Source organism: Nucisporomicrobium flavum, assembly GCF_016464385.1.
Taxonomy (GTDB): Bacteria; Actinomycetota; Actinomycetes; order Mycobacteriales; family Micromonosporaceae; genus Actinoplanes; species Actinoplanes flavus_A.
Map to the genome: position 1 here is coordinate 1 of NZ_JADMLH010000001.1, position 111,112 is coordinate 111,112.

Consider the following 111,112-nt stretch of genomic DNA (forward strand, 5'->3'; position numbering starts at 1 on the left):
AGAAGGGCTATTACCACTACGGGATGTTCGCTGACCTGCTCGACCGCAAGCCGGCCAACGGGATGAACTTCTATGACTGGGCGACGACCAAGCACCCGGCCAAGCCGTTGATGGTTGCTGAGTGGGGCGTGTACCACCGGGTCGGCAAGGTGACGGACAAGACTGCCGGGTTCAAGAGCGTGCTGCCGGAGCTGGCCAAGCGTCCGAACATCAAGGCGATCGTGTACTTCGACACCTCGCACGACGACCAGGGCGACCGCGACATCAGCATCGACAGCACGAAGGCCAACCTCGCGGCGTTCCGTTCGCTCGCTGCTGACAAGATCTTCGACGTGACCCTGCGCTGAGGTCACAGTGGACTCACGAGCCGCCCGGCGGGCCTGCCGGGCGGCTCGTGCCGTGTCCGGACCCGGCGGAGCTGCAGGAGGCACGCATCCGGGGGGCACTACCGCAAGGCGGTGGCCGACGGCGACCGGCTGGCCGCCGCCGTCGCCCGCGAGGTGCTCAGTTGCCCCAGAAGAGGTAGTTGGCCTTGTAGGGCACGCTGACCTTCTCCCCGTCGGTGCACGCCGTCGCCGGGGCCACGCCGCCCCACGTGTTCATCCGCTGGATGTGCGTGACCGTGCTGAGCATGCCCTGACCGGAGTGGCTCTTCACCTCGAGCAGCAGCTCGGGGATCGCACCCGGCACCGGCGAGGCGTACACCTTCGCGGCGGTGACCAGCGAGCCGTCGGCCTCGGACTGCCAGCTGGGCCCGCCGAAGTGGTGGATCTTGCGGTTGGCGCCGTCGTACAGCCGGGCCTCCGGCACCGACGGGTCGGCGAACTTGCCGCCCGCGCAGGTGTACGTCTGCGTCCCGTCACCGACGACGAACATGCCGAGCAGCGACAACCCGGCCGGCGGCTGGATCGACGGCGCCTCGGCCGCGGACGCGTTGTACGTGACGGCGGAGATGCCCGCGGTCACCACGGCGGCGGCCGCGGCGACGACGATCTTCCTCTTGAGCGTGCGCATGGTCTTCCCCCTGAGGTCTGAGTGGCAACGACCTCGGATACGCGCCCTGGCGGCGGGCCGATCGACAGCGGCACCGAGCGTGCCCGTAGGGGCAGCGATCGATGACCGAGCGAGTTACCGGCGGGTCACCTGGTGCGGGCGTCACCGCCGGGTACGCAGACCCTCCAGGAGCAGGTCGAGAAGCCGTCCCGCTTGGTCACGCCGTTCCGGGGTGCCCGCCGCGAGCGTCACCCCGCTCAGCCCGGTCAGCACGTCGATGGCGGGCACGTCGTCACGGAGGGTGCCGGCCCTGGCGCCCGCAGCCGTCAGCGTCGTCACGGCCTCGAAGAGGCGCTCGCGGCTGTGGGCGTACGGGTCGCCGCCGGAGGCGATGACCATCCGCAGCGCCTCGGACATGCCGCGCTTGGCGGTCATGTAGTCGACGAAGTGGTCCATCCACGCGCGCAGGGCCACGTCGGGCTCGTGGGTGCGCAGGAGTTCCGGCGCGGAGGCGCACAGCCGGTCCAGCTCGCTGCGGTACGCGGCCTCCACGAGCGCCTCCCGGGTGGGGAAGTGCCGGTACAGGGTGCCGATGCCGACGCCGGCCTGGCGGGCGATGGTCTCCAGGGCCACGCCGGGCCCGTCGGCGGCGAGGGCGCGCACAGCCACCTCGAGCAGCCGGTCGCGGTTGCGCCGGGCGTCGGCGCGCAGCGGGCGGGTGCTCATGGGCTCGGGTCTCCTTCGCCGTCGTGGCGGTGCCGTGTCGCGGGCGACAGCGTCGCACATTGCTATTCGGAGGTACCTCCGCTTACGCTCGAGGCGTACCGGAGGGACCTCCGTTACCACGTTACCCAGATCGGACCCCCATGACCGCACCGCGCATCACCACGTCGTTCGGCGCCACCACCACCGCCGCCGAGGTCGTCGCCGGCATCGACCTCACCGGCCGCCGGGCGGTCGTCACCGGCGGTGCCTCCGGCATCGGCGTCGAGACCGCCCGCGCCCTGGCCGGGGCCGGCGCCGAGGTGACCCTCGCCGTCCGGGACACCGCGGCCGGGGAACGCGCCGCCGAGGACATCACCGGCAGCACCGGCACCAAGCAGGTTCTGGTCGCGCCGCTCGAGCTCGCCGACCCCGCCTCCGTCGCGGCCTTCGCCGACGCCTGGACCGGGCCGCTGCACCTGCTCGTCGGCAACGCCGGGGTGATGGCCACCCCGCTGACCCGTACCCCGCAGGGCTGGGAACTGCAGTTCGCCACCAACCACCTCGGGCACTTCCACCTGGCGAACCGGCTGCTGCCCGCGCTGCGCGCCGCCGGTGGCGCCCGCATCGTGTCGGTCAGCTCCGGCGCCCACCGGCGTTCCGGCATCGACTTCGACGACATCCACTTCCACCGGCGGTCGTACGAGCCGTGGGCCGCGTACGGGCAGAGCAAGACCGCCAACGTGCTGTTCGCCGTGGAGGCGACCCGCCGCTGGGCCGGCGACGGCGTGTACGCCAACGCGCTGCACCCCGGCAGCATCCGTACCAACCTGCAGCGCCACGTGGACCAGGCCGAGATCGAGGCGCTGCGCCGCGCGACCCCGGGCGTGGCTCCCTGGAAGACCGTGCAGCAGGGCGCGGCCACGTCCGTGCTGCTCGCCACCTCGCCGCTGCTCGAGGGCGTCGGGGGACGGTACTTCGAGGACTGCAACGAGGCCGGGCCGCACCGCAGCGGGACGTCGACCGGCGTGGCCGCGTACGCCCTCGACGAGCAGGCCGCGCAGCGGCTCTGGGAGATCTCAGCAGCGACACTCGGCCGCTGAACCTCTCAGGTCGCCGCCCGCCCGCCCGATGTCCCTGACCGAGGACCGACGAGCGGGAGGGGGGTGCGATGGCCGGCGCCCGCCGACCCGACGCCGCGACCGTGCTCGTCGCTCTGCTCGCCGCCGCCTTCGCCGCCTGCACCGCGGCGGGGCCGGGCGGCTCCGGGCTGACCCAGGCCGTCTCGAACGTGGCCACCGCCGTCGCGGCGACCGCGGCCGGCGTCGCGTGTCTCGTCCGGGGCGTCCGGGTGCGGGGGCGCGCGGGCGCGGCCTGGGCGGGGGTCGGCCTCGGATCGCTGGCGTACGCGTCCGGCGAGTGGGTCTGGACCTGGATCCAGACCGTACGCGCCGAGCCCGTCCCGTTCCCCGGCCTGCCCGACGCCGGATACCTCGCGATGGTGCCGCTGATGGCCGGTGGCCTGCTGCTGATCCCGGGCGGCCGCCGCAGTGCCGCGTATCGGGCCCGCGGGGTGGTCGACGGGCTGCTGATCGGCTGCTCGCTGCTGCTGATCAGCTGGATGCTGGTGCTCCGGCCGGCCGCGGAGAGCGCGGGGCACGGCACGGGCGGCTTCGGCGTGCTGCTGGCGTACCCGCTCGGCGATGTCGTGCTCGTCACCGTCGTGCTGTCCCTGCGCGCCGGGCTGACCCGCGGGAGCCCGCACGTCCGGACCCTGCGGCTCATCGGCGCGGCCGCCGTCCTCATCGGCCTCACCGACAGCGTGTACGCCTACGTGTCGCTGCGCGGGACGTACGCCTCCGGCGGCGTGCTCGACACCGGATGGTTCCTCGGCTTCGGCCTGATCCTGCTGGCCGCGGTCCGGCCGGACGGCACCCGGCGCAGGGGCCGCACCCCGGCGGGCCGGATCGGCGAACGGCCACTGACGCTCCTGCCGTACGCGGCCGTGCTCGCCGCCCTCGCCGGCAGCGTCGCCGACTTCGCCGTCAGCGGGCAGGTGGACCCCTTCATCGGCGGCTGCCGGTCGGCGCTCATCGTGCTGGCCGTAGTCCGCCAGCTGCTCACGCTGCGGGAGAACCGGCACCTCTCCCGGCGCCTCGAGTCGCGTGTCGGCGCCCGGACCGCCGAGCTGCGGGCCAGCGAGCAGCGGTTCCGGGCGCTCGTGCGGCACAGCTCCGACTCGGTCGCCGTCATCGAGCCGGACTCCACGATCCGCTACCAGAGCGATTCCGTCGAACGGGTCTTCGGCTGGCCCGCCCACGCGCTGCTCGGTCACCGCCTCGTCCACATCTCCGGGGCGGAGGCGGGCCCGTGCATCGCCGCCGCGATCGAACAGTCCGGCGCGGAGCCGCGTACCGCCACGGTGATCGAGGTGCCGGTGCGCCACCGCGACGGCCGGGTCCGGCTGGCCGAGATGACCGTGACGAACCTGCGGGACGACCCGGCCGTCCGTGGCTTCGTGCTCAACACCCGTGACGTCCACGACGCCCGGGAACTGCAGGACCGGATCGTGCACGAGGCGTACCACGACCGGCTCACCGGGCTGCCCGCCCGCGCCCTGTTCCGCGAGCGCGCCGCCGAGGCCCTCGACCGGGGGCGTGGCGCCGACCACGCCGCCGTCCTGCTGCTGGACCTCGACGGCTTCAAAGGCGTCAACGACAGCCTCGGCCACGCCGCCGGCGACCTCCTGCTCCGGCAGGTCGCCGAGCGGCTGCGCGCCGCCGTCCGGGAGGAGGACCTGGTCGCCCGGCTCGGCGGTGACGAGTTCAGCGTGCTCGTGACCTCGCCCACCGCCCGCGCCGACGCCGAGACGGTCGCGCGCCGGATCGCCGTCGCGCTCACCCCGCCGTTCGTGCTGGGCGAGCACGAACGCACCGTCGCGGCCAGCATCGGGCTCGCCGCGGCCGTCGACGCCGACGACGCCGACCAGCTCCTGCGCAACGCGGACCTGGCCATGTACCGGGCGAAGTCGGCGGGCGGCGACCGGGTGACCCGCTACGACCCGGCGATGCTGTCCGGCCTGGTCGAGCGCCTCCACCTCGAGGCCGACCTGCGCCGGGCCCTCGACCGCGACGAGCTGACGCTGCACTACCAGCCGACGGTCGACCTGCGCACCGGCGTGATCACCGGCTTCGAGGCGCTCGTCCGCTGGCAGCACCCGGAGCGCGGGACGGTGCCGCCGCTCGACTTCATCGGGATCGCCGAGGCCACCGGGCTCATCGCCCCGCTCGGCCGCTGGGTGCTCGCCGAGGCGTGCCGGCAGGCGGTCGCCTGGGGCGCGGGCCGCACCCGGGCGCTCAAGATGGCCGTCAACGTCTCCGTACGGCAGTTCGACACCGACCTCGCCGCGACCGTGGCGCAGGTGCTGGCGGAGACCGGCCTGCCCGCCGGCAGCCTGTGCCTGGAGATGACCGAGAGCGTGCTGCTCACCGACACCGACGAGAACCTCACCCACCTGCACCGGCTCAAGGCGCTCGGGGTCAGCCTCGCCATGGACGACTTCGGTACGGGCTACTCGTCGCTGGCGTACCTGCGCCGGTACCCGCTGGACATCCTGAAGATCGACCGGTCCTTCGTGGACCGCCTCGGCGGCGAGCGCGAGGACGAGGCCCTCGCCGCGGCGATCGTGCGCCTGGGCCGGGACCTGGGCATGGCCACGGTCGCCGAGGGCATCGAGGACGACGTGCAGCTGGCCACCCTGCAGGACCTGGGCTGCGACTTCGCCCAGGGCTACCGGCTGTCCCGCCCGCTGCCACCGGCGGACGCGGGCCGCGTGCTGGCCGACGGGCTCCCCGCGCCCCTGCGCGCCGCCCTCACGGCCGGCCGGTGAGCTAGGCTCCCGCGGATGTCGAACGAGGGCAGGATGGCGGACGAGGGCAGCTTCACCTGTGGACGATGTGCCGAACTCCACCCGGGGCCGCCGATGTCGTACGGGCCGCCCGCGCCCGCGTACTGGTCGGCGGAGCTCGCGGCGGACCCGGACAACGTGCTCGAGGGCGAGATCTGCGTGATCCGGGGCCAGGGCTTCTTCGTCCGCGGGCTGATCGAGATCCCGGTGACCGGCGCGGACGACACGTTCGCCTGGTCGGTGTGGGTGTCGCAGAGCGAGGAGAGCTTCCGGGACATCGTGGCGGCGTGGGACCGGCCCGGCCGGGAGAGCCGTGCGCCGTCGTTCGGCTGGCTGTCCACCCAGCTGCCGTACGACCCGCCGACGCTGAACCTCAAGACGCGGCTGCACACCCGCCCGGTCGGGGAGCGGCCGTGGGTGGAGCTGGAACCCACCGATCACCCGCTGGCCGTGGAGCAGCGTACGGGTATCACCCCGGCCCGGGTCCGGGAGATCGCGGAAAGGATGCGACATGGCGGCTGAGGTTCTCGAGGTACCCGGGATCCCGTTCGGGCTCACCGCGTCCCAGCCGGGGGTGTGGCGGCGCGACGCGCGGGGTGAAGGGCTGGTGGCCGACGCTCCCGCGCGCACGGACCTGTACATCAACCCCGGTGGTGCGGGCGCCGCGGACGCGGAATCGCTGCTCAACGCCGCGACCCTGCTCGGCGTCCCGCCGGCCGGCGACTTCCGCCTCAGCGCCCGGGTGAGCGTGGACTTCCGGTCGCAGTACGACGCCGGGGTGCTGCTGCTGTGGGAGGACGACCAGCATTGGGGCAAGTTCTGCTTCGAGTTCTCCCCGGCGGGCGAGCCCATGGTCGTCTCCGTCGTGACCCGCGGGACGTCCGACGACGCGAACGCCTTCGTGGTCCCGGAGCGTTCGGTGTGGCTGCGGGTCAGCCGGATCGGCCACGCGTACGCCTACCACGCCTCGGTGGACGGCTCGGCGTGGACACTGGTGCGCGTCTTCACCCTGGGCGAGGCGGTGAGCGGACACCGGATCGGGTTCGAGGCGCAGTCACCGACCGGCGACGGCTGCACGGTGACGTTCACCGGCGTCCGCTTCGACCGCGTCCGCCTCAGCGACCTGCGTGACGGCTCCTGACCCCGGGATCGATGTGGATTTTGGGGCCGGTGCCCCAGCCCGGGCGGCGCTCCCCGGCCAGGACCGCGGCCGCCTCGTCGAGGCCGACCGTCGCGGCCACCAGCGGCCGGGGGTCGACCCGGCCGGAGGCGTACAGCTCCACGGTGCCCGCGAGGCCGCCTGAGCCGCTGAGCACGCCCGTGGCCGTCACGTCCTTGAGCACCAGCCGCCGGGTGTCGACCTCGCTGGGCCGGGCCGCGAGCCCGATGAAGACCACCCGGCCGCCGGGCTCGACCAGCTCGACCGCGCGGGCCGGCACGCCGGTGCCCGTGGACGCGTCGATGACGGCGTCCCAGCGCAGGTCCGGCAGATCGTGCTCGGTCCACACCCCCGGCCCGCGGGTCTCGCCCAGCACGTGCACCTCCGCGTCCGCCGCGCCGGCGATGGCCGCGGCGAGCAGCCCGATCGTGCCCGGCCCGATGACCAGCACGCGCCGCCCGGGCTCGACCGCCGCCGCCCGGACCGCCCGCAGCGCGTTGGCTCCCGGCTCCACCAGCGCACCCAGCGTCGCGTCGACCGCGTCGGGCAACGGCACGAGGGCCTTGACGGGTACGGGCAGCCGCTCCGCGAGCGCCCCCGGCCAGCCGTTGCGGATCCCGATCTCGTACCGGTCGGCGCACAGGTGCTGCCGGCCGCCGAGGCACCGCTCGCATCGCCCGCAGCCCAGCATGGTGTCCCCGGTCACCCGCCGCCCCGCCCAGCCCGGATCCACGCCGCGGCCCACGGCGGTCACCCTGCCGCACCACTCGTGCCCGATCCGCACCGGGTACGCCGCCTGCCCGCTGTGCAGGTACGTCATGTGACCGGAGAAGAACTCGGCGTCCGTCCCGCACACGCCGGCCCGCTCGACCGTGACCACGACCTCACCCGGCCCGGCCGCCGGTTCGGGGACGTCCTCAACCGCGGCGGTACCCGGAGCCGTGATGACGAAGGCACGCATAGCTCTATCAAACACGGGCACTGAATCGCGGCGCGGGGATCCGCGCCGAGGCGAGGGGATCCGTGCCACGATGGCACCGATAGTTCGGTTCAGGCGGGAGTCAACAGCAATGAGCGAACACGTTTCCGACAGCGCCGAATGGCAGGCGTTGCAGGGCCACGCCGAGAAGTTCTCCAGCGTGCACCTGCGCGAGCTGTTCGACAGCGACCCGCGGCGCGGCGAGCGGCTCACCGCCCAGGTCGCCGACCTGTACGTCGACTACAGCAAGAACCTGGTCACCGACGAGGTGATCGGCGCGCTCGTGGCCCTCGCCGAGCGGGCGGACCTGCGCGGGCGCATCACGGCGATGTTCTCCGGCGAGCACATCAACCTCACCGAGGACCGCGCGGTGCTGCACACCGCGCTGCGGCTGCCGCTCGACGCCTCGCTCGTCGTCGACGGCCAGGACGTCGTGCACGACGTCCACGAGGTCCTCGACCGGATGGGCGCCTTCACCGACCGGGTGCGCTCCGGCGAGTGGAAGGGCGCCACGGGCGAGCGGATCAGGACCGTCGTCAACATCGGCATCGGCGGGTCGGACCTCGGGCCGGTCATGGCGTACGAGGCCCTCAAGGCGTACGCCGACCCCGGCCTCGAGTGCCGCTTCGTCTCCAACATCGACCCGACGGACCTGCACGAGAAGACCCGCGACCTCGACCCGGCCAGCACGCTGTTCGTGGTGGTGTCGAAGACCTTCGGCACCCAGGAGACGCTGACCAACGCCACGGAGGCGCGCAACTGGCTGCTCGCCGGCCTCGGCGGGGACGCCTCGGCGGTCGCCAAGCACTTCGTCGCCGTCAGCACCAACGCCCAGCGGGTGGCGGACTTCGGCATCGACACCGAGAACATGTTCGGCTTCTGGGACTGGGTCGGCGGGCGCTACTCGCTGCCCTCCGCGGTCGGCCTCTCGGTGATGATCGCCATCGGCAAGGAGCAGTTCGCCGAGATGCTCGCCGGCTACCACGCCGTGGACGAGCACTTCCGCACCACGCCGCTGGAGCGCAACGTGCCGGCGCTGATGGGCCTGCTCAACGTCTGGTACGACACGTTCCTCGGCGCGCAGTCGCACGCGGTGCTGCCGTACTCGCAGTATCTGCACCGCTTCGCGGCGTACCTGCAGCAGCTCACGATGGAGAGCAACGGCAAGCACGTCCGCCTCGACGGCAGCTCGGTGGAGTACCAGACCGGCGAGGTCTTCTGGGGCGAGCCGGGCACCAACGGCCAGCACGCCTTCTACCAGCTGATCCACCAGGGCACGAAGCTGATCCCGGCGGACTTCATCGGCTTCAGCGTGCCGAACCACGACACCGGCGAGATGCACGACCTGTTCATGTCGAACTTCTTCGCGCAGACCGGCGCTCTGGCGTTCGGGCGCACGGCCGAGCAGATCGAGGCCGAGGGCGTCGCGGCGGAGATCGTGCCGCACAAGGTCATGCCGGGCAACCACCCGACGACGACCATCCTGGCCGAGAAGCTCACCCCGTCGGTGCTGGGCCAGCTCATCGCCCTGTACGAGCACATCACGTTCACCCAGGGCACGATCTGGGAGATCAACTCGTTCGACCAGTGGGGCGTGGAGCTCGGCAAGGTCATGGCCAACCAGCTGGCGCCGCTGCTCACCGGCGCGTCGACGCCGGAGGCGTCGAACGACTCGTCCACCGACGCGTTGATCGCGCGGTACCGCCACCAGCGCGGCCGCTGACAGTGAGCGTGGGGCGGCCCTTTTTGTCAGGGGGTCGCCCTACGCTCAGGCCGTGGACCTGACGACTGAGCAAGCCCGGGCGCTGCGGATGCGCAGCCTCCTGCTGTCCGCCGGCGAGCGACCCGGCACGGTGGCCGGCATCGTGGAGTGGTTCGGCGCGATGCAGGCGCAGGACATGGCCAGCGGCCTGTGGTCGCTCGGCGTGCGGCTGCCCGGCTCGACCGCGGCCGCCGTCACCGAGGCCCTGGAGCGCCGCGAGGCGATCCGCACCTGGCCGATGCGCGGTACCGTGCACCTCGTCCCGCCCGCCGACACGCACTGGATGCTCGACCTCATGGGCGTGCGCGCCCTGGCCGGCGCGGCGAAGCGGCGGGAGACCATCGGCCTGGCCGAGAAGACCGCCGACCGCGGCGTCGAGGTCCTCGCCGGGGCCCTCGCCGGCGGGCGCCGGCTCACCCGCGCCGAGTGCCTGGCCGCGCTCGCCGAGGGCGGCGTCGAGCTGAGCGGGCAGATGGGCTACCACCTCCTCTGGTACGCGAGCCAGCGCGGCGTCACCTGCATCGCCCCGCACGTCGGCAAGGAGCAGACGTTCGTGCTGCTCGACGAGTGGGTGCCCGAGCCGCGCCGGCCGTCGCGCGAGGAGGCCCTGGCCACCATCGCGCTGCGCTACTTCCGCAGCCACGGCCCCGCCACGAAGCAGGACTTCGCCCGCTGGACCGGCCTGACTTTGACCGACACGAAGGCGGGCATCGCCGGCGCGGGCGACGCGCTCACCACCGTCCGCGTGGACGGCACCGAGATGATCGCCGGTGCCGCGGCCCTCGACACCGCCACCACCCTCGACGCGTGGTGGGCGCTGCCCGGCTTCGACGAGTACATGCTGGGCTACAAGGACCGCGGCCTCCTGCTCGACCCCGAGCACTTCAGCGCGGTCGTCCCGGGCGGCAACGGCGTCTTCCAGGCGACCGTCGTCCACAACGGGCGCACGGTGGCGACGTGGAAGCGCACGCTGACCGCCAAGGCGGTGACCGTGGAGGTCTTCCCGCTGGTGACGCTGGAAAAGCCGGCTCGCGGGCGCGCGGAGGAGGCCCTCCAGCCGTATGCGGCGTTCGTGGGCCTCCCGCTCCAGGTCCGCTGGCGGTGACCCCGGTGCCGAAGCGTCACGTGTCCGACGACGAGCGCCCCGCCGCCCGGCACGTCCTGGCTCCCGCGTTCCGCGTCGGATCGGCGGAGGCCTCCACGCGCGCGATGACCGTCCTCCACGCCACCGAGCCGGCGACCGTCTATCTGTCCTGCTGGGCGCGCGGCGAGGCGATCACTCCCGCCGACGTCGACCGCGCCCTGTACGACGACCGCAGCCTCGTCAAACAGCTCGTACGCTGCTCGTCTTCCCGACGGATCTGCTGCCGGCGGTGTGGCCCAGCGCCTCGGCCCGGGTCGCGGCCACCGAGCGTACCCGCACGACCCGGGACGTGATCGCGTCAGGCCTCGCCGCGGACGGTCAGAACCGGCTCGACCGGGCCCGCGCCGAGGTCCTGGCGGCGCTTGCGGACGCGCCGGAGGGCCGCCCGGCGCAGAATGTCCGCCGGGCCGTGCCGATGATCGACGTGAAGGTGACGACCTCCGCGGCTTCAACCTCGGCGCGCACCGCGACCACATCTTCGATCGCCGCGGCAACGCCGGCACAACGGCCTGGGCCGACGGGCGCGTGGTGGGGTTGTGGGTGTAGGACACGGCCGGGGTCGTGCGGGTCCGGCTGCCAGAGGACGTGCCGGCCGCGAGGAGGCGCCTGCTCGAGGCGGAGGCGGAACGGTTGACGGCCTGGCTCGGCGGTTTCCGGGAGTCCAGCGTCTACCCCTCGCCCGCCATGAAAGCCGCCCTCGCGGCCGCGCCGAGTTCGAGGCCAGGCGTGACCCCGGGCTAGGTTCCAATGAGAACACGAACAGCCATCCGCGCTGGTACTTCCCCAAAGGCAGCAACCTCAGCGTGCATACCGACGAAGACTTGACCGCCGTGGCCGCCGAACTCAACAACCGTCCTCGCAACGTCCGCGGCTGGGAGACCGTTGCAGCGGTTCCCCCTATTGCCCAGCGACGCTGCTTGATCAGGTATCCGCTTCTGCCGATGAGAGGTCGCCTACATTCGATCCCGAAGGAGCAGCCTGGAGAAAGGGACCAATCCGTGAATATCCCCAAGCTCGGCCCTCTCGCTGAAGTTCAGTGCGGATATACCACTGTCCGATTCAAGCGCGATCCAGCCGAGTTGGCGCGCATTGTATCCAAGCAATGCAAATGGCTAACCGATGGTGAGGGCGTTTTCGACTCGGCCGGGGTCGCGATCGCTAGATCGTTCGAGGATGCTGCGTCGGCAATGATTGAACTGGGATGGATCGTTCCGCCGCACCATGTTTCTTGGGGGGCCGTGCAGGATGCCAGGCCTTCCGCAGAAGACGCTGTCCGCGCAAGGCTCGACGATGAAGGTGGGCATCCCGCTGCCCACTGTTGACTTCCCCACCGGGCACCAGAACCGCATCCAAAAGAGCTTGTTCAGTCTCTGTGCGAGCGATGACGAAACGGCTCCGAAAGCCGGTACCCCTGATCTGCCGAAAACAGTGCGTTGCACGAAGCAGTCGATGAGAAAATCTCCCCGACTCACGGAAATATTTCCTGGGCAGCGTCCGAACCGAGGCCGACCTAATATACTAGCATTTGGAAGGAAGCTTTCCTGCGTTATAATTGTTTCCGCGAACAATCACGCGAGCCGCTTCTTCAGCATCGTTGAAACCCTGGATTACTGAAGCCTGATCAGCCTTCGGAAGCCTCTCGAAACGCTTCCGGGCGGAGGCGATGGCGCGTCTGCGATCGTCAGCGCGGGCAGTAGCCAAGTCCGCGCTTCCACCAAGCGTCATGTCGTATCCCTCATCGTTCGCGACTCGCACCGGACGATCTTGCATCATGCCTGCCTCCACGTCTACGGATGTTGCACGTATCTCACGAACCTGGTCCGAGCCCTCACGCTGAGTCAGTGGCGATTCTACTGAGGGCGCCGAGTTCGCGTTGCGCGATCCCATCCTGCGTCAATTGCATGTTGACGCGAGGTTGTGCCATCTTTCGCGTACGTGCATCCCAGGTGATCCGGATGCCCGACTCATCTTTTCGGTCCTTAGATCCATTGAACAAAGACTCGAACCGTCGTGGTGCAATGCCTGTAAAAGGGGAGAATGCGGCAGTTCCCGCAACTCCGTACATGGCGGCTGTTCGGCTCTTCGAGTACGGCTCGAGGTAACAAACATCGATGCCGAGGGCTAAAAGGTGCTTGGCGCATCCGTGGCATGGATAGGCGGTCACATATAGCTTGGCTCCTTCGATCGTGCCGCCTGTTCGCAGGGCATCCAGTAGCGCAGACATCTCGGCGTGTACGGGAAGCTGAAACTCCGTGATTTCCCTGATCTGCGACGAGGCCAATGTCCCATCGAGGAGATCGTTCACCAGCCGATCCGGATCAGTCCGCAGTCGCTGCATGATCTTCTTTTTGAGAATCTCAGCGCCAAGATCGCGCAGAACGGCCAGGATCAGCTTCTTGATTGCTATCAGGCTTGCGTCGTATGCCGGCGTGGTTGCCGCCATCGGGTGGGCATTGACGCCAAGGCTGATGATCGTTCGTTGCCGATTTAGCAGCGCGGCACCTACTCGAAGTCCAAGTTCTGGAGAACGGAGGCTGGCGCTTGACGCGAGCTGCATGCCGAACTCATCAGCTTCAGGTGCAGGAGGATCCGGGCGTCCGAACAGAAGGTCTAGGAAGCGCTTGGTTTGATGATGAACATCCCTGTCGATGTCAATTACGATATCTGACATGGGAAACGCCTTGAGGATGTTTTGCCCGTAGTCGTCAGATTCTTTGAGATCTCGCCGAAGCAGCTGTTCGGCGATTTCTCTTACCTCCGCGGAATCGAGAGATGGTGATTCTGGTGCGATTTTGTCAGCTAGATTAACAATTCGCGTCTCTCGTGAAGCTTGTAGGCCGATCAAGATGAATCGGTCGCCATATATTTTCCGAAGCTGCTCAACCTCAGCCGGCCGCTTGAGTGAGTCAAAAACGAAAGCATTCCGCGGCATCTCGCAGATCTCCGAGCCTTCCCTATTTCCGTTGTGCAGACGGCGAATCTTGTGCATCTCCGTGATTCCATAGAGCCCGACCGCGGCGGCAGTGCCGTGTTGTGCGCACAGTTGGTTCCCGGCGTTCATTAGAGCAGTTAATCGCTCTTGTGTCGATCTATTGATTTTCGTTCGCTGCTGGCTGTCTAGCGTATCGGCAAGAATTTCACTTAGATCGACGCGCCACGACTTGTAGCCGTACGACAACAGAATTCCGTCAAGAGCCTCCAGCAGCGAGTCGTTGGGTGTCCCGGTCGGTCGCGTCAAGGCGAACACGAGTTCGGGACCGCTGGCGTTCGCCGCGGTGCTCTGAGGGTGAACATCTGGATCGGAACCCATAGGTTCCATGAGACGTGCTCATCGACTCTTTCGAGGGCCAATCGGGCAACTTCCCAGCAGAGCCTTCATCACGCCCGGCAGCAGACCGCACATTAGGCAACTACATCCTCATCTGCCGCAGGTAGGGCGGTAACAACGACACGGCCGGATCACACTGGATGCCCGTCTCGCACATGAATGTGCCGGCCGCGTGGAGAGAATCCGGCTATGTGCACCGGCGTGCCGTGGTGCGGCTTGGTCGGACGGAACCCACCTTGCGCGAGGGCAAGGTCGTAGCAGCCGACGCCAAGGGGGTATTCGGTCACGATTCCGGTCAGTCGGTGCCGGTCGACCCATTGCAGGGCGGTGTCGCAGTCTTCGAACACGCCGGACGCAAACCGTGCGTCCTCGCCATGGAATACCCAGACCTGCGGCAAAGCTACGTCGTCCTCGGCAACATCGTCGCGCACGGGACCAAACGATATCTCGCCCCTGGCCGCCAGGACTGCCGCGGCGTCCTCATTTGCCGCGATCCGCGCGCCCGGCGAGCTGTGGCGGGCCGTCGCTGATGGCGCTGCTTCCGTACTCGCCAGGCTCGGCGTCGTAGTCCTTCACGAGCAGAGTTGCGAGGACCGTCTGAATCCAGCGGGTAGGGCGGGGCCAGGTGCGGGCCCGTGCCGGGGGTGGGCCCCCGGGCTGGGCCGGGGCCAGCGCGGGCGCGGCGGCCGGATCTGGGCGGACCGGCGGGGGACCGCACCCCGGACGCCTGACGGCTACGATCGCGGTCGTGCCCATGCGCTGGTATCGCGGTGACTGTCACCTCCACTCGCAGCGGTCATACGGCGGGGAGCTCACCCCGGCCGAGGTGATAGCGGCGGCCCGGGAGGCGGGGCTCGACTTCGTCGCCGTGACTGAGCACAACACCACGGACACGTACGCCGCCTGGTCCGCCCTCGCCGGTGACGACCTGCTGGTCATCGCGGGCCAGGAGGCGACGACCACGACCGGTCATTGGCTCGCGCTGGGCCTGCCACCCGGTCACGTCGTCGACTGGCGGTACGGCGTCCGCGACAACCGCATCGACGAGCAGGTTCGCGCCGTCCATCGGCACGGGGGCGTGTGCGTGGTGGCGCATCCGCACGCCCCGTACCCGTCGGGGACCTTCATGTTCCCGCTCGACGGCTTCGACGTGATCGAGGTCTGGAACGGCCTGTGGATCTCGGACCTGCCGTGGAACGCCGACAACGAGGCCGCCGTGGCCGAGTGGGGCCGCAGCCTCGCAGCCGGCATCCACACCGGCGGCTGGCGGCCGGCCATGGGCAACAGCGACACGCACCTGCGCGGCCAGGTCGCCGTCCCGCACACCGTGGTGCTGGCCGAAGAGCTGAGCGCGGAGGCGGTGCTCGGCGCGATCCGGGCCGGCCGCAGCTGGGTCGCCGGGTCGCCCGGGATCGAGCTGTCCTTCACGGTCACCGCGGGCGATCGCACCGGCGACATCGGAGCGACGGTGAAGACGGACGGCCGCACGGCGGTCGCTCGGGTCGAGGTGGACGGTGTGCCCGCCGGCACTGTCCGCCTCCTCACCGACCGGGGGCGGGTCCATCAGGCCGAGCTGCCGGGCGTGGTGAGCTGGGAGACCACGGCGGAGGAGTCCGCGTACGTCCGCGTCGAGGTGCGCCACGCCGACGGGCACATGGCGGCGCTGACCAACCCGATCGTCCTCGCGTGAGCGCCATGGGTGAGCTCGCCGTCCCCGACGTCCGGCACCGGGTCTCGTTCCTGGCCGGGATGGCCGAGTTCGCGGCCGAGGGGCGGGGGAGCGCGACCGACCGCACCGAGCTGGGCCGCGAGATCCGGGCGTTCCGCGGCTCGTGGGAGTCGCCGGAGGGCTTCGCCGCGTACGTGCGGTGGCTGCTCGACCAGGCGCTCGAGGACGCGCCCCGGCCCGAGGGCTACGTCCCGGTGACGAACCTGTGGATGCTCGACGGCGACGGGTACGCCGGCCGCCTCGCGATCCGGCACCGCCTCACCGGTGCGCTGCGCCGGGCGGGCGGGCACATCAGCTACGACGTACGGCCGTCGGCGCGCCGGAAGGGGCTCGCCACCCGCATGCTGGCGGCCGCGCTGCCGGTCGCGCGCAACCTCGGGATCGATGTGGCCGTGGTGACGTGCGACGTCGCGAACGTGGCGTCCCGCAGGGTCATCGAGCACAACGGCGGGGTGCTGCAGGACGAGCTGGACGGCAAGCTGAGGTTCCGGGTGCCGACGACCTGATCCGCGGCCGGTGGATCAGGAGGATCCGCCGAGGTCCCGGGCGAGGTAGCCGGCCGTGTCGAAGCGGACCGGCTGCGGCCCCACCAGCGCCGTCAGGTGCCGTTCGAACGCCTCGAGCTCGGCCGCGCCGATCTGCCGTTCCCACCGCCGGCGCAGGTCGTCGAAGATCTCCTCGCCGTGCCGCATGACCTCGAAGCCCAGCGGCGTGACCCGCAGGCGTTTGCGGCGGCCGTCGTCCGGGTCGGTGTCGCGGGACACGTACCCGCGGTCCTGGAGCACCGCGATGGTCTTCGCCGCGGACTGCTTGGTGATGGACAGGCGGCGGGCCAGCTCGGAGGCGCTGTCGGCGCCGGCGGCGACGGCCCGCATCGCGAAGTCGTGGACCGGCCGGACGTCCTCGTAGCCGCGCCGGGCGAGCTCGGCGATCGCGGCGTCGACGAGCGTGCGGAAGCCGCCGAGCAGCAGCAGGGCGAGGTCGGCTCCGGAGCGGGACATAACCGGCAGGCTACGGCACCGCGCTGGACGATCGACAGCCAGGGTGACTAGTATTCGACACCCTGGCTGACTATTTGGAGAGTGCCATGATCACGCACCACACCGCCGAGGTGAACGGCACGGTTCTGCACTACGTGGCCGCAGGGGATAGCGGCTCGCCGATCCTGCTGATCCACGGCTTCCCGGAGACCTGGTGGGCGTTCCACAAGCTCATCCCGCTGCTCGCGGAGAGCCACCGCGTCTTCGCCGTCGACCTTCGCGGCTTCGGAGACTCGCAGGCGGCGACGGACGGGCACGACAGCGCCACCGCCGCCGAGGACCTGCACCAGCTGATCGGGCTGCTGGGTGTCGGCCCGGTCCACCTCACCGGGCAGGACATCGCCGGGGCCACGGTGTTCCGGCTGGCCACGGCGCACCCCGAGGACGTCCGGAGCCTCACCGCCGTCGAGATGGGCCTGCCGGGCTTCGGCCTGGAGGCGCTGGCCGACGTCACCCACGGCGGCGCCTGGCACATCGGCGTGCTGGCTGCGCCCGGCATTCCCGAGCTGCTCCTGACCGGCCGCGAACGCGAATTCCTCGGCCGGTACGCGTTCCCCGCCATGACCGCGACCCCGGGCGCGATCACCGAGGCGGACCTCGAGGAGTTCGCCCGCACCTACGCCCGCCCGGACGGCTGGCGGGGCGCGAGCGGCCTGTACCGCTCCATGCTGCGAGAGGGCGCCGAGATCCGAGCGCTCGCCGAGAGCCCCGGGCTACGTGTACCGGTCCTGGCGGTCGGCGCGGGCGGTGGCCCGTTCACGGCTGCGACCATGACCCAGGCCGCTTCCGGGGACGTCCGTACGGTCCAGCTCGACGGCGTCGGCCACTATGCCGCGATGGAGGCACCCGAGGCGCTCGCCGAGGCGGTCCTGGCCTTCGTCGGCGAAGTCGACCGATAGGCGAGTCATCGTCGGCGAGAATCGACGTCACCATGAGCGACCGGATCAGCATGCGCGGGCGGGACTGGCTCAGTGCCGTCCTGCGGGTGACCGCCGCCGTGGCCGTCACGCTGGCCTGCTGGTTCGGTGCGGCCAACGCCTTCCTCGCCGCGATTCTCCAGATTCATCCCTGGGCGGGCGAGGCCGAGCGGCGCGAGCTGGTCGTCGTCTATCTGCTGCTCACCGTGGTGGCGCTGATGGCCCCGGCCGTGGCGTGGCGGTTCCTCGTACCGGCGACCAGGTGGTGGAGCGCCGCCGTGCTGGCCGTGATCGCGCTGGTCGCGCTGGGTCTCGGCGTGGCGGTCGTGGTGCGCTGAGCGCCATCTGTTAACAACCCTTGATATTCAAGTTCACGAACGTCAAGATGTGGGGGACCTGCCTGGTCATCGATGCGTCAGGGAGTCGCCATGAGCAAACGACGGACCGTTCTCGCGCTGGTCACCGGCGCCGCGATGACCCTGGCGACGGCGGTGATCGCCGCCCCCGACGGCCTGGCCGCCGTGTCCGCCGCGCCGATGCGGGCGGCCGCCGTCGCCTGCTCCGCGCCGGTGTGGGCCGAGGGCAACACCTACACCGTGGGTACGCAGGTGACCTACGGCGGCCACCTCTACTCGGCGCTGGTCACCCACACCGCCTACGTGGGCGCCGACTGGAACCCGGCCGCCACCCCGTCGCTGTGGCGTGACCTGGGCGCCTGCACCGGCGGCACCACCCCGCCGACGACGCCCCCGACCACCCCGCCGACGACGCCTCCCACCACACCCCCGACGACCCCGCCCACCACGCCGCCGCCGGGCAGCACCACCTGCGCGGTCAAGTCGAAGCCGGCGGGCAAGGTTCTCGTCGGCTACTGGGAGAACTGGGACGGCGCGAGCAACGGCGTGCACCCCGGCCTCGGCTGGGTGCCGGTCACCGACTCCCGGCTCAAGCAGCACGGCTACAACGTGCTCAACCTCGCCTTCCCGGTGATCCGCTCCGACGGCACGGTGCTCTGGGAGAACGGCATGGACGCCGGCGTGAAGGTCGCCACGCCCGCCGAGATGTGTACGGCCAAGGCGAACGGCGCGACGCTGCTCATGTCCATCGGCGGCGCGGCGGCCGGCATCGATCTCAGCTCCAGCGTCGTCGCGGACCATTTCGTGGCGACCATCGTGCCGATCCTGAAGCAGTACAACTTCGACGGCATCGACATCGACATCGAGACCGGGCTCTCCGGCAGTGGCAGCATCGGCACGCTGTCGGCGTCGCAGGCCAACCTGATCCGCATCATCGACGGCGTGCTCGCGCAGATGCCCTCGAACTTCGGCCTCACCATGGCGCCGGAGACCGCGTACGTCACCGGCGGCAGCGTCACGTACGGCTCGATCTGGGGCGCGTACCTGCCGATCATCAAGAAGTACGCGGACAACGGCCGGCTCTGGTGGCTGAACATGCAGTACTACAACGGCAGCATGTACGGCTGCGCCGGCGACTCGTACGCGGCCGGCACGGTCCAGGGCTTCGTGACGCAGACCCAGTGCCTGAACAACGGCCTGGTCATCCAGGGCACGACGATCCGGGTGCCGTACGACAAGCAGGTCCCCGGCCTCCCGGCGCAGCAGGGCGCGGGCGGGGGCTACATGAGCCCGGCGCTGGTGAGCCAGGCGTGGAACGGGCTGGGCGGCAACCTCAAAGGGCTGATGACCTGGTCGGCGAACTGGGACGGCTCGAAGGGCTGGACCTTCGGCGACAACGTGAAGGCTCTGCAGGGCCGCTGACCTCCGTACCGCTGAAACGGCTCCCCGGGTGACCACCCGGGGAGCCGTTCTTTGACTGTGAAATAATTGCGGTGTCAAAGAGGTTGTGCGGGGCAAGTCCGGGACCGGTGGTCCCGACCGGAAGCTGGAGGACGTCATGCAGTTCGGGATCTTCACCGTCGGCGACGTCACGCCCGACCCGACGACCGGGCGGGCGCCGACCGAGCACGAGCGGATCAAGGCGATGGTGACGATCGCCAAGAAGGCCGAGGAGGTCGGGCTGGACGTGTTCGCCACCGGCGAGCACCACAACGAGCCGTTCGTGCCGTCCTCGCCCACGACGATGCTCGGTTACATCGCCGCGCAGACGTCCACGCTGCTGCTGAGCACCTCGACCACGCTGATCACCACGAACGACCCGGTGAAGATCGCCGAGGACTACGCGATGCTGCAGCACCTCGCCGACGGCCGCGTCGACCTCATGATGGGCCGCGGCAACACCGGGCCCGTGTACCCGTGGTTCGGCAAGGACATCCGCGCCGGGATCCCCCTGGCCATCGAGAACTACGCGCTGCTGCACAAGCTGTGGCGCGAGCACGTGGTCGACTGGAAGGGCAAGTACCGTACGCCGCTGCAGTCGTTCACCTCGACGCCGCGCCCGCTCGACGGGATCCCGCCGTTCGTCTGGCACGGCTCGATCCGCAGCCCCGAGATCGCCGAGCAGGCCGCGTACTACGGCGACGGCTTCTTCGCCAACCACATCTTCTGGCCGGCCTCGCACACCCAGCGGATGATCGCGCTCTACCGCGAGCGCTGGGCCCACTACGGCCACGGCGGCGCCGACCAGGCGATCGTCGGCCTCGGCGGTCAGGTCTTCATCCGCCCCAACAGCCAGGACGCGGTCAAGGAATTCCGGCCGTACTTCGACAACGCGCCGGTCTACGGCCACGGCCCGTCGCTCGAGGACTTCACCCGCGAGACGCCGCTCACCGTCGGCAGCCCGCAGCAGGTCATCGACCGTACGCTCGGCTTCCGCGAGTACGTCGGCGACTACCAGCGCCAGCTGTTCCTGATGGACCACGCCGGGCTGCCGCTCAAGACCGTCCTCGAGCAGCTCGACCTGCTCGGCGAGGAGGTCGTACCGGTGCTCCGCAAGGAGTTCGCGGCGCTCAAGCCGGCACACGTCCCCGACGCCCCCACCCACGCTTCGCTGCTCGCCGCCCGTGCGGCCGCGTCCGACCAGCAGGAGGTTCCGGTCGCATGACCGAGCGCACCCTCGTCGTCGTCACCGCGGGGCTCAGCCAGCCCTCCTCCACCCGCCTGCTCGCGGACCGGCTGTCCGCGGCGGCGGTGGAGCAGGCCGCCACGCTCGGCGTCGACCTCGCCGTCCGCGTCGTCGAGCTCCGCGACGTCGCCCACGACCTGATGGACCACCTGCTCACCGGCTTCCCGCCGGCGCAGCTCCGCGAGGCGCTGGACGCGGTCGCGGCGGCGGACGGCCTGATCGCCGTGTCCCCGATCTTCAACGCCTCGTACAGCGGGCTGTTCAAGTCGTTCTTCGACGTGGTCGAGAAGGACGCGCTGCGGGACAAGCCGGTGCTGCTCGCCGCGACCGGTGGCACGGCGCGGCACTCGCTCGCCCTGGAGCACGCGATGCGGCCGATGTTCGCGTACCTGCGGGCGGCCACCGTCGCGACGCCGGTGTTCGCGGCATCCGAGGACTGGGGTGGCGAGGACGAGCTGCGTACGCGCATCGACCGCGCCGCCGGGGAACTCGCCCGCGAGATCGGCCGCCGCGAGCCCGCCCGGGTCACCGACCCGTTCGCGCTGACGACGTCGTTCGAGGAGCTGCTCGCGGGAAACTGAGCGTTTTCGGGGTACTGGTACCGGGACCGACAGGGGGAGACATGGCGGAGATCGTGCTGGTCCGGCACGGGCAGACCGAGTGGAGTGCGGCCGGCAAGCACACCTCGTACACGGATCTGGACTTGACCGCGACCGGGAGGCAGCAGGCCCGCGAGGCCGGCAAGCGGCTGCAGGGCCGCACGTTCGCCGCCGTGATCTCGAGCCCGTGCCGGCGGGCCCTGCGCACCGCCGAGCTCGCCGGGCTGACGGTCACCGAGACCACCGAGGACCTCGCCGAGTGGAACTACGGCGAGTACGAGGGCATCACCACCCCGGAGATCCGCGAGACCCGCCCCGGCTGGTCGCTCTGGACCGACGGCTGCCCCGGCGGCGAGTCCCCGGAGCAGGTGGGGGAGCGGCTCGACCGGGTGCTCGCCCGGGCCCGCGAGCTGCTGGACGGCGGCGACGTCGCGCTGATCGCCCACGGACACAGCCTGCGCGTCGCGGGCGCCCGGTGGATCGGGCTGCCGCCCAGCGGCGGCGGCCTGCTGAAGCTGGACACGGCGACGCTGTGCACGCTCGGCTTCGACCACGGCACTCCGGCCATCGACACCTGGAACGCCCCGGCCACCTGACAGGGGTGGCTTTTCCGCCCGGCCGGGTAATGCGGGCCTGTGGGAACGGGTCTGATCACCGTGGGGCACGGCACCGCCGGGCAGCAGGAGCTCACGTCGCTGCTGCGCGGCGCGGACGTGCACCTGCTCGTCGACGTCCGCCGCTTTCCCGGCAGCCGGGCGCATCCGCACGTCGGCCGGGACGCCCTGGAGCGGTGGCTGCCCGAGGCCGGGATCTCCTACCGCTGGGAACCGCGGCTCGGTGGCCGGCGTTCCGCACCGGCTGACTCGCCGGACGTGTGGTGGCAGGTCCCGGCGTTCCGCGGGTACGCGGCGTACATGCGGACGCCGGAGTTCCTGGCGGGGGCCGACGCGCTGGTGGCCGAGGCCGAGACCGTCCGCACCGCGGTGATGTGCAGCGAGACGCTGTGGTGGCGCTGTCACCGGCGCATGCTGTCGGACCACCTGGTGCTGATCCGCGGGCTGGCCGTCGACCACCTCGACCACCGTGGCGCGCTCAGCGCCCACCGCGTGGCGGCGGGAGCGCGGACGGCCTGCGAGGGTTTGCTGGTCTACGACGCCGGCTGAGCTCAGGCGGCCGTCCAGAACGGGTCGCGGCCGATGAAGCCGATCAGCCGGGTCTGCGCGTCCGCGTCCGCCGGGACGGGTACGCGGGGCCCGTACTGGCCGGAGGCGCGCAACATCTCGTCCAGCGGCTCCATCCCGGCCAGCAGCATCGCGCAGAACTCGGGGTCGAGGCGGTCGTCCTGGCCGGTCGCGCGGGCCAGGTCCCAGGTGTGCAGGAACACGTCGGTGGTGTAGAACCGGTCGATCGCCTGGTCCAGCGGGAGCTCGCCGATGTGCGGGTTGGACAGCGTGCGGGCCGGGGTCGCCGGGTCGTCCAGCACGGCCTGTACCACGTCGCAGTGCGCCTGCCAGGCGGCGGCCGGGCCGGCGTCCACGTCCGGGACGGCGGGCAGGCGCACGTCGGAGCCGCCGGCGAGCAGCGCGGGCAGCCACTCGACGAGGTGGCGGACGACGTCACGCGCCTTCCAGCCGGCGACCGGTGCGTCCGCGTCCCAGTTCTTCGCGGCCCGGACCCGGTCGGTGAACGTACCGGTGATCTGGCGGTGCCGGTCCGCGGGACCGAGGTCAGAGAGCGCCATGGGTGAGCAACCTTTCGAGTTTGGTGTATCCGTCGTTGAGCCCGGTCTCCATGCCGCTCCTCAGCCAGGCGTCGCGGCCCTCGAAGGTGTCCAGCAGGGATTGGGTGCGCAGCCGCGTACGGCCGGTGCCCAGGTCCTCGAACCACAGCGTCTCGAGCGCCACCCCGTCGGGCTCGGCCTCGTAGGTGAACGTCTGCACGATCCGGTCGGCGCGGATGTCGTGGAAGCAGCCGCGGAACGCGTATTGCTCGTCGCCTCGCTCGGAGACGTAGCGGAAGCTGCCGCCGGGACGGGCGTCCCAGTGGTCGACGCGCGTGCGCAGGCTGTCCGGGCCGACCCAGCGCACGAACAGCTCCGGGTCGGTGTGCGCGCGCAGCAACTGCGCCGGGGTGGCCGTGAAGTCGCGGGTGATGCGGATGACCGGAAGCGTGGGGTCCGCCTCGATGCTCGTCATGGCTGGTCCTCCTCGTCCTCGGTCATCGCCGCCAGGACCGTGTCGAGGCGCTGGTACCGCTCCTCGGCCCGGCGGCGGTACCGCTCAATCCACTCGTCGAGCAGGTCCAGCGCCGCGGTCTCCAGATGCACCGGGCGTGGTTGCGGCCCCGGCGGCCGGCGCACCACGCCGGCGTCCTCGAGCACCCGGAGATGCTTGTACACCGCCTGCAGGCTCATCCGGTACGGCTCGGCGAGCTGGTTGACGGTGGCGTCGGCGACCGAGAGCCGCGCGACCATGTCGCGGCGGGTCGGGTCGGCCAGCGCGGAGAAGACCTTGGACAGGGTGTCGAGCGGCATCTGACGTGCTCGTTTCAACTGATTGGTTTAAACGAACCGTAGCCCTGTGCGCCGCCCTGGTCAAGGACCCGCGCGGCTACGACGGAATGGCATGCGCGGCGCCCGCCGCGGCGACGATGGCCGCCCGCAGCCGGCTCGCGGCGTCCAGGCGCGCGCCCGTCAGCGCCGGCAGTGCCGTCGTCGCCGCGGCCCGGATCGCCACCTTCCGGGGGCCGCCTGCGAAGCCGGCGCGGACCGCGTCGAGGATCGCCTCGTTGCCGCCCCACGGCCCGCCGACGACGACCGCGGCCGGATCGGCCAGCGCGACCAGGGCAGCGATGACCCCGCCGAGCGCCCGGCCGAGGGCCTCCCGCAGCGGTGGCGACGCCGTGGCGGCGGACAGCAGGCGGTCGACGTCGATGGCGGCCGAGCCGGGCCGGTGCAGTCCGAGCTCGGCGAACACGCCGGTCAGCGGCATGGCGCGGCCCTGCGGGCCGGTGGTGACCAGGTGCGCGATCTCGCCGGCCAGACCCGTGGCGCCGCGGCGCACCTCGCCGTCGCTGACCAGCGCGCAGCCCAGGCCCTCGCCCAGGTAGAGGTAGGCGAAGTCGGCGAGCGGTGGATTCGCCGCGGCGCGTTCGGCCTGCGCGGCCCAGTTGACGTCGTTGTCGACCGCGACCGGGCCGGTCACGTACGGCGCGAGCACCGTGACGGGATCGAGCTCGCCCACGAGGAACGGCGCGTCCGGCAGCTGGACGAGCCGCCCGGTGGCCCGGTCGACGGGGTCGGCGGCGCTGACCACCGCCAGCCGCGGCGGTGCCGGGGCCCGGGTGGCGGCGTCCGCGGCGACGGTGCGCACCGCGGCGGCGACCTGGGCGGGGCGGGCGGGCCTGCTGATCTCCTGCTCGGCGCGGGCGGCCACCTCGCCGTACGCGTCGACGGCCTCGGCGATGACGCCTTCCGGGCCGATGCCGACCGCGAGCGCCGTGCCGACGTCCTGCCGGAGCGCGTAATAGGACCCGACCCGCCCGCGCCCGCGCCCACCGGCGGTGCGTTCCCCGGTGTCCGCGATCAAGCCGGCGTCGGTGAGGCGGCGCACGCTCTCGCCCGCCGTGGGCTTGGAGATGCCGATCAGCACGGCCAGCTCGGCGCGGGTCAGGCGGCGGTGCTCCATGAGCGTGCGCAGGACGCGTTCGTCGGTCGTCGCGCGTACGAGGTCCACGTGCCGATTCTAGTCAGGGCTCTTGCCTGGAAAGCGCGGCGCGCCGTACAGTCGTTCAAGTAAGGAGAGCTGACTAGAAGGAGCCGCCCGTGTCCGCCCCGACCCTCCCCAGCGCCACCGGCCTGCCCGCCCTCCCGCACTGGGAGCAGACCCCCGAGGACCTCAAGGTGGCGATCCGGGAGATCAAGACCGCCCTGCGGGCCCGGATCGCCGCTTCCGGCCGTACCGTCGACGAGGTCTTCGCCGTCGTCGAGCAGCAGGTCAAGGCGGAGGTGGAGGAGATCAAGGCCGCGCGCGAGCGAGGCGAGACCGTCTGGCCGGTCATCGAGTACGCCGACATCGCCGCCGGCACCGTGCCGGCCGAGACCGTCGCGAAGCTGAAGCGGCGCGGCTGCGCCGTGATCCGCGGGCACTTCGACCGCGAGCAGGCGCTCGGGTGGGACCGCGACATCCTCGAATACGTCGAGGGCAACCGGTTCTTCGAGAACTACCGCGGCCCCGGTGACGACTTCTTCGGCAGCGTCGGCTCGAAGCCGGAGATCTACCCGATCTACTGGTCGCCGGCGCAGATGCAGGCGCGGCAGAGCGACCGGATGGCGCGCGTGCAGGCGTTCCTCAACGGCCAGTGGAAGCACACCTCCGAGGGTGTGCAGTGGTTCGATCCGGAGCGCGACTCGCTCTACCCCGACCGGATCCGCCGCCGCCCGGAGGGCGCGTCGTCGAAGGGCCTCGGTACGCACCTCGACCCGGGCACGCTCGACCTGTGGATGACCTCGGCGTACCAGAAGGCGTTCCGGCACCTGTTCGACGGCACGGTCGAGCAGTACGACCCGTGGGACGCCGCTTACCGTACGGACGGCCCGCAGTACCCGGGCAGCACCATGTGCTCGGCGTTCCGCACCTTCCAGGGCTGGACCGCACTCTCCGACATGGACCACGACCAGGGCGTGCTGCACACCGTCCCGATCCCGGGCGCGATGGCCTACCTGATGCTGCGCCCGCTGCTGGCCGACGTGCCCGACGACGACATGTGCGGCGTCACCGTCAACCAGGTCTTCCCGGCGAGCGAGAAGTGGCACCCGCTGCTGATGGAGGCCGTGAGCGGCATCCCCGACGTCCGCGCCGGCGACTCGGTCTGGTGGCACTGCGACATGATCCACAGCGTGGCACCGGTCGAGAACCAGCGAGGCTGGGGCAACGTCATGTACATCCCCGCCGCGCCGTGGTGCCCCCGCAACGAGAAGTACGCGGCGAGCGTGCGCGCGGCGTTCGAGGCGGGGAACAGCCCGAGCGACTTCCCGGAGGAGCACTACGAGAGCACGTGGCCCAACCGGTTCACGGAGGCGGACCTGAACGAGACAGGCCGGCGAGGGCTCGGCCTCAGCTGACCGGACCGGCCTCCCGGAGCTGCTGCTGGACGGCGAAGCGGTCGATCAGGGAGGCCACCGCGGCGATCCGGCCGTCGCGGAACTCGTAGAAGACGTGTTCCGCGAAGGTCAGCCGCTGCCCGTTCGGCGAGAAGCTCAGGAACTCGCCCTGCGGGGTGCACTCGAAGAGGATGCGGCAGGCGATCCGGTTGCCGGCCGCGACACTGATGCGGGCGTCGTAGAACAGGTCCTCACGGTCAGGGCACCATCCAGCCGAGCACCGGCGTGCCCTGCAGCGTCACCAGGATGCACATCACCAGGAGCAGCAGCAGGCTCCAGCCCACCACCCGGCGGAAGATGTCGCCCTCGCGGCCCGCCATGCCGACCGCCGACGCCGCGATCGCCAGGTTCTGCGGGCTGATCATCTTGCCGAGCACGCCGCCCGAGGAGTTCGCCGCGGCGAGCAGCAGCGGGTCAAGGCCCGCGCGGTCGGCGGTCTGCACCTGCAGCGCCCCGAAGAGCGCGTTGGCCGAGGTGTCCGACCCGGTGACGGCCACGCCGATCCAGCCGAGCATCGAGGAGAGGAAGACGAACAGCCCGCCCGCGGCGGCCAGGAACTCGCCGAGCGTGTTGGTCTGGCCGCTCTGGTTCAGCACGTACGCGAGGGCCAGCACCGCCATCACGGTCACGATGGCGTGGCGCAGCTCGACGTACGTGTCGGCGTACGCCCTGAGGGCCCGGCCCGGACGGATGCGCAACACGACCGCGGTGAGCAGGCCCGCCAGGATCATCAGCGTGCCGGCCGCGGGCAGCCAGCCCAGGGTGAACGTGGTCGATGACAGCGGCTTGCCGCTCGCGCCGTACACGTGCAGGCCGGGCCAGGCGAACGCCTGCGTCCACGGCTCCTTGGCGAGCGCCGACTTGATCGCGCCGATGTTCGCGATCGAGAAGATCACGATGATGATCAGGTACGGGGCGTAGGCGCGGGCCACCTCGGCGCCGGAGTCGCGGCGCTCGGCCGTGGCGACGACGGGCCCGGCGGGTGCGGGCCGGCCGGGGGAGGGCCGGGCGGGGGAGGGCCGGGCGTCCGGACGGCTGTCCGAGGCCGCGGGCGCGTCGGCGGGGCGCCCGGAGGCCGGGCCGGTCGCCTGGGCGGCGGGGGCGCCGCGCGCGGGTTCGCGCAGGTCCGGGGTCTCCGCGGGCCGCCAGAACCGCAGCAGCAGCACGACGGCCGCGGCCGCGAGCAGCGCCGCGATGATGTCCGTCAGCGGCACCGACACGTAGTTGGAGGCCAGGAACTGGCCCGCGGCAAACACCACGCCGGCCACCGCCGCCGCCGGCCAGGTCTGCCGGACGCCGCGGCGGCCGTCGATGACCGCGACGAGGACCAGGGGTACGACCACCGCGAGCAGCGGCGTCTGCCGGCCGACCATCGCGCCGAGCGTCTCCGTGGTGAGCCTCGGGTCGTCGCTGGCGCCCGACGTCACCGTGCCGAGCGTGACGATCGGGGTCGCCAGGGCGCCGAACGCGACGGGGGCGGTGTTGGCGATGAGCGCGACCGAGGCCGCGCGCAGCGGCGGGAAGCCCAGGGCCATCAGCATGACCACGGTGACCGCGACCGGGGTGCCGAAGCCGGCGAGCGCCTCGAGCAGGGCCCCGAAGCAGAACGCGACGATGATGGCCTGGATGCGCATGTCCGGGCTGACCCGTTCCATCGAGCGGCGCAGCACGTCGAAGTGGCCGCTGACGACGGTCAGGTTGTAGACCCAGATGGCGTTGAGCACGATCCACAGGATCGGGAAGAAGCCGAACGCGGCGCCCTCGCTCGCCGACAGCAGCGCCTGCCCGACCGGCATGGAGTAGATGGCCACGGCGACGACGAGCGCGACCACCAGCGAGATCAGCCCGGCCAGCCAGGCGCGCATGCGGACCGCGCCGAGCAGCACGAACAGGGTGAGCAGGGGCAGGACCGCGAAGATGGCCGAGAGCGCCACGGAGCCGGCGACGGGGTCGGTCACGATCGTGAACTGATCCGACATGGCTGCCATCCAGGATCGTCAATGATTCCTGATGGCAATGTAACCGGTGATCGGCTACGGCGGAACCGCCACGCGTCCGGATCGCCCCGGCGATCGCACAGAGCCGCGCCACTACGCCGCGACGGCGGTGCGGCGATCGCGCGAGGCGGGGGCCGCTACGGCGAGACGGCGATCGCGCGCAGGACCGCGGGGAGGTCGCCCTCGCGGGCGAGCAGGCGGCGCTGCCGGCCGGCCCCGGTGCCCTCGGCGCGGACGTGGTCCAGGCCCGCCACGACGGCCGCCTCGTCGCCCAGCCGCCGCAGCGCCGGGCTCACCAGCGCCAGCAGGTCGGCGACCAGGTCCCAGGCCGGGCGGGCGTCGCCCGTACGCGGGTCGAGCAGCGTGCCGTCCATGCCCGAGTGCGCGGCGTTCCAGTGCGCGGCCTCGAGGAGGTGGTCCGCGATCGGCGCCGGCGGCCGGCCCCCACCGAGGAACGTGGCGACCAGGCCGCGGATCAGGGCGGCGAGCAGCACAGTGTCGGCGGGCGCGGGGCAGACGTCGGCGACCCGCACCTCGACCGTGGGGTACGTGGCCGACGGACGCGCGTACCAGAGGACCATGCTCTGGTCGAGCATCGCGCCCGAGACCACCAGCGACGCGACCGTACGGTCGTAGTCGGCGCCGGACGTGAACGCGGGGGTGGGCCCGAGCGCGGGCCAGCGCTTGAGCTGCAACGACCGCCAGCTCGCGTGGCCGGTGTCGGCGCCGGCGTAGAACGGCGAGTTGGCCGTGAGCGCCTGCAGTACGGGCAGCCACGGCCGCAGCTCGGTGCAGACGCGCACGGCGGTCTCGCGGTCGGGCACTCCCACGTGGACGTGGCAGCCGCAGACGGCGGCGTCGTACGCGATCGGGCCGTAGTGCCGGGCGATGGCGCGGAACCGCGGATCGTCGGCCGGCTCCCGGACCGGTTCGGCGACCGGCGTGGCCCCGACCGGCACCAGCAGCGCGCCCGCCTCCGCCGCCGCGTCCGCCGCGGCCCGGCGCAGCCCGGTCAGCTCGCTGCCGAGGCCGGCCAGATCGGTGCACACCGGCGTGACCATCTCCAGCATGCTGAGGCGGAACTCCAGCCGGCTCTGCCCGCGGGCCGCGTCGCTCAGCGCGGCGATCACCTTCGGCACCACCGGCGCGTTGTGGCCGGTGACGGGGTCGAGCAGGAGGAACTCCTCCTCGACCCCCAGCGTCAGCCCGGAGGTCACCGGCGGGTCGCGATCAGCACGACCACCGCGATGCGTTCGGCGTGCGCGTACGCCTCGCCGTCGAGCTCCTCGCCGTACACGTCGGGATCCACCTCGCGATAGTCCCACTGGAGGTCACCGCCCGCGAGGCGTTCCGTCGCGGCCGCCCGCAGCGGGTCGTGCCCGTCGACGATGCCCGTACCGCTGAACAGCACGAGCGAACCGCCCGGGGCGAGCCGTTCCTTCGCCGCGTCGAGGATCTTCAGCGACAGGCCGTGCCCCTCGGGGCCGCCGCCGTCGCGGTACGCCCGCCCGGCCGGGTCGATCATGAACGGTGGATTGGAGATGATCAGGTCGAAGTCGCCGTCCACGCCCGACAGCAGGTCGCTGTGGCACGGCTTGACGTTCGCCACCCCGGCCAGCGCCGTGTTGACCTCGGTGAAGCGCAGCGCGGCGGCGTTGATGTCGACACCCAGCACGTCGGCGCCGGGCGCCCGCTTGGCGACCGTGATCGCCCCGGCGCCGGTGCCACAGCCGATGTCGACCGCCCGCCGCACCGGTCGCTCGCGCCGCTCGACGTGCGCGGCGGCGGCGTCGGCCATCCGGTAGGTGTCCGGGCCGAAGAACACCGAGTCCGGCGCGTCGGTGGGGAACGCGGAGTGGACGAACAGCTCGCCGTCGTAGCTGGAGAACCGTACGCGGCTGCGCCAGTGCTCGCCGGAACGGTCGAGAACACCGGCGGCGTCCATCAGGCCGACGATGCCGGCGGGCAGCATCGCGGGGTCGAAGGGGCGGCTCCACCCGAGCACGTCACGCAGGTCGCGGGCGAGCGCGTTGCGCGGGCGGCGGTTGACCCGGGCGTGGGTGGCCGGGGTGACGGTGGTGAAGGCGTACCCGAGGTCCTTGAGCGCGACGCCCAGCTCCTGCAGGGCGGTCACGGCGGTCGGCGTCGTGATCATGTGCCCGTGCATGCCCAGCAATACACCGAATAATCCGGGGTTCCCGGCGCCGCCGCGCGGCGGAACTGACACGTATAACCTGTCGCCATGACGGACGCTCCGGGCCGCCGCGTGACCAGCGCCGACGTGGCACGCGTCGCGGGGGTGTCGCGGGCGACGGTCAGCTACGTCCTCAACGACACCCCGGGCCAGACGATCTCCGGCGCCACCCGGGCGCGGGTCCGCGACGCCGCCGCCCTGCTGGGGTACGCGCCCTCGGCGGCCGCCCGCGCGCTGCGTACCGGCCGCTCCGACGTGGTGCTGTGCCTGCTGCCCGACTGGCCGATCGGGCAGGAGGTCGGCAACCTGCTCACCCACCTGTCCACCGAGCTCGCCCGCGCCGGGCTGACGTTCGTCGTGCACCCCGGCACCGGCGGGCAACCGCCGGGCACCGAGCTGTGGAAGGCGATCACCCCGGCGGCCGTGCTCGCCTTCACCGGCTTCTCCGACGCCGAGATCGCCGCGATGGGCGCCGCCGGGGTGGCGCTGGTCGTGGCCCTGCTCGGCCCCGGACCCCGACCCGCACGCGAGCTGCAGGTGCCGCAGGAGCGGATCGGGCGCCTGCAGGCCGCGCACCTCGCGGACGCGGGGCACGTCCGGCTCGGGTACGCGTACCCCGACGACGCCCGGGTGCGCATCTTCGCCGAGCCCCGCCTCGAGGGGGTCCGCGCCGCGTGCGCCGAACGGGCCCTGCCCGAGCCCGAGGTGTACTCCGTCGCGCTCGAGACCGAGTCCGCCGAGGCGGCGGTACGCGCGTGGCGCTCGGCCGGCGTGACCGCGGTGTGCGCGTACAACGACGACGTGGCCCTGGCCGTGCTGGCCGGGATGCGCGGCACCGGCCTGGCCGCCCCCGCAGGGCTCGCGCTGATCGGCGTCGACGACCTCCCGGCGGCGCGCCTCGCCGCGCCGCCGCTGAGCACCGTGACCACCGACCAGCGGGCCGTGGCCGCCCACCTCGCCGCCACGGTCGCCGCCGCCGTCCACGGCGGTGAGCGGCCCGCCCTCGACGCCGCGGGGGTGGTCCGCGTCGTCCGGCGAGCGTCCACCTGAGACAGCCCCTACGGTGGGGAGATGCCCGAGACCACCATCGCTGCCGGCAAGCCGGGAATCACCTCCATCAACATCTACACCGTCGCGGAGACCCGGCAGAACGCCCTGGTCACCGCCCTGGACAAGGCGACCGGCGACATCTTCGCGCACGTGCCCGGCTTCATCTCCGCCAACGTGCACGCCAGCCTGGACCGCACCCGGGTGGTGAACTACGCGCAGTGGACGAGCCTGGAGGCGTACGAGGAGATGTTGCGGCGCCCGGAGGTCCGCGAGCACCTGCTCGAGGTCATGTCGATCGCGCACACCGCGGACCCGCGGCTGTACACGGTCAGGTCCGTGCACCGCCCCTGACCGGCCAGGGCCAGCGGGCGGCGTCGCCCAGCCCGCCGGCCGCCGCGAACGCCGCCGCCACCTGCTCCCGCCCGGCGCCCGCCGCCAGCGCGGCCATGAGCAGGATCCGTGCCTTCCACGGGCCGAGCAGCCCGGCCGGGATCAGCCCGCGCTCCAGCAGGTCGCGTTCCGAGCCGGGGTAGCCGTACGGGCCGGACAGCACCGGGCCGGCGAGCGTGCGCGTGGCCAGCACCACCGGGACGCGCCGGGCGGCCTCGGCCAGCGGCGGCGCCCACCACTGCGGCAGATGCCCCACGCCGAACGCCGCTACCACCAGACCGGCGGCGTCCGCGGGAACGTCCGGCGCATCCTCGCCCAGGGCGGCGACGACCACGGGTACGCGCGGCAGTTCCCCGCCTCGTGGCACGACGAACCGTGCGGCCGGCGCGGCGACGAAGTGCGGCACTCCCTCGACCACGTACCCGACCGGCCCGCCCACCGGCGACTCGAACGCCGTCACCCGGGTCGAGTGTCCCTTGCGGACCCGTACGGCCGCGTGCACCTCGTCGGCGAAGGCGACCAGCACACCCCGCCCGCGGGACCCCGGGGAGGTGGCCACGCTGACGGCCGCGAGCAGGTTGGCCGGCCCGTCGGCGCCGGCCAGGGCGGGACTGCGCATCGCGCCGGTCACCACCACCGGCTGCGGGCCGTCGTGCAGCAGGTCCAGCAGGTACGCGCACTCCTCCAGGGTGTCCGTACCCGTGGTGACGACGACCCCGTCCGCGCCCGCGGCCAGCCGTCCGGCGATCGTGGCGGACAGCCCGGCGAGGTCGGCGAGCCGCAGCGACGAGCTCGGCACGTTCGCCACGTCGACGACCTCGAGGCCGGCACCGAGCCCGGCCAGGCCGGGAACCGCCCGCACCAGGCTCGCGGCGGTCAGTGCCGGGGCGACAGCGCCGCCGTCCACCGCCGTCATCGCGATCGTCCCGCCGAGCCCGCACACCACGATCGTCGCCATGGCGCCGACCATAACCGCCCGGCCGTCCGGCGGCGGCCTGGCTATAGTCCGCCCGTGGGTATCGTCGTCGACGGCGCCGACGGCGCCACGTGGAGCATCACCCCGGGCCGGGACGAGGTCGAGCTGGCCCTGACCGTCCGCGGCCGGCGTTTCGTCGCGTCCGTGCCGGTGTCGGACATGCCGGCCGTCGAGCAGGTCATGGCCGGTCTGCCGCACCCGCCGCCGGGTGAGACGGTCGACGTGAGCGCGCACTTCCTCCGGGCCCTCGGCCATGACCCGTTCGTCGAGCAGCCCGTGGACGACCGCCCCTGGTGGCGCAGGTTGCTGAGCCCGAAGCGTCCCGGCTGAGACGCGTTTCGAGCGGTCGGCGCACGGATCGCCGGACGGAATCCATGGCGGCGGCGTGCGGGGGGGCCTAGCCTAGGTCTTCGGACAAGCGGCGCACGCCGGAATCTGGCCGGGAGGTCGGTCCGATGGGAACCAACGACCGGGAACGACAGTTCGACCAGATCGTCGCCCGCCTGACTGCGGACTATCCGTCGCTGGCCGGCCGGCCACGCCGGTCGCGGCGGCTCGTGGCCGTCCTCGCGGTGCTGGGCGGGCTGGTCTGGGGGCTGCTGTCGGTGGCGATGGTCGCCTGGGGAGCGGTGGGCATCGTCCTGACCTGCGTGGTGGTGGCCGGGGTCGGCACGGCGATCGCCGTGGACGAACACCGGTGGCGCAGCCGCTGAGCAGATCCGCTCTCGAGTGCTTCTGGGACTGATCCGTCACGGCATTGACAACAGACGTACAGGTACGGCACACGGTGGGCTCAGGCTGGGCCGCGAGAGTGGTCGGTGCAGATGACGACGGCCAGGGGGAGTCCGAGATGCTCGTGCAGCTGAACCGTACCGATCAGAACAGGGCGTTCGCGCCGAACTCGACCGCGCTGCCCGCGCCGGATCTGGACCGGCAGCGGGCCGACCCGGTGGTGGCCGTGCTCGGTCAGCCGGGCCGGGTGGCGGCGCTCGGGGCGCACCTGCCCGGCGGGTGGACCGTGCGCTTCGCCGCGGGGCTCGACGACCTGCGGGCCGGGGAGATCGTGCTGCTCAGCGGCGCCAGGCAGCAGGACGTGGTGCGGGCCCGGGCGGCGGTGCCCGCGCGTACCCGGATCGTGGCCCTGGTCGACGACGACGCGCCGGCCGAGCTGGTCGCCGGGGTGCTGAGCGACGGCGCGGACGTCTGCGTCCGCGGCGGCCAGCCGGTGATCCTGGCGAGCCACCTGGTCGCCTGCCGTCGCCGGCAGACGGCCGAGCGGTGGATCAACCTGGAGGCGGCGCTGCCTCCCGCGTGACACCCGGGCACCGCACCAGCGTCACGACGAGCGCGACGGCCGGGACGAGGGGTCCGGGGCGAGCACCTTGCAGGCCTCGATCGCCTGCTGCACCTCGGGATCGCCGGTCGCCGGTGCGCTGCTGCCGAGCGTGACCCCGTGGTCCTGCAGGCAGGTGCGGTAGGCGGCGTTCATCCCGTTGCCGCGCCCGCCGCCGTCCGGGCGGCCGCTCGGGCGCACCGAGGCGCACGCGGTCTGCGCCTTCTGCCAGGTGGCGTCGTCCACCCCGGCCGGCTTCCGGAGGCCGCCGCGGAAGCCGCCGGGCCCGCCGCTGCCGGAGGGCCGCGGCATGCCGGACGGGAAGCCGCCCTCCGGTCGCCCCGCGGGCCCGCCCGACGGCATGGTCACGGTGACGCCGTTCGTCCGCAGGCATTCCGTGTACGCGGTGAAGGCGCCACCGCCGCCGTCCGGCACTTCCGGGTCACCGCCGCCTCCGCAGGCGGCGGCGGACACGAGCAGCCCCGCCGCCACGATGGCCAGGCCGGCGGCCCGGACCCGGGGCGATCTTCTGTTCTGCGGCACGGTCTCTCCTCACGTACGCGGACAGGACCGTCCCACGAAAGGCCTCGCACCTCGCCGCCACGTCGGACGACGCTCGGAATCGGCTGGGAGCGTCCGGTCCCGGCTCCGAGGAAACTCCGAGCCGGGACCGAGCCCGCCGGGAGGCCGGACGCCGAGACTTTCCGCCATGGGTATCGGCCGGACCGCCTGGCGCGGGGGACGTCGGCGGTGGGTGTGGCTCGCGGCCGGTGTCGTGGTGGTCGTGCTGCTCGCCGCCGGTCTCGCCCGCGCGCTGACCGCCGGCGCCGGCGCCGGGCCCGCCGCGGCCGCCACCGTGGCCGCCGACCGGGGCGCGGTCACCAGCGAGGTCGCCACGACGGGGAACGTGCAGCCCGCGCAGACGCGCAGCCTCTCCTTCGCGGTCGCGGGCACGGTCGAGGCCGTGAAGGTACGCCCCGGCACGGTCGTCACGGCCGGTCAGGAGCTGGCCCGCATCGACGACTCCGACGCCGCCGGGGCCGTGGACTCCGCTCGCAAGGCCCTCGCCGACGCCGAGGACGCTCTGCAGGAGGCCCGCGATCAGGCTGCCCCGACCGGCTCGGGATGCGGCGTGGTGCCGGCCGCTTACGCCTCGGCGCCCCCGCCCACACCCACGGGCGCGACCCCGGCGCCCACCCGCACCACCGCGCCCGCCGCGACGCCGCGGCCCACCCGGACGCCGGCACCCACCCGCACCAGCGCGCCGGCCCGGACCTCGCCGCCCGCGCGCGGTGGCGCTCCCACCACCACGGCGTGCGGGGGCGCGGACCAGCAGGGTGGACGCCAGGGCGGCGGAGGCGACGCTGTGCTGAGCGCCGAGCAGCGGGTGAACCAGGCCGGAGCGGCGGTGGCGAAGGCGGAGGACGACCTCGAGGGCACCACGATCACCGCGCCCCTCGCCGGCCGGGTCCTGTCGGTCTCCGGCAAGGTCGGCAGCCGGGTGGGCGCCGGGGCGGCGTTCCTGACCCTGGCCGACGTCTCCGGCATGCAGATCGCCGCGGACTTCCCGGAGGCCGACGCGGACCGGCTGGCCGTACGGCAGAAGGCGGCGGTCACCCTGGCGGACCGGGCCGGCGAGACGTTCGCGGCCACGGTCGTGCAGGTCGACCCGGTCGGCACCAGCGACGGCACGCTGGTCCGCTTCGGCGTGGTGCTGTCCTTCGACGACGCCCCGGAGGACCTGCTCGTGGGGCAGAGCGCGGCCGTACGGGTCACCACCGGCGCGAAGCGGGACGTGCTGCGGGTCCCGAGCACCGCCGTCCACGACGTCGCCGGTCCGGCCGGTACGGTGCTGCGCGCCGGCGCCCGGGTCCGCGTCGGTGTCGGGCTGCGCGGCGACGCGTACACCGAGATCACGTCCGGTCTGGCGCCGGGGGACACCGTGGCCCGCTCGTGGTGACCTCAGCTCGCTCCCACGTTCTTCATGGCCGATTCAAAGGAAGCGCTGATAGTTCTTCGGCGTGCATTCCGCTACGAGAGGTTCCGTCGCCCTCGGTGAGCCCCCGGCGGCCCGGCCCAGGGTCCTGGTGGTCGACGACGAGCCCAACATCTCCGCCCTGCTCTCGGCCACGCTGCGGCTGGTCGCCTTCGACGTGCGGGTGGCCGGGTCCGGCCACGGCGCGCTGGTCGCGGTCGAGGAGTTCGACCCGGACCTGGTCGTGCTGGACGTGATGCTGCCCGACCTGGACGGCTTCGACGTGGCCCGGCGCCTGCGCGCGTCCGGCCGCGGCACGCCGGTGCTGTTCCTGACCGCGCGTGACGCCGTCGAGGACCGGGTGGCGGGGCTGACCGCGGGCGCGGACGACTACGTCACGAAGCCGTTCAGCCTCGAGGAGGTGGTGCTGCGCATCCGGGCCATCCTGCGCCGCAGCCGGCCGGGCCCGGACGCGCCGGCGGACCCCGGGGTGCTGCGCTACGCCGACCTGGAGCTCGACGAGGACGCCCACGAGGTACGCCGGGCCGGCCGCCTCGTCGACCTGTCGCCGACCGAGTTCAACCTGCTGCGCTACCTGCTGATCAACGCGGGGAGGGTGGTCAGCAAGGCGCAGATCCTGGACCGGGTGTGGAAGTACGACTTCGGCGGCGACGGGCGCATCGTCGAGTCGTACGTCTACTACCTGCGCCGCAAGATCGACACGACCGGCCCGCCGCTGATCCACACCGTCCGGGGGGTCGGCTACGCCCTGCGCCTGCCGCGCGGCGGGGACGAGTGAGCCGAGGGTCCCGCTGGCGGCCCCGGCGGTGGGCCCACTGGAGTCTGCGGGCCCGGCTCGTGCTGGTCGTCGGCGCCCTCGCCGCAGTTGCGCTGCTGGCGGCCGACGCCGCGGGCCTAGTGCTGATCCGCGGCTATCTGCGCGACCGCATCGACGACCAGCTGACCGGCATGGCCCGGCCGTTCGCCGGTGCGCTGCGCGCCGATGCCCCCGCGACCTCCCCGGCTCGGCGGGCGCGGTTCGGCCCCGACCAGGTCGTGTACGTCTACACCGCGGACGGCGTGCTCGACCCCGCCCGCTCGTCCGCCGCGGACCCGGCCCGCCCGCCGGTGCCGCCCGTCACGGAGGTGCTCGCCCGCGCCGCCGAGGGCAGGCCGTACACGGTGACGGCGGCCGACGGGAGCAGCGGCTGGCGGCTGCTGGCCGTACCGACGACCGGCGCCGGGGGCGCGGCCGTCATCGGCGCCTCCCTGTCCGAGGTGGAGGAGACCGGCGACCGGCTGCTGCTCATCGACGCCGCGGTCACCCTGTCGGTGCTCGGGCTGCTCGGCGCCGGGTCGGCCTTCGTGGTCCGCCTCGGCCTGCGGCCGCTCACCGGGATGGAACGGCTCGCCGCCGCCATCTCCGCGGGCAACCTGTCCGGCCGGGTCGCCGGCACCGACCCGCACACCGAACCCGGCCGGCTCGGCGGCGCGCTCAACCTGATGCTGGAACGCATCGAGGCGGAGGTGTCCGCGCGTACGGCCTCCGAGCGGCGGCTGCGTCAGTTCGTGGCGGACGCGTCGCACGAGCTGCGCACGCCGCTCACCTCGATCCGGGGCTTCGCCGAGCTGTACCGCCGCGGCGGCGCCCCGCCCGGCCCGCAGCTCGACGAGACGATGAGCCGTATCGAGGGGGAGGCCGGGCGGATGGGTGTGCTCGTCGAGGACCTGCTGCTGCTGGCGCGGCTCGACCGGCAGCGGCCGCCCGTACGGCGCCCGGTGGACCTGCTCGAGATCGCGGCCGACACGATCCGCGACGCGCACGCCAGGGTGCCGGACCGGCCCGTACGCCTGGCCGCGCTCGGCGACAGCGACACGTTCGAGCCGCCCACGGTGCTCGGCGACGAGCACGGGCTGCGGCAGGTCGCCACGAACCTCGTCGCCAACGCGCTGCAGCACACCAGCCGGCCGGCGCGGGTCACCGTACGGGTGGGACGCGTCGACGGTTACGTGCCCGCGCCGGGCGCCGTGAGCTCCGGGACCGTTGCTCCCGGCGTACCGCTGGCCGTGCTGGAGGTCTGCGACGACGGCCCGGGCGTGCCCGCGGAGCACGCGCCGCGGGTGTTCGAACGCCTCTACCGGGCCGATTCCAGCCGCACCCGCGGGCGCGGCGGCGGTTCGGGGCTGGGCCTGTCGATCGTGGCGGCGATCGTGCACGGCCACGGCGGCCGGGTCGAGCTGGACCCGGCGGGCGGGCGCGGCGCCACGTTCCGCGTGCTGCTGCCCAGGGCCGACGCGGGGTAGCGGTTCCGAGGTGGCTCCGAGGTGACGCCGAAGATCCTCCGAGGGGACCTGGCCAGAGTGTCCGGCATGCCAGCTGCCCTGGGTTCCCTGCGCCGTCCCGCGGTCGCGGTCAACGCCGTCCTGGCGCTGCTGCTCGCCGGCGGCGCCTTCTGGGCGTACGAGACGCTGTCCGGTCCCGCCACGGGCACCGCGGCGGACGCGTCGGTGCGCTCCGTACCCGTCCAGCAGGGCACCGTGACCGCAACCGTGACCGCAGACGGCTCCGTGGAGAGCGCGAGCACCGCGAGCGCGAGCTTCGTGACCGGCGGAACCGTCACCAGCATCGCGGTGCACGTCGGCGACAGGGTGAAGAAGGGGCAGGTGCTCGCGAAGGTCGATCCGGCACCGGCGCAGCGGACCCTCTCCGCCGCCGAGGCCGACCTCGCCGCCGCCCGCGACGCCCTGGCCCGCGCCGAGGACGCCGGGTCGGACACCTCGAGCGCGCAGAACGAGGTCACCAGGGCGCAGCTCGGCGTCGACGAGGCGCAGGCCGGGGTGGACGGCACGGTCCTCGAGGCGCCGATGGCCGGTACGGTCGTCGCCGTCAACGGCACGCTCGGCAGCTCGTCCCAACCCTCCGCCCAGCAGGGCTCCGCCGATGAGGCCTCGGGTTTCATCGACCTCGCCGACCTCGGCAAGCTGCAGGTCACCGCGGCCTTCGCCGAGGCCGACGCCACGAAGCTCAAGGAGAAACAGGCCGCCACCGTCACCTGGAACGCGCTCAGCGGCACCCGGCAGAGCGCGAAGGTCGTCGCCGTCGACCCGCAGGCCACCACCGACGGCACCGTCGTCACGTACGGCGTGACGCTCAGCCTCGACAAGGTCCCGGCCGGCGCGAAACCGGGCCAGACGGTCTCGGTGTCCGTGGTCACCGGAGAGGTCGCCGGCGCCCTCTCCGTCACCTCCGCGGCGGTGACCACGGTCGGCAACCGGCACACCGTGACCGTCGTGGCGAACGGCGTCCAGGAGACCCGGCAGGTCGAGATCGGCCTGGAGGGCGACCAGGTCACCCAGATCATCTCGGGGCTCACCGCCGGCGAGCAGGTGGTGATCCGGACGACCACCACGACCACCGGCGGCACCCAGGGCAGACTCCCCGGCGGCGGCTTCGGCGGCCTCACCGGCGGCGGCGCCCCGGCCGGTGGGGGTTTCCCCGGCGGCGGCACCGGCCGGGCCGGCCGATGACTCGGCCCGTGCTCGACGTGCGCGAGCTGACCAAGGTCTACGGTACGGGCGAGGCCACCGTGCACGCCCTGCGCGGCGTCTCGCTGGCCGTCGGCCGCGGCGACTACGTGGCGATCATGGGCTCGTCCGGTTCCGGCAAGTCCACGCTGATGAACATCCTCGGCGCGCTGGACGTGCCCACCTCGGGGACGTACCTGCTGGACGGCGTGGATGTCAGCCGGCTCGCCGACCGGCAGCTCGCGCTGGCCCGCAACCGGCTCATCGGCTTCATCTTCCAGGCGTTCAACCTCATCCCGCGCACCACCGCGGTGGCCAATGTGGAGCTGCCGCTCGCGTACGCCGGGGTCCGCCCGCGGGAACGCCGCCGCCGGGCGATGGCGGCGCTGGAGCTCGTCGGGCTCGCCGACCGGGCCCGGCACGAGCCCAACCAGCTCTCCGGCGGCCAGCAGCAGCGCGTCGCCGTGGCCCGGGCACTGGTCACCGAGCCCGCGCTGCTGCTCGCCGACGAGCCGACCGGCAACCTCGACAGCCGCTCCACCGAGGACGTGCTCGAGGTCTTCGACCAGCTCAGTGCCGCCGGGCGGACGATCGTGCTGATCACTCACGAGCCCGAGGTCGGCGATCGGGCGCACCGCCTGATCCGGCTCATGGACGGGCGCATCGTGACCGACCGCCGGCAGCGGCCGGCGCCGGTACCGGCGGGACGGCACAGCGCATGAGCTTCCTCGAAGTGGTCCGGTTCGCGCTGCGCGGGCTGTCGGCGAACAAGCTGCGCTCGGCGCTGACCATGCTCGGCATCCTGATCGGCGTCGCCGCGGTGATCCTGCTCGTCGCCGTCGGCAACGGCTCCGCCCGGGCGATCAGCGAGCGGATCGAGGCGCTGGGCACCAACACGGTCACCGTGATGAGCGCCGGCCGCGGCGGGGCCGAGAGTACCGCGCTGACGACCGGGATCGCCGGCGCCCTCACCGATCCCGTGCTCGCGCCCGACGTCGCGTCCGTGTCGCCGGTGGTCAGCGCGTCGGCGTCGCTCACGTACGAGGGCGCGGAGCATGAGGTGACCAGCTTCGTCGGCACCACGCCCGGCTGGTTCGCCGCGTCCAACACCCCGGTCGGCTCCGGCTCGGCGTTCACCGCGGACGACGAGGCGCAGGGACGGCGGGTCGTGGTGATCGGCCGTACGGTCGCCGAGGAGCTGTTCCCGGGCGTCGACCCCGTCGGCGAGCAGGTCACGGTCGGCGGGGCTCTCTTCACCGTGATCGGTGTCCTGGCGGAGAAGACCTCCACCGGCTTCCAGGACGCCAACGACACCGCGGTCGCGCCGCTCACGGCCGTACGGCAGGTGCTCACCGGGTACGGCGCGCTGACCTCGATCCTGGTGGAGGCCACGAGCCCGGGCCGGGTGGACGCCGTGCAGTCCGAGGTCGCCACGATCCTCGACCAGCGCCTGGGCGTCTCCTCCAGCGGCTCCGCGGCGTACCGGATCCAGAACGCGGCCCAGCTGCTGCAGACGCAGACCGAGACCGCCGATACCTTCACCACCCTGCTCGGCGCGGTCGCCGCGATCAGCCTGCTGGTCGGCGGGATCGGCATCACCAACATCATGCTGGTCACGGTGACCGAGCGGACCCGCGAGATCGGCATCCGCAAGGCCCTCGGCGCGCCGCGCCGGGTGATCCTCACCCAGTTCCTCATCGAGGCGACGCTGCTCAGCGTCCTCGGCGGGGCGCTGGGCGTGGCCGCCGCCCTGGTCGGCAGCAGCTTCGAGATCGTCGGCGTGAAGCCGGTCATCGTGCCCAGCTCCGTCGGGCTCGCCCTCGGCGTGTCCATCGCCATCGGACTGTTCTTCGGCAGCCTGCCCGCCGGCCGCGCCGCCCGCCTGCGCCCCATCGACGCGCTGCGCTACGAGTGAGGACCCCCGTGACCCCCATCGACGACACCGCCGTGCTGACCCCCGTCCAGGAACCTGACGACGACGGCCTGGCCGCCGAGATCGCCCGCGCGGCACCCCGGCGCTGGTGGAACCGCGGCACCCTCGGACTCGGCGTCGCCGCGCTGCTGCTGGCGGGCTTCCTCGGCGGGCTGCAGGCGCAGAAGCACTGGGGGACGAGCGCCACCCCGGCGATCGCCCGGCCCGGCGGCGCCCAGGGCGGACGGGGGACGTTCGGCTCCTTCCCGCAGGCGGCCGCTCCCACGGCGTCCGCCGCGTCCGCACCGACGACGGGCAAGGTCAAGCTGGTCGACGGCACCACGCTCTACGTCCAGACCCCGGACGGCACGGTGGTCACCGTACGGACCAGCGGGGACACCGCGGTGCGGACGGCCACCGCCGGCAAACTCAAGGACGTCAAGGCCGGCGACACGGTCAGTGTGCAGGGCGCCGCGACCGCCGACGGCACGGTCACCGCCACCACCGTCACGCGGAGCAGAAGGTAGACGGAGCAGAAGGCGGACAGTGGCGGACGTCGCCGGAGCAGGCGTCGCGGCGTACGGTTTCGCTGTGGCCCGACATGCCCGCGCGTCCCTCCTGGTGGTCCTTGCCGCCGTGTGGATCGTGGCGCCGCTCGCCGTGGGCCTCGGCGTCCTCGCCGTCCGGCTGGCGCAGCCCCAGGACGCGTTCCCGCTCGTCCTGGGCGCGACGACGGCTTTCGGCCTGGCCGGAGGCGTGGCGGTGGCTGCTATTCAGCGCCGGACCGGTCGCCCGTCGCCCGTCGGCGACCGCGGCGGGCGCTGAGCATCCCGGCGGCCATCGTGAGGCCTGCCGGGCCTACGGCCGTCGAGAGGGCGGCCGTGGTGACGAGCATGTCCTGGCGCGTCGAGAGGGCCGGCGCGAAGTACCGGAGGGCGAGGAACAGCGCGACGTACGCCGCCGCGAGCGACACCATCACCGCGAGGCCCCCGGCCATCTTGACGAGCAGGTGGATGTCCTCGGCGGAGTCGTAGATGAGGTGCCGCCGGAGGCTGCCGGCGTCCATGGTGGCCAGACTCTTGTGCCAGACGGCGAGGTGCCGGTCGTCGAGCGGCCGCCCGGGCGTGACCGGCTGGGCGGCGGAGGTTGCCGCCGGCGCGCCGGGAGGAGGCGTGCGCTGTCCCGCGCGTCGCTGGTGCACCACCGCCCGGAGGGCCTCGTCGACGGCGACCCGTACGGGTGTGCGGAGCCGTCGCGGATCGGCGGCAGGCCACTCGGCACACTCCCGGAAAAGCACCTCGCACACGGCGGCCGGTCCGCGGCCCTGGCGCAGCGCCGCCCGGTCCTTCTGATCGAGCGTCTCGTCCCGCGCCAGGAAGTCGTCGATCACCCGGTAGACCAGCGTGCAGAGCCTGACGACCCGGCCGGTGAGGTCGCGCGCGGCCGCCAGGTGCGCCCGGTCCACGAAGGAGTCGCGTTCCATCTCGATGAAGGCACGGTGGTTCTCGTTGAGCCACTGCTGGGGAAGGTCGATACGGCCGGAGAGGAGCCGCGCGGCGAAGTCACAGCGGTACCTGGCTCCGAGGCGGCCTTCGCCGTCGCGGATCAGCTGCTCTTTCGTTGTCTCTGGCCGCGCCGCTTTCCTGTCCATACGAGGCCGTCCCCAGCGATTTCGGTGCTAGCGTGAGAGCGACAGTTCTCAACTTTAGTCGAGTTGAATCAAGAAGAGTCTTCGCGACTCTACGCTGATAAACTGTGCTACGGTTTGGTTAACGCTACTCCTGTTTACTCAAGGTAAACAAGCGGTCACTGAGGCCAGAGGGTGGGAGGTGGCCGTCGTGGCTACTCCGGCGGCGGAGCAGTTGGCGCATCGGCTCCGAAGTCTGCGGGACGAGGCAGGGCTCACCCAGAGCGAGCTGGCCGAGGTCTTCACGCGCGACGGCAGGCAGATCGGCGCCGCAGCGATCTCGTCCTGGGAACGGGTGCGGAACCCGGTTCTGGTGCCGGACTACCGCATCGAGCCGTATTCGCGGCTCAAGGCGTTGGTCCGGGATCCGCTGAGCCTGCCGGCCGAGGATCAGCTGACCCCCCAGCAGGCCGCCGTCCGCGAGGAACTGCTGCGCGACCTGACCGGGCTCCACGAGCAGACCCGGGGCGGTTCGGCGGCGGCCGAGGCGGCCCGCGTGCCGACGTACCGGTCGTGGTTCTTCGCCGACGACGGCCCCGTCGTGATCATCGCTCCCGACGCCCCGAAGGAGGCGCGGGGGCCGCTCGCCGACGAGACCGACCCCAACTACACGGCCATGCACTGGTTCGCCGACCAGGACGCCCTGATCGAGCTGCACGGGCACATCCGCGCCGAGAACGACCCCTCGCTGCCGGTCTTCTTCAAGCGGGCGTCCAAGGTCGACGCCGACGACCTCTCCGGTCACATCGTGCTGCTCGGCGGCATCGGGTGGAACCCGGTCACCCGGCGGCTGTTGCGCCTGCTCGAACGTCTTCCGATCCGCCAGATGGAGATCCCGGAGCTGGCCACCGGTGAGATCTTCGCGGTGGGCCACGGCGACGACGAGCGCCGGTTCCTCCCCGTCTGGTCCCGGCTCGACGGCGGGTCGCCCGAGCTCGAGGAGGACGTGGCGCTCCTGGCGCGGGTGCCCAATCCGTTCAACTCCAGCAAGACCCTGACCCTGTGCAACGGCATCCACAGCCGCGGGGTGCTCGGTTCCGTCCGGGCCCTGACCGACGCGCGGATCCGGGAGGCGAACGAGGCCTACCTCGCCGAGCACTTCCCGCGCGGGGAGTACGGCCTGCTCCTGCGGGTGCCGGTGTTCCACGGCGAGGCGCTCTCGCCGGACCTGCAGGACCCCCGCAACATCCTCTACGCCTGGCCTCAGGGAACGGCTGCCAAACCGCGACGGGAGCGCCCATGAACGGCAGGGCGGCGCCGCGGCCGGCGCACCATCGCGCCGACCACGACCGGTTGCTGCGCCGGCTCGACTGGGGCCCGGTCGGCCGGGCGCCGGGCCGGGCCCTCGACGCGATCATCGTCCCCGCGTCGCGCCGCGCGCAGCGGCTGGGCCCGCTCGTCGATCTCGCCTCCGACTGTGGAACGACGCTCGTCGTCCTGGCCTCGCACGACTGCGTCATCGAGGACGTCGCGGCGCTGGTGGCGAGCCGGCCGTCGAACGCGCGCGTCGTGCTGGCCGAGGTGCCCCTCGAGGCGGGCCACGACCCGCTCCGGCTGGCCACCTCGGCGGAAGGTGTCCGCGCTCTCAGCGGTGACCGGTCGAGCAACCTGAGCCTGAAGCGCAACGTCGGCCTGCTGCTGGCCCGGTACCGCGGCTGGCAGAAGATCATGTTCGTCGACGACGACATCGTCGGCATCACCCGGGACCAGGTCGCCCGCGTCGCCCACCACCTGGAGACGAACCGGTTCGCCGGCTTCAAGACGCTGGACTACCCCGACAACTCGGTGGTCTGTCACGCCAGCCGGCTCGCCGGCCGGCCGCAGGGCATCTTCGTCAGCGGCGCCGCGCTGGGCGTGAACACCGCGGGCGACCGGCCGCTCGAGGTGTTCCCCGACGTGTACAACGAGGACTGGTTCGCCTTCGCCGACGAGGCCCGCCGGACCGGGGTCGCCCACGTCGGCAACATCCGGCAGCTGGAGTTCAACCCGTTCGACGATCCGCTGCGGGCGAAGGTCGAGGAGTTCGGCGATCTGGTGGCCGAGGGCCTGTACGCGCTCTTCACCGATGGCGGCGGGCTGCCACGGGCCACGGCGCGGTACTGGGAGCGCTGCATCGACGAGCGGCGGACCCTGATCGCGCAGATCCGCCGGCAGCTCAAGGGCAGGGAGACGCACCAGGCGGTCCAGGCGGCGAAGTCGCTGCAGGAGGCGTCGCACCAGCTCGATCACATCACGCCCGAGGACTGCGTACGCTTCCTCGGCGTGTGGCAGGAGGACCGCGCCCGGTTCGAGCGCTGGAGCCGGGCGGCACACGGGCGCGGCTACGACTACCGGGCCGCCTTCGACGCACTCGGCCTGCAACGCTGGCAGGAGGCCCGGTTCGGGGTGGAGCGGATGACCGTCAACTACGGCCCGGCCCGCCGCTCGAGCCGGAACCGCACCTCGGTGCCGACCCCGTCGATCTGCTGAGTCTCGTCGGTCCGCTTGAAGCCGAGCGACTCGTAGAGCTCCTGGGCCGCCGGGTTGGGCTGGATCACCCACACGAAGACGTCGCTCCCGGGGACCTCGTCCACCAGCAGCTGCACCAGCGTGGAGGCGATCTTCCGGCGCCGGTGGCGGGGGTGGCTCCACACCGACCCGACGTGCGGGCCGTCGGGCGCGTCCGTGAGCCGGGCCAGCCCGACGATCACCCCGCCGGCTTCGGCCACCGCCCACACGCCGGTCGTGCAGGAGCTGCGCCAGCGCTCGTCGCTCCAGGACGACTCGTGCGGCTCGCTCGGCAGGAACCACTCCGGCGAGTCGCGCAGCGCGGCGAGGCGGGCCTCGCGGGCGATGCGCCAGTCCTCCGCGAGCAGGAACCGGAAGTCCGTCGCGTCGTGGCCGGCCATCCACACCCCTTCGCCGTCAGGCTGAGACGTTTACCTCCTTCAATGTGCTACCCGAGCGCCACCCGCGCCAACGAACGGTCAGATGGGGCGGACGGTGAGGATCTGCTCGGCGCGGCCCACCGGTCCCGCTTCGTCGTGCAGGACGGTGCTGGTCAGGCCCACTCCGGTCGCCCCGAAGGTGACCGCCGTGTCGAGGCCGACCCAGCGCCCCGCCGGCTGCCGGTGCAGGTGGATCGTCAGGTCGAGGTTGGGGAACATCCACTGCTTGGGCGACTCGCGGACGGCGATGCCGTTGGCCGTGTCGATCAGCTTCACGTAGTCGGCCAGCGGGCTCGCCTGCTCACCGGCGACCAGGGGCGTGTCGGAGGTGATCCAGACCTGGGCGCGGCCGGGGCGGGGCTCGCCGACCGGGCGGACGTCCACCGAGCTGATGAAGCCGCCGGGCCACACGTCGGAGAGCGGGTACGGTGCCAGCCCGTCCGGATGCGGCAGGGCCTCGTCGTCGCCGCCCGCCACGGCTGTGGTGTCCTGCTCGGCCATGCGCCAGATGCGGGCGCGTACGGCGGCCCGCCCCCGCGCCGTCACCACCGCCTCGAGGAGCTCGATCGTGCGCCCCGGCCGGATGACGGTGACGTCCACCTCTAACTCGGCGAGCTTGAGGACGCCCAGGATGTCCATGCTGATCCGCGTGATCACCATGCCGTCGGGTCCGCGCCGGGCGGCGTGCCGCTCGGTCTCGTGGGCGATCAGGCCGGTCATCGGGGCGATGTGCTGCTCGTCGGTGGCCCAGGCGCCGCCGGTGAGCTCGCCCGCCACGAATCGGCCGGCGCCCACGCGCGCAAAGTAGCTCGTCACGGTCCGAGCGTAGAGCGGCCACCCATTGATGCCTTCCGGGGAGGGTCCTTAGGCTGCAATCGATCGACCGGCATCCACCTGGGGAGACGCCCTGGACACCCGCGCGCGGCCCGCCTCCGCTGCCCTCGTCGGCAGGGAGTCGCTGCTGGCCGCGGTGGAGGCCCGGCTGGCCGTGGGCGGCGGGGTGGCGCTGCACGGGCCGGAGGGGATCGGCAAGACGGCCCTGCTGGACACGGTCGCCGCCGCGGCCGCCGCGCGGGGCGAGCTGGTCGTGCAGCTGCGGCCCGCGCCTGCCGAGCGGCTGCTGCCGTACGCGGGCATCGCCGACCTCGTGGCGCAGCTGCCGCAGGCCGCCGTCGCCGCCCTGCCCCCGGCGCACCGCGCGGCCCTGGCGGTGCTGCGCCGCGGCAGCGCCCCCCGGACGGGCGCCCCGGCCCTGGCCCGCCGCCTGGTCCTGCCCAGCCTGCTGGCCCATTGCGCCCGCGGCGGCCCGGTCCTGCTCGTGGTCGACGACGTGCAGTGGCTCGACGCCGAGTCGGCCGAGCTGATCGGTTTCGCCATGCGCCGCCGCCCGGGTCCGCGGGTACGGGTGGTGGCCGCGCAACGCTTCCCGGACGAGGCCGGCCGGCACCGTGCGGCCCGGCTCTGTCCCGCGCCCGTGGCCGACCTGCTGGTGCCGCCGCTCGACCCGGACGACCTGACCGCGCTGCTGGAGGAGCGTGGCCTGCCGTGCCGGACGGCGGCCGGGCTGCACGAGGCCAGCGGGGGCAACCCGCTGCTCGCCCTGGCCCTGGGCGGTGTGGTCGTCGCCGGTCCGGCGTGGCGCCCGGCGCCGCTGCCCGAGGCCGCCCGGGCCGTGCTGCGCCGCCGCCTGTCCGCGCTGCCGCCGCAGGTCACGTCGACGCTGCTGGTCGCCGCGCTGGCCACCGAGGCCACGGTCGCGACCCTGCTGCGCTGCGGGTACGACGACGCCGCCCGTGACGTCCGCGCCGCGGTGGCCGCCGGGGTGGTCCGCCTGGACGGGGAGACGATCCGGTTCACGCCGCCCGCGCTGGCCGGGGTGCTGGCCGAGGACGCCGGTGCCGCCCGCCGCGCCGGGGTGCACGACGCGCTGGCCGACGCGGCGCTGGACGAGACGGTGGCCGTCCGGCACCGGGCCCTGCGCAGCGGGCGGCCGGACGCCGACGTCGCCCGTGAGCTGGTCCGAGCCGCCACCCGGGCCGCGGCCAGGGGCGACGGGCGTACCGCGGCGGAGCTGCACGTGCTGGCCGCCGACCGGTGCCCGCGGAGCCTGGCCGGCGACCGCTTCGACTGGCTGGTGGCGGCGGCGCGGACGGCCGCGACCGCCGGGGCGCCCGAGCTGGCCGGCCGGGCCGCCGAGGCGGTGCTCGCCGCGGCCGACGCGCCCGCCGCGCACCGGGTGAGGGCCCGGCTGGTGCTGCTGGACCTGGCAGGGCAGGCGCTCGCCGAGATGGGGGAGATGTTCGCGGCGGCGCTCAACGAGGCCGGCGGGGACGTGACGCTGCTCGCGGCGGTCCGGCTGCGGCTGACCTGGGCGGCGATGCTGGGCGGGGCGCCGGACACCGCGGCCGCGTGCGCCGCCGAGTCGGCTGCCGACGCGCGGGAGGCCGGCGATCCGGCCACGGAGGCGATGGCGCTGAGCGCGCTCGCGCAGGTGCAGCGGCTGCGCGGCGAGGCGGAGTGGACGGGCACGCTGGAGCGCGCGCTGGCGCTGCCCGCGCCGCCGGAGCCGGGCTGGCTGCACCTGAGCCCGCGCTACCTGGCCGCGCGGTTCGCCATGATGGACGACCGGCTCGACGAGGCCCGCGCGGAACTGCTCACGCTGCTCGCGGTCGCGGAGCACGACCGTACGGGCGAGGCGCTGGTCGAGGTGCTGCGCAGCCTGTCCGAGGTGGCCACCCGGGCCGGGCGCTGCCGGGACGCCCTGCGCTACGCCCACCGGGCCGTGGCCGCCGCCCAGCGGGCCGGGCTCAGTCCCGGCCCGACGTGGTACACGGCGGCCGTCGCCGAGCTGGCCGGCGGGAGCCTCGAGGCCGCCGCCGGGTACGCCCATCGCGGCGCCCGCGCGTCCGAACAGGAGGGCGACAGCATCTACCTGCGCCGCAACCTGCACGCCCTGGGCCAGGCGCGCCTGCGCTCGGGCGACACCCGGGCCGGCGTGGCGGCGCTGCGCCGGCTGCGCGAGCTGGAGGGCGGCGCGGCGGACCCGATGATCGTGCGCTGGCAGGGCGACCTCGCGGGCGGCCTGGCGGCGCTGGGCGAGCACGAGGAGGCAGCCCGTACGCTGGCCGAGGCCCGCGCCACCGCGGAGCGGCTCGGCGCCTCGCCCGGGTTGAACGGCTACCTCGACCGGGCCACCGCCGTGGTCCTCTCGGAGAGCGGGCAGGCCGACTCCGCCGTACGCCTCTCAGCCGCCGCGGCGCAGCGGTTCGCCGGCCTGCAGCAGCCCGTCGAGCAGGCCCACGCGCTGCTCGTGCAGGGCGGTGCGGAACGACGGCGCCGCCGGTACGCGGCCGCCCGGGTGGCCATCGGGGCGGCGCTGGCGCTGTTCCTCGCCGCGGAGGCGAAGCCGTGGACCGAGCAGACGCAGCGCGCGCTGGCCCGTACGGAAGGAACCGCCGCCCCGCCCGCCGACTTCGGGCTGACCGCCACCGAGGCCCGCATCGCCGGGCTGGTACGCGAGGGGGCGAGCAACCGGGAGATCGCCACCCAGCTGTTCCTGAGCGTCAAGACGGTCGAGGCGACCCTGACCCGCGTGTACCGCAAGCTCGGCGTACGGTCGCGCACCCAGCTCTCCCAGCGGCTGCCCGCGGCCGCGCCCGCACCGACAAGGGTTTTCCCTGATTCGGTGACGGCCATCGATCCCTAGCGTCACTGCCAGTCAGCCTGGTGCCGCCCGACCCCGGGACCTCGCGCCCAGGCCTCGCCCTGACCGGGTCGAGAGAAGGAGTACGAGCGTGGGACGTAAGAAACTCATCCCGGCCGCGGCGGCGCTCGCCGCCGGGGCCGCGCTGACGCTGGCGGCCTCGCCGGCCTCCGCCCAGCCGCAGCAGTCGCCCAGCCCCGCACCCGCACCGGCCGCCCTGGCCGCCGCCTCCGCCGACCGGCTCGTCGGCAGCGCCGGCACCGCGTCGCTGCTGCGCCGCGCCGACGGTGACGCGCTCAAGCGCACCGGCGTCGTGCAGGGCACGCGCGGCCTGCAGTACGTGACGTACGCCCGCACCTTCAAGGGGCTGCCCGTGGTCGGCGGCGACGTCGTGGTCACCACGGACGCCGCCGGCACGGTCAGGGACACCGCGGTCGCGCAGACCGGCACGATCGACGTCGCCACGACGGCCACGGTCAGCGCCGCGAAGGCCACCGCGGCCGCGCGCGCCCGGCTGGCCACGGTGGACAGCGCCGCCGCCCCGGCGCTCAAGGTCCTTGCCTGGGGTACGCCCAAGCTCGCGTACGAGGTGGTCGTCGAGGGACGCACCACCCAGCAGCGCCCGAGCCGCCTGCACGTGTTCGTCGACGCGCGCACCGGCCGGGTCCTCGACCAGATCGACGACGTCCGCGAGGGTACGGGCAACGGCTACTACTACGGCAACGTCACGATCAACACCTCGGGCTCGGGTTCCTCGTACTCGATGACCGACACGACCCGTCCCGGCCTCAAGTGCGGCGGGCAGGGCGGCAGCGCGTACACCGGCACCGATGACGCGTGGGGCAACGGCTCGGGCACCAACCTGGAGACCGCCTGCGTCGACGCGCTCTGGGGCGCGCAGCGTGAGGTCGACATGTTCTCGGCCTGGTTCAACCGCAACGGCATCCTCGGCAACGGCTCCAACCCGCCGATCCGGGTGGGGCTGGCCGACGTGAACGCGTACTGGAACGGCTCGTACGTCAACTTCGGCCACAACCAGGCGAACACCCGCCAGGCCACCCCGATCGACGTGGTGGGCCACGAGCTGGGTCACGCGGTCTTCCAGAACACCCCGGGCGGCGCGGGCAGCGGCAACGAGAACGGTGGCATCAACGAGTCCACCGGCGACATCTTCGGCGCGCTGACCGAGGCGTACGCCAACAGCCCGCTGGACCCGCCGGACTACACCGTCGGCGAGGAGGTGGACCTGGTCGGCGACGGCCCGATCCGCTACATGTACAACCCGTCGCTCGCCGGGGACCCGAACTGCTGGTCGAGCTCGATCCCGTCGACCGAGGTGCACTCGGCGGCCGGCCCGCTCAACCACTGGTTCTACCTGGTCGCCGAGGGTTCCGCGCCGAGCAACGGCCAGCCGTCGAGCCCGACCTGCAACTCGTCGTCGGTCGCCGGCATCTCGATCCGCAAGGCCGGCGAGATCTACTACAACGCCATGCAGGCGAAGACCTCGACCTGGAAGTACGCCAACATCCGTACGGCCACGCTGAACGCGGCGAAGAACCTCTACCCGAACAGCTGCACCGAGTTCAACTCGGTCAAGGCGGCGTGGAACGCGATCAGCGTCCCCGCGCAGTCCGGTGAGGCCACCTGCACCGGCGGTACGCCTGCGAACGACTTCTCGCTGTCGGCGTCGCCGGCCTCGGGCAGCGTCGCGGCGGGCTCGTCGGCAACCACCACGATCGCCACCGCCACCACCTCCGGTTCGGCGCAGTCCGTCGCGCTGAGCGCCTCGGGCCTGCCCAGCGGCGCGACCGCGGCGTTCAGCCCGGCCACGGTGACCTCCGGCTCGTCGTCCACGCTGACGATCTCGACCAGCGCGTCCACGCCGGCGGGCACCTACTCCGTCACCGTCACCGGCACGGGTTCGGCGACGCACACCGCCACGTACGCGCTGACCGTCACCGGCGGCAGCGGCGGGAGCTGCGCCGGCACCAACGGCTCCGACGTGTCCATCCCGGACGCCGGGTCGGCCGTGACCAGCACGATCACCATCAGCGGGTGTGCCCGCAGCGCCTCGTCCACCTCGGCCGTGGCGGTCACGATCGTCCACTCGTACCGTGGCGACCTGGTGGTGGACCTGGTCGCGCCGGACGGGTCGTCGTACCGGCTGAAGAACAGCAGCTCCTCGGACAGTGCCGACAACGTCAACGCGACCTACACGGTGAACCTGTCGTCCGAGGCGGCCGACGGTGCATGGAAGCTGCAGGTACGCGACGTGTACGCCCAGGACACCGGCTACCTGAACACCTGGTCGCTGACCCTCTAGGTTTTTACTCTGCTGTGGCGTAAAACACGGCAGGCGGATGACCAGCACAAAGGCAACGCAGAGTGACGCGGGCTACAGCATTTCGGTGGCCCGCGTCACGTCTGCATCGAACGTTTTACCTGCTTGATTTGGTGACGTAGTCCGGGGCGCGGAAGCTGGATCACGAAGGCACCACCGCCCTCGTCATCACTTTCCGTAAGGAGACGCACGATGCCGCTGAAGAACCGGATCACCGACGTCCGTACCAGCCTGGCGAACCGCCGCACCCAGCGACGGGCGCGCCGGCAGCTGAGCGCGGAGCTGGCCGCCTTCCAGACCCCGGCCGAGCGTGCCGAGCTCGACCTCATCCTGGGCCGCCACAACGAGGCGGAGACGGCCCAGATCCGCGACATCCTCAACCAGCAGGACTACGAGCGGATGCGTACGCGCATCGCCGTCGGCGGTTATCGCGGCTGACCGTGCCACCCCCAGCACGAAGCCCCGGCGCTCGGCGCCGGGGCTTCCTTGGTGTGTGCCGGTCAGCTGTCGGCGCGGTCCTCGCGCGGCGGGTGGGCTCGCAGGCTGCCGGCGTGGGCCTTGGCGGTCGGGTCCCGGCGGGTCTTCGCCAGGCTCGCCACCGTCGTGATCACGAGGATGACCAGGATGACGATCAGCGAGACCGGCGTGCTGATCTGCGGCGCGCCGTGCCAGACGTCCTCGTGCAGCCAGTGCAGCACGAGCTTGGCGCCGATGAAGGCGAGGATCAGCGACAGGCCGGTCGACAGGTAGACCAGCCGGTCCAGCAGCCCCTTCACCAGGAAGAAGAGGGCGCGCAGCCCGAGCAGGGCGAAGGCGTTGGCGACGAAGACGATGTACGCCTCCTCGGTCACGCCGAAGACCGCCGGGATCGAGTCGAGCGCGAACAGCAGGTCGGTGCTGCCGATCGCGACGAGCGTGATGAACAGGGGCGTCGCCATCCGGCGCCCGCCGATCCGGGTGAACAGCTTGCCGCCGTCGTACTCGTCGGTCACCGGGAACAGGCGCCTGCTGGCCCTGACGATGGCGTTGTCGTCGACGCTGGGGTCCTCGTCGCGGTGCCGGAAGAGCTGCACCGCGGTGTAGATCAGCAGCAGCCCGAAGATCAGGAACATGAACGAGAACAGCGACAGCAGCGTGGCGCCCAGCGCGATGAAGATGACCCGCAGCACCAGCGCGATGATGATGCCGAAGGTCAGCACCTCCTGCTGGTACTTCTCCGGCACCGCGAAGGTGCTCATGATGATCACGAAGACGAAGAGGTTGTCGACCGACAGGCTCTTCTCGACGACGTAACCCGCGAAGTACTGCGTGCCGTAGTCCCAGCCCGCGATCTGGGCGAAGACGACGCCGAAGGCGAGGGCGATGGCGATGTAGAAGACCGACCAGGCGGCGGCCTCACGGAAACCCACGGCGTGCGGGCGCAGCACGCCGAGGGTCAGGTCGAGGGCGAGCAGGGCGACGATGACCGCGATGGTCAGCGTCCAGCCGAGCGCGGTGACCTCCAGCATCAGGGCGGAACCTCCGGGCTACGTGCAAGGGGGTTGACGTGATGTACCCACAAGCATCCTCGGTGACGCTGGAAAGATCCTGGCAATCCGCCGGTCAGGCCACCTGGAAGGAGCGCTTCGCCAGCCCCATCCAGAAGCCGTCGATCGGCTGCTCGGCGCTCTGCTCCGGGCTGCCGGATGCGCCGAGCGTCAGGAACATCGGGGCGAAGTGCTCGATCGTGGGGTGCGCGTACGGCATGCCGGGCGCGCGGCTGCGGAAGTCGGCCAGTTCGTCGACGGCGCCACGGGTCAGCGCCTCGGCGGCCCAGGCGTCGAACTCGCGGGACCAGCCCGGCGCCGGCGCGTCGGTGCGCCACTCGCGCAGGAACGGCAGCCCGTGCGTGGTGAAGCCGGAGCCGATGATCAGCACGCCCTCCTCGCGCAGCGGGGCGAGCCGGCGGCCGAGCTCGAGCAGGCGGTCCGGCTCGAGGGTCGGCAGCGACATCTGCAGCACGGGAATGTCCGCGCCGGGGTACATCACGCTCAGCGGCACGTACGCGCCGTGATCCAGGCCGCGGTCGGTCCGGGCGACGTGCTCGGTGTCGGGCATCAGCTTCTCGACGCGGGCGGCGAGCTCGGGCGCGCCGGGTGCCTCGTACCGCGCCTCGTAGTAGCGACGGGCGAAGCCGCCGAAGTCGTACACCAGCGGAACCGTCTCGGTGGCGCCCAGCATGAGCGGCGCGGACTCCCAGTGCGCGGAGGCCATGAGGACGGCCTTCGGGCGGGGCAGGGACGCCGCCAGCTCCTGCAGCTGGGCGACCCAGGTGGGGTCGTCGACCAGCGGGGGAGCACCGTGGCTCAGGAACAGCGCGGGCATGGCGCTCATGGTTACCTCCGTTGACGCTTCAACCTTCTGTCGCCAACGGTACGCCGATTTACTTGATGCGTCAACTAAATCGGAGCCGGCCCGTCCAGCCGCCGAGCACGCGCTCCGGATCGGCGCCCAGCACGTCGGCGAGCAGCGTCGCGTACACGTCGCGGAAGTCGGTGGTGTGCCGCAGGTCGCCGTCGTCGAGGTCGGTGAGGCTGGGCGGCTCGCCGTACCGGCCGCCAGGTATGCCGGCGCCGGCGAGCAGGACCGTGGACGCCGTGCCGTGGTCGGTGCCCTCGGAGGCGTTGGCGCGGACGCGGCGGCCGAACTCCGAGTACACCGCCACCACCACATCGCGGTCCGCCATTCGCTCCACGAACGCCGCGAGCGGCTTGTCCAGCGTGCCCAGGATCGACTCCTGGGCACCCTTCTCGTCGGCGTGGAAGTCGAAGCCGCCCAGCGACACCGAGTAGACCCGGGTGGCCGAGCCGGCCTCGATGCAGCGAGCCACCAGGGCGAGCTGACGCTCCAGCGGGGGAGCCTGGCCGCCGGTGGCCGTGGCCGGCGCCTCGGCGTCCCCGTCGTCGTCGGGGATCGCGCCGTCGACGAGATCGCGGACCTTGATCAGGTCGGCGAAGCAGGCCGCCGCGCGGGCGCGGGCCGGTGAGTCGCCGGCTGCGGGCGTACCGAATCCGGTCAGGACGTCCGGGGTGACGCCCTTCGGCAGGGTCAGCGCGCCGCCGGGTACCGTCGCGCCCGCGCTCGTGGCGCCGGCCAGCAGCGGCGGCAGCACGGGCTCGAACGACACGGCCAGCCGCGGGTCGCCGCCCGCGGTGTCCAGCCAGCGGCCCAGCCACCCGGTGGTGCCGGGGCGCTCGGGCTGGGCGGTCTGCCAGATGTCCATCGAGCGGAAGTGGCTGCGGTCGGGCTTCGGGTAACCCACGCCGTGGACGATCGCGAGGCGGTCCTGCCCGTACAGGCGGTGCAGGCCGGCGAGGCCCGGGTTCAGGCCGAACTCGTCGTCGAGGCGCAGCACCTCGCCCTCGTCGTACGCCATCGACGGGCGGTTCGCGGCGTAGGCGGGGTCCGCGTACGGGATGACGGTGTTGAGCCCGTCGTTGCCGCCGTAGAGCGTGACCAGCACGAGCGTGCGGCCCAGCGGCTCCTCGGAGCGGAAGTCCAGGATGTCGCGCAGGCCGTACGCGGTCCCGCCGGCGGCCAATGCGCCGGCCGCGACGACCCCGCTGGCGGTCAGGAACCGGCGCCGGGTGATGGTGTCCATGGTGACTCTCCTCAGTGGACGGCGTATTCGGGGCTGGCCAGGCCGAGGGCGAGCAGCCTGCGCGGGTCCGCGGCGGAGTCCGCGAGCACCGCGCGCGTGCGCTCGCTCCAGCCGTCGACGGCGAGCAGCCGGGCGAGCGCGTCCAGCCGTCCGGCCGGCGCGGTACGGCCCAGCTCCGCCACGGTGTCCGGGGCGAGGGCGGTCAGCTTCTGCGCGTGTTCCAGCCGGGCGCGGGTCGACGAGGTGGTCAGCCAGGCGGTGCCGACCGGCCAGCCGCCCACGCTCGGCGGGCGGAACGGCACCTGGCCCAGGGCCCGCAACGCCCGGTCCGGCAGCGCGCCGGCGTCGATCCCGAGCTGGCGGGCCGCGCCGATCAGCCACTCCACGGGCTGCTTGACGAGCTGCCCGGCGGTGGCTGCGAACGCGGGATCGGTGGCGATCGCCCGGAGCAGGCCGGTGGTGCTGCGCCCGCCGGCGGCGGTCACCCGGGCGATCGTGGCGGCGTCCGGTGCCGTGCCGGAGCCGTAGCGCACCCAGAGCCGGGTGACCAGGTGCGGCAGGTGGGCGGGATGGCGGACGAGCAGGTCCGCGTACGTGTCGGCGTCGACCGTGCCGGTACGCCCGAGCAGGGTGACCGGCCCGGGATCGTGGCGCCCCGGTACGAACGTCGCCGTACCGCCCGCCCGCGAGGCCCGCCATCCGGTGAGCGCCCGCGCGCCCGCCTTCACGTCGTCCTCGGTGTACGCCCCCACGCCCAGCGTGAACAGCTCCATCAGCTCGCGGGCGAGGTTCTCGTTCGGGGCCGTACGGGTGTTGCGCTGCCCGTCGAGCCACAGGATCAGCGCCGGATCGCGCAGCATCGCGCGGACCAGCGGCCCGGTGTCGCCGCCGCCGTAGCGCCGTAGCGTCTGCTGCTGGGCCAGCATGAGCGGCGCCGAGCGGACCTTCTGGACCGAGGTGGCCCAGTGGCCGTGCCAGAAGAACGTGAGCTTCTCGGCCCCTCCCGGCTCGTTCACCATCCGGCGCAACCACCACCGGACGGCGTCGCGGCTCTGCCGGCGGGCGTCCTTCCTGTCGAAGGGGCCCACGTCCGGGAGGGCCACGGTCCGGCCGACAGGCGCCAGCACCGCGTCGAGGGTGGCGTCCACGCCTGTTTCCAGCGCCGCGTCGACCTCCGCGGCCGTGGGGCCGAAGGTGAGGCGGCGGAGCAGATGGGCAACCGTGTCGCGGTCCGTCATGGCGCCGACGCTAGGCGCGGGGTGTAAGCGGTTCGTAAGGGCGGCGTTCGGTACGCGTACGGAGGACCCACATGACGATCGTGTTAACTCCGTGGATTTCCTTTCTCGCATCAGTGCAGCTCAGGACCGTACTGCACGATGCATCGAAGCTTTGACCACTTCGGACATTGCGCGGGGTAGTCGCGCGCTGGCAAGCTACGCGGTGTTGTTCCGGCGGCCGCTCACCGTAATGGTCCGCAGCCGCCCGCCACACCCCTGTCCACTCTGTCGCGACTGCCGGTCACCCCGACCGGTGGTCATTCCGTCATGTCCCGAGGGGATCGTCGTGTCGTCATCGCAGCTGCCGCTGGCCGACGACCTGTACCTCGCCGCCCACGACTCCGCCCGCAGCCGGTGCCTGCTCACCCCCGCCACGCTCGGGCTCGGGCTCGCCGCCGCCCTGCTCGCCGAACTGGTGCTCTGGCGCCGGCTCGACGTGCGCGACAACCACATCGTCGTCATCGACGACCAGCCGACCCCGGACCCGGCCACCGCCGCCGTCCTCGGCCAGCTGCTGCGCGAGAGCCACCACCGCCGCATCCGTGACTGGATCTCGTTCCTCGCCACCGGCGTCGCCACCGATCTGGTCGAACGCCGGCTCGCCCGCGCCGGCGTGGTGCAGCGCCAGGAGAAACGGGGCCTGCTCGGCACCAAGGTGCGGTTCGTACCCGTCGACACCTCCGTCGCCGGCTGGCCCGGCACCCGCATCCGCATCGCCGCCGGCCGCGGCGAGATGCTCGACACCTCCGATCTGGTGCTGACCGGGCTGGTGCTCGCCACCGGCCTCGACCAGCACGTGCTCGTGACGCTCGAGGCGCACGAGCGTGACCAGTTGTTCGGCCAGCTCCGCCGGCGCCTGCCGGCGATGCTGCAACACCTCGTCGGCCACGCAGAGGCCGCCGTGGGCGACGCCGTCATGGCCCGCCGGGCCTGACCCCTCCTCCCTCCCTCCTCCCCGCCTTGGAGACCAGCGTGTCCGCCACCACCACCCCCGCCAGACCCAGCCAGCTCTCGACCGCCCTCGCCCGCGACCGCCTCGGCGTGGCGGCCGTCGTCTTCTTCGTCATGTCCGCCGCCGCCCCGCTCACCGTCGTCGCCGGCGTCGTCCCCACCGGCCTCGCCGTCACCGGGCTCACCGCCATCTCGATCGCGTTCCTCGCCGTCGCGGTGGTGCTCGCGATCTTCGCCGTCGGCTATGTCGCCATGGCCCGGCACATCGCCAACGCCGGGGCCTTCTACGCGTACGTCGCGCAGGGCATCGGCCGCCCGTTCGGGGTGGGCGCGTCGTGGGTGGCGCTGCTGGCGTACAACAGCTTCCAGGTCGCCTCGTACGGCGGCTTCGGCGCGATCGCGTCGCCGCTGTTCGCCGACTGGTTCGGCGTCGACGTGCAGTGGTGGGTCATCGCGCTGGTCGCCTGGGCGCTCGTAGCGGTCCTGGGCGTCCGCGACGTCGCCGTCAACGGCAAGGTCCTCGCCACCCTGCTCGTCGCCGAGATCATCCTCGTCGCCGTGTTCAGCGTCGCGGACCTGTTCGCACCGGACTTCGCCGCGTCCTCGGCCCCGCTGAACCCGGGCAGCCTCGTCGGCGCCGGTGCGGGCGCGCTGCTGGTCATGGCGGTCACCGGCTTCGTCGGCTTCGAGCAGTCCGTGGTGTTCAGCGAGGAGTCGCGCGACCCGCGGCGTACGGTGCCCCGCGCCACCTACATCGCGGTCGCGCTGATCGCCGTGCTGTACGCCTTCTCCGCCTGGGCCATGATCTCCGCGACCGGCGGGCAGGCCGTCGAGCGCGCCGGTACGGAGGGCCCCGAGCTGTTCTTCAACCTCGCCTCCGACCGCCTCGGCAGCACCGCCCTGCACCTCGGCCACGCGCTGTTCCTCACGTCGCTGATCGCCGCGATGATCTCCTTCCACAACATCATCGCCCGCTACACGTTCTCGCTCGGCCGCGAAGGCGTGCTGCCGCGGGCGTTCGGCCGTACGGTTCCCGGTACGGGTGCGCCCAAGAACGGCTCGCTGCTGCAGTCCGGGATCGGCCTCGCCGTGATCCTGCTGTACGCCGTCATGGGCTGGGACCCACTGGTGCAGCTCTTCTTCTGGGGCGGCACCACCGGCGGCATCGGCGTGCTGCTGCTCATCACCGTCACGTCGCTGGCGGTCATCGGCTACTTCCTCCGCCACCCCTCCGGCGAGGACGCCTGGCACCGCATCGGCGCGCCGGTCATCGGCACGGTCCTGCTGTTCGTCGTGACGTACCTGGCGCTCACCAACATCGCGACCCTCTTCGGCGTGGAACCGGGCTCCGAACCGACCTGGGTGGTGCCGCTCGCGTACGCCGTCGTCACCCTCGCCGGCGTCGGCTGGGCCCTCGTCCTGCGCCGCACCCGCCGAGCCGTGTACGAGGGCATCGGCCTCGGCGCCCGCAGCGCCACCACCGGCTACTCGTTCTCGGAGGCAGTCAAGTGACCCCCATCCGCAGCGCCACCCCCGACGAGATCCCCGCAGTCGGGCGCCTCATCGCCCTGTCCTTCGACCACCTCCCGCAGAACCACTCGCTCGTGCCCGACGAGAACGACCGCCTCCCCGTGATGACGGACTTCTTCACATTCCTGTCGGAGTCCGCACCCACCTCGGGCCGCGTCGACGTCATCGAGGACGCGGCCGGCGGCCTCGCGGCCGCGGCGGTCTGGTTCGACCGCACCCGCGAGATGCCCGAGATCGACGCGTACGAGCAGCGCCTCAGCGCCCTCACCGGCCGCTGGCTGCCCAACTTCCAGGCCCTCGACGAGGTCTTCGAGAAGCACCACCCGGAGGAGCCGCACTGGCACCTCGCGTTCCTGGCGGTGCACCCGGACCACCAGAGCGCGGGGCTGGGCAGCGCGCTGATGCAACACACCCACGAGCAGCTGGACGTACCGGCGTACCTCGAGGCGACCAACGAGGACAACATCCGCCTGTACGAGCGGCACGGCTACACCCGGATGTCACCGTTCGACATCCGGCTCCCGGACGACACCCCGTTCTTCCGCATGTGGCGTCCTTGACCGAGGCCCAGCGCGGGGTACGCCCGTACCCCGCGCTCCGCTTTCTCCGGCTACGCGGTGAACTTCGTCCGGCGCCGGCGGGCCACGGCGAACAGCAGCCCACCGATCAGGAGCAGTGCGGCCGCGATGCCTGCGACGGTCCCCGCGGCCGCGCCGGTCACCGGCAAGCCACCCTCGTCGGCGCCGCCCGTCGCGGCGCCGCCACCCGTGCCCGCGCCGCCACCCGTCGAGCCGCCGGCCGCACCGCCGTCGCCGGTGGAGCAGTTCTCCGGCTGTTCGTACGCAAGCCTTTGCGGCCTCGCACCACCGGGAGGCTGCGGACCGCCGGCGGACGTGACATCGATCGTGAAGCCCGCCTTCGCCGGGAACGTCTCGTTCCTGGTCTCGCCGGGCTCGGCGACCACGACCCGCTCCGCGCCCTCGCTCGGCGTCAGCCGCAGGGCCACCACCTGGTTGTTCGAGGCCGGGTTGACCAGGCTGAAGGTCATGGTGGTACAGGTCGAGGAGGCGGAGTACCTCGACGGTTCGGGCGTCGGGGGCCATGTACAGGTGGTCGGGGCGTCGGCCCGGGCGTGCAACGTCGTGGTGTGGGTGTCGTCGCCGACCGTCCACGTCACGGTGAGAGAGAGCGTGGCCCCGGCAGCCGCTGAGGACAGCGTCAGCTCGTCGCCGACCGTGGTGTCGCCGGTGACCGTCGCACCGTCGGTGAGCCGGCTCAGCCTCGGGGAGTAGTTGCGGCCGGGTGGGGGTACCGGGTAATCGACCTCGACCACGACGTTGCTGAGCACGCCGTCGTGGCCGCCGGTCGCGGCCGTGGTCAGCGTCCACGAGGCCTTCCACTCGGTGGCGGTGCATTCCGAGGTCGCGGTGAGTTCCCCGGTGTGCGCACTCGCGGGGGAGGCCGAGGCGACGGCTCCGGCCAGACCGATGAGCGCGGCGACGGCCACTGTGGCGGTGCGGTGGAACGGGATCCTCAAAGTCACGCGCATTCGTCCTTCGGTGGGGCGTCGGGAAACAGCGCCCGACCATAACGGCGTACCGGAACGCCGCGCCATGACACGGATGGATGAACGCCGCGACGGGTCCACCGGAAGGGGAACGCTGCCGCGGCGACGATCTTTCGGGTACGGACCGCCGGGGGTTCACCTGGCGGAGCGGCGGTGTTCACCGCTGCCGTGCAGCGTCCCGGAGCATGGCAATCCGCATCTCCCTGGCGCGCGCCGTCGCCGCCTGCGCCCCGGCGTTCGCCCTCACCGCGGCCGTCGCGGCGCCCGCGACCGCTCATGACGTGGCGTTCTCCGCCGCCGTGACCAGCACGGCCACCCTGCCGGCGATCCCGCTCGCCGCCTTCGGCGTGGCCGGCGACCGCGGGATCGACCTCGGCGGGATCGGCAGCGACATCTTCCCCGCCGGGCGGCCCGGCGAGTACTGGACGGTCACCGACCGCGGCCCGAACGGCCAGATCAAGGTCGGGAAGGACAAGCGCCGGACGTTCCCCACGCCCGGGTTCGACCCGATGATCGTCAAGGTACGCGCGGAGCACGGCGAGCTGCGGGTCCTGGCGAGCATCCCGATCACCACCCGGTCCGGCGCCCCGGTGACCGGGCTGCCCAACCAGCTGCCGCACGACGAGCAGCCGTACACCTTCGACGCGTCCGCCCCGCTGCCGCTGAACCCGGACGGTGTGGACACCGAGGGCCTCGTACGCGCGCACGACGGCACGTTCTGGCTGGCCGACGAGTACGGCCCGTCGCTGCTGCACGTCTCCGCGGCCGGCCGGGTCCTGGCCCGGTACGTGCCGCACGGGCTGAACCTGACCGGCACCGGCTACCCCGTCATCGAGGCGCTCCCCGCCGTCTACGCCGAGCGCAAGGTCAACCGTGGTTTCGAGGGCCTCGGCCTGCTGCCCGGCGGCGACCTCGTGATCGCGCTGCAGAGCCCACTGTCGCTGCCCGACAAGGCCTCCGGCGAGGCGTCGCTCACCAGCCGGCTGCTCCGGTTCTCGCCGCGCACGGCACGGGTCGTCGGCGAGTACGCGTACCGTTTCGACCCGGTGTCCGTGGTGGACCCGGGCGAGGACGACCCGAGCGAGCTCAAAATCTCCTCGGTCGTCGGGCTGGGCCCGCACACCGTCCTCGTCGAGGAGCGCACCGACCGGGCCGCCCGCCTGTACGTCGCCGACCTGCGCCGCGCCACCGACCTCCTGGGCGGCAGCTACGACAGCGCGGTCACGAGCCCGTCGCTGGAGCAGCTCGCCGACCCGGCCACGGCCGGCGTCCGGGCCGTCCCGAAGCAGCTGCTCCTCGACCTCACCACCGTCGAGGGCGCCCCGAAGAAGATCGAAGGCGTCGCGCTGCCGGATCCGCGTACGGTCGTGCTCATCAACGACAACGACTTCGGCATGACCGACGGTCCGGAGGCATTCGACGCCGACGGCCGGCTCGTGGACAGCGGCATCCCGACCACATTGGTCACGCTGCGCCTGTCGCGTCCCCTGCCGCGCGGAGGTCACTGACACGCAGGCGCGGGAGACCCGGGCGTTCCCCGCGACGCGTGCGGGCGTTGCTGGGACAGCAAACCGGCCGCCGTTTCGTCGTACCCCTGTGTGACGCTACGGGCATGGCGACTTTCGTGCTCATCCACGGCGGCGGGGGCAGCGCGTGGGACTGGCATCTGCTGGTGCCCGAGCTGACCGCCCGCGGCCACGACGCGGTAGTGCCCGAGCTGCCGATCGGGGACCCGGCCGCGGGGCTGGCCGCGTTCCGGGACACGGTGGTCGGCGCGGTCGGCGCGGTCGGCGCGGTCGGCGACCGGCGGGACCTCGTCGTCGTCGGGCACTCCTACGGTGGGTTCACCGCGCCGCTGGTGGCGGCGGCGCTGCCGGTGCGGCTGCTCGTCCTGCTCGCTCCGATGATTCCGAGGCCGGGGGAGAAGCCCGGCGACTGGTGGCGCGAGACCGGCTACCCCGTTGCGGAAGGGCTCAGCGAGGAGGAGCAGTTCTTCAACGGGGTGCCGGCCACGATCGTCGCGGAGGCGGGGGCGCACACCCGGGAGCAGGTCAGCGCCGAGGGTGACGAGCCGTGGCCGCTGGACGCCTGGCCGGACGTGCCGACGCGGGTGCTCATCGGCCGCGACGACCGGTTCTTCCCGTCGGAGTTCCTGCGCCGGGTCGCCGCCGAGCGGCTCGGCGTCGTCCCGGACGAGATCGACGGCGGTCACGCGGTCGCCCTGAGCCATCCGGGCGAGCTGGCCGAGCGGCTCGTCTCCTACCTGCGGTGACGACGCGCGAGGTCAGGCCGCCATAGCCAGGGTGCAGCGCACCTGCTGCCGCAGGTGGATCCGGCCGTCGGCGCCGCGGGCGCGGTCGAGGTGGGTCTCCGCGGCGGCCCGGACGGCGTCGTGGTCGGCCTCCGGGATGGCGTCCCACATCGCCCGCTGGCCGTGCGAGCGGCTGAACGCGTGCCACTCGGCGCCGTCGGCGAAGGTCACCTCGATGTCCGACAGGACCGTGCGCACGTTGTCGTAGCCCGCGGCGCGCACCAGCTCCTCGACGCCCGCGTCGCTGCTGAACGGCCCGGCGGCGCCGGTCGTGCGGGCGTCGAGCATCCCGGCCGGCAGGTACGGCCGGAACGTCGCGTCGACCGCGTCCCACACCGGATCCCGGGACCCGAACGTCGAGATCGCGAGCCGGCCGCCCGGCGCGACGAGCAGGTCCCGCCAGGCGGCCAGGGCGGCCGGCGGATCGGGCAGGAAGAACACGACCAGCGACGACACCACCAGGTCGTAGCCGCCCGGCAGCGACGGCGCCGAGGCGTCCATGACCTGGAGGTCGACGTTCCGCAGGCCGAGCCGGGCGAGGTCGGCGCGGCACGCCGCGACCATCCCGGCGGACAGGTCGATGCCGGTGACGTGCCCGTCCGCGCCGACCGCCTCCGCCAGCGGGATGGTGGCGGCGCCCCGCCCGCATCCGACGTCGAGGACCCGCTCACCCGGCGCGGGTGCGGCGAGGCGGACGAGCTGCTGTGCGATGGGCGTGAACCACGGCACCCCCACCTGGTCGTAGACGTCCGCGACCCCGTCGAACACCGCGGCGACCCGTGCGCTCCTGGCCGTACGCTCTGCCATCTCCATGCCCGTCAGCCTCGTCTTCTCGCCGTTCCGTCGCCAGAGCCGTGCGGTCGGTGCCGCCGGCCGAACGTTCGCGTGTCAGGGAATCGATTGCGGCAGATCATGTGCCTCCGCGACCCGCTGCTTCCAGGCGGCGCGTACGGTGTCGAGCTCCTCGCGGTGTTGCCGTTTCCACGGGCCGATCCGGGGAGCCAGCATGCGCATGGCGAGCCGGTACGCGGGCAGCCGGCAGCTCGCGTCGGCGTCGAAGGCGGCGTGGATCTGCCTGATGCCCCGCGTCCACGCCGCGTTCGGCGGACGCCCGTCGACGGGAGCGTCGCGGTACGAGATGCGCGGCGTGTAGAGGAAGTCGGTGCGCTCGGTGACGTCGTAGCCGAAGCGGACCTTCATGCAGGCCCGGTACGGCTTCATCGCGGCGACCACCGCGGGATCGCGTTCGATCGGGCCGAGCAGCCCGGGCAGCCCGGACAGCCGGTACACGCCGTCCGGCGGCTCGAAATCGGGGTAGGTCCGGTGCTGGTACGGCGCCGTGCACCGGTTGAGGGCCGCCACGTCGGCCGGCCGGACCGGTCCCCACGGCTCCTGCAGAGTCCCGGCGCGGGCGGCCCGGGCGGCGGCGAGCTCGTTGAGGATCGCGCGCCGGCCGCGGTCGGTGATCGAGTCGAAGACGGACCCGCGGCCCGCCCCGAAGCCCAGATCGGCGTCGGTGAACCCGTCGTAACGGCTCACGAACGGCGGCGTACGGATCGGCTTGCCGGCGGCCCGCATGCACGCCACCACACCGCCCGCGACCCGGTGGTAGCTGAGCAGCTCGGAGGCCCGCAGCTCGGCGCGGTCACCGGTGATCCGCAGCTCCAGCCGGTCCAGGCGCGCCGCCGTGTCCGCTGTGTCGACGCGCTCGGGAGCGGCAAGACCGGGCGCCGGCGAGACGAACAGCGAGGCGATCGCCATCAGGGCCCATTTCTTCCTCATGGAGGACCAAACGATCAACCACGCCCCCGATGACGTCCGATCCCGCCGCACCGGCGGCGCGGTGTACGGCGGGCCCGCTGCCTGCCCTGCGGTCGGCGGGTCCGGCGGCTCTTTTAAGGTTGTCGGTATGGAAGACGATCCGTTCGAGGCCGAGGCGGGTTTCGCCGGGCTGGGGTTGCGGGCGGAGCTGCTCCGTGCGTTGACCGCCCTCGGCTACGAAGAGCCGACCCCGATCCAGCAGGAGGCGATCCCTCCGCTGGTCGCCGGCAACGACCTCGTGGGGCAGGCCGCGACCGGCACCGGCAAGACCGCCGCCTTCGCGCTGCCGCTGCTGCAGGCGCTGACCACCGAGGGCCGCGACGGCGGGCCGGCCGCGCTGGTCCTGGTGCCGACCCGGGAGCTGGCCGAGCAGGTTTCCCAGGCGGTCCACCGGTACGGCCGGGAGCTGGGCGTCCGGGTGCTGCCCGTGTACGGCGGCCAGCCCATCGGACGCCAGCTGCAGGCGTTGCAGCGGGGCGTGGACGTGGTCGTGGGGACGCCGGGGCGGGTGCTCGACCACATCGAGCGGGAGACGCTGCGGCTGGGCGATGTGCGTACGGTCGTGCTCGACGAGGCCGACGAGATGCTCGACATGGGGTTCGCCGAGGACATCGAGGCGATCCTCGCCGAGACGCCGCAGAGCCGGCAGACCGTGCTGTTCTCCGCCACGATGCCGCCCCGGATCGACGGTATCGCGCGGCGTCACCTGCGGGAGCCGGTCCGGATCACGATGGGGCGGGAGGCCCCGGCGGCGGGGGAGATGCCGCTGGTCCGGCAGAGCGCGTACATGGTCGCCAAGGCGCACCGGTCCGCCGCGCTGGGGCGGATCCTCGACGTCGAGATGCCGACGGCGGCGATCGTCTTCTGCCGGACGCGCGAGGAGGTCGACCAGGTCACCGAGGCGCTGAACGGGCGCGGGTACCGGGCGGAGGCGCTGCACGGCGGCATGAGCCAGGACCAGCGGGACCGGGTCATGGGCCGGCTGCGCGGCGGCAGCACCGAGCTGCTGGTGGCGACCGACGTGGCCGCCCGCGGGCTCGACGTGGAGCAGCTGACCCACGTGATCAACTTCAACGTGCCGGCCGCGCCGGAGGCGTACGTGCACCGGATCGGCCGGGTGGGCCGCGCCGGGCGGGAGGGCTCCGCGATCACTCTCGCCGAGCCGCGCGAGCAGCGGATGCTCAAGGCCATCGAGCGGCTCACCGGGCAGCGCATCACCCTCGAGAAGCTGCCCACGGTCACGGACCTGCGGGCCCGGCGGCTGGAGAAGACGCGTACGGCGCTGCAGGCGAGCCTGGAGACCGACGACCTGGAGCGGTTCCGGGTGGTCCTGGACTCGCTCGCCGACGAGTTCGACGTGGAGAACATCGCGCTGGCCGCCGTGAAGCTGCTGCACGAGGCGGCCGGCGGCGACGTCGACGAGGACGACATCCCCACGCCCGCGGCCCCGTCGGCACGCAACGCGCAGAGCCGTGACGCCCGGCCCGGCGGCGGACGCGAGCGGCGCCCGGGCGCCCGGGGCTCGGACGCGGGGGTGGCCCGGCTGTTCTTCGGCATCGGCCGGCGGGCCGGGCTGCGACCGCAGGACCTGGTGGGGGCGATCGCCGGTGAGTCGGGCCTGAGCGCCCGCGACATCGGCGCGATCCAGATCACCGACCGGTTCTCGCTGGTGGAGGTGCCCGAGCCGGCCGCCGACATGGTCATCGCGGCGATGCAGCGCAGCACCATCCGCGGCCGGCGCCCGACGGTACGCCGGGAGCGCTTCATGCGCTAGGACCGTCCATGCGATACGTCTCCCACCTGCCCGCCCCGCCGCTCGACCGGTTCATCGACGACGTCTACTGCCTGTACGGGACGCCGCGGCATCGCCGGATGAACGTCCCGCCGATGCCGTCGGCGCACCTGTTCGTGAACCTGGGCGGCCCCGTACGGCTGTGGGACTCGGATCCTTCGGTGCCACCGGCGGTGCTCACCGGTGCCTGGTTCATGGGCGTGTGGACGCGGCGCTTCCTCTTCGAGTACCCGACGCCCGTACGGCTGGTCGGCGTCCACTTCAAGCCGTGGGGCATGGCGCCGTTCGTCGGCGTGCCCGCGAGCGAGCTGCGTGACCGTTGGGTCCCGGCCGACGCCGTCGGGCAGCGGTTCCCGGACCGGATACGGCAACGTGCCGGTGAGACGTTGGCCGCCGACGCGCTGCGGATGGTGGAGGACGAGCTGCGGGGATGCCTCGTCGAGGCGTTGCCGCGCGGGCTCGATCTGGTCCGGCACACCGCGCGGGGGTTGGAGCAGTTCCACGGTGGGTGCCGATCGTCCTTGAACTCCCGGCTGAAGTGGGCCTGGTCGAAGTAGCCCGCCGCGTGGGCGAGTCGTGACCATTCCACCGGGCGCGAGGCGTCCGCGGAGAGGCCACTTCGCCGGCGATGTGCGCGCGGCGATCGGGAAGGCTCAGGAGCTGGCCGGGGACCGGGTCGTCGCCGTGAACGCGGGCGAGGTGGGCGGCCAGATCCTCGCGGCCGGCCTCGTCGACGAGGTGGCGGTCGACGTGGCGCCCGTGGTGTTCGGCTCGGGCAAGCGCTACTTCGGCAGCATCGAGGGGCAGCACCGGCTCGACGGGCCGCACGTGATGGTCCAGGGCGACGGGGTGCTGCACCTGAGGTTCAGGGCGGCCCGGTGAGGGAAGGTCAGCCCGCCGAGAGGTTGAGCTCGAAGCTGTAGCGGCTCGCGCGGTACACGTGCGAGCCGTATTCGAGCGCCCGCCCGCTGACGTCCCAGGCCGTACGCGTCATCGTCAGCAGCGACGCGCCGCGCTTCTCCTGCAGGGTGCGGGCCTCGGCCGCGTTCGCCGAGCGGGCGCCGATCACCTGGGTCGCTATGCGGGGCTGGTAGCCGGCGCGGCGCAGCAGCTCGTAGAGGCCGTGCCGGGCCAGGTCGTCCGCCTCCAGGTGGATGAGGCCGAGCGGGATCGCGTTGTGCATCAGCGCGAGGGGTTCGCCGCCGGCGTAGCGCAGGCGTTCGATCCAGGTGACCTCGGTGCCGGGGGAGAGCTCGAGGGCCTCGGCGACCTCCGCCGGCGCCGGGATCACCTTGAGCTGCAGGACCTCGGTGCGTGGCTTGCGGTCGGCGGTGACGAGGTCGTCGTACAGGCTGGACAGCTCGACCGGGCGGCGGACCTTGGGGTGCACGACCTGGGTGCCGACGCCGCGCTTGCGCACCAGCATGCCGCGCTCGACCAGGTACTGGATCGCGCGGCGGGTCGTGGGGCGGGAGACGCCGAGGCGCTCCGCGAGGTCCACCTCGTTCTCGATGCGGGCGCCGACGCCGATCTCACCGGCCTCGATGAGCTCCTGCAGGCGGCTCGCGACCTGGAAGTACAGCGGCACCGGGCTGCTGCGGTCGACCTCGACGGGGCGGACCGGGCTGCGCGGCGGCGAGAGATCGGATGCCACAGGACCCCCTCCGGTTTTTTAGTTTGTCAGGACAAAGTATTGACGTGGAAGCACTCACGTTATTACATCGAAACCAGCCGAGACACCCCCCGCCGGGCCTGAGAGCCCTCCGGCCCCACCGTCTCCCACCGCGCCGTAACCAGCACGGCATCGGGCGTCGTCGTACGCCCCTGTTCCTCCCGTCGCCCGCCGCGCGCTCCATCCGTTCCCGCAAGGGGGAAGCATGCCCGCAGACGAGGTACTGACCATGGGACGTATCGGCGTCGACCTGTATCCACAACAGATCGGCGTGTCGCTGCGCGAGGTCCGCACCTTCGAGAAGTTCCTCGGGGGCAGCCCCACCAACGTCGCCGTCGCTGCCGCGCGGTACGGCCGGCGCAGCGCGGTCATCACCCGCACCGGCGACGACCCGTTCGGGGCGTACATCCACGACGCGCTGCGCGCCTTCGGGGTCGACGACCGGTATGTCACGGCCGTGCCCGCGCTGCCCACGCCCGTCACGTTCTGCGAGATCTTCCCGCCCGACGACTTCCCGCTGTACTTCTACCGCTTCCCGAAGGCGCCCGACCTCGAGATCCACGAGTCCGAGGTGGACCTGGACGCGGTCCGCGCCGCCGACGTCTTCTGGGCGACCGGCACGGGCCTGTGCCAGGAGCCGTCCCGCTCGGCGACCCTGGCGGCGCTGCGCGCCCGCGGCCGCTCCGGCATCACCGTGCTCGACCTCGACTACCGGCCGATGTTCTGGGAGTCGCGCGAGGAGGCGCGGCGGTGGGTGCAGGAGGCGCTGCCGTACGCGACGGTCGCGGTGGGCAACCTCGACGAGTGCTTCACGGCCGTCGGGGTCCGCGAGCCGCGCGCCGCCGCGAACGCCCTGCACGACCTCGGCATCGAGCTGGCCGTCATCAAACAGGGGCCGGAGGGGGTGCTCGCGTCGCGGGCCGGCGAGGAGGTGCAGGCGCCGCCGATACCCGTCGACGTGGTCAACGGCCTGGGCGCCGGGGACGCCTTCGGCGGCGCGCTGTGCCACGGCCTGCTCGCCGGCTGGGACCTGGAGACCGTCATGCGCTTCTGCAACGCCGCGGGCGCGATCGTGGCGTCGCGGCTGGCCTGCGCCGACGCCATGCCGACCGCGGCCGAGGTGGGCGAGCTGCTCGTCGCCGGAGGCAGCCGTGCGTGACGTCCACGGGATCGTCGCCGCGCGCGTCGACCGGCCGTACGCGATCGCCTCGGCCGCGAAACGGCGCCGCCGGCCGCCGTCCTGGCGCGGCGAGCACGGCCGGCTCATGATGATCGCGGCCGACCACCCGGCCCGCGGCGCCCTGCGCGCCGGCGCCGACCCGCTCGCCATGGGCCACCGGGCCGACCTGCTGGAGCGGATCTGCACCGCGCTGGCCCGGCCGGGCGTCAACGGCGTGCTCGGCACCCCGGACATCCTCGAGGACCTGCTGCTGCTCGGCGTGCTCGACGACAAGGTGGTCATCGGGTCGATGAACCGCGGCGGGCTCGCCGGCACCAGCTTCGAGATCGACGACCGGTTCACCGCGTACGACGCCGCCGGGATCGCCACGAGCGGGTTCGAGGGCGGCAAGATGCTGCTGCGCATCGACCCGGCCGACCCGGGCACCGCGAACACCCTGCAGGGCTGCGCGCACGCCGTCGGGGAGCTGGCGCAGCGGCGGCTGATCGCGATGGTCGAGCCGTTCATCTCGCACCGCGTCGACGGTCGGGTCCGCAACGAGCTCAGCGCCGAGGCGATGGTACGGGCGATGACCGTGGCCGCCGGGCTGGGCCCGACGTCGGCGTACACGTGGCTGAAGGTGCCCGTCGTCGACGACATGGAGCGGGTCATGGCAGCGACCACGCTGCCCGCGCTGATCCTCGGCGGCGAGGTGTCCACCGACGCCGACGCCGCGTACGCCCGCTGGGGCAAGGCCCTGGCCCTGCCCACCGTGCAGGGCCTGGTGATCGGTCGCAGCCTGCTCTACCCGCCCAGCGGGGACGTGGCCGGCGCGGTGGACCGGGCGGTGAGCCTGCTGTGAGCCACCTGCTGCGCCGCGGTGAGGCCGCGGAGAAGCCGTTCGACCTGGTTGTCACTCCCGAGCGCGCGGGCTGGGGGTTCAGCGGGCTGCGCGTGCTCGACATGACGATCGGCTCCCGGGTCAGCTTCGTCACCGGCGACGAGGAGATGATCGTCCTGCCGCTGTCCGGCGGGTGCGACGTGACCTGCGACGACGAGCGGGTCACGCTGACCGGGCGGCGATCGGTGTTCTCCCGGGTCACCGACTTCGCGTACCTGCCGGCCGGTTCGGCCGTGACGATCCGCGCGGGCAACGGCGGCCGGTTCGCGCTGCCGTCGGCGCGCACGACGAAGCGGCTGCCGTTCCGGTACGGGCCGGCCGACGCGGTGCCCGTCGAGCTGCGGGGCGCGGGGCAGGCCAGCCGTCAGGTCAACAACTTCTGCACCCCGGAGTCGTTCGAGGCGGACCGGCTGATCGCCGTGGAGGTGCTGACGCCGGGCGGCAACTGGTCGTCGTACCCGCCGCACAAGCACGACGAGGCGGGCGAGGCAGAGACCGCGCTCGAGGAGATCTACTACTTCGAGGTCGCCGGTTCACCGTCGGGGACGGCCGGTTCGGCGTACCAGCGGGTGTACGGCCACCCAGGCCGTGACATCGACGTGTGCGCCGAGGTGCGCAGCGGCGACGTGGTGCTCATCCCGTACGGCTGGCACGGCCCGTCGATGGCCGCACCGGGCTACGACCTGTACTACCTCAACGTCATGGCCGGGGCGGGGCCGCGCAAGTGGCTCTTCTCCGACGACCCGGTGCACGCCTGGGTGCGCGGCTCGTGGGACGGCCAGGCGATGGACCCCAGGCTGCCCCTGACCTCCACCACCGAGAGGAGACGATCGTGAGGCTCACCGTCGCCCAGGCCGTCGTCCGGTTCCTGGCCAGCCAGTGGACCGAGCGCGACGGCGTCGAGCAGCGGGCGATCGCGGGGACGTTCGGCATCTTCGGGCACGGCAACGTCGCCGGGATCGGGCAGGCGCTGCTGCAGGCCCAGCGCACCGGCGAGGCGGACATGCCGTACCACCTGGCCCGTAACGAGCAGGCCATGGTGCACGCGGCGGCCGGCTACGCCAAGATGAAGAACCGGCTGTCCGCGATGGCGTGCACCGCCTCGATCGGCCCCGGCTCGACGAACATGCTCACCGGCGCCGCGCTGGCCACCGTCAACCGCCTGCCCGTGCTGCTGCTGCCCAGCGACGTCTTCGCCACCCGGGTCGCGCCGCCGGTGCTGCAGGAGCTCGAGGACCCGCGCTCGTACGACGTCAGCGTCAACGACGCCTTCCGCCCCCTGTCGCGCTTCTTCGACCGCATCTGGCGTCCCGAGCAGCTCCCGCCGGCGCTGCTGGCGGCGATGCGGGTGCTGTTCGACCCGGCCGAGACCGGCGCGGTCACGCTGTGCCTGCCGCAGGACGTGCAGGCCGAGGCGTACGACTTCCCGGACGAGCTGTTCGAGCGGCGGGTCTGGCACGTGGCCCGTCCGGCGCCGGAGCCGGCCGCTGTGGCCCGCGCGGCCGAGGTGATCCGCACCGCGCGGCGGCCGCTGATCGTAGCGGGCGGCGGGGCGATCTACTCGGAGGCCTCGGCCGAGCTCGACGCGTTCGCCCGGGCCACCGGCATCCCGGTGGCCGACACGCACGCCGGGAAGGGCGCGGTCGGCTGGGACCACCCGAACTCCGTGGGCGGCGTCGGCTCCACCGGCACCCCGGTCGCGAACCGGCTCGCCCGCGAGGCCGACGTGATCATCGGCGTCGGCACCCGCTACAGCGACTTCACCACCGCGTCGCACACCGCCTTCGCTAACCCGGACGTACGGTTCGTCAACCTCAACGTGGCCGCGTTCGACGCGTACAAGAAGGCCGCGACCGCGCTCGTGGCCGACGCGCGCGCCGGGCTCGCCGCGCTGACCGGGGCGCTGGACGGCGTGCGTTTCGACCTCGACTACGCCGGCGACGTGGCCGCGTGGCAGGGGCGCGTGGAGGAGGCGTACCACCTGGGGCACGGGCCGCTGCCCGCGCAGAGCGAGGTCATCGGCGCCGTCAACGACGCTTGCGGCGAGCGCGACGTGGTGGTGCAGGCGGCCGGCAGCATGCCCGGCGACCTGCAACTGCTGTGGCGCGCCCGGGACCCGAAGCAGTACCACGTCGAGTACGGCTACTCCTGCATGGGCTTCGAGATCGCCGGCGCGCTCGGCATCAAGATGGCCGATCCCAGCCGCGAGGTGTACGCGCTCGTCGGCGACGGCTCGTACCTGATGATGGCGCAGGAGATCGTCACCGCCGTGGCCGACGGCCTGAAGCTGGTCATCGTCCTGGTGCAGAACCACGGCTTCGCGTCGATCGGCGCGCTGTCGGAGTCGCTCGGCTCCCAGCGGTTCGGCACCAGCTACCGCTACCGCGGCGGGGACGACGACTACGACGGCGGCTACCTCCCCGTCGACCTGGCCGCGAACGCCGAGAGCCTCGGCGCGGCCGTCATCCGCTGCCGCACGATCGCCGACCTGACCGAGGGCCTCAAGCAGGCCCGTGACGCCGACCGGCTCACCGTCGTGCACATCGAGACCGACCCGCTCTCGCCGGTCCCGTCCTCGGAGTCCTGGTGGGACGTGCCGGTCTCCGAGGTGTCGGAGCTGGAGAGCACCCGGGCGGCGCGGACCGCCTACGAAGCCGCGAAGCGCGCCCAGCGTGACCACCTGTAGAGAGGCCTGACGTGACAACCATCGAACACTGGATCGGCGGCACCACCACCGGCGGGACCGGAACCCGCCGCGCGCCGGTCTACAACCCCGCGACCGGCCGGCAGCAGCACGAGGTGGTGCTCGCCGAGAAGGCCGACGTGGATGCCGCCGTGGCCGCCGCGAAGACCGCCTTCGCCGAGTGGAGCCAGGCGTCGCTCAGCAAGCGTACGAAGATCATGTTCAACTTTCGCGAGCTGGTGAACGCGCACGTCAAGGAGCTCGCCGAGATCGTCTCCGACGAGCACGGCAAGGTGCTGTCGGACGCGGCCGGCGAGGTGCAGCGCGGGCTCGAGGTCGTCGAGTTCGCCTGCGGCATCCCGCAGCTGCTCAAGGGCGAGTATTCCGACCAGGCGTCGACCGGCGTGGACGTGTTCAGCTTCCGCGAGCCGCTGGGCGTGGTCGCCGGCATCACCCCGTTCAACTTCCCGGTGATGGTGCCGATGTGGATGCACCCGGTCGCCATCGCCTGCGGCAACACGTTCGTCCTCAAGCCCAGCGAGCGCGATCCGTCCGCGTCGAACTTCGTCGCCGACCTGTGGCGCCGGGCCGGGCTGCCGGACGGCGTGTTCAATGTGGTGCACGGCGACAAGGTGGCGGTCGACGCGATCCTCGACCACCCCGACATCGCCGCCGTCTCCTTCGTCGGGTCGACGCCGATCGCCCGGTACATCCACGGCAGGGCCACCGCCACCGGCAAGCGGGTGCAGGCGCTCGGCGGCGCGAAGAACCACGCGATCATCCTGCCCGACGCCGACCTGGAGTTCGCCGCCGACCACCTGAGCGCGGCGGCATTCGGGTCGGCGGGGGAGCGGTGCATGGCGATCTCGGCCGCCGTGGCGGTCGGCGGCGCCGGCGACCCGCTGATGGACATCCTGGCCCGCAAGGCCGCCGACGTGGTCGTCGGCCCCGGCCGCGATCCGAGGAGCGAGATGGGGCCGGTGGTCACGGCCGCGGCCAAGGAACGCATCGAGGGCCTGATCGGTACGGGCGAGCAGCAGGGCGCGAAGGTGCTGGTCGACGGCCGTGGCCTGAAGGTGCCCGGGCACGAGGACGGATTCTTCGTCGGCCCGACCGTCATCGACCAGGTCGGCACGGACATGGACGTGTACACCGAGGAGATCTTCGGCCCGGTGCTGTCCGTGGTGCGCTCCGACAGCGTCGACGCCGCGATCGAGCTGATCAACGCCAACCCGTACGGCAACGGCACGGCCATCTTCACCAGCAGCGGTGAGGCGGCCCGCCGGTTCCAGCGGGGGGTGAACGTCGGGATGATCGGGATCAACGTGCCCATCCCGGTGCCGATGGCGTACTACTCCTTCGGCGGCTGGAAGGACTCGCTCTTCGGCGACAAGCACGTCCACGGCCCCGAGGGCGTCTCGTTCTACACCCGCGGCAAGGTCGTCACCGCCCGGTGGCCGCACGTCGAGGCGGCCCACGGCGCCTCCCTGCACTTCCCGACCGCGAGCTGAGGAGCGCGCATGACCTCCCGGATCCGCCACCTGCAGCTGGGCAGCTGTCCCGACTCGTGGGGCGTCTGGTTCGCCGACGACCCGAGGCAGACGCCGTGGGACCGGTTCCTCGACGAGCTCGCCGCGGCCGGCTACCGGTGGCTCGAGCTGGGACCGTACGGATATCTGCCGACCGACCCCGCGCGGCTGCGCGACGAGCTCGACCGGCGCGACCTGACCTGTGCCGGCGGCACCGTCGCCGGCGTCGGCGGCCCGCACCGGAACTTCGACACCGTGGTCGCCGAGACCCGCAAGGTCGCGGAGCTCACCCAGGCGCTCGGCGCGGAGAGCCTCATCTTCGTCCCGGTGCCCGGCTACCGCGACGACGAGACCGGCGCCTACCGCGAGCCGGCCCAGCTCGACGCCGACGGCTGGCGGGCGCTGGTGGACAACAGCAACACCCTCGGCCGCATCCTCGCCGAGGAGTACGGCCTCAGGATGCGCTTCCACCCGCACGCCGATTACCAGGTGGAGACGCAGGAGCAGACCGAGCGCTTCCTGACCGACACCGACCCGCGGTACGTCTCGCTCTGCCTCGACACCGGGCACCTGGCGTACCGCGGCGCCGACGTCCCGGCGATCATCCGCCATTTCCCCGACCGCATCGGGTACGTCCACATCAAGCAGATGGACCCGGTCATCGCGGCGAAGGCGGTGGCCGAGGACCTGCCGTTCGGGCGGGCCGTGGCCCAGGGCGCCAGCGTGGAACCGCCCGCCGGCCTGCCGGACGTCCCGTCGGTCGTCGAGGCGCTCGGCGAGCTCGACGCCGAGCTGTTCGTCGTGGTCGAGCAGGACATGTACCCGGTCGACTTCGACAAGCCGCTGCCCATCGCGACGCGTACGCGGGCCTATCTGCAATCCGTTCTCAGCAACCCTGGAGGAGAAACCTCATGACGACGAGTCGATCGCGGGGCGTACGCCTGGTCGCGCTGGCGGCGGTGGTGGCCCTGGGGGTCACCGCGTGCAGCGGCGGCGGCAAGGAGAAGACCGACGACACCAGCAGCGGCGGCGGCAACGCGGCCGGCAGCTCCGGGTACACGGTCGCCTTCATCACCCACGAGACCCCCGGCGACACGTTCTGGGACAAGATCAAGGCCGGCGCGCAGCAGGCGGCCAAGGACACCGGTGTCACGCTCAAGTACTCCAACGACCCGGACGCCTCGAAGCAGGCCGTGCTGATCCAGAACGCGGTCGACTCGAAGGTCAGCGGCATCGCCACCACGCTGGTCACCCCGAACGCGCTCGCAGGCTCGGTCAAGGCGGCCACCGACGCGAAGATCCCCGTGGTCGGCCTCAACTCCGGCATCGACCAGTACAAGCAGCTCGGCGCCCTGATGTACTTCGGCTCCGACGAGACCCTCGCCGGGCAGACGGCGGGCCAGCGCATCGCGCAGGCCGGCGGCAAGCACCCCCTGTGCGTCATCCAGCAGGCCGGCTCGGTCGCGCTGGAGGCCCGTTGCGCCGGCGTCAAGAGCGCGGTCGCCGGTACGGAGAACATCCAGGTGAACGGCTCCGACGACGCCTCGGTCACGTCCACGCTGCAGGCGAAGCTCTCGCAGGACAAGTCGATCGACTACATCGTCACGCTCGGAGCGCCGCAGGCCATCGACGCGATCAAGGCGATCGGCGCGGCCGGCAGCAAGGCCAAGCTGATCACCTTCGACCTCAACCAGGAGGCCGCCCAGGACATCCAGGACGGCAAGATCGAGTTCTCCATCGACCAGCAGCCGTACGTCCAGGGCTACATGGCCGTCACCTCGCTCTACCTGTACCTGAAGAACGGCAACGACATCGGCGGCGGCAAGGCCGTGCTCACCGGCCCGTCGTTCGTGGACAAGAGCAACATCGACAAGATCCTGCCCTTCACCAAGAACAACACCCGCTGACCGGCGCCCGGGAGGCCGCGGACCACCGGCGGCCTCCCGCTCGCTCCCCCATCGATCGGAGTGCAGTCATGAGCCACAGCGTGCAGGCGGCGCCGCCGAGACCGGCGCCGTCGGATTCGTCCAACCGGGTCACCCTCGGCCTGTCCAACCGGCTGCTGGCCCGCCCCGAGGTGGGCGCGCTGGTCGCAGCGATCCTCATCTTCGTCTTCTTCATGGCGGCCGCGCCGGCGTTCCGCTCCGCCGAGTCGTTCTTCACCGTGCTCTACCAGTCGTCCACCATCGGCATCGTCGCCGTCGGCGTCGGCATGCTGATGATCGGCGGTGAGTTCGACCTGTCGGCGGGCGTCATCACCACCAGCGCCGGCCTGGTCAACTCGATGTTCTGCTGGTACTTCGGCGTCAACCTCTGGGTCGGCGCGCTGCTGTCGCTGGCGTTCTGCCTGTTCGTCGGCTTCGTCAACGGCTACCTGGTGATGAAGACCGGGATCCCGAGCTTCCTGATCACCCTCGGGACGTTCTTCGTGCTGCAGGGCGCGAACCTGGGCGTCACCAAGCTGGTCACCGGCTCGGTGTCCAGCACCGACATCAGCCGGATCGACGGGTTCGGGTCGCTGAACAAGATCTTCGCGTCCAGCTTCAAGATCGGCTCCGTCACCGTGTGGATCACGGTGCTCTGGTGGGTCCTCTTCGTCGCGCTGGCCGCCTGGATCCTGCAGCGGACCCGCATCGGGAACTGGTTCTTCGCCGTCGGCGGCGCCCCCGACAGCGCCCGCGCGGTCGGCGTGCCGGTCGTGCGGACGAAGATCGGGCTGTTCATGACCGTGTCGTTCCTCGGCTGGTTCATCGGCATGCACACCCTGTACCGGTTCAACACGCTGCAGGCCGGCAACGGCGTCGGCAACGAGTTCCTCTACATCATCGCCGCGGTCGTCGGCGGCACGCTGCTCACCGGCGGCTTCGGCAACGCGATCGGCGTCGCGATCGGCGCGTTCATCTTCGGCATGACCAGCCTCGGCATCGTCTACGCCGGCTGGGACCCCAACTGGTTCAAGGCGTTCCTCGGCATCATGCTGCTGCTCGCGGTCCTGGTGAACCTCTACATCAAGCGGATGTCGACCGCCCGGAAGGTGGGCTGAGCCATGACCGACACCCTCGCGGACCACGCCGACAGCGGGCTGCACCGGGGCGAGCCGCTCATCGAGATGGCCGGGGTGGGCAAGTCGTACGGCGCCATCCGCGCGCTGCGCGACGTCAACCTGCGCGTCAACGCCGGCGAGGTCACCTGCGTCCTGGGCGACAACGGCGCCGGCAAGTCCACGCTCATCAAGATCATGAGTGGCCTGCACCCGCACAACGAGGGCACGCTGACCGTCGACGGCACCAAAGTCACGTTCTCGTCGCCCCGGGAGGCGCTCGACCACGGCATCGCGACCGTCTACCAGGACCTCGCCGTCGTGCCGCTCATGGAGGTGTGGCGCAACTTCTTCCTCGGCTCCGAGCTCAGCGGCGGCCGGTTCCCGCTCGCCCCGCTCAAGGTCCGGGACATGAAGCGCATCGCCGACGAGGAGCTGCGCAAGATGGGCATCGTCGTCAAGGACATCAACCAGCCCATCGGCACCCTCTCCGGCGGCCAGCGGCAGTGCGTCGCGATCGCCCGCGCCGTCTACTTCGGCGCCCGCGTGCTCATCCTCGACGAGCCGACCGCCGCGCTGGGCGTCAAGCAGTCCGGCGTGGTGCTCAAGTACGTCGCCGCAGCCCGCGACGCCGGGCTGGGCGTCGTCTTCATCACCCACAACCCGCACCACGCGTACCTGGTCGGCGACCACTTCGTCATCCTGAAGCTCGGCGGCACCGTGCTGGACAAGAACCGCAAGGACGTCACGCTCGACGAGCTGACCGGGCAGATGGCCGGCGGGGACGAGCTGGCCGAGCTCTCCCACGAATTGGGGCGATGATGCTCAGGGTCGGAGTGATCGGCACCGGCATGATCGGTCGCGACCACATCCGGCGGATGACCACGGTGCTGGCCGGCGTCGAGGTCACCGCGGTCACCGACGTGGACGCCGAGGCCGCCAAGCAGGTCGCGGACGGGCTGCCCGGCGCGGTCGTGCACGGCACCGGCGAGGAACTCATCGCCGACCCGGGCGTCGACGCGGTCGTGGTCTGCTCCTGGGGACCCACCCACGAGCAGTACGTGCTCGCCTCGATCGCCGCGGGCAAGCCCGTCTTCTGCGAGAAGCCCCTGGCCACCACGGAGGAGGCCTGCCGGCGCATCGTCGAGGCCGAGGTCGCGCACGGCAGCCGGCTGGTCCAGGTCGGTTACATGCGACGGTACGACGAGGCGTACCGCGCGCTGAAGGCGGTGGTGGACAGCGGCCGGATCGGCGCCCCGCTGATGATGCACTGCGCCCACCGCAACGCCTCGGTCCCGTCGCACTACGAGAAGGAGATGGCGATCACCGACACCGCGGTGCACGAGATCGACATGGTGCGCTGGATGTTCGGCGAGGAGATCGCGGCGACCCGGGTGCTCGTCCCGCGCCGCAGCCGCAACGGGGGAGAGCTGCAGGACCCGCTCATCCTCGTCCTGGAGATGGCGAGCGGCGCGATCGTCGACGTGGAGATCTCGGTCAACATCCGCTACGGGTACGACATCCGCGGCGAGGTGGTCGGCGAGGACGGCACGGCGGCGCTGGGTGAGCTGAGCCCGGTGACGTTGCGCGCCTCCCAGCAGCTCGTCAGCCCGGTCCCGGCGGACTGGCGCGAGCGGTTCCTCCGCGCGTACGACGTGGAGCTGCAGGAATGGGTCGACTCGATCGCCGGCGGCGGCCACCCGGCCGGGCCCAGCGCCTGGGACGGATACGCGGCCGCGGTGGTCTCCGACGCGGGCGTGGTGGCGCTGCGCGGCGGCGAGCGCGTCGACGTCGTGCTCATGCCGCGCCCCGAGCTGTACACGGGGGTGGCGGCGTGAAGATCGCGCTCGATCCGTACATGCTGCGCAAGGTCCCGCTGCTCGAGCTGCCCGGTCTGGTCGCCGACCTCGGCTACCGGTACCTCGAGCTCTCGCCGCGCGACGACTTCCTGCCGTTCTTCCTGCACCCGCGCGTGGACGACGGTACGGTCGCCGCGTTCAAGCGCGAGCTGGCCGCCGCCGGTGTCGAGGTCGCGTCGGTGCTGCCGCTCTACAGGTGGTCCGGCCCGGACGAGGACGAACGGCAGGCCGCGGTCCGCTATTGGAAACGCGCGATCCAGATCACCGTGGACCTCGGCGTCGACGTGATGAACTCCGAATTCAACGGGCGGCCCGAGGTGGCGGCCGCCAGCGAGGCCCAGTTCTGGCGCTCGATGGAGGAACTGCTGCCGATCTTCGAGCGCGAGGGCGTACGCCTGGTCCTCGAACCGCACCCGGACGACTTCGTCGAGGAGGGGATCGCGGGCGTCGACCTGGTCCGCGGCATCAACTCCGACCGGGTGTCGTTCCTGTACTGCGCGCCGCACACGTTCCACCAGGGCGGCGACCTGGCCGGCATCATGCGCCACGCCGGCCCGCTGCTCACCCAGGTGCACATCGCCGACTCGTTCGACCACCGCGGCTCGTCGGGCCTGCGCTACATCGTCAACCCGCCCGGCTCGGCCGCCCGCATCCACCAGCACCTCGACATCGGACAGGGCGAGGTCGACTGGGACCTGCTCTTCCGGACGCTCGCAGAGATCGGTTTCGATGGAATAGCGACCGTCTGCGTTTTCGCGTGGGAGGAGCGGGCACAGGACAGCGCGCGCTTCAACCTGGCCCGCGTCACGGAGTACGTGGACAAGTACTCCCGCTGAGCGTTTGGGAGGTCGCTCTGCGCGGCCCGTACGGCCGGCGGCGGCTGGCTCGCTGCGCTGATGCCGGCCGGGTCGGCGCGGCCCCTCGAGGACGCTGAGTCACGACTGCACGGGAACACCCGTGATCCGGAACCTGTCCGGCACGTCGACCGTCACGCTCGTCGTACCGGGCGCCGGCGCGGGGAACCACAGCGCCAGCAGCCGGGAGCTGCCCGGCGGGATGGCCTGGTTCAGCAGCCGGTCGCACAGACACCGATGGTCGCCCGCCGCTAGCTCGTAGTCCACCGGGTACGCCATCGTGTCCTCCGAGATCATCCGCACCCCCGAGGCGCCGTACGGGGCGTACGGGTCGAACTCGTCGCGGGCGGTGAACACGCCCTGGCCCAGGTAGTCGAGGATCGTCGCGTCGTCGGTGCCGGTGTTGCGGGCCACGAGATCGAGCTGCAGGAAACTGCCGCGTACCGTCGCTGATCCCGGCGTGAAACGGACCGTGCCGCGGTGCAGCGGGAGGGTGACCTGGACGCCGTCGCGGGCGGTGCCCTGGGCGCCCTTCGTCCGGGGGAGCGGGACCTGCTTCGCTTTCCCGGCGGGCTCCTGCCCGGCTTTGTCGGTGGGCTTTTCGCCGGCTTTGTCGGTCGCGCGGAAGCTCACGGTCACGCGGCGGTTCCGGGCGCGGCCGGCGGCGGAGTCGTTCGGCGCGACCGGCTGGGTCTCACCCTTCGCGGCGACCTTTTTCGGCCACTGCCGATCCGGAAGCCGCCCGCGCAACGCCGCCGCGACCGCCTCGGCCCGCTGCCGCGACAGGCGCTGATTGTGGGCGGTGCCGCCGGTGTCGTCGGTGTGCCCGGTGATCGTCAACGGCCCGCCACCCGCGGCCGCGATGTCGGCGACGGCCGCGGCCACCGTCGTCGCCGCGGCGGGCGTGAGGCGGGCACTGTCGACCCGGAACAGCACATCGGTGTCCAGATCAAGATCAACCCGATCGGGGGTACGCCGGGTGCGCAGCCCGACATCCAGCCGATCGGTGTACGCGCTCAGCCCCGCGACCCGCGACGTGGCACCCGTCAGGTCCAGCGCGTCCTCGCCCTCCGCGGGCGGAGGCACGGGACCGTCGACCACCGGCACGTCGGCGAACACCCCCGCGTACGGAAGCATCACCGACAACCGGTCCACGGGGGCGGTAACCCCGCCGAAGGCCGCCTGCAACGTCGTGGTGTCCCCGGCGCCGGCCCGCACCGACCCGCTGCAAACACAGTCCCCGCCCGCCGACTCGGCAACGAGGTGAACCCGCCGCGCCCGCTCGTCCACCAGCCGCCCACCGGCGAACGACAGCGACTGGTCACCGGAGAAATGCCGGCTCACCACGGTGGACCCTCGGCCCCGCGCGATCTGCTCCACCCGCGTACGCACACTCAGCACGACGACGTCGCCCGACCGCACCAACGGCCCGACCGTCAGCGCCAGTCTGTCCCCGGCGGCGTCGACGGTCCGGCTGAGCTCGAACCCGCCGGCCGCGGTCGCCGACCCGCCCGGGCCCTGGCCGGCCGAGGTTGCCGTCGGTCGTGGGGCGGGGCGGTCCGGCGATTCGCTGTCGCAGCCGGCCGCGAGGGCCAGGGTGCCGGCGACCGCGACCGCCAGGAGTCGCCGCATGCCGAACCTCCTCGTCGTCGCCCGCACCCGCAGCCTAGGCAATCGGCGGCATGACCGCCGGACGGCTCAGAGCGGTTCGGGGCCGTACTTGTTGGGGCCGTCGTTGCTGTCCAGCAGCGTCATGATGAGCACGGCGAAGCCGCCGAGCGGGATGATGCCGAGGAGCTGCCACCAGCCGCTCAGCCCGGCGTCGTGCAGCCGCCGGCTGGTGACCGCCAGGGTGGGCAGGAACACGACGAGGATGAACACCGCGACCAGGATGCCGAGGGCGACGTTGCCGCCGTCGGAATTCCCGAGCAGGAAGCCGATCGCGATGAGCGCGAGGTAGATGACGGCGTTGAAGAGGGTGTACCACCAGTACTCGGCGCGGCGCGCCCGGCCGCTGAAGGTGGCGTACTTGCGGTAGCAGCCTGCCCAGTAGCCCAGCGGTCCCACGCTGGACCGGGAGTCGACGGTCACGGATGTCCTCCTTGGAAGGTGCGGGAGCGGCCGATCCTAGACAGTGATCGAAGCTTCCGCTGCCCCGTTCCGGTCGTGTTTCCGAGGGGCGGCCCGCCACACCGGTCGGCGGTGCGGCGGGCCTGTCGGTCGACGGGACGGTCTCAGGCGACCGGGTGGGTCTCGGCCCGGTTGCCGTTGAGCGCCGCGACGTCCGTGCCGGCCGGGGCGGTTCGCAGACCCGCGCGGATCGTCTCGAGCATCGCGGTGCCCTGGGCCGCCAGCGAAGCCACGACGCTGTTGAGCCCTTCGGCGCCGTCGAGCACGGTGACGTTGGCTCCCTGCAGGCCCTGCGCCGCGGCTTTGAGGAGCTCGGGCAGCTGCTGAATGACCATCTGGTCCAGGGCGATCCGGTCCTGCGCTGCGGCCGCCTCCGCGGACAGCTTGGTGGCGTCGGCCTGCGCCCGGGCCAGCGTCCGGATCCGCTCCGCCTCGGCCTCGGCGGGGCGGACGACCTCGGCGATGAGCTCGGCCTGGCGCAGCTCGGCATTCTTCTGCGCCACGAGCGACCGTTCCACCAGCACGTCCTGCTGGGCCCGGGCGGCGGCCAGCGGACCGGCCTGCGCGGCGGTCTGCTGGGCCTGGTCGATCTCCGCCTGGTACTGGGCCCGGGCGATGGCCGTCTGCCTCGCGTACTCGGCCTGGAAACGGGCGCTCTCCTGCTGAGCCATCGCGCTCGCCTGGTCGGCCGCGGCCTGGGCGATCGCGGCGTCCTGGTTCACCTTCGCCTGGTGCGGCGCGGCGAGTGCGCTGATGTAGCCGGCGCCCTTGTCGTCGATGCTGCTGATCTGCAGGGAGTCGACGGCCAGGCCGATCCGTGCCATCTCGGTCTTGCTGGCGTCGACGATCGCGTCGGCGAGGGTCTGCTGCTCGCGGATGATCGCCTCGACCGTCATGCTGCCGATGATGCTGCGCAGGTGGCCGCTGAAGATCCGGCCGACCAGCGTGGGCATCTGCGTCTGGTCGCCCTGGAAGCGGCGGGCCGCGGCGGCGATGGACTCGTGGTCGTCGCCGACCTTGAACGCGATGACGGCCTGCACGGCGAGGGTCAGGCCCTGCTTGGTGTAGCAGTCCTCGATCACCTCGGCCTCCTGCATGGCCAGGGTGAGGCGGGTGGCCTTGGAGATGACGGGCGGGACGAAGACCCCGTGCCCGGTGACAATCTTGAACGGCAACGCGTCCGTCCCACGCTGCTTCCGACCACTGATCAGAAGCGCCTCGTTGGGAGCGGGCACCCGGTAACCGAACACGTCAGAGCCCTTCTAGGATGCCCCGGGCGGAGCCGCCCGCGGCACAAGCGGCCATGACTCGACGTCGACCTGACGCGCGCCACGGTTGTTGACGACGAGGACCTCCGTGCCGGCTGCCAGGGCCGTCGGGGCGTACCCGAGGTAGTAGTGCGCGATCCCGTCCACCACCACCCGGACCTCACCGGGAAGATCGCCACCGCGGATCCCGCTGCACACGGTCCCGACTTTGCCGACCACGGTCTGACTCGCCACGGCTGCATTGTGCGCCTCCGACGCCAGCGGCGAACACCCGCAGCGCCCGGGCGGGCCGCCCACTGTGACGCGGGCGACTTCGCCGACACCGCGACGAGACGGCACCCGTGGCGGTGACCGGCGTTACCTTTGACGACACGACGTGGTCGAGGTGGGCGATGACGGAAAAGGTCGACTTCAAGAAGGACATCGCGGCGTACCGGGCGCGGCAGGGCTCGTTCGCGGTCGTGGACGTGCCCGACCTGCAGTACCTCATGGTCGATGGACACGGCGACCCCAACCACGGCCGGGCGTTCGCCGACGCGGCGGAGGCGCTCTATCCGCTGGCGTACGGGCTGAAGTTCGCGAGCAAGCGGACCCTCGGGCGCGACTATGTCGTGATGCCCCTGGAGGGCCTGTGGTGGGCCGATGACATGGATTCGTTCACGACGGTCCGGGACAAGTCGCGATGGCACTGGACGCTCATGATCATGGTGCCGGACTGGATCGAGCAGGCCATGATGTCGGCCGACGTCGAGCGGCTCGGGGCCGGGAACCGGCCCGGGCGTCTGGGGGATGTTCGCCTGCAAGCGCTGTCCGAGGGCCGCTGCGTGCAGACCCTCCACATCGGCCCGTACGACGAGGACGCCGAGGTGCTGGCGCGGATGCACCACGAGTACATCCCGGGCAACGGGTTCCGGATGACCGGTCGCCACCACGAGATCTACCTGAGCGACGCCCGAAGGGTCGCGCCCGGCAAGCTCCGGACGATCCTCCGGCAGCCCGTGGTCGCGGCCGGCTGACCGGGCGCAGGGCCTACGTCGTCGTCCGGCTGCGCAGCCACGCCGCCTTGGCCGCGGCCCGCTCCTCGTCGGCGCCGGCGGCTCGGAGCAGTTCCAGCGCCGGCCAGTATCGGATCGTGTCGGACTGCGGGCCGGCGACGACCCGGTGCAGGTAGTCACCCAGGGCGTCACCGAGCACGACGGGGTCCCGGCTGATGGCCCGCAGCGCGGGCAGCGCCGAGGCGGGATCGGACGCCGGGCCGCCGGCGGAGACGCGGTCGACCATGGCGGCGACCCGAGCTGCGGCCGCACGTTGCTCCTCGCTGAGGTCGGGCTTCTGCATGCGGCGACGGTACGCCGCTACCGGAAGCCGCAGCAGGAGCCGAGGTCAGGGCTTCGGCCGCTGGTCCACGATCCGGCGCATCTTGCCCATCGAGCGTTCCACCCCGTCCGGTTCGATCACCTCGACCGTCACGCTCACCCCGACCGTGTTCTTCACCAGCGCGGCCAGCTGCCGCCCCGCCTCCTCCGCCGCCGAGGGCGTGACCCCGTGCCGCCGTTCCACCTTCACCGTCAGCTCGTCCAGGCGTCCCGATCGGCTCAGCACACACTGGAAGTGCGGGGACAGCGCGGGCGTACGGACGATGAGCTCCTCGATCTGGGTCGGGAACAGGTTCACCCCGCGCAGGATGATCATGTCGTCCGTACGGCCGGTGATCTTCTCGATGCGGCGCATGGGGCGGGCCGTGCCGGGCAGGAGGCGGGTCAGGTCCCGGGTGCGGTAGCGGACGACCGGCATCGCCTCCTTGGTCAGGGACGTGAAGACGAGCTCGCCGAGTTCGCCGTCCGGGAGGACCTCGCCGGTGAGCGGGTCGATGATCTCGGGGAGGAAGTGGTCCTCCCAGACGTGCAGGCCGTCCTTGGTCTCCACGCATTCCATCGCCACGCCGGGACCCATCACCTCGGACAGCCCGTAGATGTCGACCGCGTGCAGGTCCACCTCCTGCTCGATCTCCGCGCGCAGCTCCTGCGTCCACGGTTCGGCGCCGAAGATGCCGACCGCGAGCGACGTGGCGCGGGGGTCCACGCCCTGGCGGCGCATCTCGTCGACGATCGCGAGCATGTAGCTGGGGGTCACCATGATGATGTCCGGCTCGAAGTCCTTGATCAGCATGACCTGGCGTTCCGTCATGCCGCCGGACACCGGGATCACGGTGCAGCCGAGCTCCTCCGCGCCGTAGTGGGCTCCCAGGCCGCCGGTGAACAGGCCGTACCCGTACGCGACGTGGACCCGGTCGCCGGGCCGGCCGCCGGCCGCGCGGATGGAGCGGGCCATGAGGCGGGCCCAGACGCGGACGTCCTCGAGCGTGTAGCCGACGACCGTCGGGCGGCCGGTCGTGCCGGACGACGCGTGCAGGCGGGCGATCCGGTCGCGGGGCACGGCGAACATGCCGTACGGGTAGTTGGCCCGCAGCACGGCCTTGTCGGTGAACGGGAACTTCGCCAGGTCGCCGAGCTCGCGCAGGTCGTCGGGGTGGACCTGGCGTTCCTCGAACATCGCCCGGTACGGCGCCACGTTCTCGTACGCGTGCCGCAGCGACCACTTCAGCCGCTCGAGTTGCAGCTCGCGGAGCTCGTCGACCGAGGCGCGTTCGACGGGCTCGAGGTCCTCGGGCCGAGGGGTGCGATCCTGCATCGTCGTTCTCCTCTCAGGCGGGCCGCGTACGCAGGCCGTCGAAGGCGATCGCGGCCACCGTGGCGGCCAGCTCGGCGGCGCCGCCGCGGGAGGGGCTGTACCACTCGATGAGTGAGTTCACCATGCCGAAAAGCAGGCGGGCGGCGGTGGCGGGGTCCACGTCGGCGCGGATCGAGCCCTCCGCCTGGGCCTGCTTGACGAGCGTGGTGACCTCCTGGTCGAAGAGGCGGCGGCGTTCCAGCGCCTCGAGCTCGGCCTCGGTGTTGCCGCGTACGCGCAGCAGCAGCGTCACGTACGGGAGCCGTTCGGCCAGCACGAGCACGCTGAGCCGGATGAGCGACTCGAGCCGCTCGAGGGCGCTGGCGGGGGTCAGGTCGCGGACCCGGGTCATCGCCTCGTCGAGGCCGTCGAGGGCGTGCCCGACGGCGAGCCGCAGCAGCTCCTCCTTGCCGCGGACGTGGTGGTAGATGCTCGACTTGGTGATCCGCAGCGCCCGGGCGAGGTCGTCCATGCTCGTGGCGTCGTAGCCCCGTTCGTTGAACAGACGGACCGCGGCGGTGAGCACGGCGTCCAGGTCGTGCCCCGGGCGCCCGCGGCGGCCCCGGGTCGCCGCGTCGCTCACGCGGGCCGTCCGGGGCTGATCATGCGGCTGCGGCCGCGGAACTCGGCCACCACATCGCCGTCGCGGGTGACGGTGACGTCGTAGATGCCGCTGCGCCCGCTGGTCGAGCGTTCGGTGGCGCGGGCCTCCAGCACATCGCCCTCGGCTGTCGGGCGCAGGAACGTCACGTCCGCGCCGGCCGCCACGGTGACCGGGCCGTGGGTGTTGCAGGCGCACGCGAACGCCGTGTCGGCGAGGAGGAACACGTACCCGCCGTGGGTCATGCCGTGGCCGTTCACCATCTCCGCGGTGACTGTCATGCGGACGACCGCGGCGCCCTGACCTGCGGAGATCAGCTCGATCCCGAGCCGCTGGGACGCCGTGTCGCGCGCGAACATGTCGTGTGCCGCGGTGTGTGCCATGAGTAACCCCGGGTCTTGATAACCGACCGAACGGACGGTAAATAATAGTGACACCCAATCGCAAAGGAGCGCCGGTGACAAGCCCCGCCGAGTTCTACGAGACGCACCGCGAGTTGCTGGACAAGGCGATCGAGGCCGCCGCGACGCGGGACCACTGGTCGGCGTACCCGGAGTCGCCGAGCAAGTCCGTCTACGGCGAGCAGGCCGCGCCCGCCGGTGAGCAGGCGTTCCAGGCGCTGCTCGGCAAGGATTTCCCGATCGAGGTGCCCGGCGCGACCACGAGCGTGTCGACCGAGCGCTCGCCGTACGGGATCGAGCTGGGCATCCGCTATCCGAAGGGTGAGCCGGGCGACCTGATCGCCGCCGCCCGTGCCGCGACGCCGGCCTGGCGGGCCGTGGGGCCGCACGCCCGCGCGGGCGTGGCCGCCGAGATCCTGCGGCGGGTCAACGCGCGCATCTTCGAGATGGCGCACGCCGTGCAGCACACCAGCGGGCAGGCGTTCGTCATGGCGTTCCAGGCCGGCGGCGCGCACGCGCAGGACCGCGGGCTGGAGGCCGTCGCGGTCGCGCTGGCCGAGCAGACCCGCATGCCCGCCACCGCCACCTGGGCCAAGCCGCAGCGCGGCGGCGACCCGCTGCGGCTGAGCAAGACCAGCACGCCCGTCGGCCGCGGCGTGGCGCTGGTGATCGGCTGCAACACCTTCCCGACCTGGAACAGCTACCCGGGCCTGTTCGCCAGCCTGGTCACCGGCAACCCGGTGATCGTCAAGCCGCACCCCGGCGCGGTCCTGCCGCTGGCCATCACCGTGCAGGTCGCCCGCGAGGTGCTCACCGAGGCCGGGCAGGACCCGAACCTCGTGACGCTCGCGGTCGAGGAGCGCGGCGACGGCATCGCCGCCACCCTCGCCACCCACCCGGACGTGCGCATCGTCGACTTCACCGGCTCGAGCGAGTTCGGCAACTGGCTGGAGGCCAACGCGCGGCAGGCCGTCGTCTACACCGAGAAGGCCGGCCTGAACACCGTCGTCGTCGACTCCACCGACGACTACCGCGGGATGCTGCGCAACCTCGCGTTCTCGCTGTCGCTCTACAGCGGGCAGATGTGTACGACCCCGCAGAACCTGCTCGTGCCCGCCGGCGGCATCGACACCGACGCCGGTCGCAAGAGCCCCGCCGATTTCGGTGCCGACCTCGCCGCGGCGGTCGGCAAGCTGCTCGGCGACCCGAAGCGCGCCGCCGGCACGCTGGGCGCGATCGTCAACGACGGCGTGCTGGCCCGGGTCACCGAGGCCGGTTCGCTGCCCGGCGTGCTGCACCCGTCCGCCGAGGTCGCCGACGAGCAGTTCCCCGGCGCCACGATCCGTACGCCGGTCATCGTGCGCCTCGACGCCTCGGACGAGAAGACGTACACGCGGGAGTGGTTCGGTCCGGTGTCGTTCGTCATCACCACCGAGTCCACCGAGCACAGCCTGCGGCTGTTCACCGAGACCGTGCGCCATCACGGCGCGCTGACCGCGTCGGTGTACTCGACCTCGGAGGACGTCCTCGCCGCGGCGCGGGAGGCCGCACTGGACGCCGGCGTGCACCTCTCGCAGAACCTGACGGGCGGCGTCTTCGTCAACCAGACCGCCGCGTTCAGCGACCTGCACGGCACCGGCGCCAACCCGGCCGCGACGGCCTCGCTGACGGACCCGGCGTACATCACCGGGCGGTTCTTCACCCTGCAGTCGCGGCACCACATCGGCGAGGAGAGCAATGCCTGAGGCGTACCTGGTCGGCGGCGTCCGTACCCCGCAGGGCAAGTACGGCGGCGCGCTGGCCGGCGTCCGTCCCGACGACCTCGCCGCGCTCGTGGTGGGCGAGGCCGTCCGCCGGGCCGGCGTGCCCGGGGAGTCGATCGACGAGGTCGTGCTCGGCGCCGCCAACCAGGCCGGCGAGGACAACCGCAACGTCGCGCGGATGGCCGCGCTGCTGTCCGGCCTGCCCCACACTGTGCCCGGCTACACGGTCAACCGGCTGTGCGCCAGCGGCCTGACCGCGATCATCTCCGCGTCCCGGGCGATCCGCTCCGGCGAGGCCGACGTCGTGGTGGCCGGCGGCGTCGAGTCGATGACCCGGGCGCCCTGGGTGATGGCCAAGCCCGGCACCCCGTGGGCCCGTCCCGGCGAGGTCGTGGACAGCTCGCTGGGCTGGCGCTTCACCAACCCCAGGTTCAGCGCCGGCCAGACGCTGTCGATGGGGGAGACGGCCGAGGAGGTCGCGGCGCTCGACGGCATCACCCGCGGGGACAGCGACGCGTTCGCCCTGCGCAGCCACGAGCGGGCCGTCGCGGCGATCGACGCGGGCCGCTTCGACGCCGAGATCGTGCCGGTCCCCGTCAAGGACGGCGAGGTCACCCGCGACGAGGGACCGCGCCGCGGCGGCAGCCTGGAGAAGATGGCGAAGCTCAGGACCGTCTTCCGCGACGGCGGGATCGTCACCGCCGGGTCGTCGTCGCCGCTGTCGGACGGCGCGGCCGCGGTCGTGGTCGCCAGCGGCGAGGCCGTCGAACGGTACGGCCTGACGCCCCGCGCCCGCATCGTCGTGGGCGCGAGCGCCGGCGTCGAGCCGCACGTCATGGGCCTCGGCCCGGTACCGGCGACCGAGAAGGCCCTGGCCCGGGCCGGCTGGCAGGCCGGCGACCTCGACGCGGTGGAGCTCAACGAGGCCTTCGCCGCGCAGTCGCTCGCGGTGATCCGCCGGCTCAAGCTCGACGAGGAGCGGGTCAACGCCGACGGCGGCGCGATCGCCCTCGGGCACCCGCTGGGCTGCTCCGGCGCCCGGCTCACCGTGACGCTGCTCGGCCGCATGGAGCGCGAGAACGCCCGCCGCGGCCTGGCGACCCTGTGCGTCGGCGTGGGGCAGGGCGTGTCCATGCTGGTGGAGCGCGTCTGATGGGAGCCACTCTCGCGGTCGAGGAGCACGCCGGCCGGGTGGTCGTCACGCTGCGGCGCCCCGAGGCCCGCAACGCCATCAACGCGGCCATGATCCGCGAGCTGCACGACGTCTGCGCGGACCTCGAGGAACGGCCCCGGCTGCTGCTGATCACCGGCGCCGAGGGCACCTTCGCCGCCGGCGCGGACATCGGCGAGCTGCGCGAACGCGGGCGCGACCAGGCGCTGCAGGGCATCAACAGCCGGCTGTTCGACCGGATCGCCCGGCTGCCGCTGCCCACGGTCGCCGCGGTCGACGGGTACGCGCTCGGCGGTGGCGCGGAGCTCGCGTACGCCTGCGACGTGCGGCTGGCCTCGCCCGCGGCGGTGTTCGGCAACCCGGAGCCGGGGCTGGGCATCCTCGCGGCGGCCGGCGCGTGCTGGCGGCTGCGGGAGCTCGTGGGCGCCTCGGTGGCCAAGCAGGTGCTGCTGGCCGGGCGCCGGCTCGACGCGGACGACGCGTACCGGTTCGGGCTGGTCGCCGAGGTCGTGCCGGCGGGTGAGCTGCTCAAGCGGGCGCACGCGCTGCTCGACCGGATGGCCCGTTCGGGTCCGCTGGCGTTGCGGCTGACCAAGCTGGTCGCCGACGCGCCCGGCGGTCATCCGGTCACCGACGACCTCGCGCAGGCGATCCTGTTCGAGTCCGAGGACAAGCGGTCGCGGATGGACGCGTTCCTGGCGGGTGAGCGGCGATGAGCGGCGTACCGAAGCGCGTCGGGGTGATCGGCGGCGGCCGGATGGGCGCGGGCATCGCTCAGGTCTTCGCGGTCGCGGGAGCGGTCGTGACGGTCGTCGAGCCGGACGCCGACGCGGCGCGCGCCCGGATCCGGGCCGGGCTCGACCGGGCCGCCGAGCGCGGAAAGCTGACCGAGGACGCCGCCACCGTCCTCGGCCGCGTCGAGCTGACCCGCGACCTGCCGGCCGACGCGGAGCTGGTGATCGAGGCCGTTCCGGAGGATGCGTCGCTGAAGACGCAGGTCCTCGCGGCGGCCGAGAAGGTCGTGGGCGACGACGCCGTGCTGAGCACCAACACCAGCTCGCTGTCGATCGCCGGGCTGGCCGAAGGGCTGCTGCGGCCCGGGCGGTTCGTCGGGATGCACTTCTTCAACCCGGTGCCCGCCAGCGAGCTCGTCGAGATCGTCGTCGGTCCGCGGACCGCCCAGGCCGTCGGGGAGGCCGCGGCCGGGTGGGCGGGCGCGCTGGGCAAGACCGCGATCGTCGTACGGGACTCGCCCGGTTTCGCCACCAGCCGCCTGGGCGTGCTGCTCGGGCTGGAGGCGATCCGCATGCTCGAGGAGGGCGTGGCGGACGCCGCGTCCATCGACCGCGCGATGGAGCTGGGCTACCGGCACCCGATGGGCCCGCTGCGCTCCACCGACCTGGTCGGCCTCGACGTACGGCTGGCCATCGCCGAACACCTGCACCGCGAGCTCGGCGACCGGTTCGCGCCGCCGCGGCTGCTGCGGGACAAGGTGGCGCGCGGCGAGCTCGGCCGCAAGAGCGGGCAGGGCTTCTACTCCTGGGAGGCGTCATGACCGGCGAAGAGGTCTTCACCGAGACCATCGCGAGGGATCAGCGGGTCGAGCCGCGGGACTGGATGCCGGACGGCTACCGCAAGACGATGATCCGGCAGATCGCCCAGCACGCGCACTCCGAGATCATCGGCATGCAGCCGGAGGGGGAGTGGATCACCCGGGCGCCGTCGCTGCGGCGCAAGGCGATCCTGCTCGCCAAGGTGCAGGACGAGGCCGGCCACGGGCTCTACCTGTACTCGGCCGCCGAGACGCTCGGCGCGGACCGCGGGGACCTGACCCGCCGGCTCATCGAGGGGCGCCAGAAGTACTCGTCGATCTTCAACTATCCGACGCTGTCCTTCGCCGACGTGGGCGTCATCGGCTGGCTCGTCGACGGCGCCGCGATCTGCAACCAGGTGCCGCTGTGCCGCAGCTCGTACGGCCCGTACGCGCGAGCCATGATCCGCATCTGCAAGGAGGAGTCGTTCCACCAGCGGCAGGGCTACGAGCTGCTGCTGACCATGATGGGCGGCACTCAGGCCCAGCGGGACATGGTGCAGGACGCGGTGAACCGGTGGTGGTGGCCGTCGCTGATGATGTTCGGCCCGCCCGACGACCGCTCGCCGAACTCGGCGCAGTCGATGGCCTGGAAGATCAAGCGGCACAGCAACGACGAGCTGCGCCGGCGCTTCGTCGACATGACCGTCCCGCAGGCCGAGGCGCTCGGCGTGACCCTGCCCGACCCGGAGCTGCGCTGGAACGCCGAGCGCGGGAGCTATGACTTCGGTACGCCCGACTGGGCCGAGCTGTCCCGCGTGATCTCGGGCGACGGCCCGTGCAACGCCCAGCGCATCGAGCGCCGCCGCCGGGCCGACGAGGACGGCGCCTGGGTCCGCGAGGCAGCCGCCGCGCACGCGAAGAAGCAGATGGGGATCCCGGCATGACCGACCGCACCGAACCTCTCGTGCCGGCGGTCGGCGACGGCCGTGACGGTGAGGGCCAGGAGGGCATGCCAATGGGACGCAGCATGAGCGAGCAGGACATCCGGCACGAGTGGCCGCTGTTCGAGGTGTTCGTCCGCGCCAAGCGGGGCCTCAACCACGTGCACGTCGGCTCGCTGCGCGCCGCGGACCACCGGATGGCCCTGCTGCACGCGCGTGATCTCTACACGCGGCGCAACGAGGGCGTCAGCATCTGGGTGGTGCGCTCCGACGACGTGGCCGCGTCCAGTCCGGACGAGAAGGAGGCGTTCTTCGCGCCGAGCGGCGACAAGGCGTACCGGCACCCGACGTACTACTCCATCCCCGACTCCGTACCGCACATCTGAGGCGGCCACCATGTCCTTCGACGCGGCGTACGAGGCACTGACCGACCACGACGACGACACCCGGTGGGCGTACGGCACCGGCTTCACCGACCCGCTCGCCGGGGTGGACACCGCGGTGCCGCCGGGCGTGCCGGGCGCGGAGCTGGCCGCGTACTGCCTGATGCTGGGCGACGACGCGCTGATCATGTCGCACCGGCTGCAGCAGTGGGTGACCCGCGCCCCCGAGCTCGAGGACGAGCTCGCCATCGCGAACATCGCCCTGGACCTGCTCGGGCAGGCCCGGCTCCTGCTCAGCCGCGCCGCCGAGGTGGAGGGCGCCGGGCGGGACGAGGACGCGCTCGCCTATCTGCGCGGCGAGACCGAGTTCCGCAACGTCCGCTTGGCCGAGCTCGCCGACGCCGACTTCGCGCACCTGGTCGCCCGGCTGCTCGCCTTCTCGGCCTGGCGGCTCGCGCTGCTGGACCGGCTGACCGCCTCGGCGGACCCGGTGCTGGCGGCCGTGGCGGCCAAGGGCGTCAAGGAGGTGACGTACCACCGGGACTACGCGGCCCAGTGGGTCGTACGCCTCGGCGACGGCACCCCGGTGTCCCACGAGCGCATGCAGGCCGCGGTGGACGCGGTGCTGCCCCTGACCGCCGAGCTGTTCGCGGTGTCCGGCGTCGAGCGCAGCCTGGCCGGTGCCGGTGTGGCGGTGGAACCGTCCACCCTGCGCGACGAGGTCGACGCGGTGTGGGGGCAGGTGCTGCAGGCCGCCACCCTGCGTCCGGCCACCGTCCCCGCGAGCGCGCCGGGCCGGGAGGCCGGGCACACGGAGGCGCTGGCGGAGATCCTCGCCGAGCTGCAGGCGGTGGCGCGGTCGACGCCGGGCGGCGTGTGGTGACGGCCGCCGCGGTCGCCGCGCGGGTCACCGACCCGGAGCTGCCCCTGCTGACCCTTGCCGACCTGGGCATCCTGCGCGAGGTGGAGGAGCTCCCCGACGGGGTCGTCGTGACCGTGACGCCGACGTACTCGGGCTGCCCGGCCATGCAGACCATCCGCGACGACCTGGTCCGCGCCCTGGGCGAGGCCGGCTATCCGCGCGTCGAGGTGCGCACCGCGCTGAGCCCGGCCTGGACCACCGACTGGATCACCGAGGCGGGCCGGGCCAAGCTCGCCGCCGCGGGCATCTCGCCGCCCGGTCCCGCCCCGCGCCGCCCGTCCGGCCCGGTGCCGCTCACCCTCGGGGCGCCGCGGCGCGACATCCCCTGCCCGCACTGCGGGAACGCGGCGACGGACGAGATCGCCGCGTTCAGCGCGACGGCGTGCCGATCGCTGCGCCGCTGCCCGGCCTGCCGGGAGCCGTTCGAGCACGTGAAGGAGATCTGACGTGGTGGTCCGCGAGTTTCACCCGCTGCGGGTCGCCGCCGTCGAACGGCTCTGCGCCGACGCCGTCGCGGTGACCTTCGACGTTCCCGGCGAGCTGGCCGGCCGGTACGCGTTCCGTCCCGGCCAGGCGCTGACGGTCCGCCGTACGGCTGGCGGCTCGGACGAGCGCCGCACGTACTCGATCTGCTCGCCGGCCGGGACCGCCCCGCGCATCGGCGTCCGCGAGGTGCCCGGCGGCGTGGTGTCGTCGTGGCTGGTGCACGACGTGCGGCCGGGCGACGAGATCGACGTCGCCCCGCCCACCGGCTCGTTCACCCCGGACCTGCAGTCGGGCGGCCGGCACGTGCTCATCGCCGCCGGTTCGGGGATCACCCCGGTGCTGTCGATCGCCGCGTCGCTGCTGCAGGGCCCGAAGGCGACCGTCAGCATCCTGTACGGCAACCGCCGCGCCGACACGGTCATGTTCGCCGAGGAGCTCGCCGACCTCAAGGACGCCCATCCGTCCCGGCTGGAGCTCGTGCACCTGCTGTCCCGCGAGGCGCGGGAGGTCGAGCTGTTCAACGGCCGGCTCGACGCCGCCAAGCTGCGGGCGCTGCTGCCCGCGCTGATCGACGTGCCGGCCGTGGACCACTGGTGGCTCTGCGGGCCGTACGGGATGGTCAGCGACGCCACCGACGTGCTCGGCGGCTTCGGCGTGCCGGCCGACCGCCTGCACCGCGAGCTGTTCTGGGTGGACGAGGCGCCGCCGGAGCCGGTACGCCCCGACCGGCAGCCGTCCGGGCCGGGCAGCGAGGTGACCGTGGTGCTCGACGGCCGGTCGACGACGCTGCCGGTCCTGGCCGGCCAGACGATCCTCGAGGGTGCCCAGCTCAGCCGCCCCGACCTGCCGTTCGCCTGCAAGGGCGGGGTGTGCGGCACGTGCCGGGCCAGGGTGGTGGAGGGCGAGGTGACGATGCGCCGCAACTTCGCGCTGGAACCGGCCGAGGTCGCCGCCGGGTACGTGCTCACCTGCCAGTCCACCCCGTCGGCGCCGAAGGTCGTCATCGACTTCGATGCGTGACGGTTCGCCACCCGGTTCAATTGTGCACGTGATGTGAAAAAACCAACGTCCGCCGTCGTCCGAGGCCTTTTCTGCGTACCGGGTGCAGGAAGTGTCGGCTTCGAAGGGATGGCGGAATGCGGTTACGCACAGTACTCACAATCGTCGCAGCGGGGGCGGTCGGCGTCGCCGGTCTCGTGGTGGCGCCCCTGACGTTCGCCGCGCAGGCCCCCGGCAACGCCTGCCCCGACGTCGAGATCATCGGGGCCCGGGGCACCACCGAGCGGCCCGGGCTGGGCGTGGTGCTGACGCCGCTCGCCCAGCAGATCACCCGCGCCGTGCCGCAGACCGTACGCACCACAGCGCTGGACTACCCCGCGAACTTCAACTACACCGCGAGCGTCCAGCAGGGCGTCACCGCGCTCGCGGCCGGCGTCCGGCGTACGGCGGCGGCGTGCAAAGACACGCAGTTCGTCCTGATGGGCTATTCGCAGGGCGCGAACGTGGTCGGCGACGCCCTCGCCGGGCGCTCGGTGCGCGGCCGGGCGGCGGGGCAGCCGGCCATCCCGGCGAACCTCGCGGGCCGGGTGGCGGCGGTGCTGCTCTTCGGCGACCCGACCTTCACCGCCGGGGAGGACTTCAACGTCACCGACGGCACCCGCAACGGCATCCTCAGCCGCGGCGCCGGGCGGCTCGACGCCTTCGCGGCGCGTACGCAGTCGTTCTGCAACCGCAACGACCGCTTCTGCCAGGGCGGCACCAGCCTCGCGGCGCACCTCGACTACGCCAGGTTCCGCGCCGACGCCACCGGCTTCGTCGCGGACCGCGTGGGGTAGCCGGACGCCGGGCGGGCCGCGGCACCGGCCCGCCCGGCCCACGGGGTGCCGAAAGTCTCACAACCGGGGTGCACCCGCCGATGGACACCCCGTGCAACCCGCCGAGATCGACGACCACACCGCGGAATACTGGGCGCGCCAGCTCCGTATCGGCGCCGCCATCGCCGCAGGTGTGACGATGCTGGGCTCGTTCCGCGTGGCGGTCGACTGGCCCAGCGACCTGCGGTGGTGGGTGCTGCCGATGCTGGTCGCCGCCGTCCTGCAGCTGGTCGCGTTCCGGCTGCCGTGGAACCGGCTCGTGCGCAGCGAACGGACCCGGCGCTGGCTGGTGCTGTGGTGGGTCGCCGAGCTGCCGGCGGTGTGGTTCTTCGGCGTCACCGACGTCGACGGGCACATGGCCTACATCCCGTGCGTGGCGCTGCTGCTGGTGCTCGCCGCGGCCCTCTACGGCCCGGCCGTCGTGCTCGGCATCGGCATCGCCGCGATGGCCGGGTACGCGGTGCTGCTGCCCGCGCAGACCACCGCCGATCCGCTGTCGATCGTCACGCTCACCGCGATCATGGCGAGCGTCGTGGTGGTGTGCGCGATCAACGCCCAGAGCCGGCGCACCCTCGACGAGCGGCGGCGCTCCACGGACCGCCGGACGGAACTGCTGCTCGAGGCGTCCTCCGACGCGGTCTTCGCCATCGACGTGCACAACAAGGTCCGGTACGCGAGCAGCTCCCTGCGGACCATCCTCGGCCGCCGCCCCGCCGAGCTCACCGGGCAGCTGCTCGGGCAGATCATCCACCCCGACGAGATGGCGGCCGCCCGCGACTGGCTGCACGCCCTGTGGGCCGCCCCGGCCGGGCACACCTCGCGCACCGAGGTCCGCATGCTCGCCGCCGACGGCAGCTGGGTCCACCTCGACGTCATCGGCACCAACCGGGTCGACGACCCGGACCTGCGCTCGGCGGTCATCAGCCTGCGCGACATGGGTACGCGGCGGGCCCTCGAGGAGCAGCTGCGCCACCAGGCCTTCACGGACCGGCTCACCGGCCTGCCCAACCGCACGCTCTTCCGCGACCGGCTGGAGAAGGCCGTCGCCGGGCTGCTCGACACCGAGGTCGCGGTGCTGCTCATCGACCTCGACGACTTCAAGCTGGTCAACGACGACCTCGGGCACAGCCTGGGCGACGAGCTGCTCGCCACCGTCGCCGACCGGCTGCGCCGCGAGATGCGCCCCGGCGACACCCTCGCCCGCCTCGGCGGCGACGAGTTCGCCGTCCTGGTCGAGGACATCGACGAGCCGTCCGCGGTGGCGCTGGCCGAGCGGCTCCTGCGCGCCGCGCGCGAACCGATCCGCCTCGCCAGCCGCGAGCTCACCTGCTCGCTGAGCATCGGCATCGCCGGCGGCACCCGCCCCGCCGAGCACCTGCTGCGCGACGCCGACCTCGCCATGTACGCCGCCAAGCGGGCCGGGCGCAACGCGTACGCGGTCTTCGACCCGTCCATGTCCCGGTCGGTGCTGGAGGAGGCGCAGCAGCGCGTCGACATGGAACGCGGTCTCGCCGAGGAGCAGTTCGTCGTGCACTACCAGCCCGTCGTGGACATGAACACCCAGCGCCTGACCGGCGTCGAGGCGCTCGTCCGCTGGCAGCACCCGCGGGAGGGGCTGCTCGGCCCGTACCGTTTCATCGCGAGCGCCGAGGCCAACGGCCTGATCGTGCCGCTGGGCCGGTGGGTCCTGCGGCAGGCCTGCCGGCAGCTGGCCGCCTGGCGCCGCGAGACGCCGGAGGCGGCGAACCTGCGGATGAACGTCAACCTGTCGGCCCGGCAGTTCCAGGACGACAGCCTGGTCGCGGACGTGGCCGCGGCGATCGCCGACGCCGGCATCCCGGCCGGCCTGCTCACCCTGGAGATCACCGAATCGATGCTGATGGAGGACGTCGCGGCCGCGATCGACACCCTCGGCGCGCTGCGCGGCCTCGGCGTCCGCCTCGCCATCGACGACTTCGGTACGGGCTACAGCTCGCTCAACTACCTCAAGCAGCTGCCCGTCGACATCATCAAGATCGACCGTACGTTCGTGGAGCAGGTCGACACCGACGCGGACGACGTGGCGCTGGTGAACGCGGTGGTGGGCCTCGGGCAGGCGCTGCGGCTGCAGACGGTCGCGGAGGGCATCGAGACCGACGAGCAGTGGCTGCGGCTCCGGCAGATCGGCTGCGACCAGGGCCAGGGCTACCTCTTCGGCCGCCCCGGAGCCCCGGACGCCGTCACCGAGATGCTGGCCCGCCAGGCCGTCGCCGACGCCGTACGCTGACCGCCGCCGGCGGGCTGCCGGGCGGGTGCCCGGCGGCTGCGGCTCAGTCCCGGAGCTTGGCCAGGGCGAAGATCTGGCTCTCGGGCGGGCCGCCCGCCGGGACGAAGTCGACCGTCTCGATGCTCTCCACCTCGAAGCCGGCGGCGGTCAGCTTCTCGGCCAGCAGGTCCTGCGGGTAGCCGGAGACCGTGACCGGCACGCCGAGGAACTCCACGGGCAGGCTGTCGGCGTCCAGGTTCACCATGCCGATCCCCAGCCGGCCGCCCGGCTGCAGCCAGCCCGGGATCCGGCCGAGCGTCTTCTCGATGTCGGCGCGGCTGAGCATGAGCAGCGAGAAGAAGGCGGTCACCGCCCCGAACGTGCCCAGGTCGTCCGGGAGCTCGCGGATGTCGGCGCGCAGGAACTCGGCCGCCGGAACCTGCTCGCGGGCCAGCCGCAGCATGCCCTCCGAGACGTCCACCCCGACCACCCGGCGCCCCGAACCGCTGAACACCTGGGCGGTCGGCACGCCCGTCCCGCACCCGAGGTCCAGCACCGGCGCTCCGGCCGGCGCGAGCGCGTCGATCCTCGCGATGAGCGCGGCCTGGTGCGGGTTGTGGCTGTGCTCGCCCTGGTAGAGCTCCGCGAGCTGATCGAATGCCTCCATGCGGCGCAACCTACCGGGCGGCGGGACGCCCCGGCCATGGGCTCAATGTCCTCATCGGACGCCCGTACGGCCGGTTGCGGTATCACGGCGGCCCGCCGCGACATCCACCAGGCAGGACCGACGAGAACGGGGGAGCCATGTCGACAGAAGACGCGAAGGCCGTACCGGACGAGGACGCCGCGGTGGCCGGCTGGGCGGGGCCGACGGCAACCGATCCCGGCGCCGAGGGGGACGACCCCGGCAACGAGGGCACCGGCAAGGGCCCGACGCTGGACGCCGGCGGTGACGAGGGTGGCAGCACCACGGGCAAGGGCGTGACCGTCGACGGCGAGGACTGAGGCCGGGGACGGACGACGGCCCGGGTCGATGCCGACCCGGGCCGTCGTGCTGCGCGTACGCCTCAGTCGCGGTCGGCCTCCGCCCGCCGGCGCCGGGTGGCGCTGAGGACCAGCAGGCCGGCGAGGATCAGCACCGCGCCGCCGAGGCTGATCGTCATGACGTTCGCGCCGGTCAGCGCGAGGCGGTTGCTGCCGGTGGCCTGGACGTCGGCCACCTCGGTGTCCTGCGCCGCGGCCGGCTCGTCGGGCGCGCCGTCGTCCGTGCCGGCCGCCACCGCCGCCTTCGTCGAGCTGGTCGGCTTCGGCTTGGCGGTACGCCCGGTCACGTTCTGCGCCGGCGACTCGTCCTCGTCCTCCTCGGCGGGGGCGGTCGTGGTCCGTACCGGCTTCGCGGTCGCGGGGGTGTCCTCGTCGTCCTTGTCGCTGTCGCTGCCGCCGCCGTTACGGGGCGGCAGGCTCACGGTCGGGGACTTCGGCGGGGTGGTGCCGGTCTCGGTCTTGGGCGTCGCGGTCGCGCCGGGCTTCGTGCCACCGTCACCCTGGCCGTCGCCGTTGTCGCCGCCCTGGTCACCGCCGTTGTTCCCGCCCTGGTCACCGCCGTTGCCGCCGTTGCCGCCCTGGTTGCCGTCGCCACCGTTGTCGCCACCGGTGTTGTCGCCGCCCTGGTTGCCGTCGCCGCCCTGGTTGCCGCCGTTGTCGGCCGGGGGAGTGGTCGGCTGGTCCTGCCCGCCGCCCTGGTTCCCGCCGTTGTCACCCTGGTCGCCGCCCTGGTCACCGCCGTTGTCGCCACCGCCGCCGTTGTCACCGTTGTCGCCGCCACCGCGGACCGTGACGCGGACGGCGTCGATCGCGGGGGTCTGGTTGGCGCGCTGCATCATCGGGACGCGGTGCGAGCCGTCGCCGGCCCACGAGGCGCACTGGGCGATGCCCGCCTGCGGCAGGCCCGGCACCTGGATCGTCACCGTGTCGGGCTGGGCGCCGCCCTTCTTGTCCTCGGTGGCCACGAAGAACGCCGGTACCGGGGCCGGGTCGACCGCCTCGTTGGTGCTCTGCAGCATCCGGCAGGCGGTGTGGAAGTGACCGCGGACGAGGCCCTCGGCGGTCAGCACCGAGCTCTCCACGTAGTAGCCGCCCTGCCCGGCCGCGAGGAAGCGGTCGCGGACCAGGTTGCGCGTACTGACCTTCAGCGTGAACGGCTGGCCGACCTCGACCTCGCGCGGGGAGTCCGTGATCAGCAGCGTCGGGTTCTTCGCCGCCTCGCCCACCTCGCCGAACTCGGTCGAGACGCAGCGGTTGCCGTTCTGGAAGCCGTCGTGCGGGGTGAGCCGGCTGTCCTCGCACGTGTCGGTGGTGATCTCCAGGCCGTTGACGGTCTTCTTGATCGTGGCGCCGTCCTTGCACTCACCGGCCGGCTCGGGCGCCGGCTTCTGCTCGCCCTTCGCGAGCTGGCCGTCACCCTTGTGCTGGACGTCGCCGTCCTTGTCGGTGTACGTGCCGACCCGCGGGTCGGTGGCCGCCTTCGCGTTCGCCGGCGACGGGGTCGCGGCCGCGGGAGCGCACGCCGCCACCTTCGTCTCGTCGGCGTTGGAGATCTGGGTGATGCCGACGACCCCGCCGCCCACGACGAGGGCCGCGACGGCGGCGATGACACGACGGTCGGGACCCCGGCGGGTAGCGGCCCGGCGGTAAGACGACCTTCGCATGGGTGATACCTCTTCTGTAGTCTCTCGCTCATCGTCCGCAACCATTCGCAGGTCTGCGGACGCCGTTTCCGGCCCCCTTCTGAGCTGGCTCCCAGACGGTAAGAGCCAGGAACGGGGAAAGCCATGTGACGCCAGATTCTTGAGGCATTCTTAGGCGCGAATTAAAGAAGAAATATGTGATCCGCCGAGAACCGCGGACATCATCCGAACGGACGATGCCGGGGGTTCACCGCCGGGCCGGATTTTTCTCCGGAATCAGGCCGCGATGGCGCGGGGAGATCAACCGTAGCTGGCGTTCGGCGTACGCGCGGGGCAGGTCGGCGAGGTCCGGCCGGAAGCGGGTGGCCTGGTCGACGAGCTCGTCGATCGTGCGCAGCGTCTCGGCGATGCCCGGTCCGCGCCGGAGCAGGCGGGTGGCGGTGTCGCGCTCGGCGGCGGTGAGGCCGGGACGCAGCAGGTCACGCAGGCGCGGCTCGGCGGCGAGCGTGTGGACGGCCGGCAGGGTCACCGTTCCGGCGGCGAAATCGGCGGCCGTGGGTTTGCCGTACGTCTCGTCGTCGGAGAGCAGATCCAGCAGGTCGTCCAGCAATTGCAGGACGATGCCGAACGCCAATCCGTACGCGCGCAGCCCGTCACTGTTCCGGCCGGCGGCGGCGGCGCCCAATTCGCACGCGGTGGCGATGAGCGTGCCGGTCTTCAGCTCGGCGATGCGCAGCGCGGTGGTGGCGGTGACGCCGGGATCGTGGCGGTGGGCGGCCTCGAGGGCCTGACCGGCGCACAGGTCCACCAGCGCGTCGCTCGCCAGCGCGGCGGCGTGCACGCCGGCCCGGGCGGCGTACCGGCCGGCGAGTCCGATGAGGACGTCACCGGCCAGCACGGCGGTGCCGGCGCCCTCGGCGGCGTGCACGGTGGGCACCCCGCGCCGTTCCGGGGCGTCGTCGAGCAGGTCGTCGTGCACGAGCGTGGCCAGGTGCAGCAGCTCGACCGCGGCGGCGGCCGGGACCGCGGCGGCCGCATCGCCGGCAACGGTGAGCACCAGCGAGGCCCGCAGCCGTTTCCCGCCGGCCAGCGCCAGCCGCCGGCACGGCCCGGCCAGCGAGGCGGGGAGGCCGTCGAACGCCTGGGCCAGCATGCGCTCCACCGCGGCCGGGCCCGTCCCGGCACCGCTCATCCGGTCACCGCCGTAACCCGGTCCGGCTCGGCCGCGGCTTCGCGCCGGCGCGGGCGCACCGGCCACCAGAAGCGGTCGCCCAGGAGGGTGGCCAGGGCGGGGACGAGGACCGTACGCACCAGCAGTGTGTCCAGCAGCACCCCGAGGCCCACGATCACGCCGATCTGGGTCAGCGTGATGATCGGCAGCACGCCCAGCACCGCGAACACCGCCGCCAGCAGGATGCCGGCGCTGGTGATCACCGCGCCGGTCGCGGCCAGGGCCTGGATCATGCCGTCCCGGGTGCCCCGGTGCGCCGCCTCCTCCCGGGCCCGGGTGACCAGGAAGATGTTGTAGTCGACGCCGAGCGCGACGAGGAACAGGAACGAGAAGAGCGGCACCTGGTTGTCCAGGCCCGGATAGTCGAGGACCTGCCGGAACAGCCAGGATCCGGCGCCGAGGGCGGCCGCGAAGCTGGCGATGACCGTCGCGATCAGCAGCAGCGCCGCGACCACCGCGCGCAGCAGCACGCCGAGCACGAGCAGCACCACGAGCAGGATGACCGGGACGATCACCCTGAGGTCGTCGCGGGACGCGTCCCGGTTGTCGAGGGCGGTGGCCACGCTGCCACCGACGAGCGCGTCGCCGCCCGGTACGGCGTGGACGGTGCTGCGCAGCGTACGGATGGCCTGATAGCTCTCCGGGGTGTCCGGCGCGGTCGTGAGCACCGCGTCGATCCGGACCACCGTGGGGGTCTGCTCGGCGATGCGGGCTTGGGCGACGCCCGGGGTGGCGGAGACCGCGGCGAGCACTTCCTGCGCCTTGGCCGGGGCGGCGATCACGACCGCGGGGTCCGCCGCGCCGGCCGGGAACGACCTGCTCAGCGTCTCGAGGCCGTCGACGGACTCCGCCTGGACGCGGAACTGCTCGGTCTGCGACAGGCCGAGCCGGGTGCCGGGGATGCCGGCCGCGCAGACCGCGAGCACCACGATGGACAGCGCCGTGACCAGGCCCGGCCGGCGTGCCACACCGGTGCCGACGCGGGACCACAGCCGGTGCGACAGCTCGTCGCCGACCCGCGGGATGAACGGCCAGAACAGGCCGCGGCCGCAGACCACGAGCGCCGGCGGCAGCACGACGAGCGCGAAGAGTGCGGCCACGCCGATGCCGAGCGCGGCGGTCACGCCGAGCGCGACGGTGTCGCCGAGGCTGGCGAGCAGGAGCGTGAGCAGGCTGAGCACCACCGTGGCGGCGCTGGCGATCACGGCCGGTCCGGCGCCGCGCAGCGCCCGGCGCATCGCCTCCCGGCGGTCCTCGTGCCGGTGCAGCTCCTCCCGGTAGCGGGAGATCAGCAGCAGCGCGTAGTCGGTGCCGGCGCCGAACACGAGCACGGTGACGATGCCGACGGTGGAGTCGCCGATGGTGAGGTCGGTGTGCCGCGACAGCACGGCGACCAGCCCGCTCGCGACCCGGTCGGCCAGACCGACGACAGCGAGGGGTACGAGCCACAGCAGCGGGCTGCGGTACGTGATCAGCAGCAGCAGCGCCACGACGACGACGGTCACGATCAGCAGGTTGGTGTTGGCGCCGGTGAAGCTGTCGGCGATGTCCGCGGAGAACCCGGCGCCGCCGGTGACCTGGGCGGTGAGGCCGTCCGGGAGCCCGGCGCGGGCCTGCTCGCGCAGCTGCTTCACCCGCGAGATGAGCTCGTCGGCGGGCAGGCCGGCGCTGAGCGGCACCACGATGGTCGCGGCGTCGCGCCGGTCGGAGAACACGGGCGGTCCCGCGGCGCGGAGCTGCTTCGCGTCCGCTGTGATCTTCGTCGTGTCCGCGGGGGTCAGCGGCCGGCCGTCCCGGCTGTAGACGATGAGCGCCGGGTTCTCCTGCCCGGAGGGAAGTTGCCGCTGCACGGCGGCCACCCGGGTGGATTCGGCGCCGTCGGGCAGCGTCGCGGTCGGGTCGTTCGACGTGCGTGCGGCCCCTGAGGTGCCGATGACCGCGCCGGCGGCCAAGAGGGCCACCAGGAGTACGAGCCAGGCAGAGAGCCGTCCGGTGAGCGTCCGCATCATTCCTCCGCCATGAAGTATCTCGACCATCGAGATTGTTACCCAGGGCGCCGCCGTCTGCAACACTGAGCGCGTGTACCGGGCGCGGGAGTCGGAGCGGGATCGGCTCCGTGAGGAGATCGTCAACCTGATGCGGTCGTACAGCGTCGAGGCGCAGCACGTCGGCCAGGCCTTCGCCCAGCGGCACGGCCTGCACCCGACCGACCTGCAGGCGCTCATCGCGGTGATGCACGCCGAGGGGCGCGGCGACCCGCTCACGCCGGGCCGGCTGGGCGAGGCGCTGGGGCTGTCGTCGGGCGCCACCACGGCGGCGATCGACCGCCTGGAACGCTCCGGGCACCTGCGGCGGACCCGGGAGAGCGCCGACCGCCGGGTCGTGCATCTGCGCTACGGCGAGCCGGGGATGGTGCTGGCGATGCAGTTCTTCCGGCCGCTCGGCGAGCGTACGGACGAGGTCATGGCGGACTTCGACGACGCGGAGCTGGCCACGGTGCACCGCTTCCTGGCCGGGATGACGCAGGCGCTCTCGGACCACCACCGCGACGTGCGATCCGCAGGCTGAAGCCGCAGCCGGCGGGCGGCGCGGTCCGGTGGTGGGGTGAGGGTCCGGCGGCGGGGCGAGGGCCGCGGATCAGTCCAGGACGTCCTCCACCGCGCGGCGGGGGGTCGGGCGGCCCGGCTGGCCGAAGCCGAGGCGCAGCGCGATCTGCGGCACCCCCGAGCGGCGCAACGAGCGGCGCAGGTGCTCGCGGGCGGCCGGCACCTCGATCGGCTGGGACATCATCGAGCTGGCCAGCCCGGCGTCGGTCGCGGTCAGCAGCACCCGCTGCAACGCCTGCCCGGCCGCGAGCTGGTCCACCGGCCGGTCCGCCGGCGTGCCCAGAACCGCCACGAGCGGCTCCGGTTCGAAGTCGCGGCCCGAGCCCCGGGGGCGGTCCGCGAAGGAACGCTGGGGGAGCAGGTCCTGCGGCTCGCCGGCGGGCGCGCCGGCGGTCACCGGTACGCCGTCGGGCGCGGCGTCCGCGTGCGTCCAGCCGATCATCTCCGCCTGGTAGGCCGGGTCGCGGCGCAGCACCCGGTCGGCGCTGCGGGCGATCTCGGCGAAACCGGACAGCGCGGTCATGCCCACCAGCAGGTCGAGCCAGCCGCCCTCGATCTGGGCCGCCTCGATCAGGCGGATGCGGGCCTCCGACGGCACCGGGTCGGGCCAGAACGGCTTCCGGTTGCTGAACCGGTGGGGGATCGCGGCGGCGAGGTCCGCCTCGGCGTACGTCGGCGGCCGCTCCGGGCCCGGCGTGAGCCGCGCGACGAGGTCGCCGTACGGGCGCAGGTCCACCTCGGCCGGCCGGCCCAGCGCCGCCAGCGCCAGCCGGGCGTTGAACGTGGCCGCGCCGCACGCGATCCGCACCGCCCAGCCGGCCGAGTCGGCGATCTCCAGCTGCCGGGAGCGGTCGGCGAGGACCTCGATAGCGCCGTCGCGCAGCCGGAAGCGCCACGGCTGTGAGTTGTGCAGCGACGGCGCGCGGATGCCCGCCGCGGCCGCGGCGTACAGATCGTTCTCGGTGTAGCCCATGTCAGCCCTCGACCTCGATGACGTCCGCCGCGTCCCGCCGCGGGGCGGCCGGCAGCTCGGTGGTGTCGTCGGCGTACCCGAGCCGGACCGCCACGTACGGCTCGCCCACGTCGGAGAGCAGGCGGCGCAGCAGGTGGCGGGGCCAGTCGACCTCGATGCTGTCGCTGAGCGGTGCGGTCGCCAGGCCCTCGGCGGTCGCCGCGAGCAGCAGCGCCGACAGGGCCTCGCCGCCGCGCAGCACGTCCGCCGGCCGGTCGCTGAGACCGAAGATGATCACGTACGCGGCGCCGGCGTCGTGCCCCGGCCCCGCCGACAGGCCCGCCTCGCCCTCCGGCGCGAAGTCGCGCACCGGCACGCGGCGCAGCGCCGGCTCGACGGCGGTGGCCGCCGGCACCCCGTCACCGGAGCCGGCCGGGCGGTTGGTCCACTGCCGCAGCTCCTCCCGGTACGCCGGGTCGGTGCGCTGGGTCTCGCCGGCGACGTCGGTGGCCGCCGCGAACAGGTACACCTCGTCGGGGCGTACGACGTGCAGGTAGGCGCCCTGGGCCTCGACGGCCCGGCGCAGGCCGCTGAGCTGGAGATCGGTGACCGGGCGTTCGCCGTACGCGCGCCGGTCGGTGCGCCGCCGCCCGGCAGCCGCGGCCATCCGCTTCGCCTCGGGGTCGGCCGGCCGCTGGCCGGTGAACGTGACGCGGGCGAGCAGGTCGGGCTCGCCGGGCTCCGGGAAGCGTTCCACGGCGGCGTGCGCCCCCGCGGCCGCCAGCGCCACGCGCGCGTGGTGCAGGGCCCCGCCGCAGCTGAGCAGCAGGAGGCGGCCCTCGGGGTCGGTGGCGGTCAGTGCGCGGGACCGGTCGGCGTACAGGCTCATCGTGTCGCCGGCGATCCGCCAGCGCCACGGCTGGGTGTTGAACACCGAGGGGGCGTGCAGCGACGTACGGGCCGCTGCGGCCAGGATCTCGGTCGTGCTGGTCATGGGGGGAACCTCCGGGTCGGTCACCTCTCAAAGGTGCCGTCCCGCAGGCCCGGCGATCAGGGCCGAAGGTCCCGAAATCAGCCGCCCAGCGGCGCCCGCCAGGTGACGACCGTCCCGCCGCCGGTCGCGGGGGTCACCTCGAAGACGCCGCCGAGGTCGCGGGCGCGCTCACCCATGTTGACCAGGCCGCCCCGGGCCGCGGCGGGGTCGGTGCCGACGCCGTCGTCCTCGACCCGGATCACCACCTCCTCGCCGTCCGCGCGTACCGAGACCCGGACGTTCTGCGCCTCGGCGTGCCGGGCCGCGTTGGACAGCGCCTCACGCACCACCGCGAGCAGCTCGGGCACCACGTCGTCGGGCACCGCGCTGTCGACCGGGCCGGTGACGTCGAGGACCGGGCGGAAGCCCAGCGTCCCGGTGGCGGCGTCGACCACCTGGCCCAGCTCGCGGCGCAGCGACGACCCGGCCGGCGCGGTCAGCTCGAAGATCGACCGGCGGATGTCGCGGATCGTCGCGTCGAGGTCGTCGACCGCTGCGTTGATCCGTTTGACCGCCTCGGGCCGCAGCGCGTGCGGCGCCGCCCCCTGCAGCTGCATGCCGGTCGCGAACAACCGCTGGATCACCACGTCGTGCAGGTCGCGGGCGATCCGCTCGCGGTCCTCGAGCACCACGAGCTGCTCGCGTTCCTCCTGCGCCCGGGCCCGTTCCAGGGCCAGCGTCGCCTGCCCGGCGAAGCTCGACAGCAGCGTCGAGTCGTCCTCGTCGCCCACGGCGGCCCCGGCCACGATCAGCACACCCTGCGGCATGTCCGCGCCGGCGAGCGGGGCGGACAGCGCCGGGCCGGCGGGTACGGGCCCCGGCCAGTCCGCGACGTCACGCAGGTCGATGCCCTCGGCGCTCAGCGCGTCCACGTCGACCGAGAGCACCCGCCCCACCATCGCGTCGGCGCCGTCGGCCACCTCGATCGTGTACCGGGCGCCGGTCTCGTCGGCGAGCAGCACGAGCACCAGCTCGGCCTCGGAGATCTCGCGGGCGCGCCGGGCGATCAGCCGCAGCGCCTCCTGACGGTTGACGGTGCCGAGCAGCACCGAGGTGATCTCCCCGGCCGCCGCGAGCCACCGTTCGCGCCGCCGGGCCAGGGCGAACAGCCGGGCGTTGTCGATCGCGACGCCGGCCGCGGCGGCCAGCGCCACCACGATCTCCTCGTCGTCCTCGGTGAACTCGCCGCCGCCGTTCTTCTCGGCCAGGTACAGGTTGCCGAAGATCTGGTCCCGTGTGCGGACGGGCACGCCCAGGAAACTGTGCATCGGCGGGTGGTTCGGCGGGAAGCCGTACGAGCGGGGGTGCTGGGTGATGTCGCGCAGCCGGACCGGCTCGGGGTGGGTGATGAGCAGGCCGAGCACGCCGCGCCCGTGCGGCAGGTCACCGATCTTCGCGTGCTCGGCGGGGTCGATCCCGTGGGTGATGAAGTCGGACAGGTCCTGCCGGTCGGGGCCGAGCACGCCCAGCGCGCCGTATTTCGCCCCGGCGAGCGAGCAGGCGGACACGACGATGCGCTCCAGCGTGCTGCGCAGGTCGAGGTCCCGGCTGATGCCGACGACGGCGTCGAGCAGGGCCCGCAGCCGTTCCCGGCTGGTCACCACCTCACCGACGCGGTCGAGCATCTCCTGGAGCAGTTCGTCCAGCCGGACCCGCGACAGCGGGGTGAGCCCCAGCGAGGGCGCCTCGTTCATGCCCTGATGCTATCTAGATCGATCCGCGGACCACGAGCACGGGGCAGCCCGCGTGGTGCAGCAGTTGCAGGCCGGTGGAGCCGAGCAGGGTGTTGACGACCGTGCCGTGGCCACGGCTGCCGACCACGACCAGGCGCGCGCTGTGCGACACGGCGACGAGCACGGCGGCGGCACCGTCGGGCGAGACGACGGCCTCGACGTCGACCTCCGGGTACTTCTCCCGCCACGGCGCCACCTCCTGCTCGAGGCGTTCCAGCTCCTCGGCGTGCACCCGGGGCACCGCGTTGTCGACGGCCGGGATGTCGCCGACCCACAGCGGCACCGGCGACGTGTACGACCGCACGATCGCGAGCGGCGCGTCCCGGTGGGAGGCGGCCTCGAAGGCGGCGCCGAGCACCCCGGACGCGGCGGGGGAGTCGTCCACGCCGGCGACGACGGGCCCGGAGGCGATCTCCGTACGCCCGCGCACCACCGCCACGGGGACTTGGGCGTGCGTGGCGACGCGCTGGCTGACCGAGCCGAGCAGCAGGCTGGCGAACCCGCCGCGGCCACGGTTGCCGACGACGAGCAGCGCGGCGTCCGCCTGCCCGAGCAGCGCGGTGACCGGGTCGCCGGGCACGGCGTGCGCCTCGATGCGGATGTGGAACGCGGCCGCGGCGCGGGCCTGCACCACCGCGGCGTCGAGCACGGCCTCGGTGAGGTGCCGTTCGTCCTGCGCGCCGGGCTGCGGCTCGTACGCGGACACGATGCGCAGCGGCACGTCGCGCCGGGCCGCCTCGCGGGCGGCCCACCGGACGGCGGCCTCGCCGGGCGCGGTGCCGTCGGTGCCGGCGACGATCGGGCGGGCGGTCGTGATGGCGGTCTGTTCCATGGGTTCATCGAACGCCGGTGCCCGGCCCGCGCGGCAGGGACGGCGGTCACCGGCGGCCGGGCCGTTCGGCCCATCGACGACTTTTGTGCGTTGTCGGCGACACAGGACGTTAGACTCTTGGTGTCCGGGCCCCGGCCCAGGTAGGAAGTACACATGATCCGTGTCTTTCTGCTCGACGACCACGAGGTGGTCCGTCGTGGGCTCGCCGACCTGCTGCACGCCGCCGGGGACATCGAGGTGGTGGGGGAGTCGGGCTCCGCGCAGGAGGCGGCGCGGCGCATCCCGGCGCTGCGTCCCGACGTGGCCGTGCTGGACGCGCGCCTGCCGGACGGCAACGGCATCGACGTGTGCCGCGACGTGCGGGCCGTCGACTCGTCGATCAAGGGCCTGATCCTCACGTCGTACGAGGACGACGAGGCGCTGTTCGCGGCGATCATGGCGGGCGCGTCGGGCTACGTGCTCAAGCAGATCCGCGGCACGGACCTGGTGGACGCGGTGCGCCGGGTGGCGTCCGGGCAGTCCCTGCTGGAC

General features: G+C 72.7%; 110 protein-coding genes and 4 pseudogenes (1 of these 114 cut by a window edge). 71 read left to right on the forward strand and 43 right to left on the reverse strand.

Going from position 1 to position 111,112, the window contains the following annotated elements; translation table 11 throughout:
* A pseudogene (locus IT780_RS00005) lies at positions 1-347 on the forward strand (CBM96 family carbohydrate-binding protein); the annotation flags it as partial.
* Positions 348-504: 157 nt separating this feature from the next.
* Here IT780_RS00005 and IT780_RS00010 read toward each other — a convergent pair.
* Together IT780_RS00010 and IT780_RS00015 are read right to left on the reverse strand one after the other, a co-directional pair.
* Positions 505-1,014: a DUF3455 domain-containing protein gene (locus tag IT780_RS00010; RefSeq protein ID WP_199509216.1), complete on the reverse strand. Its 510-nt coding sequence runs from the start codon at positions 1,012-1,014 to the stop codon at positions 505-507.
* Positions 1,015-1,155: 141 nt separating this feature from the next.
* On the reverse strand, positions 1,156-1,719 hold the full coding sequence (locus IT780_RS00015) for a TetR/AcrR family transcriptional regulator (protein WP_199509218.1): 564 nt from the start codon (positions 1,717-1,719) through the stop codon (positions 1,156-1,158).
* A 140-nt stretch (positions 1,720-1,859) separates the two neighbouring features.
* On the opposite strand from IT780_RS00015, the gene IT780_RS00020 reads away from it, so the two are divergent.
* The 4 genes from IT780_RS00020 (at position 1,860) to IT780_RS00035 (ending at position 6,743) form a co-directional block, all read left to right on the forward strand.
* Entirely contained in the window at positions 1,860-2,798 is a 939-nt protein-coding gene (locus tag IT780_RS00020) for an SDR family NAD(P)-dependent oxidoreductase (protein WP_199509220.1), read from the forward strand.
* A gap of 68 nt (positions 2,799-2,866) precedes the next feature.
* A complete protein-coding gene (locus IT780_RS00025) occupies positions 2,867-5,584 on the forward strand; it encodes a putative bifunctional diguanylate cyclase/phosphodiesterase (protein WP_199509222.1) in 2,718 nt (905 codons plus the stop codon).
* A 15-nt stretch (positions 5,585-5,599) separates the two neighbouring features.
* Positions 5,600-6,124, forward strand: coding sequence for a DUF2199 domain-containing protein (locus IT780_RS00030; protein WP_233412024.1), 525 nt, complete (start codon positions 5,600-5,602; stop codon positions 6,122-6,124).
* Entirely contained in the window at positions 6,114-6,743 is a 630-nt protein-coding gene (locus IT780_RS00035; RefSeq protein ID WP_199509223.1) for a DUF1349 domain-containing protein, read from the forward strand. The genes IT780_RS00030 and IT780_RS00035 overlap by 11 nt, the downstream gene beginning before the upstream one ends.
* Here IT780_RS00035 and IT780_RS00040 read toward each other — a convergent pair.
* Complete coding sequence (locus tag IT780_RS00040) at positions 6,718-7,722, reverse strand: zinc-dependent alcohol dehydrogenase (protein WP_199509225.1); 1,005 nt, start codon at positions 7,720-7,722, stop codon at positions 6,718-6,720. The two genes, IT780_RS00035 and IT780_RS00040, sit on opposite strands and share 26 nt — an antisense overlap.
* A 109-nt stretch (positions 7,723-7,831) precedes the next feature.
* Between IT780_RS00040 and pgi the strand changes: the two genes are divergently transcribed.
* The 4 genes and pseudogenes from pgi to IT780_RS00055 all read left to right on the forward strand — a co-directional run bounded on the left by pgi (position 7,832) and on the right by IT780_RS00055 (position 11,968).
* Positions 7,832-9,463: a glucose-6-phosphate isomerase gene (gene pgi / locus IT780_RS00045; RefSeq protein WP_199509227.1), complete on the forward strand. Its 1,632-nt coding sequence runs from the start codon at positions 7,832-7,834 to the stop codon at positions 9,461-9,463.
* Between the two features lie 52 nt (positions 9,464-9,515).
* Complete coding sequence (locus tag IT780_RS00050; protein WP_307830969.1) at positions 9,516-10,607, forward strand: winged helix DNA-binding domain-containing protein; 1,092 nt, start codon at positions 9,516-9,518, stop codon at positions 10,605-10,607.
* A gap of 779 nt (positions 10,608-11,386) precedes the next feature.
* Positions 11,387-11,533 (forward strand): annotated as a pseudogene (locus tag IT780_RS41445) (IS30 family transposase); the annotation flags it as partial.
* Positions 11,534-11,644: 111 nt separating this feature from the next.
* The gene (locus IT780_RS00055) at positions 11,645-11,968 is read left to right on the forward strand and encodes a hypothetical protein (protein WP_199509229.1); all 324 of its coding nucleotides are present in this window, start codon (positions 11,645-11,647) and stop codon (positions 11,966-11,968) included.
* Between the two features lie 506 nt (positions 11,969-12,474).
* On the opposite strand, the gene IT780_RS00060 is transcribed toward IT780_RS00055, so the two are convergent.
* Both IT780_RS00060 and IT780_RS00065 read right to left on the reverse strand, forming a co-directional pair.
* Positions 12,475-13,956 carry a hypothetical protein gene (locus tag IT780_RS00060; RefSeq protein ID WP_199509230.1) on the reverse strand — a complete coding sequence of 494 codons (1,482 nt, stop codon included), beginning with the start codon at positions 13,954-13,956 and terminating at the stop codon, positions 12,475-12,477.
* Positions 13,957-14,105: 149 nt separating this feature from the next.
* Complete coding sequence (locus tag IT780_RS00065; protein WP_199509232.1) at positions 14,106-14,405, reverse strand: DUF7710 domain-containing protein; 300 nt, start codon at positions 14,403-14,405, stop codon at positions 14,106-14,108.
* 323 nt (positions 14,406-14,728) lie between these two features.
* Between IT780_RS00065 and IT780_RS00070 the strand changes: the two genes are divergently transcribed.
* Both IT780_RS00070 and IT780_RS00075 read left to right on the forward strand, forming a co-directional pair.
* Positions 14,729-15,664 carry a CehA/McbA family metallohydrolase gene (locus IT780_RS00070; protein ID WP_199510004.1) on the forward strand — a complete coding sequence of 312 codons (936 nt, stop codon included), beginning with the start codon at positions 14,729-14,731 and terminating at the stop codon, positions 15,662-15,664.
* A 5-nt stretch (positions 15,665-15,669) separates the two neighbouring features.
* Positions 15,670-16,209 carry a GNAT family N-acetyltransferase gene (locus IT780_RS00075; RefSeq protein ID WP_199510005.1) on the forward strand — a complete coding sequence of 180 codons (540 nt, stop codon included), beginning with the start codon at positions 15,670-15,672 and terminating at the stop codon, positions 16,207-16,209.
* 15 nt (positions 16,210-16,224) lie between these two features.
* Here the strand turns inward: IT780_RS00075 and IT780_RS00080 are convergent, their stop codons facing one another.
* Positions 16,225-16,704, reverse strand: a complete 480-nt coding sequence (locus IT780_RS00080; RefSeq protein WP_199509233.1) for a MarR family winged helix-turn-helix transcriptional regulator — start codon at positions 16,702-16,704, stop codon at positions 16,225-16,227.
* Between the two features lie 86 nt (positions 16,705-16,790).
* Between IT780_RS00080 and IT780_RS00085 the strand changes: the two genes are divergently transcribed.
* From IT780_RS00085 to IT780_RS00115, 7 genes are all read left to right on the forward strand, one after another.
* Positions 16,791-17,642 carry an alpha/beta fold hydrolase gene (locus IT780_RS00085; protein ID WP_199509235.1) on the forward strand — a complete coding sequence of 284 codons (852 nt, stop codon included), beginning with the start codon at positions 16,791-16,793 and terminating at the stop codon, positions 17,640-17,642.
* Positions 17,643-17,674: 32 nt separating this feature from the next.
* Positions 17,675-17,998 carry a hypothetical protein gene (locus IT780_RS00090; protein WP_199509237.1) on the forward strand — a complete coding sequence of 108 codons (324 nt, stop codon included), beginning with the start codon at positions 17,675-17,677 and terminating at the stop codon, positions 17,996-17,998.
* 90 nt (positions 17,999-18,088) lie between these two features.
* Positions 18,089-19,438, forward strand: a complete 1,350-nt coding sequence (locus IT780_RS00095) for a carbohydrate-binding protein (RefSeq protein WP_199509239.1) — start codon at positions 18,089-18,091, stop codon at positions 19,436-19,438.
* A gap of 136 nt (positions 19,439-19,574) precedes the next feature.
* Complete coding sequence (locus IT780_RS00100; RefSeq protein WP_199509241.1) at positions 19,575-20,681, forward strand: LLM class flavin-dependent oxidoreductase; 1,107 nt, start codon at positions 19,575-19,577, stop codon at positions 20,679-20,681.
* Positions 20,678-21,283: an FMN reductase gene (locus IT780_RS00105; protein ID WP_199509243.1), complete on the forward strand. Its 606-nt coding sequence runs from the start codon at positions 20,678-20,680 to the stop codon at positions 21,281-21,283. Before IT780_RS00100 ends, IT780_RS00105 begins: the two co-directional genes overlap by 4 nt.
* A 41-nt stretch (positions 21,284-21,324) precedes the next feature.
* Positions 21,325-21,897, forward strand: a complete 573-nt coding sequence (locus IT780_RS00110; protein WP_199509244.1) for a histidine phosphatase family protein — start codon at positions 21,325-21,327, stop codon at positions 21,895-21,897.
* A gap of 39 nt (positions 21,898-21,936) precedes the next feature.
* Positions 21,937-22,464: a DUF488 domain-containing protein gene (locus IT780_RS00115; RefSeq protein WP_199509246.1), complete on the forward strand. Its 528-nt coding sequence runs from the start codon at positions 21,937-21,939 to the stop codon at positions 22,462-22,464.
* Between the two features lie 2 nt (positions 22,465-22,466).
* On the opposite strand, the gene IT780_RS00120 is transcribed toward IT780_RS00115, so the two are convergent.
* The 4 genes from IT780_RS00120 to IT780_RS00135 all read right to left on the reverse strand — a co-directional run bounded on the left by IT780_RS00120 (position 22,467) and on the right by IT780_RS00135 (position 25,035).
* Positions 22,467-23,042, reverse strand: a complete 576-nt coding sequence (locus IT780_RS00120; RefSeq protein ID WP_199509248.1) for a TIGR03086 family metal-binding protein — start codon at positions 23,040-23,042, stop codon at positions 22,467-22,469.
* Positions 23,029-23,496 (reverse strand): SRPBCC domain-containing protein, encoded by a 468-nt coding sequence (locus tag IT780_RS00125; protein WP_199509254.1) that lies wholly within the window; start codon positions 23,494-23,496, stop codon positions 23,029-23,031. The genes IT780_RS00120 and IT780_RS00125 overlap by 14 nt, the downstream gene beginning before the upstream one ends.
* Entirely contained in the window at positions 23,493-23,834 is a 342-nt protein-coding gene (locus IT780_RS00130) for an ArsR/SmtB family transcription factor (RefSeq protein ID WP_199509256.1), read from the reverse strand. The genes IT780_RS00125 and IT780_RS00130 overlap by 4 nt, the downstream gene beginning before the upstream one ends.
* A gap of 76 nt (positions 23,835-23,910) precedes the next feature.
* Entirely contained in the window at positions 23,911-25,035 is a 1,125-nt protein-coding gene (locus tag IT780_RS00135; protein WP_307830970.1) for an ROK family transcriptional regulator, read from the reverse strand.
* An 89-nt stretch (positions 25,036-25,124) separates the two neighbouring features.
* Between IT780_RS00135 and IT780_RS00140 the strand changes: the two genes are divergently transcribed.
* On the forward strand, positions 25,125-26,423 hold the full coding sequence (locus IT780_RS00140) for a DUF1479 domain-containing protein (RefSeq protein WP_307830971.1): 1,299 nt from the start codon (positions 25,125-25,127) through the stop codon (positions 26,421-26,423).
* Here the strand turns inward: IT780_RS00140 and IT780_RS43385 are convergent.
* The 4 genes from IT780_RS43385 to IT780_RS00160 form a co-directional block, all read right to left on the reverse strand.
* Positions 26,416-26,649: an ester cyclase gene (locus IT780_RS43385; protein ID WP_199510008.1), complete on the reverse strand. Its 234-nt coding sequence runs from the start codon at positions 26,647-26,649 to the stop codon at positions 26,416-26,418. The two genes, IT780_RS00140 and IT780_RS43385, sit on opposite strands and share 8 nt — an antisense overlap.
* 10 nt (positions 26,650-26,659) lie before the next feature.
* Positions 26,660-28,450 carry an L-lactate permease gene (locus IT780_RS00150; RefSeq protein WP_199509257.1) on the reverse strand — a complete coding sequence of 597 codons (1,791 nt, stop codon included), beginning with the start codon at positions 28,448-28,450 and terminating at the stop codon, positions 26,660-26,662.
* A 146-nt stretch (positions 28,451-28,596) separates the two neighbouring features.
* Positions 28,597-29,676: a carboxylate-amine ligase gene (locus tag IT780_RS00155; protein ID WP_199509258.1), complete on the reverse strand. Its 1,080-nt coding sequence runs from the start codon at positions 29,674-29,676 to the stop codon at positions 28,597-28,599.
* Positions 29,673-30,614 carry a methyltransferase gene (locus IT780_RS00160; RefSeq protein ID WP_199509259.1) on the reverse strand — a complete coding sequence of 314 codons (942 nt, stop codon included), beginning with the start codon at positions 30,612-30,614 and terminating at the stop codon, positions 29,673-29,675. Before IT780_RS00160 ends, IT780_RS00155 begins: the two co-directional genes overlap by 4 nt.
* Positions 30,615-30,701: 87 nt before the next feature.
* Between IT780_RS00160 and IT780_RS00165 the strand changes: the two genes are divergently transcribed.
* Positions 30,702-31,703, forward strand: a complete 1,002-nt coding sequence (locus IT780_RS00165; protein ID WP_199509260.1) for a LacI family DNA-binding transcriptional regulator — start codon at positions 30,702-30,704, stop codon at positions 31,701-31,703.
* Between the two features lie 21 nt (positions 31,704-31,724).
* Positions 31,725-32,054, forward strand: coding sequence for an antibiotic biosynthesis monooxygenase family protein (locus IT780_RS00170; RefSeq protein WP_199509262.1), 330 nt, complete (start codon positions 31,725-31,727; stop codon positions 32,052-32,054).
* Here IT780_RS00170 and IT780_RS00175 read toward each other — a convergent pair.
* Positions 32,032-33,063 carry an asparaginase gene (locus IT780_RS00175; RefSeq protein ID WP_199509263.1) on the reverse strand — a complete coding sequence of 344 codons (1,032 nt, stop codon included), beginning with the start codon at positions 33,061-33,063 and terminating at the stop codon, positions 32,032-32,034. The two genes, IT780_RS00170 and IT780_RS00175, sit on opposite strands and share 23 nt — an antisense overlap.
* Before the next feature lie 42 nt (positions 33,064-33,105).
* On the opposite strand from IT780_RS00175, the gene IT780_RS00180 reads away from it, so the two are divergent.
* The 3 genes from IT780_RS00180 (at position 33,106) to IT780_RS00190 (ending at position 34,384) form a co-directional block, all read left to right on the forward strand.
* On the forward strand, positions 33,106-33,399 hold the full coding sequence (locus IT780_RS00180) for a hypothetical protein (protein WP_199509265.1): 294 nt from the start codon (positions 33,106-33,108) through the stop codon (positions 33,397-33,399).
* A 125-nt stretch (positions 33,400-33,524) separates the two neighbouring features.
* Positions 33,525-33,782: a hypothetical protein gene (locus IT780_RS00185; protein ID WP_199509267.1), complete on the forward strand. Its 258-nt coding sequence runs from the start codon at positions 33,525-33,527 to the stop codon at positions 33,780-33,782.
* A gap of 137 nt (positions 33,783-33,919) precedes the next feature.
* Complete coding sequence (locus tag IT780_RS00190) at positions 33,920-34,384, forward strand: hypothetical protein (protein WP_199509268.1); 465 nt, start codon at positions 33,920-33,922, stop codon at positions 34,382-34,384.
* Between the two features lie 21 nt (positions 34,385-34,405).
* On the opposite strand, the gene IT780_RS00195 is transcribed toward IT780_RS00190, so the two are convergent.
* Complete coding sequence (locus IT780_RS00195) at positions 34,406-34,945, reverse strand: hypothetical protein (protein ID WP_307830973.1); 540 nt, start codon at positions 34,943-34,945, stop codon at positions 34,406-34,408.
* Positions 34,946-35,111: 166 nt separating this feature from the next.
* On the opposite strand from IT780_RS00195, the gene IT780_RS00200 reads away from it, so the two are divergent.
* The 8 genes and pseudogenes from IT780_RS00200 (at position 35,112) to IT780_RS00235 (ending at position 42,639) form a co-directional block, all read left to right on the forward strand.
* Positions 35,112-36,362, forward strand: coding sequence for an efflux RND transporter periplasmic adaptor subunit (locus IT780_RS00200; RefSeq protein WP_199509270.1), 1,251 nt, complete (start codon positions 35,112-35,114; stop codon positions 36,360-36,362).
* A gap of 61 nt (positions 36,363-36,423) precedes the next feature.
* Positions 36,424-37,176, forward strand: coding sequence for a response regulator transcription factor (locus IT780_RS00205; protein WP_199509272.1), 753 nt, complete (start codon positions 36,424-36,426; stop codon positions 37,174-37,176).
* A pseudogene (locus IT780_RS00210) lies at positions 37,173-38,785 on the forward strand (sensor histidine kinase); the annotation flags it as partial. The gene IT780_RS00205 and the pseudogene IT780_RS00210, both read left to right, overlap by 4 nt.
* Positions 38,748-39,905 (forward strand): efflux RND transporter periplasmic adaptor subunit, encoded by a 1,158-nt coding sequence (locus IT780_RS00215; protein ID WP_199509275.1) that lies wholly within the window; start codon positions 38,748-38,750, stop codon positions 39,903-39,905. The pseudogene IT780_RS00210 and the gene IT780_RS00215, both read left to right, overlap by 38 nt.
* The gene (locus IT780_RS00220) at positions 39,902-40,624 is read left to right on the forward strand and encodes an ABC transporter ATP-binding protein (protein ID WP_199509276.1); all 723 of its coding nucleotides are present in this window, start codon (positions 39,902-39,904) and stop codon (positions 40,622-40,624) included. Before IT780_RS00215 ends, IT780_RS00220 begins: the two co-directional genes overlap by 4 nt.
* A complete protein-coding gene (locus tag IT780_RS00225) occupies positions 40,621-41,817 on the forward strand; it encodes an ABC transporter permease (RefSeq protein WP_199509277.1) in 1,197 nt (398 codons plus the stop codon). Before IT780_RS00220 ends, IT780_RS00225 begins: the two co-directional genes overlap by 4 nt.
* An 8-nt stretch (positions 41,818-41,825) precedes the next feature.
* Positions 41,826-42,341 carry a hypothetical protein gene (locus IT780_RS00230; RefSeq protein ID WP_199509278.1) on the forward strand — a complete coding sequence of 172 codons (516 nt, stop codon included), beginning with the start codon at positions 41,826-41,828 and terminating at the stop codon, positions 42,339-42,341.
* A 64-nt stretch (positions 42,342-42,405) separates the two neighbouring features.
* Positions 42,406-42,639: a hypothetical protein gene (locus IT780_RS00235; protein WP_199509279.1), complete on the forward strand. Its 234-nt coding sequence runs from the start codon at positions 42,406-42,408 to the stop codon at positions 42,637-42,639.
* On the opposite strand, the gene IT780_RS00240 is transcribed toward IT780_RS00235, so the two are convergent.
* A complete protein-coding gene (locus IT780_RS00240; protein WP_199509280.1) occupies positions 42,584-43,465 on the reverse strand; it encodes a hypothetical protein in 882 nt (293 codons plus the stop codon). The two genes, IT780_RS00235 and IT780_RS00240, sit on opposite strands and share 56 nt — an antisense overlap.
* 187 nt (positions 43,466-43,652) lie before the next feature.
* Here IT780_RS00240 and IT780_RS00245 point away from each other — a divergent pair, with 187 nt between their 5' ends.
* Positions 43,653-44,744, forward strand: a complete 1,092-nt coding sequence (locus IT780_RS00245) for a helix-turn-helix domain-containing protein (RefSeq protein ID WP_199509282.1) — start codon at positions 43,653-43,655, stop codon at positions 44,742-44,744.
* Positions 44,741-45,970 (forward strand): hypothetical protein, encoded by a 1,230-nt coding sequence (locus tag IT780_RS00250; protein WP_199509285.1) that lies wholly within the window; start codon positions 44,741-44,743, stop codon positions 45,968-45,970. Before IT780_RS00245 ends, IT780_RS00250 begins: the two co-directional genes overlap by 4 nt.
* Here IT780_RS00250 and IT780_RS00255 read toward each other — a convergent pair.
* Together IT780_RS00255 and IT780_RS00260 are read right to left on the reverse strand one after the other, a co-directional pair.
* Positions 45,907-46,389: a GNAT family N-acetyltransferase gene (locus IT780_RS00255; RefSeq protein ID WP_199509286.1), complete on the reverse strand. Its 483-nt coding sequence runs from the start codon at positions 46,387-46,389 to the stop codon at positions 45,907-45,909. The genes IT780_RS00250 and IT780_RS00255 overlap by 64 nt on opposite strands.
* A gap of 78 nt (positions 46,390-46,467) precedes the next feature.
* Positions 46,468-47,244: a thioesterase family protein gene (locus tag IT780_RS00260; protein WP_307830974.1), complete on the reverse strand. Its 777-nt coding sequence runs from the start codon at positions 47,242-47,244 to the stop codon at positions 46,468-46,470.
* A gap of 91 nt (positions 47,245-47,335) precedes the next feature.
* Between IT780_RS00260 and IT780_RS00265 the strand changes: the two genes are divergently transcribed.
* The 3 genes from IT780_RS00265 (at position 47,336) to IT780_RS00275 (ending at position 52,910) form a co-directional block, all read left to right on the forward strand.
* On the forward strand, positions 47,336-50,134 hold the full coding sequence (locus tag IT780_RS00265; protein ID WP_199510011.1) for an AAA family ATPase: 2,799 nt from the start codon (positions 47,336-47,338) through the stop codon (positions 50,132-50,134).
* A gap of 88 nt (positions 50,135-50,222) precedes the next feature.
* Positions 50,223-52,454, forward strand: coding sequence for a M4 family metallopeptidase (locus IT780_RS00270; protein WP_307830975.1), 2,232 nt, complete (start codon positions 50,223-50,225; stop codon positions 52,452-52,454).
* Positions 52,455-52,664: 210 nt separating this feature from the next.
* Positions 52,665-52,910, forward strand: coding sequence for a hypothetical protein (locus IT780_RS00275; RefSeq protein WP_199509288.1), 246 nt, complete (start codon positions 52,665-52,667; stop codon positions 52,908-52,910).
* A 62-nt stretch (positions 52,911-52,972) separates the two neighbouring features.
* Here the strand turns inward: IT780_RS00275 and IT780_RS00280 are convergent, their stop codons facing one another.
* The 4 genes from IT780_RS00280 to IT780_RS00295 form a co-directional block, all read right to left on the reverse strand.
* On the reverse strand, positions 52,973-53,980 hold the full coding sequence (locus tag IT780_RS00280) for a TerC family protein (RefSeq protein WP_199509290.1): 1,008 nt from the start codon (positions 53,978-53,980) through the stop codon (positions 52,973-52,975).
* 94 nt (positions 53,981-54,074) lie between these two features.
* Entirely contained in the window at positions 54,075-54,845 is a 771-nt protein-coding gene (locus tag IT780_RS00285) for a dioxygenase family protein (protein ID WP_199509292.1), read from the reverse strand.
* 61 nt (positions 54,846-54,906) lie between these two features.
* Complete coding sequence (locus tag IT780_RS00290) at positions 54,907-56,112, reverse strand: DUF1501 domain-containing protein (protein ID WP_199509294.1); 1,206 nt, start codon at positions 56,110-56,112, stop codon at positions 54,907-54,909.
* An 11-nt stretch (positions 56,113-56,123) separates the two neighbouring features.
* On the reverse strand, positions 56,124-57,350 hold the full coding sequence (locus IT780_RS00295) for a DUF1800 domain-containing protein (protein ID WP_199509296.1): 1,227 nt from the start codon (positions 57,348-57,350) through the stop codon (positions 56,124-56,126).
* A gap of 325 nt (positions 57,351-57,675) precedes the next feature.
* Between IT780_RS00295 and IT780_RS00300 the strand changes: the two genes are divergently transcribed.
* The 3 genes and pseudogenes from IT780_RS00300 to IT780_RS43390 form a co-directional block, all read left to right on the forward strand.
* The gene (locus IT780_RS00300) at positions 57,676-58,323 is read left to right on the forward strand and encodes a GOLPH3/VPS74 family protein (protein WP_307830976.1); all 648 of its coding nucleotides are present in this window, start codon (positions 57,676-57,678) and stop codon (positions 58,321-58,323) included.
* Positions 58,324-58,361: 38 nt separating this feature from the next.
* Positions 58,362-59,852, forward strand: coding sequence for an APC family permease (locus IT780_RS00305; protein ID WP_199509300.1), 1,491 nt, complete (start codon positions 58,362-58,364; stop codon positions 59,850-59,852).
* Positions 59,853-60,250: 398 nt separating this feature from the next.
* Positions 60,251-60,430 (forward strand): annotated as a pseudogene (locus IT780_RS43390) (GNAT family N-acetyltransferase); the annotation flags it as partial.
* A 50-nt stretch (positions 60,431-60,480) separates the two neighbouring features.
* Here the strand turns inward: IT780_RS43390 and IT780_RS00315 are convergent.
* A complete protein-coding gene (locus IT780_RS00315; protein ID WP_199509303.1) occupies positions 60,481-61,413 on the reverse strand; it encodes an LPXTG cell wall anchor domain-containing protein in 933 nt (310 codons plus the stop codon).
* Between the two features lie 209 nt (positions 61,414-61,622).
* Between IT780_RS00315 and IT780_RS00320 the strand changes: the two genes are divergently transcribed.
* Both IT780_RS00320 and IT780_RS00325 read left to right on the forward strand, forming a co-directional pair.
* Positions 61,623-62,945, forward strand: a complete 1,323-nt coding sequence (locus IT780_RS00320; RefSeq protein ID WP_199509305.1) for an esterase-like activity of phytase family protein — start codon at positions 61,623-61,625, stop codon at positions 62,943-62,945.
* 104 nt (positions 62,946-63,049) lie between these two features.
* The gene (locus IT780_RS00325) at positions 63,050-63,709 is read left to right on the forward strand and encodes an alpha/beta fold hydrolase (protein ID WP_199509307.1); all 660 of its coding nucleotides are present in this window, start codon (positions 63,050-63,052) and stop codon (positions 63,707-63,709) included.
* Between the two features lie 12 nt (positions 63,710-63,721).
* Here the strand turns inward: IT780_RS00325 and IT780_RS00330 are convergent, their stop codons facing one another.
* Entirely contained in the window at positions 63,722-64,561 is an 840-nt protein-coding gene (locus IT780_RS00330; protein ID WP_199509308.1) for a class I SAM-dependent methyltransferase, read from the reverse strand.
* Between the two features lie 75 nt (positions 64,562-64,636).
* The gene (locus tag IT780_RS00335) at positions 64,637-65,530 is read right to left on the reverse strand and encodes a hypothetical protein (RefSeq protein WP_199509310.1); all 894 of its coding nucleotides are present in this window, start codon (positions 65,528-65,530) and stop codon (positions 64,637-64,639) included.
* 127 nt (positions 65,531-65,657) lie between these two features.
* Between IT780_RS00335 and IT780_RS00340 the strand changes: the two genes are divergently transcribed.
* The 3 genes from IT780_RS00340 (at position 65,658) to IT780_RS00350 (ending at position 68,243) form a co-directional block, all read left to right on the forward strand.
* Entirely contained in the window at positions 65,658-67,343 is a 1,686-nt protein-coding gene (locus IT780_RS00340; RefSeq protein ID WP_199509312.1) for a DEAD/DEAH box helicase, read from the forward strand.
* A gap of 8 nt (positions 67,344-67,351) precedes the next feature.
* On the forward strand, positions 67,352-67,918 hold the full coding sequence (locus IT780_RS00345) for a DUF6597 domain-containing transcriptional factor (RefSeq protein ID WP_199509314.1): 567 nt from the start codon (positions 67,352-67,354) through the stop codon (positions 67,916-67,918).
* Positions 67,919-67,991: 73 nt separating this feature from the next.
* Positions 67,992-68,243, forward strand: coding sequence for a dihydrofolate reductase family protein (locus IT780_RS00350; protein WP_372443586.1), 252 nt, complete (start codon positions 67,992-67,994; stop codon positions 68,241-68,243).
* Positions 68,244-68,250: 7 nt separating this feature from the next.
* Here IT780_RS00350 and IT780_RS00355 read toward each other — a convergent pair whose 3' ends face one another.
* On the reverse strand, positions 68,251-69,015 hold the full coding sequence (locus IT780_RS00355) for a GntR family transcriptional regulator (protein ID WP_199509316.1): 765 nt from the start codon (positions 69,013-69,015) through the stop codon (positions 68,251-68,253).
* Between the two features lie 223 nt (positions 69,016-69,238).
* Between IT780_RS00355 and iolC the strand changes: the two genes are divergently transcribed.
* The 11 genes from iolC (at position 69,239) to IT780_RS00410 (ending at position 81,040) form a co-directional block, all read left to right on the forward strand.
* Positions 69,239-70,192, forward strand: coding sequence for a 5-dehydro-2-deoxygluconokinase (iolC, locus tag IT780_RS00360; protein ID WP_199509317.1), 954 nt, complete (start codon positions 69,239-69,241; stop codon positions 70,190-70,192).
* Positions 70,185-71,054 carry a Cgl0159 family (beta/alpha)8-fold protein gene (locus tag IT780_RS00365; RefSeq protein ID WP_199509318.1) on the forward strand — a complete coding sequence of 290 codons (870 nt, stop codon included), beginning with the start codon at positions 70,185-70,187 and terminating at the stop codon, positions 71,052-71,054. The genes iolC and IT780_RS00365 overlap by 8 nt, the downstream gene beginning before the upstream one ends.
* Positions 71,051-71,929 (forward strand): 5-deoxy-glucuronate isomerase, encoded by an 879-nt coding sequence (gene iolB / locus IT780_RS00370; RefSeq protein ID WP_199509319.1) that lies wholly within the window; start codon positions 71,051-71,053, stop codon positions 71,927-71,929. The genes IT780_RS00365 and iolB overlap by 4 nt, the downstream gene beginning before the upstream one ends.
* Complete coding sequence (iolD, locus tag IT780_RS00375) at positions 71,926-73,779, forward strand: 3D-(3,5/4)-trihydroxycyclohexane-1,2-dione acylhydrolase (decyclizing) (protein WP_199509320.1); 1,854 nt, start codon at positions 71,926-71,928, stop codon at positions 73,777-73,779. Before iolB ends, iolD begins: the two co-directional genes overlap by 4 nt.
* Positions 73,780-73,790: 11 nt before the next feature.
* On the forward strand, positions 73,791-75,287 hold the full coding sequence (locus IT780_RS00380) for a CoA-acylating methylmalonate-semialdehyde dehydrogenase (RefSeq protein WP_199509321.1): 1,497 nt from the start codon (positions 73,791-73,793) through the stop codon (positions 75,285-75,287).
* 9 nt (positions 75,288-75,296) lie between these two features.
* Positions 75,297-76,220, forward strand: a complete 924-nt coding sequence (locus IT780_RS00385) for a TIM barrel protein (RefSeq protein WP_199509322.1) — start codon at positions 75,297-75,299, stop codon at positions 76,218-76,220.
* The gene (locus tag IT780_RS00390; RefSeq protein ID WP_199509323.1) at positions 76,217-77,212 is read left to right on the forward strand and encodes a sugar ABC transporter substrate-binding protein; all 996 of its coding nucleotides are present in this window, start codon (positions 76,217-76,219) and stop codon (positions 77,210-77,212) included. The genes IT780_RS00385 and IT780_RS00390 overlap by 4 nt, the downstream gene beginning before the upstream one ends.
* Positions 77,213-77,280: 68 nt before the next feature.
* Positions 77,281-78,348, forward strand: a complete 1,068-nt coding sequence (locus IT780_RS00395) for an ABC transporter permease (RefSeq protein ID WP_199509324.1) — start codon at positions 77,281-77,283, stop codon at positions 78,346-78,348.
* 3 nt (positions 78,349-78,351) lie between these two features.
* Positions 78,352-79,167: an ATP-binding cassette domain-containing protein gene (locus IT780_RS00400; protein ID WP_199509325.1), complete on the forward strand. Its 816-nt coding sequence runs from the start codon at positions 78,352-78,354 to the stop codon at positions 79,165-79,167.
* Complete coding sequence (locus tag IT780_RS00405) at positions 79,164-80,183, forward strand: Gfo/Idh/MocA family oxidoreductase (RefSeq protein ID WP_199509326.1); 1,020 nt, start codon at positions 79,164-79,166, stop codon at positions 80,181-80,183. The genes IT780_RS00400 and IT780_RS00405 overlap by 4 nt, the downstream gene beginning before the upstream one ends.
* Positions 80,180-81,040, forward strand: a complete 861-nt coding sequence (locus IT780_RS00410; RefSeq protein WP_199509327.1) for a sugar phosphate isomerase/epimerase family protein — start codon at positions 80,180-80,182, stop codon at positions 81,038-81,040. The genes IT780_RS00405 and IT780_RS00410 overlap by 4 nt, the downstream gene beginning before the upstream one ends.
* Positions 81,041-81,139: 99 nt before the next feature.
* Here IT780_RS00410 and IT780_RS00415 read toward each other — a convergent pair whose 3' ends face one another.
* From IT780_RS00415 to IT780_RS00430, 4 genes are all read right to left on the reverse strand, one after another.
* Positions 81,140-82,690, reverse strand: a complete 1,551-nt coding sequence (locus tag IT780_RS00415) for an OmpA family protein (RefSeq protein WP_199509328.1) — start codon at positions 82,688-82,690, stop codon at positions 81,140-81,142.
* Between the two features lie 66 nt (positions 82,691-82,756).
* Positions 82,757-83,149 (reverse strand): DUF805 domain-containing protein, encoded by a 393-nt coding sequence (locus IT780_RS00420; protein WP_307830977.1) that lies wholly within the window; start codon positions 83,147-83,149, stop codon positions 82,757-82,759.
* A 143-nt stretch (positions 83,150-83,292) separates the two neighbouring features.
* A complete protein-coding gene (locus IT780_RS00425) occupies positions 83,293-84,438 on the reverse strand; it encodes an SPFH domain-containing protein (RefSeq protein ID WP_199509329.1) in 1,146 nt (381 codons plus the stop codon).
* A 12-nt stretch (positions 84,439-84,450) separates the two neighbouring features.
* Complete coding sequence (locus IT780_RS00430) at positions 84,451-84,690, reverse strand: NfeD C-terminal domain-containing protein (protein ID WP_199509330.1); 240 nt, start codon at positions 84,688-84,690, stop codon at positions 84,451-84,453.
* Positions 84,691-84,848: 158 nt separating this feature from the next.
* Here IT780_RS00430 and IT780_RS00435 point away from each other — a divergent pair, with 158 nt between their 5' ends.
* A complete protein-coding gene (locus IT780_RS00435) occupies positions 84,849-85,472 on the forward strand; it encodes a GyrI-like domain-containing protein (protein WP_199509331.1) in 624 nt (207 codons plus the stop codon).
* 13 nt (positions 85,473-85,485) lie between these two features.
* Here IT780_RS00435 and IT780_RS00440 read toward each other — a convergent pair whose 3' ends face one another.
* The 4 genes from IT780_RS00440 to paaI are packed head-to-tail and all read right to left on the reverse strand — an operon-like array spanning position 85,486 to position 88,170.
* Positions 85,486-85,794, reverse strand: a complete 309-nt coding sequence (locus tag IT780_RS00440) for a hypothetical protein (RefSeq protein WP_199509332.1) — start codon at positions 85,792-85,794, stop codon at positions 85,486-85,488.
* Positions 85,795-85,839: 45 nt separating this feature from the next.
* Positions 85,840-87,147 carry a phenylacetate--CoA ligase PaaK gene (paaK, locus tag IT780_RS00445; RefSeq protein WP_199509333.1) on the reverse strand — a complete coding sequence of 436 codons (1,308 nt, stop codon included), beginning with the start codon at positions 87,145-87,147 and terminating at the stop codon, positions 85,840-85,842.
* A gap of 13 nt (positions 87,148-87,160) precedes the next feature.
* Entirely contained in the window at positions 87,161-87,769 is a 609-nt protein-coding gene (locus IT780_RS00450) for a TetR/AcrR family transcriptional regulator (protein ID WP_307830978.1), read from the reverse strand.
* Positions 87,766-88,170, reverse strand: a complete 405-nt coding sequence (gene paaI / locus IT780_RS00455; protein WP_233412026.1) for a hydroxyphenylacetyl-CoA thioesterase PaaI — start codon at positions 88,168-88,170, stop codon at positions 87,766-87,768. Before paaI ends, IT780_RS00450 begins: the two co-directional genes overlap by 4 nt.
* Before the next feature lie 74 nt (positions 88,171-88,244).
* Between paaI and paaN the strand changes: the two genes are divergently transcribed.
* The 11 genes from paaN to IT780_RS00510 all read left to right on the forward strand — a co-directional run bounded on the left by paaN (position 88,245) and on the right by IT780_RS00510 (position 99,528).
* Positions 88,245-89,933: a phenylacetic acid degradation protein PaaN gene (paaN, locus tag IT780_RS00460; protein ID WP_199509334.1), complete on the forward strand. Its 1,689-nt coding sequence runs from the start codon at positions 88,245-88,247 to the stop codon at positions 89,931-89,933.
* Positions 89,926-91,104 (forward strand): thiolase family protein, encoded by a 1,179-nt coding sequence (locus IT780_RS00465; protein ID WP_199509335.1) that lies wholly within the window; start codon positions 89,926-89,928, stop codon positions 91,102-91,104. The genes paaN and IT780_RS00465 overlap by 8 nt, the downstream gene beginning before the upstream one ends.
* Complete coding sequence (locus IT780_RS00470) at positions 91,104-91,838, forward strand: enoyl-CoA hydratase/isomerase family protein (RefSeq protein WP_199509336.1); 735 nt, start codon at positions 91,104-91,106, stop codon at positions 91,836-91,838. The genes IT780_RS00465 and IT780_RS00470 overlap by 1 nt, the downstream gene beginning before the upstream one ends.
* Positions 91,835-92,677, forward strand: a complete 843-nt coding sequence (locus tag IT780_RS00475) for a 3-hydroxyacyl-CoA dehydrogenase family protein (protein ID WP_199509337.1) — start codon at positions 91,835-91,837, stop codon at positions 92,675-92,677. Before IT780_RS00470 ends, IT780_RS00475 begins: the two co-directional genes overlap by 4 nt.
* Positions 92,674-93,600, forward strand: coding sequence for a 1,2-phenylacetyl-CoA epoxidase subunit PaaA (gene paaA / locus IT780_RS00480; RefSeq protein WP_199509338.1), 927 nt, complete (start codon positions 92,674-92,676; stop codon positions 93,598-93,600). The genes IT780_RS00475 and paaA overlap by 4 nt, the downstream gene beginning before the upstream one ends.
* Before the next feature lie 83 nt (positions 93,601-93,683).
* Entirely contained in the window at positions 93,684-93,983 is a 300-nt protein-coding gene (gene paaB, locus IT780_RS00485; protein WP_199510015.1) for a 1,2-phenylacetyl-CoA epoxidase subunit PaaB, read from the forward strand.
* Positions 93,984-93,993: 10 nt separating this feature from the next.
* Positions 93,994-94,863, forward strand: a complete 870-nt coding sequence (paaC, locus tag IT780_RS00490; RefSeq protein WP_199509339.1) for a 1,2-phenylacetyl-CoA epoxidase subunit PaaC — start codon at positions 93,994-93,996, stop codon at positions 94,861-94,863.
* On the forward strand, positions 94,857-95,348 hold the full coding sequence (gene paaD, locus IT780_RS00495; RefSeq protein ID WP_199509340.1) for a 1,2-phenylacetyl-CoA epoxidase subunit PaaD: 492 nt from the start codon (positions 94,857-94,859) through the stop codon (positions 95,346-95,348). The genes paaC and paaD overlap by 7 nt, the downstream gene beginning before the upstream one ends.
* Before the next feature lies 1 nt (position 95,349).
* Positions 95,350-96,408 (forward strand): 1,2-phenylacetyl-CoA epoxidase subunit PaaE, encoded by a 1,059-nt coding sequence (gene paaE / locus IT780_RS00500; protein ID WP_199509341.1) that lies wholly within the window; start codon positions 95,350-95,352, stop codon positions 96,406-96,408.
* Between the two features lie 116 nt (positions 96,409-96,524).
* Positions 96,525-97,223 carry a cutinase family protein gene (locus IT780_RS00505; protein ID WP_199509342.1) on the forward strand — a complete coding sequence of 233 codons (699 nt, stop codon included), beginning with the start codon at positions 96,525-96,527 and terminating at the stop codon, positions 97,221-97,223.
* Between the two features lie 91 nt (positions 97,224-97,314).
* Positions 97,315-99,528, forward strand: a complete 2,214-nt coding sequence (locus IT780_RS00510; RefSeq protein WP_199509343.1) for a putative bifunctional diguanylate cyclase/phosphodiesterase — start codon at positions 97,315-97,317, stop codon at positions 99,526-99,528.
* Positions 99,529-99,571: 43 nt separating this feature from the next.
* On the opposite strand, the gene IT780_RS00515 is transcribed toward IT780_RS00510, so the two are convergent.
* Positions 99,572-100,174, reverse strand: coding sequence for a class I SAM-dependent methyltransferase (locus tag IT780_RS00515; protein ID WP_199509344.1), 603 nt, complete (start codon positions 100,172-100,174; stop codon positions 99,572-99,574).
* Positions 100,175-100,311: 137 nt separating this feature from the next.
* Between IT780_RS00515 and IT780_RS00520 the strand changes: the two genes are divergently transcribed.
* Entirely contained in the window at positions 100,312-100,512 is a 201-nt protein-coding gene (locus IT780_RS00520; RefSeq protein WP_199509345.1) for a hypothetical protein, read from the forward strand.
* Between the two features lie 62 nt (positions 100,513-100,574).
* On the opposite strand, the gene IT780_RS41450 is transcribed toward IT780_RS00520, so the two are convergent.
* The 3 genes from IT780_RS41450 to IT780_RS00535 form a co-directional block, all read right to left on the reverse strand.
* On the reverse strand, positions 100,575-102,215 hold the full coding sequence (locus IT780_RS41450) for a hypothetical protein (protein ID WP_233412027.1): 1,641 nt from the start codon (positions 102,213-102,215) through the stop codon (positions 100,575-100,577).
* Positions 102,216-102,441: 226 nt separating this feature from the next.
* On the reverse strand, positions 102,442-103,386 hold the full coding sequence (locus IT780_RS00530) for a polyprenyl synthetase family protein (protein WP_199509346.1): 945 nt from the start codon (positions 103,384-103,386) through the stop codon (positions 102,442-102,444).
* Entirely contained in the window at positions 103,383-105,431 is a 2,049-nt protein-coding gene (locus tag IT780_RS00535; protein WP_233412028.1) for an MMPL family transporter, read from the reverse strand. The genes IT780_RS00530 and IT780_RS00535 overlap by 4 nt, the downstream gene beginning before the upstream one ends.
* Positions 105,432-105,504: 73 nt before the next feature.
* Between IT780_RS00535 and IT780_RS00540 the strand changes: the two genes are divergently transcribed.
* The gene (locus IT780_RS00540) at positions 105,505-105,993 is read left to right on the forward strand and encodes a MarR family winged helix-turn-helix transcriptional regulator (RefSeq protein WP_199509348.1); all 489 of its coding nucleotides are present in this window, start codon (positions 105,505-105,507) and stop codon (positions 105,991-105,993) included.
* A 69-nt stretch (positions 105,994-106,062) separates the two neighbouring features.
* Here the strand turns inward: IT780_RS00540 and IT780_RS00545 are convergent, their stop codons facing one another.
* From IT780_RS00545 to IT780_RS00560, 4 genes are all read right to left on the reverse strand, one after another.
* On the reverse strand, positions 106,063-107,004 hold the full coding sequence (locus IT780_RS00545; protein WP_199509349.1) for an Acg family FMN-binding oxidoreductase: 942 nt from the start codon (positions 107,002-107,004) through the stop codon (positions 106,063-106,065).
* A 1-nt stretch (position 107,005) separates the two neighbouring features.
* Complete coding sequence (locus IT780_RS00550; protein ID WP_199509350.1) at positions 107,006-107,977, reverse strand: Acg family FMN-binding oxidoreductase; 972 nt, start codon at positions 107,975-107,977, stop codon at positions 107,006-107,008.
* A 77-nt stretch (positions 107,978-108,054) separates the two neighbouring features.
* Complete coding sequence (locus IT780_RS00555) at positions 108,055-109,710, reverse strand: sensor histidine kinase (protein WP_199509351.1); 1,656 nt, start codon at positions 109,708-109,710, stop codon at positions 108,055-108,057.
* Between the two features lie 13 nt (positions 109,711-109,723).
* Entirely contained in the window at positions 109,724-110,581 is an 858-nt protein-coding gene (locus IT780_RS00560; protein WP_199509352.1) for a universal stress protein, read from the reverse strand.
* Positions 110,582-110,734: 153 nt separating this feature from the next.
* On the opposite strand from IT780_RS00560, the gene IT780_RS00565 reads away from it, so the two are divergent.
* Positions 110,735-111,112 carry the 5' portion of a response regulator gene (locus IT780_RS00565; protein WP_199509353.1) on the forward strand. 264 nt of this gene lie beyond the right edge of the window, so the window shows 378 of its 642 coding nt (coding positions 1-378); its start codon is at positions 110,735-110,737; its stop codon lies off the right edge, out of view.

Coding starts and splice junctions, on each gene's coding strand:
- IT780_RS00010 (WP_199509216.1), bottom strand. CDS start 1,014: ATGCGCACGCTCAAGAGGAAGATCGTCGTCGCCGCGGCCGCCGCCGTG.
- IT780_RS00015 (WP_199509218.1), bottom strand. CDS start 1,719: ATGAGCACCCGCCCGCTGCGCGCCGACGCCCGGCGCAACCGCGACCGG.
- IT780_RS00020 (WP_199509220.1), top strand. CDS start 1,860: ATGACCGCACCGCGCATCACCACGTCGTTCGGCGCCACCACCACCGCC.
- IT780_RS00025 (WP_199509222.1), top strand. CDS start 2,867: ATGGCCGGCGCCCGCCGACCCGACGCCGCGACCGTGCTCGTCGCTCTG.
- IT780_RS00030 (WP_233412024.1), top strand. CDS start 5,600: ATGTCGAACGAGGGCAGGATGGCGGACGAGGGCAGCTTCACCTGTGGA.
- IT780_RS00035 (WP_199509223.1), top strand. CDS start 6,114: ATGGCGGCTGAGGTTCTCGAGGTACCCGGGATCCCGTTCGGGCTCACC.
- IT780_RS00040 (WP_199509225.1), bottom strand. CDS start 7,722: ATGCGTGCCTTCGTCATCACGGCTCCGGGTACCGCCGCGGTTGAGGAC.
- pgi (WP_199509227.1), top strand. CDS start 7,832: ATGAGCGAACACGTTTCCGACAGCGCCGAATGGCAGGCGTTGCAGGGC.
- IT780_RS00060 (WP_199509230.1), bottom strand. CDS start 13,956: ATGGGTTCCGATCCAGATGTTCACCCTCAGAGCACCGCGGCGAACGCC.
- IT780_RS00070 (WP_199510004.1), top strand. CDS start 14,729: ATGCGCTGGTATCGCGGTGACTGTCACCTCCACTCGCAGCGGTCATAC.
- IT780_RS00075 (WP_199510005.1), top strand. CDS start 15,670: ATGGGTGAGCTCGCCGTCCCCGACGTCCGGCACCGGGTCTCGTTCCTG.
- IT780_RS00080 (WP_199509233.1), bottom strand. CDS start 16,704: ATGTCCCGCTCCGGAGCCGACCTCGCCCTGCTGCTGCTCGGCGGCTTC.
- IT780_RS00085 (WP_199509235.1), top strand. CDS start 16,791: ATGATCACGCACCACACCGCCGAGGTGAACGGCACGGTTCTGCACTAC.
- IT780_RS00090 (WP_199509237.1), top strand. CDS start 17,675: ATGAGCGACCGGATCAGCATGCGCGGGCGGGACTGGCTCAGTGCCGTC.
- IT780_RS00095 (WP_199509239.1), top strand. CDS start 18,089: ATGAGCAAACGACGGACCGTTCTCGCGCTGGTCACCGGCGCCGCGATG.
- IT780_RS00100 (WP_199509241.1), top strand. CDS start 19,575: ATGCAGTTCGGGATCTTCACCGTCGGCGACGTCACGCCCGACCCGACG.
- IT780_RS00105 (WP_199509243.1), top strand. CDS start 20,678: ATGACCGAGCGCACCCTCGTCGTCGTCACCGCGGGGCTCAGCCAGCCC.
- IT780_RS00110 (WP_199509244.1), top strand. CDS start 21,325: ATGGCGGAGATCGTGCTGGTCCGGCACGGGCAGACCGAGTGGAGTGCG.
- IT780_RS00120 (WP_199509248.1), bottom strand. CDS start 23,042: ATGGCGCTCTCTGACCTCGGTCCCGCGGACCGGCACCGCCAGATCACC.
- IT780_RS00125 (WP_199509254.1), bottom strand. CDS start 23,496: ATGACGAGCATCGAGGCGGACCCCACGCTTCCGGTCATCCGCATCACC.
- IT780_RS00130 (WP_199509256.1), bottom strand. CDS start 23,834: ATGCCGCTCGACACCCTGTCCAAGGTCTTCTCCGCGCTGGCCGACCCG.
- IT780_RS00150 (WP_199509257.1), bottom strand. CDS start 28,450: ATGGCAGCCATGTCGGATCAGTTCACGATCGTGACCGACCCCGTCGCC.
- IT780_RS00160 (WP_199509259.1), bottom strand. CDS start 30,614: ATGATCACGACGCCGACCGCCGTGACCGCCCTGCAGGAGCTGGGCGTC.
- IT780_RS00165 (WP_199509260.1), top strand. CDS start 30,702: ATGACGGACGCTCCGGGCCGCCGCGTGACCAGCGCCGACGTGGCACGC.
- IT780_RS00170 (WP_199509262.1), top strand. CDS start 31,725: ATGCCCGAGACCACCATCGCTGCCGGCAAGCCGGGAATCACCTCCATC.
- IT780_RS00175 (WP_199509263.1), bottom strand. CDS start 33,063: ATGGTCGGCGCCATGGCGACGATCGTGGTGTGCGGGCTCGGCGGGACG.
- IT780_RS00185 (WP_199509267.1), top strand. CDS start 33,525: ATGGGAACCAACGACCGGGAACGACAGTTCGACCAGATCGTCGCCCGC.
- IT780_RS00190 (WP_199509268.1), top strand. CDS start 33,920: ATGCTCGTGCAGCTGAACCGTACCGATCAGAACAGGGCGTTCGCGCCG.
- IT780_RS00200 (WP_199509270.1), top strand. CDS start 35,112: ATGGGTATCGGCCGGACCGCCTGGCGCGGGGGACGTCGGCGGTGGGTG.
- IT780_RS00215 (WP_199509275.1), top strand. CDS start 38,748: ATGCCAGCTGCCCTGGGTTCCCTGCGCCGTCCCGCGGTCGCGGTCAAC.
- IT780_RS00220 (WP_199509276.1), top strand. CDS start 39,902: ATGACTCGGCCCGTGCTCGACGTGCGCGAGCTGACCAAGGTCTACGGT.
- IT780_RS00225 (WP_199509277.1), top strand. CDS start 40,621: ATGAGCTTCCTCGAAGTGGTCCGGTTCGCGCTGCGCGGGCTGTCGGCG.
- IT780_RS00240 (WP_199509280.1), bottom strand. CDS start 43,465: ATGGACAGGAAAGCGGCGCGGCCAGAGACAACGAAAGAGCAGCTGATC.
- IT780_RS00250 (WP_199509285.1), top strand. CDS start 44,741: ATGAACGGCAGGGCGGCGCCGCGGCCGGCGCACCATCGCGCCGACCAC.
- IT780_RS00255 (WP_199509286.1), bottom strand. CDS start 46,389: ATGGCCGGCCACGACGCGACGGACTTCCGGTTCCTGCTCGCGGAGGAC.
- IT780_RS00275 (WP_199509288.1), top strand. CDS start 52,665: ATGCCGCTGAAGAACCGGATCACCGACGTCCGTACCAGCCTGGCGAAC.
- IT780_RS00280 (WP_199509290.1), bottom strand. CDS start 53,980: ATGCTGGAGGTCACCGCGCTCGGCTGGACGCTGACCATCGCGGTCATC.
- IT780_RS00285 (WP_199509292.1), bottom strand. CDS start 54,845: ATGAGCGCCATGCCCGCGCTGTTCCTGAGCCACGGTGCTCCCCCGCTG.
- IT780_RS00290 (WP_199509294.1), bottom strand. CDS start 56,112: ATGGACACCATCACCCGGCGCCGGTTCCTGACCGCCAGCGGGGTCGTC.
- IT780_RS00295 (WP_199509296.1), bottom strand. CDS start 57,350: ATGACGGACCGCGACACGGTTGCCCATCTGCTCCGCCGCCTCACCTTC.
- IT780_RS00320 (WP_199509305.1), top strand. CDS start 61,623: ATGGCAATCCGCATCTCCCTGGCGCGCGCCGTCGCCGCCTGCGCCCCG.
- IT780_RS00325 (WP_199509307.1), top strand. CDS start 63,050: ATGGCGACTTTCGTGCTCATCCACGGCGGCGGGGGCAGCGCGTGGGAC.
- IT780_RS00330 (WP_199509308.1), bottom strand. CDS start 64,561: ATGGAGATGGCAGAGCGTACGGCCAGGAGCGCACGGGTCGCCGCGGTG.
- IT780_RS00335 (WP_199509310.1), bottom strand. CDS start 65,530: ATGAGGAAGAAATGGGCCCTGATGGCGATCGCCTCGCTGTTCGTCTCG.
- IT780_RS00340 (WP_199509312.1), top strand. CDS start 65,658: ATGGAAGACGATCCGTTCGAGGCCGAGGCGGGTTTCGCCGGGCTGGGG.
- IT780_RS00345 (WP_199509314.1), top strand. CDS start 67,352: ATGCGATACGTCTCCCACCTGCCCGCCCCGCCGCTCGACCGGTTCATC.
- iolC (WP_199509317.1), top strand. CDS start 69,239: ATGCCCGCAGACGAGGTACTGACCATGGGACGTATCGGCGTCGACCTG.
- IT780_RS00385 (WP_199509322.1), top strand. CDS start 75,297: ATGACCTCCCGGATCCGCCACCTGCAGCTGGGCAGCTGTCCCGACTCG.
- IT780_RS00390 (WP_199509323.1), top strand. CDS start 76,217: ATGACGACGAGTCGATCGCGGGGCGTACGCCTGGTCGCGCTGGCGGCG.
- IT780_RS00395 (WP_199509324.1), top strand. CDS start 77,281: ATGAGCCACAGCGTGCAGGCGGCGCCGCCGAGACCGGCGCCGTCGGAT.
- IT780_RS00400 (WP_199509325.1), top strand. CDS start 78,352: ATGACCGACACCCTCGCGGACCACGCCGACAGCGGGCTGCACCGGGGC.
- IT780_RS00405 (WP_199509326.1), top strand. CDS start 79,164: ATGATGCTCAGGGTCGGAGTGATCGGCACCGGCATGATCGGTCGCGAC.
- IT780_RS00415 (WP_199509328.1), bottom strand. CDS start 82,690: ATGCGGCGACTCCTGGCGGTCGCGGTCGCCGGCACCCTGGCCCTCGCG.
- IT780_RS00435 (WP_199509331.1), top strand. CDS start 84,849: ATGACGGAAAAGGTCGACTTCAAGAAGGACATCGCGGCGTACCGGGCG.
- IT780_RS00440 (WP_199509332.1), bottom strand. CDS start 85,794: ATGCAGAAGCCCGACCTCAGCGAGGAGCAACGTGCGGCCGCAGCTCGG.
- paaK (WP_199509333.1), bottom strand. CDS start 87,147: ATGCAGGATCGCACCCCTCGGCCCGAGGACCTCGAGCCCGTCGAACGC.
- paaI (WP_233412026.1), bottom strand. CDS start 88,170: ATGGCACACACCGCGGCACACGACATGTTCGCGCGCGACACGGCGTCC.
- IT780_RS00465 (WP_199509335.1), top strand. CDS start 89,926: ATGCCTGAGGCGTACCTGGTCGGCGGCGTCCGTACCCCGCAGGGCAAG.
- IT780_RS00470 (WP_199509336.1), top strand. CDS start 91,104: ATGGGAGCCACTCTCGCGGTCGAGGAGCACGCCGGCCGGGTGGTCGTC.
- IT780_RS00475 (WP_199509337.1), top strand. CDS start 91,835: ATGAGCGGCGTACCGAAGCGCGTCGGGGTGATCGGCGGCGGCCGGATG.
- paaA (WP_199509338.1), top strand. CDS start 92,674: ATGACCGGCGAAGAGGTCTTCACCGAGACCATCGCGAGGGATCAGCGG.
- paaB (WP_199510015.1), top strand. CDS start 93,684: ATGAGCGAGCAGGACATCCGGCACGAGTGGCCGCTGTTCGAGGTGTTC.
- paaC (WP_199509339.1), top strand. CDS start 93,994: ATGTCCTTCGACGCGGCGTACGAGGCACTGACCGACCACGACGACGAC.
- IT780_RS00505 (WP_199509342.1), top strand. CDS start 96,525: ATGCGGTTACGCACAGTACTCACAATCGTCGCAGCGGGGGCGGTCGGC.
- IT780_RS00515 (WP_199509344.1), bottom strand. CDS start 100,174: ATGGAGGCATTCGATCAGCTCGCGGAGCTCTACCAGGGCGAGCACAGC.
- IT780_RS00520 (WP_199509345.1), top strand. CDS start 100,312: ATGTCGACAGAAGACGCGAAGGCCGTACCGGACGAGGACGCCGCGGTG.
- IT780_RS41450 (WP_233412027.1), bottom strand. CDS start 102,215: ATGCGAAGGTCGTCTTACCGCCGGGCCGCTACCCGCCGGGGTCCCGAC.
- IT780_RS00530 (WP_199509346.1), bottom strand. CDS start 103,386: ATGAGCGGTGCCGGGACGGGCCCGGCCGCGGTGGAGCGCATGCTGGCC.
- IT780_RS00535 (WP_233412028.1), bottom strand. CDS start 105,431: ATGCGGACGCTCACCGGACGGCTCTCTGCCTGGCTCGTACTCCTGGTG.
- IT780_RS00545 (WP_199509349.1), bottom strand. CDS start 107,004: ATGGGCTACACCGAGAACGATCTGTACGCCGCGGCCGCGGCGGGCATC.
- IT780_RS00550 (WP_199509350.1), bottom strand. CDS start 107,977: ATGACCAGCACGACCGAGATCCTGGCCGCAGCGGCCCGTACGTCGCTG.
- IT780_RS00555 (WP_199509351.1), bottom strand. CDS start 109,710: ATGAACGAGGCGCCCTCGCTGGGGCTCACCCCGCTGTCGCGGGTCCGG.
- IT780_RS00560 (WP_199509352.1), bottom strand. CDS start 110,581: ATGGAACAGACCGCCATCACGACCGCCCGCCCGATCGTCGCCGGCACC.